Annotated in this window: 106 protein-coding genes, 1 tRNA gene and 1 pseudogene (1 of these 108 cut by a window edge); 53 read left to right on the forward strand and 55 right to left on the reverse strand. The window is 63.9% G+C overall.

Going from position 1 to position 113,944, the window contains the following annotated elements; all coding sequences use genetic code 11:
* Positions 1–68: 68 nt before the first annotated feature.
* The 6 genes from PQR08_RS18250 to PQR08_RS18275 form a co-directional block, all read right to left on the reverse strand.
* A complete protein-coding gene (locus PQR08_RS18250; protein WP_035506030.1) occupies positions 69–578 on the reverse strand; it encodes a hypothetical protein in 510 nt (169 codons plus the stop codon).
* An 87-nt stretch (positions 579–665) separates the two neighbouring features.
* Positions 666–1,784 carry an ABC transporter ATP-binding protein gene (locus PQR08_RS18255; RefSeq protein ID WP_313761188.1) on the reverse strand — a complete coding sequence of 373 codons (1,119 nt, stop codon included), beginning with the start codon at positions 1,782–1,784 and terminating at the stop codon, positions 666–668.
* Between the two features lie 5 nt (positions 1,785–1,789).
* A complete protein-coding gene (locus PQR08_RS18260; protein WP_250484890.1) occupies positions 1,790–2,827 on the reverse strand; it encodes a carbohydrate ABC transporter permease in 1,038 nt (345 codons plus the stop codon).
* A complete protein-coding gene (locus PQR08_RS18265) occupies positions 2,827–3,975 on the reverse strand; it encodes a carbohydrate ABC transporter permease (protein WP_250484891.1) in 1,149 nt (382 codons plus the stop codon). Before PQR08_RS18265 ends, PQR08_RS18260 begins: the two co-directional genes overlap by 1 nt.
* A gap of 53 nt (positions 3,976–4,028) precedes the next feature.
* Positions 4,029–5,507, reverse strand: coding sequence for an extracellular solute-binding protein (locus PQR08_RS18270; RefSeq protein ID WP_238293180.1), 1,479 nt, complete (start codon positions 5,505–5,507; stop codon positions 4,029–4,031).
* 54 nt (positions 5,508–5,561) lie between these two features.
* Complete coding sequence (locus tag PQR08_RS18275) at positions 5,562–6,290, reverse strand: GntR family transcriptional regulator (protein WP_250484892.1); 729 nt, start codon at positions 6,288–6,290, stop codon at positions 5,562–5,564.
* Positions 6,291–6,450: 160 nt separating this feature from the next.
* Between PQR08_RS18275 and PQR08_RS18280 the strand changes: the two genes are divergently transcribed.
* The 3 genes from PQR08_RS18280 to PQR08_RS18290 are packed head-to-tail and all read left to right on the forward strand — an operon-like array spanning position 6,451 to position 9,704.
* A complete protein-coding gene (locus PQR08_RS18280) occupies positions 6,451–7,749 on the forward strand; it encodes an L-fuconate dehydratase (RefSeq protein ID WP_250484893.1) in 1,299 nt (432 codons plus the stop codon).
* Entirely contained in the window at positions 7,737–8,612 is an 876-nt protein-coding gene (locus tag PQR08_RS18285; RefSeq protein ID WP_250484894.1) for an ATP adenylyltransferase family protein, read from the forward strand. Before PQR08_RS18280 ends, PQR08_RS18285 begins: the two co-directional genes overlap by 13 nt.
* Before the next feature lie 54 nt (positions 8,613–8,666).
* On the forward strand, positions 8,667–9,704 hold the full coding sequence (locus tag PQR08_RS18290) for a S1C family serine protease (protein WP_035506043.1): 1,038 nt from the start codon (positions 8,667–8,669) through the stop codon (positions 9,702–9,704).
* A gap of 63 nt (positions 9,705–9,767) precedes the next feature.
* On the opposite strand, the gene PQR08_RS18295 is transcribed toward PQR08_RS18290, so the two are convergent.
* On the reverse strand, positions 9,768–10,058 hold the full coding sequence (locus tag PQR08_RS18295; RefSeq protein WP_250484895.1) for a hypothetical protein: 291 nt from the start codon (positions 10,056–10,058) through the stop codon (positions 9,768–9,770).
* Positions 10,059–10,343: 285 nt separating this feature from the next.
* On the opposite strand from PQR08_RS18295, the gene PQR08_RS18300 reads away from it, so the two are divergent.
* A complete protein-coding gene (locus PQR08_RS18300) occupies positions 10,344–10,517 on the forward strand; it encodes a hypothetical protein (RefSeq protein WP_187607923.1) in 174 nt (57 codons plus the stop codon).
* A gap of 62 nt (positions 10,518–10,579) precedes the next feature.
* Here PQR08_RS18300 and PQR08_RS18305 read toward each other — a convergent pair whose 3' ends face one another.
* Complete coding sequence (locus PQR08_RS18305) at positions 10,580–10,918, reverse strand: hypothetical protein (protein WP_250484896.1); 339 nt, start codon at positions 10,916–10,918, stop codon at positions 10,580–10,582.
* Between the two features lie 294 nt (positions 10,919–11,212).
* Between PQR08_RS18305 and PQR08_RS18310 the strand changes: the two genes are divergently transcribed.
* Complete coding sequence (locus PQR08_RS18310) at positions 11,213–11,644, forward strand: hypothetical protein (protein ID WP_250484897.1); 432 nt, start codon at positions 11,213–11,215, stop codon at positions 11,642–11,644.
* Positions 11,645–11,655: 11 nt separating this feature from the next.
* Here the strand turns inward: PQR08_RS18310 and PQR08_RS18315 are convergent, their stop codons facing one another.
* From PQR08_RS18315 to PQR08_RS18335, 5 genes are all read right to left on the reverse strand, one after another.
* Positions 11,656–11,862 (reverse strand): hypothetical protein, encoded by a 207-nt coding sequence (locus PQR08_RS18315; RefSeq protein WP_250484898.1) that lies wholly within the window; start codon positions 11,860–11,862, stop codon positions 11,656–11,658.
* A 120-nt stretch (positions 11,863–11,982) separates the two neighbouring features.
* Positions 11,983–13,023, reverse strand: a complete 1,041-nt coding sequence (locus tag PQR08_RS18320; protein ID WP_250484899.1) for a fimbrial protein — start codon at positions 13,021–13,023, stop codon at positions 11,983–11,985.
* 5 nt (positions 13,024–13,028) lie between these two features.
* On the reverse strand, positions 13,029–15,587 hold the full coding sequence (locus PQR08_RS18325; protein WP_250484900.1) for a fimbria/pilus outer membrane usher protein: 2,559 nt from the start codon (positions 15,585–15,587) through the stop codon (positions 13,029–13,031).
* Between the two features lie 266 nt (positions 15,588–15,853).
* Complete coding sequence (locus PQR08_RS18330) at positions 15,854–16,600, reverse strand: fimbria/pilus periplasmic chaperone (protein WP_250484901.1); 747 nt, start codon at positions 16,598–16,600, stop codon at positions 15,854–15,856.
* A gap of 76 nt (positions 16,601–16,676) precedes the next feature.
* Complete coding sequence (locus PQR08_RS18335; protein ID WP_187607930.1) at positions 16,677–17,246, reverse strand: fimbrial protein; 570 nt, start codon at positions 17,244–17,246, stop codon at positions 16,677–16,679.
* A 502-nt stretch (positions 17,247–17,748) separates the two neighbouring features.
* Between PQR08_RS18335 and PQR08_RS18340 the strand changes: the two genes are divergently transcribed.
* Positions 17,749–18,687 carry a DMT family transporter gene (locus PQR08_RS18340; protein WP_187607931.1) on the forward strand — a complete coding sequence of 313 codons (939 nt, stop codon included), beginning with the start codon at positions 17,749–17,751 and terminating at the stop codon, positions 18,685–18,687.
* A gap of 44 nt (positions 18,688–18,731) precedes the next feature.
* Here the strand turns inward: PQR08_RS18340 and PQR08_RS18345 are convergent, their stop codons facing one another.
* Positions 18,732–19,016, reverse strand: a complete 285-nt coding sequence (locus PQR08_RS18345) for a helix-turn-helix transcriptional regulator (protein ID WP_035506058.1) — start codon at positions 19,014–19,016, stop codon at positions 18,732–18,734.
* Between the two features lie 558 nt (positions 19,017–19,574).
* On the opposite strand from PQR08_RS18345, the gene PQR08_RS18350 reads away from it, so the two are divergent.
* Positions 19,575–20,141, forward strand: coding sequence for a phasin family protein (locus PQR08_RS18350; RefSeq protein WP_250484902.1), 567 nt, complete (start codon positions 19,575–19,577; stop codon positions 20,139–20,141).
* Positions 20,142–20,197: 56 nt separating this feature from the next.
* Here the strand turns inward: PQR08_RS18350 and PQR08_RS18355 are convergent, their stop codons facing one another.
* From PQR08_RS18355 to PQR08_RS18370, 4 genes are read right to left on the reverse strand one after another with little or no spacing between them, the layout of a single operon-like run.
* On the reverse strand, positions 20,198–20,566 hold the full coding sequence (locus PQR08_RS18355; protein WP_238293195.1) for a DOPA 4,5-dioxygenase family protein: 369 nt from the start codon (positions 20,564–20,566) through the stop codon (positions 20,198–20,200).
* A 54-nt stretch (positions 20,567–20,620) separates the two neighbouring features.
* Positions 20,621–20,992, reverse strand: a complete 372-nt coding sequence (locus PQR08_RS18360) for a hypothetical protein (protein WP_250484903.1) — start codon at positions 20,990–20,992, stop codon at positions 20,621–20,623.
* The gene (locus PQR08_RS18365; protein ID WP_408162067.1) at positions 20,989–22,569 is read right to left on the reverse strand and encodes an FAD-binding oxidoreductase; all 1,581 of its coding nucleotides are present in this window, start codon (positions 22,567–22,569) and stop codon (positions 20,989–20,991) included. The genes PQR08_RS18360 and PQR08_RS18365 overlap by 4 nt, the downstream gene beginning before the upstream one ends.
* A complete protein-coding gene (locus PQR08_RS18370) occupies positions 22,566–22,694 on the reverse strand; it encodes a hypothetical protein (RefSeq protein ID WP_255504025.1) in 129 nt (42 codons plus the stop codon). The genes PQR08_RS18365 and PQR08_RS18370 overlap by 4 nt, the downstream gene beginning before the upstream one ends.
* Before the next feature lie 134 nt (positions 22,695–22,828).
* Here PQR08_RS18370 and PQR08_RS18375 point away from each other — a divergent pair, with 134 nt between their 5' ends.
* From PQR08_RS18375 to PQR08_RS18390, 4 genes are all read left to right on the forward strand, one after another.
* A complete protein-coding gene (locus PQR08_RS18375; RefSeq protein ID WP_250484904.1) occupies positions 22,829–24,238 on the forward strand; it encodes an aminotransferase-like domain-containing protein in 1,410 nt (469 codons plus the stop codon).
* 42 nt (positions 24,239–24,280) lie between these two features.
* Entirely contained in the window at positions 24,281–26,602 is a 2,322-nt protein-coding gene (locus PQR08_RS18380) for an ATP-dependent DNA helicase (RefSeq protein ID WP_250484905.1), read from the forward strand.
* A 120-nt stretch (positions 26,603–26,722) separates the two neighbouring features.
* Positions 26,723–27,217, forward strand: a complete 495-nt coding sequence (locus PQR08_RS18385) for a hemerythrin domain-containing protein (RefSeq protein ID WP_238293203.1) — start codon at positions 26,723–26,725, stop codon at positions 27,215–27,217.
* 93 nt (positions 27,218–27,310) lie between these two features.
* Entirely contained in the window at positions 27,311–28,045 is a 735-nt protein-coding gene (locus tag PQR08_RS18390; RefSeq protein WP_250484906.1) for a 2OG-Fe(II) oxygenase, read from the forward strand.
* Between the two features lie 9 nt (positions 28,046–28,054).
* On the opposite strand, the gene ribA is transcribed toward PQR08_RS18390, so the two are convergent.
* Both ribA and PQR08_RS18400 read right to left on the reverse strand, forming a co-directional pair.
* On the reverse strand, positions 28,055–28,723 hold the full coding sequence (gene ribA / locus PQR08_RS18395) for a GTP cyclohydrolase II (RefSeq protein ID WP_035506107.1): 669 nt from the start codon (positions 28,721–28,723) through the stop codon (positions 28,055–28,057).
* 171 nt (positions 28,724–28,894) lie between these two features.
* Positions 28,895–29,590 carry an NADPH-dependent F420 reductase gene (locus PQR08_RS18400; protein WP_250484907.1) on the reverse strand — a complete coding sequence of 232 codons (696 nt, stop codon included), beginning with the start codon at positions 29,588–29,590 and terminating at the stop codon, positions 28,895–28,897.
* A 217-nt stretch (positions 29,591–29,807) separates the two neighbouring features.
* Here PQR08_RS18400 and ahpC point away from each other — a divergent pair, with 217 nt between their 5' ends.
* Both ahpC and ahpF read left to right on the forward strand, forming a co-directional pair.
* Complete coding sequence (gene ahpC / locus PQR08_RS18405; RefSeq protein WP_035506113.1) at positions 29,808–30,371, forward strand: alkyl hydroperoxide reductase subunit C; 564 nt, start codon at positions 29,808–29,810, stop codon at positions 30,369–30,371.
* Between the two features lie 145 nt (positions 30,372–30,516).
* Positions 30,517–32,103: an alkyl hydroperoxide reductase subunit F gene (gene ahpF, locus PQR08_RS18410; protein WP_250484908.1), complete on the forward strand. Its 1,587-nt coding sequence runs from the start codon at positions 30,517–30,519 to the stop codon at positions 32,101–32,103.
* A 58-nt stretch (positions 32,104–32,161) separates the two neighbouring features.
* Here the strand turns inward: ahpF and PQR08_RS18415 are convergent, their stop codons facing one another.
* Both PQR08_RS18415 and PQR08_RS18420 read right to left on the reverse strand, forming a co-directional pair.
* Positions 32,162–33,391, reverse strand: coding sequence for a sensor histidine kinase (locus PQR08_RS18415; protein ID WP_238293211.1), 1,230 nt, complete (start codon positions 33,389–33,391; stop codon positions 32,162–32,164).
* A 191-nt stretch (positions 33,392–33,582) separates the two neighbouring features.
* Complete coding sequence (locus tag PQR08_RS18420) at positions 33,583–34,476, reverse strand: LysR family transcriptional regulator (RefSeq protein WP_238293213.1); 894 nt, start codon at positions 34,474–34,476, stop codon at positions 33,583–33,585.
* A 103-nt stretch (positions 34,477–34,579) separates the two neighbouring features.
* Between PQR08_RS18420 and tam the strand changes: the two genes are divergently transcribed.
* Positions 34,580–35,359 (forward strand): trans-aconitate 2-methyltransferase, encoded by a 780-nt coding sequence (tam, locus tag PQR08_RS18425; RefSeq protein WP_250484909.1) that lies wholly within the window; start codon positions 34,580–34,582, stop codon positions 35,357–35,359.
* Between the two features lie 3 nt (positions 35,360–35,362).
* Here tam and PQR08_RS18430 read toward each other — a convergent pair whose 3' ends face one another.
* A complete protein-coding gene (locus PQR08_RS18430) occupies positions 35,363–36,298 on the reverse strand; it encodes a LysR family transcriptional regulator (protein ID WP_238293217.1) in 936 nt (311 codons plus the stop codon).
* A 158-nt stretch (positions 36,299–36,456) separates the two neighbouring features.
* On the opposite strand from PQR08_RS18430, the gene PQR08_RS18435 reads away from it, so the two are divergent.
* From PQR08_RS18435 to PQR08_RS18445, 3 genes are all read left to right on the forward strand, one after another.
* Entirely contained in the window at positions 36,457–38,040 is a 1,584-nt protein-coding gene (locus tag PQR08_RS18435; RefSeq protein WP_187607945.1) for an aldehyde dehydrogenase (NADP(+)), read from the forward strand.
* 684 nt (positions 38,041–38,724) lie between these two features.
* The gene (locus PQR08_RS18440) at positions 38,725–40,686 is read left to right on the forward strand and encodes a zinc ribbon domain-containing protein (RefSeq protein ID WP_250484985.1); all 1,962 of its coding nucleotides are present in this window, start codon (positions 38,725–38,727) and stop codon (positions 40,684–40,686) included.
* 185 nt (positions 40,687–40,871) lie between these two features.
* Complete coding sequence (locus PQR08_RS18445) at positions 40,872–42,011, forward strand: TAXI family TRAP transporter solute-binding subunit (protein WP_081818274.1); 1,140 nt, start codon at positions 40,872–40,874, stop codon at positions 42,009–42,011.
* Positions 42,012–42,021: 10 nt separating this feature from the next.
* Here PQR08_RS18445 and pdxR read toward each other — a convergent pair whose 3' ends face one another.
* The 5 genes from pdxR to PQR08_RS18470 are packed head-to-tail and all read right to left on the reverse strand — an operon-like array spanning position 42,022 to position 45,837.
* Entirely contained in the window at positions 42,022–43,473 is a 1,452-nt protein-coding gene (gene pdxR, locus PQR08_RS18450; protein ID WP_250484910.1) for a MocR-like pyridoxine biosynthesis transcription factor PdxR, read from the reverse strand.
* A 21-nt stretch (positions 43,474–43,494) separates the two neighbouring features.
* Entirely contained in the window at positions 43,495–43,860 is a 366-nt protein-coding gene (locus PQR08_RS18455) for a type II toxin-antitoxin system VapC family toxin (RefSeq protein ID WP_250484911.1), read from the reverse strand.
* Positions 43,854–44,072: a ribbon-helix-helix protein, CopG family gene (locus tag PQR08_RS18460; protein ID WP_187607949.1), complete on the reverse strand. Its 219-nt coding sequence runs from the start codon at positions 44,070–44,072 to the stop codon at positions 43,854–43,856. Before PQR08_RS18460 ends, PQR08_RS18455 begins: the two co-directional genes overlap by 7 nt.
* Positions 44,073–44,122: 50 nt before the next feature.
* Positions 44,123–44,389 (reverse strand): helix-turn-helix domain-containing protein, encoded by a 267-nt coding sequence (locus PQR08_RS18465; RefSeq protein WP_250484912.1) that lies wholly within the window; start codon positions 44,387–44,389, stop codon positions 44,123–44,125.
* Positions 44,386–45,837: an aminotransferase-like domain-containing protein gene (locus tag PQR08_RS18470; RefSeq protein ID WP_250484913.1), complete on the reverse strand. Its 1,452-nt coding sequence runs from the start codon at positions 45,835–45,837 to the stop codon at positions 44,386–44,388. Before PQR08_RS18470 ends, PQR08_RS18465 begins: the two co-directional genes overlap by 4 nt.
* 150 nt (positions 45,838–45,987) lie before the next feature.
* On the opposite strand from PQR08_RS18470, the gene PQR08_RS18475 reads away from it, so the two are divergent.
* The gene (locus PQR08_RS18475) at positions 45,988–48,300 is read left to right on the forward strand and encodes an FdhF/YdeP family oxidoreductase (RefSeq protein WP_250484914.1); all 2,313 of its coding nucleotides are present in this window, start codon (positions 45,988–45,990) and stop codon (positions 48,298–48,300) included.
* The gene (locus PQR08_RS18480; RefSeq protein ID WP_250484917.1) at positions 48,290–48,580 is read left to right on the forward strand and encodes a hypothetical protein; all 291 of its coding nucleotides are present in this window, start codon (positions 48,290–48,292) and stop codon (positions 48,578–48,580) included. The genes PQR08_RS18475 and PQR08_RS18480 overlap by 11 nt, the downstream gene beginning before the upstream one ends.
* A gap of 181 nt (positions 48,581–48,761) precedes the next feature.
* Here PQR08_RS18480 and PQR08_RS18485 read toward each other — a convergent pair whose 3' ends face one another.
* From PQR08_RS18485 to PQR08_RS18515, 7 genes are all read right to left on the reverse strand, one after another.
* Positions 48,762–51,500 carry an MGH1-like glycoside hydrolase domain-containing protein gene (locus tag PQR08_RS18485; protein ID WP_250484921.1) on the reverse strand — a complete coding sequence of 913 codons (2,739 nt, stop codon included), beginning with the start codon at positions 51,498–51,500 and terminating at the stop codon, positions 48,762–48,764.
* Between the two features lie 85 nt (positions 51,501–51,585).
* The gene (locus tag PQR08_RS18490) at positions 51,586–53,508 is read right to left on the reverse strand and encodes an amylo-alpha-1,6-glucosidase (protein ID WP_408162073.1); all 1,923 of its coding nucleotides are present in this window, start codon (positions 53,506–53,508) and stop codon (positions 51,586–51,588) included.
* Positions 53,505–53,984: a nuclear transport factor 2 family protein gene (locus tag PQR08_RS18495; RefSeq protein WP_250484923.1), complete on the reverse strand. Its 480-nt coding sequence runs from the start codon at positions 53,982–53,984 to the stop codon at positions 53,505–53,507. The genes PQR08_RS18490 and PQR08_RS18495 overlap by 4 nt, the downstream gene beginning before the upstream one ends.
* 693 nt (positions 53,985–54,677) lie before the next feature.
* On the reverse strand, positions 54,678–55,958 hold the full coding sequence (locus PQR08_RS18500; protein ID WP_250484924.1) for a DUF445 domain-containing protein: 1,281 nt from the start codon (positions 55,956–55,958) through the stop codon (positions 54,678–54,680).
* 11 nt (positions 55,959–55,969) lie between these two features.
* Entirely contained in the window at positions 55,970–56,389 is a 420-nt protein-coding gene (locus PQR08_RS18505) for an ACT domain-containing protein (protein ID WP_250484925.1), read from the reverse strand.
* Complete coding sequence (uvrA, locus tag PQR08_RS18510) at positions 56,379–62,192, reverse strand: excinuclease ABC subunit UvrA (protein ID WP_250484926.1); 5,814 nt, start codon at positions 62,190–62,192, stop codon at positions 56,379–56,381. Before uvrA ends, PQR08_RS18505 begins: the two co-directional genes overlap by 11 nt.
* 177 nt (positions 62,193–62,369) lie before the next feature.
* On the reverse strand, positions 62,370–63,260 hold the full coding sequence (locus PQR08_RS18515; protein ID WP_250484927.1) for an alpha/beta fold hydrolase: 891 nt from the start codon (positions 63,258–63,260) through the stop codon (positions 62,370–62,372).
* A 255-nt stretch (positions 63,261–63,515) separates the two neighbouring features.
* Between PQR08_RS18515 and PQR08_RS18520 the strand changes: the two genes are divergently transcribed.
* The gene (locus PQR08_RS18520) at positions 63,516–64,232 is read left to right on the forward strand and encodes a class I SAM-dependent methyltransferase (protein ID WP_250484928.1); all 717 of its coding nucleotides are present in this window, start codon (positions 63,516–63,518) and stop codon (positions 64,230–64,232) included.
* A 7-nt stretch (positions 64,233–64,239) separates the two neighbouring features.
* Here the strand turns inward: PQR08_RS18520 and PQR08_RS18525 are convergent, their stop codons facing one another.
* Both PQR08_RS18525 and PQR08_RS18530 read right to left on the reverse strand, forming a co-directional pair.
* Positions 64,240–65,367, reverse strand: a complete 1,128-nt coding sequence (locus PQR08_RS18525; RefSeq protein WP_250484929.1) for a succinylglutamate desuccinylase/aspartoacylase family protein — start codon at positions 65,365–65,367, stop codon at positions 64,240–64,242.
* 10 nt (positions 65,368–65,377) lie between these two features.
* Positions 65,378–66,148, reverse strand: a complete 771-nt coding sequence (locus tag PQR08_RS18530) for a transporter substrate-binding domain-containing protein (RefSeq protein WP_238213311.1) — start codon at positions 66,146–66,148, stop codon at positions 65,378–65,380.
* A gap of 115 nt (positions 66,149–66,263) precedes the next feature.
* On the opposite strand from PQR08_RS18530, the gene PQR08_RS18535 reads away from it, so the two are divergent.
* Positions 66,264–67,187, forward strand: a complete 924-nt coding sequence (locus tag PQR08_RS18535) for a LysR family transcriptional regulator (RefSeq protein ID WP_250484930.1) — start codon at positions 66,264–66,266, stop codon at positions 67,185–67,187.
* Here the strand turns inward: PQR08_RS18535 and PQR08_RS18540 are convergent.
* A complete protein-coding gene (locus PQR08_RS18540; protein ID WP_250484931.1) occupies positions 67,172–67,666 on the reverse strand; it encodes a DUF6496 domain-containing protein in 495 nt (164 codons plus the stop codon). The two genes, PQR08_RS18535 and PQR08_RS18540, sit on opposite strands and share 16 nt — an antisense overlap.
* 355 nt (positions 67,667–68,021) lie before the next feature.
* On the opposite strand from PQR08_RS18540, the gene PQR08_RS18545 reads away from it, so the two are divergent.
* From PQR08_RS18545 to PQR08_RS18610, 14 genes are all read left to right on the forward strand, one after another.
* A complete protein-coding gene (locus PQR08_RS18545; RefSeq protein ID WP_250484932.1) occupies positions 68,022–68,201 on the forward strand; it encodes a Flp family type IVb pilin in 180 nt (59 codons plus the stop codon).
* Positions 68,202–68,272: 71 nt separating this feature from the next.
* Positions 68,273–68,782 carry an A24 family peptidase gene (locus tag PQR08_RS18550; RefSeq protein ID WP_187607965.1) on the forward strand — a complete coding sequence of 170 codons (510 nt, stop codon included), beginning with the start codon at positions 68,273–68,275 and terminating at the stop codon, positions 68,780–68,782.
* 12 nt (positions 68,783–68,794) lie between these two features.
* Entirely contained in the window at positions 68,795–69,745 is a 951-nt protein-coding gene (gene cpaB / locus PQR08_RS18555; RefSeq protein ID WP_250484933.1) for a Flp pilus assembly protein CpaB, read from the forward strand.
* A 169-nt stretch (positions 69,746–69,914) separates the two neighbouring features.
* Positions 69,915–71,315: a type II and III secretion system protein family protein gene (locus PQR08_RS18560; RefSeq protein ID WP_408162119.1), complete on the forward strand. Its 1,401-nt coding sequence runs from the start codon at positions 69,915–69,917 to the stop codon at positions 71,313–71,315.
* A gap of 7 nt (positions 71,316–71,322) precedes the next feature.
* A complete protein-coding gene (locus tag PQR08_RS18565) occupies positions 71,323–71,697 on the forward strand; it encodes a CpaD family pilus assembly lipoprotein (protein WP_081818351.1) in 375 nt (124 codons plus the stop codon).
* Positions 71,698–71,734: 37 nt separating this feature from the next.
* Positions 71,735–72,952, forward strand: a complete 1,218-nt coding sequence (locus PQR08_RS18570; RefSeq protein ID WP_187607968.1) for a CpaE/TadZ family protein — start codon at positions 71,735–71,737, stop codon at positions 72,950–72,952.
* Positions 72,952–74,349 carry a TadA family conjugal transfer-associated ATPase gene (locus PQR08_RS18575; protein ID WP_250484934.1) on the forward strand — a complete coding sequence of 466 codons (1,398 nt, stop codon included), beginning with the start codon at positions 72,952–72,954 and terminating at the stop codon, positions 74,347–74,349. The genes PQR08_RS18570 and PQR08_RS18575 overlap by 1 nt, the downstream gene beginning before the upstream one ends.
* Positions 74,346–75,320 (forward strand): type II secretion system F family protein, encoded by a 975-nt coding sequence (locus PQR08_RS18580; RefSeq protein WP_238293258.1) that lies wholly within the window; start codon positions 74,346–74,348, stop codon positions 75,318–75,320. Before PQR08_RS18575 ends, PQR08_RS18580 begins: the two co-directional genes overlap by 4 nt.
* Entirely contained in the window at positions 75,317–76,276 is a 960-nt protein-coding gene (locus tag PQR08_RS18585; RefSeq protein ID WP_250484935.1) for a type II secretion system F family protein, read from the forward strand. Before PQR08_RS18580 ends, PQR08_RS18585 begins: the two co-directional genes overlap by 4 nt.
* The gene (locus PQR08_RS18590; protein WP_250484936.1) at positions 76,273–77,172 is read left to right on the forward strand and encodes a tetratricopeptide repeat protein; all 900 of its coding nucleotides are present in this window, start codon (positions 76,273–76,275) and stop codon (positions 77,170–77,172) included. The genes PQR08_RS18585 and PQR08_RS18590 overlap by 4 nt, the downstream gene beginning before the upstream one ends.
* Entirely contained in the window at positions 77,169–77,675 is a 507-nt protein-coding gene (locus PQR08_RS18595; RefSeq protein WP_250484937.1) for a TadE/TadG family type IV pilus assembly protein, read from the forward strand. The genes PQR08_RS18590 and PQR08_RS18595 overlap by 4 nt, the downstream gene beginning before the upstream one ends.
* Positions 77,675–78,331, forward strand: coding sequence for a TadE/TadG family type IV pilus assembly protein (locus PQR08_RS18600; RefSeq protein ID WP_408162078.1), 657 nt, complete (start codon positions 77,675–77,677; stop codon positions 78,329–78,331). The genes PQR08_RS18595 and PQR08_RS18600 overlap by 1 nt, the downstream gene beginning before the upstream one ends.
* Before the next feature lie 25 nt (positions 78,332–78,356).
* A complete protein-coding gene (locus PQR08_RS18605; protein ID WP_250484939.1) occupies positions 78,357–80,195 on the forward strand; it encodes a TadE/TadG family type IV pilus assembly protein in 1,839 nt (612 codons plus the stop codon).
* Between the two features lie 678 nt (positions 80,196–80,873).
* The gene (locus PQR08_RS18610; protein WP_250484940.1) at positions 80,874–81,446 is read left to right on the forward strand and encodes a DNA-3-methyladenine glycosylase; all 573 of its coding nucleotides are present in this window, start codon (positions 80,874–80,876) and stop codon (positions 81,444–81,446) included.
* Positions 81,447–81,450: 4 nt separating this feature from the next.
* Here the strand turns inward: PQR08_RS18610 and PQR08_RS18615 are convergent, their stop codons facing one another.
* The 4 genes from PQR08_RS18615 to PQR08_RS18630 are packed head-to-tail and all read right to left on the reverse strand — an operon-like array spanning position 81,451 to position 86,030.
* The gene (locus PQR08_RS18615) at positions 81,451–82,641 is read right to left on the reverse strand and encodes an ABC transporter substrate-binding protein (RefSeq protein ID WP_250484941.1); all 1,191 of its coding nucleotides are present in this window, start codon (positions 82,639–82,641) and stop codon (positions 81,451–81,453) included.
* 34 nt (positions 82,642–82,675) lie between these two features.
* Positions 82,676–83,389, reverse strand: a complete 714-nt coding sequence (locus PQR08_RS18620; protein ID WP_250484981.1) for an ABC transporter ATP-binding protein — start codon at positions 83,387–83,389, stop codon at positions 82,676–82,678.
* Positions 83,380–84,153, reverse strand: coding sequence for an ABC transporter ATP-binding protein (locus PQR08_RS18625; RefSeq protein WP_250484942.1), 774 nt, complete (start codon positions 84,151–84,153; stop codon positions 83,380–83,382). Before PQR08_RS18625 ends, PQR08_RS18620 begins: the two co-directional genes overlap by 10 nt.
* Positions 84,150–86,030, reverse strand: coding sequence for an ABC transporter permease (locus tag PQR08_RS18630; RefSeq protein WP_250484944.1), 1,881 nt, complete (start codon positions 86,028–86,030; stop codon positions 84,150–84,152). Before PQR08_RS18630 ends, PQR08_RS18625 begins: the two co-directional genes overlap by 4 nt.
* A gap of 540 nt (positions 86,031–86,570) precedes the next feature.
* Between PQR08_RS18630 and PQR08_RS18635 the strand changes: the two genes are divergently transcribed.
* Together PQR08_RS18635 and PQR08_RS18640 are read left to right on the forward strand one after the other, a co-directional pair.
* Positions 86,571–87,905 (forward strand): glutamine synthetase family protein, encoded by a 1,335-nt coding sequence (locus tag PQR08_RS18635; protein WP_035507325.1) that lies wholly within the window; start codon positions 86,571–86,573, stop codon positions 87,903–87,905.
* A gap of 14 nt (positions 87,906–87,919) precedes the next feature.
* Positions 87,920–89,296: an aspartate aminotransferase family protein gene (locus PQR08_RS18640; RefSeq protein ID WP_250484946.1), complete on the forward strand. Its 1,377-nt coding sequence runs from the start codon at positions 87,920–87,922 to the stop codon at positions 89,294–89,296.
* On the opposite strand, the gene PQR08_RS18645 is transcribed toward PQR08_RS18640, so the two are convergent.
* The gene (locus tag PQR08_RS18645) at positions 89,280–90,176 is read right to left on the reverse strand and encodes a LysR family transcriptional regulator (RefSeq protein ID WP_250484948.1); all 897 of its coding nucleotides are present in this window, start codon (positions 90,174–90,176) and stop codon (positions 89,280–89,282) included. The two genes, PQR08_RS18640 and PQR08_RS18645, sit on opposite strands and share 17 nt — an antisense overlap.
* Before the next feature lie 67 nt (positions 90,177–90,243).
* Positions 90,244–91,197 carry a 2-hydroxyacid dehydrogenase gene (locus tag PQR08_RS18650; protein ID WP_250484950.1) on the reverse strand — a complete coding sequence of 318 codons (954 nt, stop codon included), beginning with the start codon at positions 91,195–91,197 and terminating at the stop codon, positions 90,244–90,246.
* 307 nt (positions 91,198–91,504) lie between these two features.
* Here PQR08_RS18650 and PQR08_RS18655 point away from each other — a divergent pair, with 307 nt between their 5' ends.
* Together PQR08_RS18655 and PQR08_RS18660 are read left to right on the forward strand one after the other, a co-directional pair.
* A complete protein-coding gene (locus PQR08_RS18655) occupies positions 91,505–92,893 on the forward strand; it encodes an MFS transporter (protein WP_250484951.1) in 1,389 nt (462 codons plus the stop codon).
* Between the two features lie 134 nt (positions 92,894–93,027).
* Positions 93,028–93,450 carry a YybH family protein gene (locus PQR08_RS18660; RefSeq protein WP_250484952.1) on the forward strand — a complete coding sequence of 141 codons (423 nt, stop codon included), beginning with the start codon at positions 93,028–93,030 and terminating at the stop codon, positions 93,448–93,450.
* A gap of 25 nt (positions 93,451–93,475) precedes the next feature.
* Here PQR08_RS18660 and PQR08_RS18665 read toward each other — a convergent pair whose 3' ends face one another.
* Entirely contained in the window at positions 93,476–94,111 is a 636-nt protein-coding gene (locus PQR08_RS18665) for a TetR/AcrR family transcriptional regulator (protein WP_250484953.1), read from the reverse strand.
* A gap of 167 nt (positions 94,112–94,278) precedes the next feature.
* Between PQR08_RS18665 and PQR08_RS18670 the strand changes: the two genes are divergently transcribed.
* The 4 genes from PQR08_RS18670 to folE all read left to right on the forward strand — a co-directional run bounded on the left by PQR08_RS18670 (position 94,279) and on the right by folE (position 96,183).
* Positions 94,279–94,710, forward strand: coding sequence for a YybH family protein (locus PQR08_RS18670; protein WP_238213288.1), 432 nt, complete (start codon positions 94,279–94,281; stop codon positions 94,708–94,710).
* Positions 94,711–94,725: 15 nt separating this feature from the next.
* Entirely contained in the window at positions 94,726–95,169 is a 444-nt protein-coding gene (locus tag PQR08_RS18675; protein WP_035507307.1) for a VOC family protein, read from the forward strand.
* 77 nt (positions 95,170–95,246) lie between these two features.
* Positions 95,247–95,450: a hypothetical protein gene (locus PQR08_RS18680; RefSeq protein ID WP_035507304.1), complete on the forward strand. Its 204-nt coding sequence runs from the start codon at positions 95,247–95,249 to the stop codon at positions 95,448–95,450.
* 82 nt (positions 95,451–95,532) lie between these two features.
* On the forward strand, positions 95,533–96,183 hold the full coding sequence (folE, locus tag PQR08_RS18685) for a GTP cyclohydrolase I FolE (protein ID WP_250484954.1): 651 nt from the start codon (positions 95,533–95,535) through the stop codon (positions 96,181–96,183).
* Positions 96,184–96,240: 57 nt separating this feature from the next.
* Here the strand turns inward: folE and epsC are convergent, their stop codons facing one another.
* Together epsC and PQR08_RS18695 are read right to left on the reverse strand one after the other, a co-directional pair.
* A complete protein-coding gene (gene epsC / locus PQR08_RS18690) occupies positions 96,241–97,242 on the reverse strand; it encodes a serine O-acetyltransferase EpsC (protein ID WP_408162085.1) in 1,002 nt (333 codons plus the stop codon).
* Positions 97,243–97,368: 126 nt separating this feature from the next.
* Positions 97,369–97,602, reverse strand: coding sequence for a hypothetical protein (locus PQR08_RS18695; RefSeq protein WP_035507299.1), 234 nt, complete (start codon positions 97,600–97,602; stop codon positions 97,369–97,371).
* 283 nt (positions 97,603–97,885) lie between these two features.
* On the opposite strand from PQR08_RS18695, the gene PQR08_RS18700 reads away from it, so the two are divergent.
* A complete protein-coding gene (locus PQR08_RS18700) occupies positions 97,886–98,509 on the forward strand; it encodes a DUF3005 domain-containing protein (RefSeq protein WP_250484955.1) in 624 nt (207 codons plus the stop codon).
* A gap of 66 nt (positions 98,510–98,575) precedes the next feature.
* Here PQR08_RS18700 and PQR08_RS18705 read toward each other — a convergent pair whose 3' ends face one another.
* Positions 98,576–98,737 carry a hypothetical protein gene (locus PQR08_RS18705; protein WP_187607986.1) on the reverse strand — a complete coding sequence of 54 codons (162 nt, stop codon included), beginning with the start codon at positions 98,735–98,737 and terminating at the stop codon, positions 98,576–98,578.
* 169 nt (positions 98,738–98,906) lie between these two features.
* On the opposite strand from PQR08_RS18705, the gene PQR08_RS18710 reads away from it, so the two are divergent.
* The 3 genes from PQR08_RS18710 to PQR08_RS18720 all read left to right on the forward strand — a co-directional run bounded on the left by PQR08_RS18710 (position 98,907) and on the right by PQR08_RS18720 (position 100,574).
* Positions 98,907–99,362 carry a hypothetical protein gene (locus PQR08_RS18710; protein ID WP_187607987.1) on the forward strand — a complete coding sequence of 152 codons (456 nt, stop codon included), beginning with the start codon at positions 98,907–98,909 and terminating at the stop codon, positions 99,360–99,362.
* A 100-nt stretch (positions 99,363–99,462) separates the two neighbouring features.
* Positions 99,463–100,065 (forward strand): short chain dehydrogenase, encoded by a 603-nt coding sequence (locus PQR08_RS18715; protein ID WP_250484983.1) that lies wholly within the window; start codon positions 99,463–99,465, stop codon positions 100,063–100,065.
* Between the two features lie 83 nt (positions 100,066–100,148).
* Positions 100,149–100,574, forward strand: a complete 426-nt coding sequence (locus PQR08_RS18720; protein WP_250484956.1) for a GNAT family N-acetyltransferase — start codon at positions 100,149–100,151, stop codon at positions 100,572–100,574.
* Here PQR08_RS18720 and PQR08_RS18725 read toward each other — a convergent pair.
* From PQR08_RS18725 to PQR08_RS18735, 3 genes are all read right to left on the reverse strand, one after another.
* Positions 100,571–101,509, reverse strand: a complete 939-nt coding sequence (locus PQR08_RS18725; RefSeq protein WP_250484957.1) for an SMP-30/gluconolactonase/LRE family protein — start codon at positions 101,507–101,509, stop codon at positions 100,571–100,573. The two genes, PQR08_RS18720 and PQR08_RS18725, sit on opposite strands and share 4 nt — an antisense overlap.
* 56 nt (positions 101,510–101,565) lie before the next feature.
* Positions 101,566–103,140 carry an aldehyde dehydrogenase (NADP(+)) gene (locus PQR08_RS18730; protein WP_250484958.1) on the reverse strand — a complete coding sequence of 525 codons (1,575 nt, stop codon included), beginning with the start codon at positions 103,138–103,140 and terminating at the stop codon, positions 101,566–101,568.
* Positions 103,141–103,309: 169 nt separating this feature from the next.
* On the reverse strand, positions 103,310–104,839 hold the full coding sequence (locus PQR08_RS18735) for an MFS transporter (protein WP_250484959.1): 1,530 nt from the start codon (positions 104,837–104,839) through the stop codon (positions 103,310–103,312).
* A gap of 275 nt (positions 104,840–105,114) precedes the next feature.
* On the opposite strand from PQR08_RS18735, the gene PQR08_RS18740 reads away from it, so the two are divergent.
* Both PQR08_RS18740 and PQR08_RS18745 read left to right on the forward strand, forming a co-directional pair.
* Positions 105,115–105,588 (forward strand): universal stress protein, encoded by a 474-nt coding sequence (locus PQR08_RS18740; protein ID WP_250484960.1) that lies wholly within the window; start codon positions 105,115–105,117, stop codon positions 105,586–105,588.
* A gap of 106 nt (positions 105,589–105,694) precedes the next feature.
* Entirely contained in the window at positions 105,695–106,414 is a 720-nt protein-coding gene (locus PQR08_RS18745) for a helix-turn-helix domain-containing protein (RefSeq protein ID WP_250484961.1), read from the forward strand.
* 78 nt (positions 106,415–106,492) lie between these two features.
* Here PQR08_RS18745 and PQR08_RS18750 read toward each other — a convergent pair whose 3' ends face one another.
* Positions 106,493–106,711, reverse strand: coding sequence for a hypothetical protein (locus tag PQR08_RS18750; protein ID WP_408162090.1), 219 nt, complete (start codon positions 106,709–106,711; stop codon positions 106,493–106,495).
* Between PQR08_RS18750 and PQR08_RS18755 the strand changes: the two are divergent.
* From PQR08_RS18755 to PQR08_RS18765, 3 genes and pseudogenes are all read left to right on the forward strand, one after another.
* A pseudogene (locus tag PQR08_RS18755) lies at positions 106,643–106,975 on the forward strand (DinB family protein); the annotation flags it as partial. The gene PQR08_RS18750 and the pseudogene PQR08_RS18755 overlap by 69 nt on opposite strands.
* A 542-nt stretch (positions 106,976–107,517) precedes the next feature.
* A tRNA-Pro gene (locus PQR08_RS18760) sits at positions 107,518–107,611 on the forward strand.
* Positions 107,609–107,884 (forward strand): SUMF1/EgtB/PvdO family nonheme iron enzyme, encoded by a 276-nt coding sequence (locus PQR08_RS18765; RefSeq protein WP_250484964.1) that lies wholly within the window; start codon positions 107,609–107,611, stop codon positions 107,882–107,884. The genes PQR08_RS18760 and PQR08_RS18765 overlap by 3 nt, the downstream gene beginning before the upstream one ends.
* Positions 107,885–107,961: 77 nt before the next feature.
* Here PQR08_RS18765 and PQR08_RS18770 read toward each other — a convergent pair whose 3' ends face one another.
* A complete protein-coding gene (locus PQR08_RS18770) occupies positions 107,962–110,172 on the reverse strand; it encodes a TonB-dependent receptor (protein WP_250484965.1) in 2,211 nt (736 codons plus the stop codon).
* Between the two features lie 254 nt (positions 110,173–110,426).
* Complete coding sequence (locus PQR08_RS18775) at positions 110,427–111,650, reverse strand: PepSY-associated TM helix domain-containing protein (protein ID WP_250484966.1); 1,224 nt, start codon at positions 111,648–111,650, stop codon at positions 110,427–110,429.
* Between the two features lie 361 nt (positions 111,651–112,011).
* Here PQR08_RS18775 and PQR08_RS18780 point away from each other — a divergent pair, with 361 nt between their 5' ends.
* Positions 112,012–112,935 carry a sterol desaturase family protein gene (locus PQR08_RS18780; protein ID WP_250484967.1) on the forward strand — a complete coding sequence of 308 codons (924 nt, stop codon included), beginning with the start codon at positions 112,012–112,014 and terminating at the stop codon, positions 112,933–112,935.
* Between the two features lie 63 nt (positions 112,936–112,998).
* Here the strand turns inward: PQR08_RS18780 and PQR08_RS18785 are convergent, their stop codons facing one another.
* Positions 112,999–113,944 carry the 3' portion of an MFS transporter gene (locus tag PQR08_RS18785; RefSeq protein ID WP_250484968.1) on the reverse strand. Its footprint extends 632 nt past the window's final position, so only the last 946 of its 1,578 coding nucleotides appear in the window; the start codon falls outside the window, past its right edge; it ends in the stop codon at positions 112,999–113,001.

The raw sequence follows: 113,944 nt of genomic DNA on the forward strand, positions 1-113,944 counted from the left end.
TGCCGCCCCGCACAGGGGCAACGCTAATAGACCAACAACAAACCGGGATCCGGCAAAAAACAAAACCATCAAGGAAAAGCCGGAATCGTAGGATCGGCCCCCTCGACATCGGCCTCCGGATGATGACTCTTCACCAGCGCCTCGATTTCCTCGACCCGATCCTTCGGCACATCGACCATCATCAGCAACTCGCCCTCTTCGATCGCGTGCTCGAAGCGCCGCAAGCGCGTATTCGGAATACCCACTCCGATCATCGTCGCGGCCCAGGCGCCGAACCCCATGCTCGCGAGCGTCATGCAAACGACCGCGCCCCCGGCTATCGTCAAACCCGCGGGTGGAAACGCCATCGCCACGAGCCCCGCGAGCACGCCCGTCACGCCGCCGGCAGCCGTTCCCCGCGCCAGTGCGGGCAAGAGATCGCTGCGTTGAACGAGTGTCGCCTGCGGCAAATCCTCCAGCGGTTCATGAGGCCGCGCGAGCACATGCATATGCCGCCATTCGATTCGCTTCAGCAACAGTTCGTCGATGATCCCCTTTGCGCTCGCCACGTTCGGGAGCAGAAAATAGATGCGCCTCATGTCGCACCTCCATATCGGATCGTTATAAATCCAATATAGACCACACGAACGGGAACGCTTCGCGGCAAGCGTTAAGGCTTACGTTTTTCAAACGGTCGAGCGAATGCGCGCGCCGCTTTCATCGAAGAAATAGATGCGCTCGCGATTCACGCGCACCCCGGCGCCCCCGCCGATCTCGCCCGCAAAAGTATTCGGCACCTTCACGACCACCTGCTGTTCACCGACGTTCATCGTGACGAGCGAATGATCGCCGATCAACTCGACCGAATAGATGCGCCCCTGCAATTCGCCATCACCTTGCGCCACGAGCGAGCATTCCTCGGGGCGCACACCGAGCACCGCCCGGCCCTCGTGACGAGCCGAGGTGTCGAGCGAGATGCCGGGCGCATCGAAGCGTCCTTGCGCGAGCGTGCCGCGCAGAAAATTCATCGGCGGCGAACCGATGAAGCCCGCGACGAACAGATTCGCCGGGTCCGAATAGATGCGCGCGGGCGTATCGAGTTGCTGCAGCGCGCCCTTGTCGAGGACGGCCACGCGATGCGCGAGCGTCATCGCTTCGATCTGATCGTGCGTCACATAGATCGTCGTGATGCCGAGTTCGTGCTGCATGTGCTTCAACTCGGCGCGCATGTGGCCGCGCAGCTTGGCATCGAGATTGGAGAGCGGCTCGTCCATCAGAAACGCCGCGGGCCGGCGCACGATCGCGCGCGCAAGCGCCACACGCTGACGCTGTCCACCGGACAACTGTCGCGGAAAGCGCGACAGCAACGGCTCCAGTTGCACGCTCGCGGCCACTTCGCGCACGGCGGCTTCGATCTCGGCCTTCGGGCGCTTTCGCACGATGAGCGGATACGCGATGTTCTCGAACACGGTCTTGTGCGGATAGAGCGCATACGACTGGAACACCATCGCCACATCGCGATCGCGCGGCAACTGATGCGTGACATCGGTATCGCCGACGAACACCGCGCCTTCCGTCGCCGATTCGAGTCCCGCGACGATGCGCAGCGCCGTCGTCTTGCCGCAACCCGATTCGCCGAGCAACACGAGGAATTCGCCCGCCTGCACGTCGAGCGACAAATCGTGCAGCACGCGTGTATCGCCGAACGTCTTGCCGACGTTTCTCAACGACACGCTCTTCGACTGGCGCGCCGCCGCGATCTTCGTCAGGCGGGCGTCGTCGACCTTCACCGCCTCGCTATCCATGACCGTCATCCTTTCACGGCTCCCACGAGAATGCCCCGCACGATGAAGCGCTGCAGCGTGAGCGTCAGCAGCATCACCGGCAGGATCATGATGAGTATCAGCACCGACATGTTCCACCATTGCGGCCCGCGCGTCGCGTTCTGCGCGGCGACGAGCAAGGGCATCGTCTGCGCGTTCGCTGTCGTCAGAAAGAGCGCGAAGAGGTACTCGTTCCACGAGAGGATCAGCACGAGCAGACCCGTTGCGACGAGACCCGGCGCGACGAGCGGCAGCACGATGCCGAAGAGTATCGAGAAGCGCGTCGCGCCGTCTATCTGCGCGCTCTCTTCGATCTCGCGCGGGACGCCATCGAAGAAATCGAACATCAGCCACACGACGATCGGCAGGTTCGCCGTCGCATACGTGATGATGAGCGCGAGATGCGTGTCGAGCAGCCCGACGTCCCTGAAGGTGAGATAGATCGGGATCACCGTGACGACGGGCGGCAGAATGCGCTGCGATACGACCCAGAAAAGAATGTCGTCATTGCTCAGATGCCTGCGCGCGCGCCGCACGATCGGGCGCAGCAGCAGAAAGAACAGCGCGAGCGCGACCGCGAGCGCGATGCGCAGATCGACATGTCCCCACGCGACCGCCGCGATCAGCAGCGCGATCAACAAGACGCCGAGACCCACCGCCGCAACCGGCGGCCGATACTCGATGCGCGCGAGTGCATACGCGGCCATCGAGCCGAGAAAGACCGAAGCCGCCGTGCCGCATGTCGCGACGATCAGCGAGTTCATATAAGGCCGATACGTGTCCGGCCCGAGATCGACGAAGATGTAATGCCACGCGTCGAGATGCGGCTCGAAGTCGACGAAAGGTATGTAGAGCGGTCCCGTCGATACATCCACCGGCAGCTTGAACGACGTTATCGCCATCCAGTAAAGCGGAAACAGCACGACGAGCGACCAGAACCCGAGCAGCAGATACGCGATCGCCTTGCCGCCGATCGGCAGTTCATCCAGACGCGCGGGCACGAACCAGCGTTTCAACGCGTTCATCACTGATCTCCCCGCGCGCGCCGCACGACGAACTGGAAGAACGATACACACGCGATCGTCGAGACGAAGAACAGCATGTACGCCACCGCCGACGCACCGCCGAGATTCAGCGCGCGCCATTCGATGAACGCGTGCAGCGTCATCGATTCGGTCGCGATGCCGGGGCCGCCATTCGTCAGCACGTTCGGCAAGTCGACGATCTTGAACGCCTCGATCAGCCGGATCAGCACCGCGCTCGCCGCGACCGGCGCGATGGACGGCCACGTGACATCGCGGAACACGCGCCACGCCGATGCGCCATCGAGTTGCGCCGCTTCGATCTGCTCGCGCGAGGTGCCTTCGAGCGCGGCGAGCATCACGAGGAACATGAAGGGCACCCATTGCCATGTATCGCCGATCACGACGACGAGCCGCGCAAGCCACGGGTCCGCCGCCCACGAAATCTGGCCGAGGCCGAGCCACGACCATACCGGCGCAAGCGGTCCGATGGACGTATCGGCCATCATGCGGAACATGTAAGCGATGCCGACGGGCGTCACCATCAGCGGCAGGAAGAAGAGGAGCCGGAAGAAGCGCCCGCCCCTGAGCGGCAGCGTGCACAGATAGGCAAGCCCCAGGCCGACCAGAAATTGCAGCGCGACGCCGAGCACGACATAGAAGATCGTCACCATCAGGCTGCCGAGCGCGCCACCGCCGCCGAGCGTGTTCGCTGCGAGCCACACGAGCGCGAGAAACGCGGCCGCGCTGATCGATCGGCCGAGCGTGCCCATGATCGAGCGCCCGTCGCTTCCGAGATAGCGATAGAACCAGTAGATCACCGCGAGCACGGCAATCACGATAGTTGCAATGCTGACGATTCCCGGCGCGCGGAACACGCCGGTGAAGTGATATTGCTGGCTGCCGGAAAAGAGCCGCACGTAGTTGCGCAGGCCCGTGAAGGTCAGTTGATAGCCGCCCTCGCCCAGCTCGAAGCGCGTGAGCGAAAGATAGGCCGACGCCACGAGCGGAAAGATCGAGAACGCGAGAATCAGCAGCACCGTAGGCAACACGAATACGAAGGGCGCCTGCCGGTCGAGCCAGTTGGCGACGCGCGCGCGCGAGCCTCGCTCGTTCGCGACCACGGACGATGCGTGGGACGGCGTATTCATCGAATCTCCATTGCGACGCGGGCGCGTCGGGAATGAACGCGCCCGCTTCTTCGTCACTTCGCGCCGATCGACGCCTTGTATGCGCGCAACTGGGTGTCCTTGCCGAGATCGTCGGTGATTTCGCCCCAGCCGCTGTCGATGGCTTTCATCGTGGCATCCGCATCGATTTCGCCCGCGACGAAGCGCGCGACCGCCGTATCGAGCACGACCTGTTCATAGCGCTGGTTCTGCGGAATGCGCAGATCGATGATCATGTTCGGGCTTTGCAGGCTCTGCTGGATCGCGCCGAGATACGACTTGGCGGCCGCGTCGCTCATGCCCGCCTTCTTCCACGCCGACATGTCCGTGAATTGCGAACGCCGATACGGATTGAAGCCCGATGCACCGATCGTCACATCGACGTTCGATTGCGCCGGCTGGCTCATGAACGAGAGAAACGCATAAGCGGCGTCCTTCACCTTCGGCTTCGCCTTCGCATTGATGCCGCCCGACCAGCCGCCGAAGGCCGCGAACGGTGCGTGATTCACGCCGTCGATCGCATAAGGACACCGGGTCTTGTCGCACGGCACGAGCTTGCCCGTGTCGCGATCGACCACCTTGCGCGAGCCGGGCAGAATCACCGCCCCCACTTTGTCGATCACCTTCGACTGCTTCGGATCGATCGCCAGCACGCCGACATCGCCCCAGTCGAGCGTCAATGCGCAATGGCCAGAGATGAACGCGCTGCGTGTGTCGCCGACATCGAGATTGATTTCGTTGGGCGGTCCGTAAGTCGTCGATTCCTTGTAGACGCGCAACGCTTCCTTGAAGCCGTCGTTGTTCACGAGCGCCTTGAAGTTGCGCGGATCGAAGAACGCGCCTTGCGCCGTGCCCTTCGATTGCAGGTAACCGCCCGCGATCGAGATGATCGCCCAATACGCCTGCGCGTTACGCTTCTTCGAAATGCACGAACCTGCGACCGGCTTGCCGTCGCCGCCGAAGGCCTTGCCGTTCGCGGCTTTCGCGATATCGAGGTAATCGTCCCAGGTTTTCGGCGGCTGCTTGCCGAGTTGCTGAAGGATATCCGTGCGGTAGTAGACCATCTGGAAGTCGCCATCGAGCGCGACGAGATAGGTCTTGCCGTTGTACTTCTGCGAGAAGTCGACGAAGAACGGCATCACGTCGTCTTCCTTCAACGCCGTGTCTTTGGCGACACGCTGCGTCAGGTCTTCAAGGAAAGCGCCCTTCGTGTAATCGACCATCCATTGCGGCGCGAAAACCGCCGCATCGACGGAATTCGTGCCCGAAGCCCAATCGGTCAACAGCTTCTGATAAAGGTCAGAGAACGGCACCGTCAGCACATTCACCTTCGCGCCCGTGAGCTTCTCGAACTCGGGCGCGCGGCGTTGCAGCGGCTCGGCGATTTGCGGGCCGACAAAAGTCATCACGTTGACGGTCACGCCCTTGAAGTCCTCGGCCGCGATCGCCGGCGACGCGGCGAGCCATGCGGCCGCGAGCGCGGTCACGGCGCCCATTTGCTTGAACAGGTTCATTGTGTGTCTCCTCCATTGCGGTTGACCACATGTATCGCTCGTCTTTCTTGTCTCCTACTCCCTGAACAGGTCCGGTCTTTCAGCGGAAAAGCGCCGCAGCTCCGCGACGACTTCATCCAGGTGATCGTGCATCGCGCGCGCGGCGGCATCGCCATCGCGTGCGCGGATCGCATCGGCGATGCGTGTGTGCTCGGCGAGCGTATGCGCGTGACGCTCTGGACTCGCCATCAGACGGCGCGCGCGATCGAGCGCATTGCGCGATGCAGCGACGATTTCCTTCACACGCGGCAAGTTGATCGCATCGAGAAGCAGTTCATGAAACGCGAGATCGAGCAGATGAAACTCGCGACGCAGGCCTTGCTGCACTGCGTCGGTTTCGCGGTCGAGGTTCGCATCGAGTGCATCGAGCGTGGCTGCATCGCACGCAACGGCAAGCGTGCGCACGGTCTCCACTTCGAGCGCGCTGCGGATGAAGAGATGCTGACGTATATCGTGCATGACGATGGGCATGACGCGTGTGCCGCGCTGCGGCAAGACTTCGACGAGCCCCACGGTCGCGAGCTTGGCCAGCGCGGACGAAACCGGAAAGCGCGATACACCCATGCGCTCGCATACCGCGAGCTTGTCGATCATCATGCCGGGCTCCATCGCCAGATTGACGATGGCCGCGCGCAGCGCCTCCTCGACGGCGTCGGTGAGGCTGCCGCGCTCCGAACCGTGCAATCGGGGCAACGCGCGGTAAGGGTCGGCGGCAAGACTGTTTTCATTCGTCGATGAGCTCACGCCGCCCTTGATTTCGCACTAACATGCTAGCAGGCTAGGAGGTGCAACACGGGTTGTCAATGTCCATTGCGCCCGTGCGTTGCAGCATATTCGTGCCTTTATAAAGGCCTCCGTTCGAACCCTGAGCATCGCCGTCACGCCACCATCTGAGGAGATGAACATGACCAGCATCACGAAGCTCTCCGTGCGCGATATCCGCTTTCCCACTTCGCGTTCGCTCGACGGTTCGGACGCGATGAACGCCGCGCCCGACTATTCCGCCGCCTACGTGATACTCGAAACCGATGCGCCCGGACTCTCGGGTCATGGCCTCACGTTCACGATCGGACGCGGCACCGAAGTCGTCGTCGCGGCGGTCGAGGCGCTGGCGCCGCTCGTCGTCGGCAGGAGCATCGAAGATATCGCCGCGGACATGGGCGGCTTCTGGCGCGCGTTCACATCCGATAGTCAATTGCGCTGGATCGGCCCGGAGAAAGGCGTGATCCATCTCGCGACGGCTGCCGTCGTCAATGCCGTGTGGGATCTGTGGGCGAAGAGCGAGAAGAAGCCCGTGTGGAAACTGCTCGTCGATATGAGTCCGGAGCAGCTCGTGCGCTGTCTCGACTTCCGCTATGTGACCGATGCGATCACGCCATCGGAAGCGCTGGCCTTATTGAAGCGCATTCATGGAACACGCGGCGAACGGGAAAAGGAAATGCTCGCTCAGGGCTTTCCCGCGTACACGACATCCGCGGGCTGGCTAGGTTATGACGACGACAAGATTCGCCGGCTCGCGCGTGAAGGCGTCGCGGCGGGCTGGACGCATTTCAAGCAGAAGGTCGGCGGCAATCTCGACGAAGATATGCGGCGCGCGCGCATTTTGCGCGAGGAAATCGGCCCCGGGCGCAAGCTGATGATGGACGCGAACCAGGTCTGGGAAGTCGATGAAGCGATCGCGAACATGCGCCGTCTCGCGGAGTTCGATCCGTGGTGGATCGAAGAGCCCACGAACCCCGACGACGTGCTCGGCCACGCCGCGATTCGCAGGCGCCTCGCACCGATGATCGGCGTCGCGACCGGCGAGCATTGCCAGAACCGCGTGATCTTCAAGCAGTTGCTGCAAGCGGAAGCGATCGATTTCTGTCAGATCGATAGCTGCCGTCTCGGCGGTCTCAACGAAGTGCTCGTCGTGCTGCTGATGGCCGCGAAGTTCGGCGTGCCGGTGTGTCCGCATGCGGGCGGCGTCGGCTTGTGCGAGTATGTGCAGCATATTTCGCTGTTCGATTACATCTGCGTGTCGGGCTCGCTCGATCGTCGCGTGCTCGAATACGTCGATCATCTGCACGAGCATTTTCTCGATCCCGTCGTCATCGAAAACGGGCGCTATATGCCGCCGCAGGCGCCCGGCTACAGCATCGAGATGCACGCGGCATCGCTCGATCGATACGAGTTCGGCAAAGGAGAAGCATGGCGCGAATGAACGCCCCTTCGTGGCAGGACGTCGTCACGCAAACGCAACGCGCGCTCGCGTGCGGCGCGCTGCGTTCCTTCGACACGGTGCAAAGCGTGATCGAAGATGGCGGCGTACCGTTTCTCGTGCGGCAAGCGGCAAACCTCGCGCGCAAGGAGGAAGCATCGAAGCTCGCGGCGAAGGCCACGGCGGACGCCGCAAGCGCATGGCGCGATCCGTTTTCTCCCTGCGAGGAAGCGCTGCGCGTGGGCGATATCGGCGAGCGGCACTTTCTGTTGCTCAACAAGTTCAACGTGCTCGCGCATCATCTGCTGATCGTGACGACGGACTTCGAGCCGCAGGAATCGCTCATCGGCGAGGATGACTTCGCGGCGCTCTTCGCATGCCTCGAACGCTTCGATGGGTTCGGCTTCTATAACGGCGGCACGATCGCCGGATCGAGCCAGCCGCACAAGCATCTGCAGATCGTGCCGCTGCCGCTCGATGGTCACGCCTTGCCCATCGAACCGTTCATCGACGCCGCGCACACGAGCGGCATTTTTCGCGCGCCGCAACTCGCTTTCGCGCACGCGGCCGCATGGCTCGACGACGATGATCCCGCGCATGCACACGCGACTTATCTGCAACTGCTCGACGCGATCGGCGTGCAGCCGCTCGACGTCGCTGGCGTCGCGCATCAGAGCGCGCCTTACAACCTGCTCGTCACGCGCCGCTGGATGCTCGCGGTGCCGCGCGGCGTCTCGCATGTCGAAGGCGTCGCGGTGAATGCGCTCGGCTTCGCCGGCTCGCTCTTCGTGCGCGACGCTGCACAGCGCGACGTCGTCGAAACGCTCGGGCCGATGAAGCTGCTCGCAAACGCAACCATCTCTTGAAATCGGCGGCAGCGACCCGCATGTCGGCTTCCAGACATCGGGAGTTCTAGGAACATGGGAAGCCGGCCTCAATTCATCGACGATCTTGCGCGCGGCGCGCAGGACGCCGCGCCCTCCGCCCCGCTCGGCCATATCGACGATTCAGCCCTGCTCGACGCCTATTCGCGCACGGTCATCGGTGCGCTCGAGCGCGTGCAGCAAGCCGTAGTGTTCATCGCAGTCGAGCGCCAGGTCGCCGATCCGCGCGGCGCGCGCCGCAATGTCGGCGGCACGGGCTCGGGATTCATCTTCACGCCGGACGGCTATCTGCTGACCAATAGCCATGTCGTGCACGGCGCGACGCATATCGTGGTCACGCTCGCGGATGGCGCGCGTTTCGACGCCGATCTCGTCGGCGACGATCCCGCGAGCGATCTCGCGGTGCTGCGCATCGGCTCGGCGGAGCCGCTGCCGCATGTCGAGCTGGGCGATTCGGGCAGCCTGCGCGTCGGGCAGATCGCGATCGCGGTGGGCAATCCGCTCGGGCTCGCGCAGACCGTGACGACAGGCGTTGTGTCCGCGCTCGGCCGCTCGCTGCGTTCGACCTCGGGGCGCATGATCTACGACGTCATCCAGACCGACGCCGCGCTCAATCCCGGCAATTCGGGCGGGCCGCTCATCAATTCGGCGGGGCAAGTGATCGGCGTGAACACCGCGATCATTTCCGGCGCGCAGGCCATTTCCTTCGCCACCGCGATCGACACGGCGAAGTGGGTCATCATGCAGATCTTCGCGTATGGGCGCGTGCGGCGTGCGTATATCGGCGTGGCGGGCACGACTACGCCGATCTCGCGGCGCGTGCAGCGCTTCTTCGAACTCGCATTCGCGAGCGGCGTGCATGTGATGGAAATCGTGAAAGGCAGTCCGGCCGCGCTCGGCGGTTTGCGCACGGGCGATCGTATCGTCGCGGTGGATGGCATCGCCGTCGATAGTGTCGATGGCTTGCAGCGCACGCTGGATGCATCGCGTATCGACAAGCCCGTGAAGATCGCGGTGCTGCGCGGAACGCAGAAGCTCGATATCGACGTGACGCCCGTCGAGCAAACGGGTTGACGCTGCGGCGGCGCATGTCGATCGTCCGATCGTCACACGCGCCGCCACGCACGTCGCTTCGCTTCATTTTCTGCTGCCGGTCTCCCGCGCCAGTTCTCCCGCGTGCCCCGTATCTCGTTCGTGCGCATCGGCGAATACTTCCGCCAGGCGCTCGCGCAACGCGGCCGCATCGCGCCGCAGCGGCTCGTTCGTCGATGCGACGATCAACGCATCGATGCGCCGCTGCCAGTACTCCGGCCGCATGACCGCATACCGTTTCGGTTCGCCGCGCTCCGTCGCCGCGACGCGCTCCAGTTCCGCGATCATCCGCCCGATGTGCGCGAGCTCCTCGTGCGCTTGTTGATCGGCGCTCACAGGCTTCTCCTCCCTCGTCCCGCGTCTCGGTTCCCGCGCGGGTTCACACATGCTAAACGGCACAGTCGAACGGTTTATTCCAGCGGTGAAAGCAAACGAGACCTAAGCACATACCCGGGTCCGCGCTTTGCGCTATCTGTCATGTCTTGACGGCTATGTGCGCTAACAGCCGGTCGCGCGTGCGCGGCTCCGGCTTAATGTGAAAGCAGCAGGCAGCGTTCGCGCGCACGGGCCGCCCCGTCGAACGATCCTGCCCTGTCGGGGAAGGTCCTAAAAAGGATTGCCATGACCACGCACAAGAAAAACCAGACGGCTCCGCGCCGCGAAGCGTTCCGTTGCACCGGCGCGCAACTCGACGCCTTATTGCGATTCGCCGAGGAACGCAAGCTCGACGATCAACCGCTGCATATCGTCGTCGCTGAATACTGGCGCTATCAGGCGCACGCGAAAGCGGCCTGATCGTTCGCCATTGTTTGCACTCATCGCGGGTTTCGACGCATCGCCCATGCGGGCCGAGAGCGTCATTGTCCCGAAAGCACGCGCTGCTTGAGCACCCAGATCGCGGTGGGCACCGCGTAATAGCCGCTGACGTTGCCGGTGACGAGCTTGCCCGTCACCTGGATGCGCGCGTTTTCCGTGGGCGTTGCATCGATGATCTGCACCGCCGACACGTTCGACTGCTGCCGCGCGTTCTGGCCCGTGCTCGCGCTCAGCACGCAGATCGGGCCCGACAGCGCAAGCACCCACGCGGGCTTCGCGGACGCATCCCCTTCATGCGCGGCCTGGCGCGTCGCCGTGCCTTCGAGCGTGACGACATCGCCGTCGTTGTAGCAAGGCGCCGCCGCTGCGGAGCCTGCCATCAGTACAAGTACCCAAGCACAGGCTTTCGCAATCATTCGAACCTCGCGAAGAGCGCGTTGCGTGACGCGCGGATCCGGGAAAGAAGCTCAGCTACTTTAGGTGATAGCCGTTGGGGTCGCAACCTGCGGGAAACGGCTCATTGACAGTATTCCTTTCAAAACCATCATGCGGGAACGCCCGTTGCTGGAGATCATCTGACGAATCGAACAGCGCGGAAGCGAATCGAAGACCGCGCATGATGACATCAGTTGCTTGGTTCGAGGAAACGATGCGGGCCGAGAGAGGGGGCGACGATGAATCAGGTCATAGTTGGGGTGTTCGGATGCTATCGCGACGGACATGACGCGCTTCGCGCATTGCAGCTCGCAGGCCTGCGACGCGACGATGCGCATCTTTACCGGGCGGGACGCGGCGAAATCGACATCGATGCGCTGCTGCCACCCACGCACGACGAAGACGATGCCGAATACGTTGCGCACGGCGAACATCAGGGCGTGATCGGCGCGCGCAACCGCTACGTGCCGCAAGAGCCGCTACAGCCACCGCAGACGCCGTCAATCAGCGACGATGCTACGCCGCAGCGCACCTTGCTCGTCATCCGTATCTCCGACGACATCAAGCCGGGCGCCATCGGCGAAGTGCTGCACGAGCATGGCGCGATCGCCGTGAAGGATGCGGGCGGACACTGGCGCTTCTCGCCGTTCAGGAATCCGGCAGGCGTCTGAGCGTGCGCATTTCAATGCATGCCGGGATGCGGCTTGCGGACAACCGGTCCGATCTCCGGTTCGGCACGCTCGTCCTCTTCGGATGTCCCGACGGACGAGGTTTCGTTGGCAAGATCGCGCACTTCCTGCGCTGCCGCCGCAGCACGCAGGTTTCGGCAATGCGCCGAACGACGGAAAGTCGCGAGCATGCGAACAACTTCGCGAGTTCTCGTTCTCATTGTTGCCTCCGTTGAAGCAGTTCAGAAACTACTTTAAGTGTAGGCGTCGGAGCGAGGTTGGCAAGGCTTTCATGTGAAACAAACAAGTCCGGTTCCGATGCTTTCCCGGCGAATGTCGCGCTACTGATAGGACATCGTGAAGGTCGCCTTGCCGTGAACGCTTCCCGGAATGAGCGTGCCTGACGTGCGGACGTATCGCGCCGTGAGCGGAATCTGCATGGCGCCGCCGCTTGCCGTGCCCGCCGTCCACTGATTCGTGTTGCCCGCAACCGCCGAATCTGCGCCGAACGCCACGGGAGTCGTTCCATTCAGGATTTGCAGGCCGATTCCGGCGGCCGATGATTCGGGAGCAAGGCTCAAGGTGGTAGACCGGTTCTGTGGACTGACGACATCCGACAGCGTCACGGCAACCTTGACGCCCGCAGCGCAGTTCAGACCGAGCGACACGGTTGTATCGCCCGAAGTGGCGCCGGGCGCGACCAGATCCTTGCTCAACCCCTTCGGAAGCGCAAAGTCGAGGCTCGGCGTGGTCACGCTACATGTGTTGCTCGTCATCGCCACGCTGCCTGTGAGGTACTGCGTCGCCGTCACGGTCGTCATGCAACTGCCCGTGAACGTCACCGTCGCGGAAGGCCACGTTGCAACGGCGCCACTGCCGACCGGCCCCGTTACCACCAGATCCGCCCGCATGTAGTGCGCCGTACTTCCGTTCGGCTGTGTCAGCGTCTGCGACACCGGCACCGATACCCATGAGCCGCCCCATCCGCTCGTGATGTAAAAGTGCACGCCGATGCCCGGGACGCTCGTCTGATAGACATTCGTGCTCCCCGGAACGAGCGTGCCGCTCACCGTCACACTCTTCTGCACATCACAGGTGAAACCGGTGGCGGCAAGGCCCCCGTTGCCCGCTGCCGTATTCAGAATGCTGCCGACGGGTGCATCGCGCGACGCTGACAGGGTGGCGGGAAAGCTCAGGACAGGCATGGAACCGGCGGTCGGAAATGTTAAGGTGCCTGCCACTGCCTGGAGACACGACGCAGCTAGCGCGAGGATCGCGCATGTTTTCGCTGCTCCGCCTTTCGAAATGATCCTGCCCATCGCGCCCGAACCGTTGGGCGTGCGGTCCTTGCGATGCGTGTTGATCCATTCGCCTAAGCTCATCTCGATCACCATCGGTCTTGAGAACCCGCGTCGCCGGCTGACGCAGCAATGAATGCATGCGACGCCACGCAATGCGACTCCACCGACACATACCCCGCAGTCAACTTATTGCTTTTCGCGGGCAACGCATACGCGATGCTGCATTGCTCTCTCGCCCCGTTGCCCCATTTGACGACGAGCGTGCCCTTCTCCTCGACGCCGCGCGCGAAAATGCGGCTGTCCTGCGCAACGACGCCCACCACATGACCCGCGCCATCGGACACTTCCGCGCCGAACGGCAGCGCATCGCCGCCGAGGCGCGGCGCGCGGATCAGCGCGGCGCGTCCCGTTACCGTCTTGTACTTGAGCATGACGATCGAACCGGAACGCGGCGCCACCTGTTCCGACGTCGACTGAAGTTCCGTATCGAGCGAACTGCCCTTCGGATCGATGTCCACGTTATTCATGCTGTAGGGCGTGAGATAAGGCACGACCGCGTAACCGTGCGAATCGATCTTCACGCCGGTCGCGCTCGACACGCTGGCGCCCTCCGCGCCCTTCGCCTCGACGATCCCGAAAGTATCGCCGACCGTCTGCGAGAACGTCACGCCGCCCGGATGCGCGACGATCGATCCGCTCACGCCCGCCGACATCTGCGACGAGCCCGGACCGCCGCTTGCCGACGCGCTGACCTGCGCACGCGGCGCGCGCCACGCGCCGCTCACGCCCGCGTTCGAATCGATGGCCGTGCCCGGCTGCTGCCCCAGCGAACCATACGCGTTGTACGAATACTGATTGCGTTCCCCCGCCGTTCCGCCGATGTTCGCCTGCATGTTCGTCGCGCCGCCGCCCGTGTTCAGACTCGTCGTGAGTTGCGGCGCATGACGTGAATGACCGAGCGGAATGGTCGTGCTCACCATTAACCGATTCGACATGGCGCCGTCCGAGTTCTGCGTGCGGTCCGCAGTCACACTATAGGTGCCGTATTTGAAACGGTTCGAATAACCCGCCTGAAAAAACGTGTCGTTTCCCGGACGGTTCCAGTAGCTTTGCGACGAGACCGTCGCAAACACCGAGCCTTGATTGCCGAGCCGCTGATCGATGGTCAGTTGCACGCGGCCGCGATTGCGATCGGCCGGATTGCCGCCGTCTCGCGCGGCGTCGCGCACGCGGGCGGCATCGGCGAAGGAAAGATAGCTGCTGTCGGAATAACGGTATGCGCCGAGCGTGAGGTTGGTCCCGGTCGGATCGACGAATTTGGCATAGCCGATATGCAGGCTCTTGCCCTGCATCGCGTGTTTGCCCGGAACCTGCGTGCGCGCGACCGTGATATCGCTCGCGAATGCGCCGTACTTCGTATTGAGCGCCGCGCCGGCATTCACGGCGGCATAACCCTCCGATGCGATCGCGCCGCCGTAGAGCGTGACCAGATTCGTCAGGCCGCGCTGCAGCGTGAATTGCGCGAAGCCGGGCTTCGTGCCGAGCGAATCGTCGCGCAGTTGTCCCACCGTGACCGCGAAGCGCGTCGTGCCCGGACGCAGCGATTGCGCAACCGATGCATACGGCACCGTGAAGCGCTTCGCGCGTCCGTCGGCTTCCATGACGGTGACATCGAGATTGCCGCCCGAACCCGTCGCATAGAGATCGCGGATTTCGAACGGGCCGGGCGTCACGCCCGTTTCGTAGATGATCTGCCCGTTCTGACGCACCGTCACGAGCGCGTTCGAATCCGCCGTGCCTCGCACGACAGGCGCGAAACCGCGCAACGATTCGGGCAACATGCGATCGTCCGTGGCGATCTGCGCACCGCGAAACGCCACGGAGTCGAACACGTCACCAGTCGTCTGCGCGTCGCCGATCACGGCTTGCGCGCGCAAGCGGGTCAGGTCGTGCTGGACGTAGGTGGCGATGTTGTCGAACTGCGTTGCCTGCCCCGTCGATGTAGTCAGCGACGACTGATGACGCAGGTTCCATCCACCGACATTCACGCCCGCGTTGAGCCCCAGATAATTCTGCGTCGATTGCTCGCCGCCCGCCCGAGTCCGATAGGTGTTCGCGTTGTAACTCAGGAAGCCCGCATTCACGCCGCGATCCCACAACTCCGGCGACACGTATCCGCGCGCCGATGCGCGCATGTAACGCTGCGGAATGGAAAGTGCCAGTTTCTGCTCGCTGAAATCGAAGTCGATCGAGGCTTCCGGCACGAGCGCGCGCAAGTCGATGCAGGCGTCGGCCGGCGTCTCGTCCTTTTGCCCGCGCTCGGCCGCGAGTCGGGCGAGGTCGAGGCCCGCGCTTTCGAGCATCTTGCGCGTCAGGCACGGCATCGCGTTGCCGCCTTCGTCCGCCGCCACGAAACGCACTTCGTCACGCGCGACGCGATTGTCGTTGACGACGATATCGACCGCGTAGACTCCCGGCGACACGACGTTGCCGCTTGAAAATCGCTTTGCATCGAAATCGCCTTTCGAATCCACGCGCAGGAACGTGGTGTCGAACTCGACCACGCCGGGCGCTTCGCTGGCGAGCGCCCGCTCCGTGCTCGCAAAGGCTGCCGTCGCGAAGGTCATCAGGACCAGCGCCGTCATGCGGCTCAATTCGAGGGTAGAAAGCGATTGATGACGATGGGACTTCATATCTCAGCGGTTTCGGTTTCTCGGATATCGAAGGATCGATGTCCAACAAACCGATGCTATTTTTTATCGAGATAGAAGTACCTAGGACGAGTTCGAATTTTGAGATGGGTGAACGGTCTGTTTCAAAAGACCGTCGGCACAATTGAACTCGCGCGCTCGATTATTTCGAGACGAGAAACGCGATATGCGTGAAGACGCGGCGGATTGCTTCGGCGGCGCTACTGTCCGATGGCGGCGTCGCCCTCGATGGGACCGCCGTAATCGCTGATCGCGATGAAATGAATCTTTCCGCTCGTGACGCCGCTCATCTGCGGCACAGGGATGATTTGCGTGGAACGTGGCGCGACCATTCCACCCATTTCGTTCTTGTAGGTGCGTCCATTCGACGACACGGAAATTTCGCTGAACGAAACGTGATACGCGCTCGGATTCGACACGGAGAGCGCCAGGCCCGCGCCCTGAGGCGCCGGCACGACGCGCCATTCGAGTGTTTTCGGTGCTTCGTCCGGGCTGCCCACGAGGCGCGGCGGACGCACGAAGACTTTGATCCGCGTGCGATAGGCCATTTGCAGCGTATTGGTATTGGCATCGCCCTTGGCGTCGACCTTGGGCGGAACGTCGAGCACGTTGAGCCAGAACACCGACTCGCGATCTTGCGGCAACGCGCCGCCGCCATACATCAGGCGCAAAGTCTGCGATTTGCTCGGGTCCATGCGGAAAATCGGCGGCGTGATGACGAAGGGCGTCTTGATATCGCCGGGCTTCGCGTCCGCGTTGCCATCGTCCATCCATACCTGCACGAGCGCCGGCGTGCGGCTATCGTTGTTCAGCTTCACGCTGACTTCCCGCTGATCGAGCGGATAGATCACGCGCGTGCCGCTTATCGTGACGCTGGCATGCGCGGCGATGGCGAACAGAACCGTGAGTATTGTCGATATCGCAATCAACCACTTCGCTATTTTCATTACCGCTACCTGAATGTCCCGTCGTGCGCAGACGCCGAGCCGGACCATGCCTCATCGGGACGGTCCGGCGCGCTCATTACTGATATTGCAACGTGTATTGCACCGTGGTGTTGACGCTGCCCGCGGTTGCTTTGCCCGTTGCGTAATACTGGGCGAAATAATTCAGCATGGCGGCGCCGCCCGAGATGGCTGCGCCGTTCGTGGCCAGGTCGTTGTTCTGGTTGGTGAGGATATTGATAGGCTGCATTTTGGCGTTTAGCAAGCGAACCTGCACGTTGCCCGCCGGCGATGCCGACGCCTGGTTCACCAGATTGCCGCTGGTCTGATCGACCGTCGGACCGTTTTCGAAACGCGCGACGGCTTTCGTCGCCGCGCCGCCGCAACCGGTCAGCGCGAGCTTGATGTCGCCGAGACTCGACGTGCCGGCCGTCGTGCCCGCGGCCGGCAGCGAGCCCGAGTCCACGTTCGGCAGCGTCGCCGTGACGTTGGCCGGCGCCCCGGTCGCGACACCGTTGATCGAGCACGTCGTGTCCGAAAGCGCGCCGTTGATGGTGATGGTGCCGTCGGCGGCGTGCGCGTTCATCGACATCAGAGCGACGACGCTCATGGAAACGAAGGCGGCAGCCAGGGTAATGCGCTTTTGCATGTAATGCTCCAGAAAACTCGTGATGAATGACTTCGGACTGATTCGGCACGCATGGCTGAACTTGCATGCCATGACGCATCGGAGAACGCGTTGCGCTTTCATCCAGCGTGATGCCTGGTGGCTGGCTGTCGCGGCGATCTGCGTTGAAATGAATAGTAAAAAAGTGAGCCTAAGAAAGCTCTAATCCAATTCTCAAATTGAGATGGGCGTTCTTTAGGAGGCGAATGCCGAAGTGGACGAATCGAAGCGCTTTTCCTGTATTAGTCCGATGATTGACCGCCTCGCCCGCGCCGAATCCCAATTTGTCCGAACCGTCTAGTACATTTCCCGCATCGTGACCTGTGCACAACAAGGCGGAAAAGAACTTTACTGTCACCTTGCCAGCGCCCGGCGATGCCGGGAGAATCGAAGCAACGGTCTGAGAGCCGTTCCTTCATATATGCCGTCAGCAGAAACGCCGGGCAACGGTTCGCTGCGCGTGGCGGCGAATCACGAGAACTCGATGGCAACCGCAGAGGGCAAGACGCGATACCGCATTGATACCGATAACACCGGCGCCGGTATCGCCATCATGATCCTGACGACCGCGACCTTCGCGGCAAGCGATTCCACCGTCAAGCTTATCGGCACCGCGGTCCCTCTGCTGGCGCTACTCTGGGTACGCTATCTCTTTCAGATGATCGTGATGGGCGTCTGGCAGGTGCGGCGCCGCGCATTCGGTCTCTTTCGTTCGGGCAGCGTCAAGCTGCAGATCGTGCGGGCGGTGCTGCTGCTCAGTAATTCCGCATGCACGTTCGCGGGCTTGCGGCATCTGCCGCTGCCGGTTTCGACTTCCCTCGCGATGCTCGCGCCGCTCATTTCCACGCTGCTCGCCGCGCTCGTGCTCAAGGACGAAGTGCCGCGCAGCAAATGGGCGATGGTCGTACTCGGCTTCATCGGCATGTTGCTCGTCGTGCGGCCGGGCGGCAGCCAGTTCAGCTGGACCGTGATCTTTCCGATCGGCGCGGCGACGACCTTCGCGTGCTTTCAGGTGGTGTCGAGCCATCTCACGCGCGTCGACGATGCAATCACGACCAACTTCCTCACGGCGCTCGTCGCCACGATCCTGCTGTGCGTGCTCGTCTGGATGGATCAGGCGGAAACCTTGCCTGCGGTCGCGCAGGTGCGGATCGGGAGCTGGCTGCTCGTCGTCTTCATGGCAACGATGGCGACGCTCGGGCACGGACTCATGCTTCAGGCGCTCAAGCGCGCCCCGCTTTCCGTGCTGACGCCGTTTGCCTATGGCCAACTCGCGTTCGCGGCGCTCTTCAGCTGGCTGCTGTTCGGACAGGTGCCGGACCTCTGGATGGCGATCGGCATGTGCGTGATCGCCGCGAGCGGCATCGGCACCGTGCTCCTGCATGGACGCAAGACGGCACCGGCCGTATCGACGGAAGTCTGACGCTCAGGGGAAACGCGAGAGCCGGCGCGCCGAAGCGGACGCAATCAGTTGGCGGAATGCGCTTGCTGTGCCTGGCCCGTGCAGAGCCAGTGCGGATCGATGTCGAGCGCCCGCGCGATTCGGCTGAATGCCGCGAACGGCGGGACCGTGATGCCCCGTCGCCAGAATTGCACGTCGTGCTCGCTCACATCGAGCCAGCCGGCGGCTTTGGCGGAACTGACGTTTGCCTTCTGCAAGGCGCGGTCGAGTCGTGCGGCCATGGCGCGCCGCAAGGTGTTGTCTTCGTGACTACGTTCAAGGTGGCCAAGGGTTTGGGAATGTCGCCCCATTTTCTTCAATTCTCTCGATTTATATCTTTATGCCGTTCAGCGCCGGCTCATTCGCGCGAAGGTGAATCCTACGGATTCACGATGACGAGGCAGTGACAGAAATACCGGTAAAGACCGTGTTCGCCGAATGCCCCGATGCGCGTGTTGCAGTGCGAGATTCTTCCAATTACCACACCAATGCGTCAAGTGGGGAAACAACGCATTCGGTAAGTTTGGGCTTAGGTGTTTACGCGGGTGCGGGCTTTCCGGCTTAGCGGACAGAGCTAATTCGCCGCGTATCTTCACCGTCCGACTGGTCGGATTTTTCCGCGTACTGGAATACTGCCGAAAAGCAAATGGTCGTTCGGATTATGTGATGTGTGATCAGACCGCTTGCTTTTAATGAGCCTGCTCATTTACTTATCGGCAGCCGCGATTTTTGAATAATGCGCGACATGGTTTAAAGTCAAGCGGGGAAAACGTAATTGACACTCCACATCGTTCCCTTAGAATAGACCAATCGCTGCACTGCACAAATTCATCGCGTATTCAATTGGCAACTTCCATATGGAGTCGAGCATGAGCAGTTTTACGCCGGAAAATGTAATCGCGTCACAGAAGGCGGGCGTCGACACGACTTTTGGTCTCGCCACACAAGTTGTCGGGGGTTTCGAAAAGCTGGTCGATCTGAACGTGCGCACGGTCAGGACGGCGCTCGACGAACATCAGGCGCTGCTCGCCAAGACGTTCTCCGTGCGCGATCCGCAGGAATTCTTCGCGCTCCAGAACCAGCATCTGCAAAACAGCGCGCAGCGCGTGCAGGCGTACTGGACGAGCGTCAACGAGATCACGACGGGTGTGCGCGGCGGGTATATCGAAGCGGCGCAGGATCAGATCGAGAAGTCGCAGCGTAACGCCCAGGCATTCTTCGAAAGCCTCGTGAGCAACGCGCCGGTCGGCAGCGAAGCCGTCGTGACGGCGTGGAAAACCGCGATCGACGCCGCGACCCAATCGGCGAATTCGGCATACGAAGCCGCCAAAAAAGCTGCGAAGCAAGTGGTCGAAACAGCGCAGAACGACGCCACCATCGCGAACCAGACGGCCGTGCGCGCCGTATCGTCGAAGACGGCAAGCGCGAAGAAGTAATTTCGCGGGATATCGGGAAGCAAGGCGGACGCGTTCCGCCTTTTTCTTTTTGAGCGTCAGCCGCCGAGACTCTTCAGCACCAGTTCATGCGAGCGGCCGATCCACACGGCTGAATCGCGATGGTCGACGAGCGCGTCGCCGGTATTCGGATGCATGAAGACATCGAGCGCGCCGTGATTGAGCGTGAGCCAGGCGAGCATCGGTGCGAGCAGGTCGCCGCCGAATCCCAATTGAAACGACCACATCGGATGCGGTCCGACCGGACGCTCGTGAAAACGTCCCAGACGCAATGCGCCGCTTTGCAACTCCGTCGCGAATCGTTGCTCGATCACGAGCCGAAGCTGCCATGCGGCGTCGCGGCTCACGGCATCGAAATAGATGTGCGCATGCCAGTCGGCGATCGTGCGGGTGTCCGTGGCGTTCATCGATTCATCCGTGCGCGGCAATATTGAGACACGCTTCATTCTACCGAAGCGCTTTCAGCCATGTTCGAGCGTCCAGAGCACGGCGTCGTCAACGAATGCGCGATGATGTGTCGCCCGCATGCCGATGTCAGCGCCAAGCTGCGACAACACGAACGCGTCGGCGAAGCGCGTCAGTCCGCCGATCGCATGCGACGACGACATTGCTTCTTTCGACAATCGCTCGATCCACAGCCAGCCCGCATCGCCGGAAAGAGACTCGACGCGCGCGCTCGCGAGACGTGCTCGCCGCAACATCACGCGGCTTTGGGGCAACGCTGCATCGATAACCCAGGTTCGCGTCGATGCCCGCGCCGCCGCGCCAACGGAAATCCACGGCAATCCAGATGCCCCCGCCGCAATGAGAAACGCGCGCCGCGTCGTGCTCATCGCTCTTCCCCTTCCGCTGCATCCGGAAGCTTCGCCGGCCAGATACCCTGCTTTCCCGGCGACAGAATCCCGTTCGGATCGAGCGCCGTTTTGATCGTGCCGGACAGCCGCATCAGCGCGTGATCGTTGAAGTCGTATTGCGCGGCGGCCAGATCCATATACGAAAGATGCGTCCGATATTGCCCGTAACCCGCCGCGCCCGAATCGCGGATCAGCGCTTCGATCAACGCGCCGGCATCGCGCGATTGTTTCGGATCGTCGCGATCGAAAATCGCCGCGAAGATGTGATGCATCGCGCGCTGGCCCGCCGTGAAACCGCCGTAATAGTCAAAGCCGAATTGCGCCGCGCGCTCGCGCACCATGCGCGCCTGCTTCACGGCGTCGCGTCCGATGGGCGGGCAAATCGGCGAGAAATCGATATGCGCGCCCGAGCCGCCGCGCCAGTTCAGCAAATTGAATGCTTCGAGCCCCGGAATGCCGACTTGCGCACGATCGCCGCCGCCCTCGGGCTCGATGGATGCATCGCGATACGGCATCTCGAAGAGCGTCGCGCCCGCGATCGGCTTGAATCGCGCATGCACGATATCGCGCCGCGCGTTCACGAGCGCCGGCGGCCCGTATAAACAGAAGCGCAGATTCCAGCGCCCGATGCCGATCTTGCGCGCCATCGCGTCGATGGCGTCGTCGGGCATCGCGCCTTTGCCGTCGTACCAGGTCTTTCGCGTCGATACGCCCGCCGCCCAGCGCACCGCGCTTTCGATGACCGCGTTGCTTTGAATCGTGCCATCCATTCTGAGCGGACGCAGCGTATCGACGACGCGTTCGAGATCGTCCTCGCGTCCGAACGCATAGCGGCAAATCATGTAGCCCTCGGGCGCGGGCATGAGCCAGATGCCGAGCTTCGTGACGACGCCGAAGTTCGACTGCATAAACATGTCGTCGTAAGACGGCCCGAAGCCGCCTTTGAAAACCTGCCAGTCGCGGCTCGACGCCATCGCGCCCATGCCGGTGCGCACGACATCGCCGTTTGCAAGCACGACTTCCATGCCGCACTGATGGGCCGCGTGGTCGCCGTAAGGCGTCGTGCCGTAGCCTCGTTCGAGCGTGTTGCCGATCACGCTGCCCCAGCCCGCCGCGGGCGGATCGAGCCAGAACTTCCGTGGCGTGCCGAGCGCGCGATGCAGGTCGTAGTACGTCACGCCCGGCTCGACCAGCGCGAAGCCGAGCGTCTCGTCGATCTCGATGATGCGGTTCATCCGCCGCAAGTCGAGCACGACACAGCCGCTCATGCGTGGCGCTGCGCCGCCGTAAGCGAAGTTGCGTCCCGTCGATACGGTCCAGAGCGGCACGCGATATCGATTCGCCACCGCCAGTGCCGCGCGCACGCCTTCGACATCTTTCGGCAGCACGACGGCGGACGGCGCATGCGCGAGCGCGTCGCCGGGCGCGAATGGATCGAGATACGAAGCGGTATCGTTCGACAGCACCGCATCGCTGCCGAGCGCCGCCGCGAAGGCCGCGAGCGCCGCTCGAAACTGCGCCGCCGACAGTCCCGGCGGCAGCGTCTGCGCGGTCAATATCCGCCGCTGCTGCCGCTGCCGGATGTCGTGCCCGACGATGTCGAACTGCCGTCGGTCTGACATCCCGCGAGCAGACCGGCGAGCAAGGCGAGCATGACTGTTGCGATTCTGGCGAGCTTCATGAAAGCACCTCCGAAAGGTTTGAAAAGCCGGGCGCGGCGATTAAGCCGCTTGCTCATTAAACGCACGGCGACGCGCGGATATTCCTTCGCGAACCCGTATGAGACAATTTCGCGCTCCCTCTCCCAAGCACGCGATGAAGCGCTACCAAGCCCTTGCCGACACGATGGCCGCCGAGATTCGCGCGGGCCGCTTGCCTGTCGGCACGCGCCTGCCATCGGTGCGGCATCTGACGACGCAATACGGCGTGGGTCAATCGACAGTCTTTCGCGCGTATTACCTGCTCGAAGAATGGGGCTTGATTCGCGCGCGTGAACGTTCCGGCTACTTCGTCGCGCCCGGCGCGAAAGTGGCGACGCAGACAGCCTCGCCCACGCCGATCGCGGAGCCTGCGGCCATCGACGTGAGCAGTCTCGTCTTCTCCGTGCTCGATGCGGTCAAGCGTCCGGATGTCGTGCCGCTCGGCTCCGCGTTTCCATCGCCGACACTGTTTCCGCTGGCGCGTCTCGCGAAGTCGCTCGCGCACGCGGCGCGCATGCTCGATCCGTGGAGCACGGTCGTCGACATGCCGCCGGGCAACGAGCAATTGCGGCGGCAGATCGCGCTGCGTTACATCGGCATGGGCATCGCGCAGCCGGTCGAGGAACTCATCGTCACGAACGGCGCGATGGAAGCGCTCACGCTGAGCCTCATGGCCGTCACGAAGCCGGGCGATGTCGTCGCGATCGAATCGCCGTGCTTCTACGCGGCGTTGCAGGCGGTCGAGCATCTCGGCCTGCGGGCGGTCGAGATTCCCGTCGATCCGCACGCAGGACTCGATCTCGACGTGCTCGCCGAAGCGCTCGTCAAGCATCCGGTGCGTGCGTGCTGGTTCATGACCAACTTTCAGAATCCGACGGGCGCGACGCTTTCCATCGAGAAAAAACGCGCGCTCGTCGATTTGCTCGCGAAGCATGACGTGCCGCTCATCGAGGACGATGTCTACGGCGAACTGCATTTCGCGGCAGATCGTCCGCCGCCCGCGAAAGCCTTCGATACCAAAGGGCTCGTGATGCATTGCGCATCGCTGTCGAAGACGCTCGCGCCGGGTTACCGGCTCGGCTGGGTCGCGGCGGGCCGTTTCGCGGACGCGATCCGGCGGCTCAAGCTGATGACGAGCATCTCGACCAGCATCCCCATTCAGGCGGGCATCGCCGACTATCTCCAGCACGGCGGCTTCGACAAGCACTTGCGCAAGCTGCGCGGCGCGCTTCTCACGCAACGCGGCGCGATGGAACAGGCCATTGCGCGCTGGCTGCCGCCAGACGTCGGATTCGTGCAGCCGGACGGCGGCTATTTCCTGTGGCTTCAATTGCCCGAACATGTCGATGCGATGCAGTTGCACAGGCGCGGGCTCGAACATGGCATCAACGTGACGCCCGGGCCGATCTTCTCCGCGCGTCACGCGTTCGGCAATTACGTGCGCATCAACTTCGGTCATCCGTGGTCGCCGCAGGTCGAAAGCGCGATGAAAACGCTCGGCGAACTGCTGCGCGCGGCATCCTAGAAGGCGCGCTGACGCCGATGCCTGCGTGCTAGACTGCTGTACATGCATACAGTATCCGAGCCTGCTTACACCGTCGCCGTGCGCGCGCTGTGCGAGTTCACCGCGAAACAGGGCGATCTCGATCTGCGCTTCACGCCGACGCCGAGCGCGCAGGAAGGCGTCGCGGGCCACGTCACGGTGACGAGCCGGCGGCCAGCCGGATATCAGAAGGAAATATCGCTGTCGGAAACTTATGGGCCGCTGTGCGTGCGTGGCCGCGCCGATGGCTACGATCCCGCGCTCAACCGTCTCGAAGAGATCAAGACGCATCGCGGCAAGCTCGAATCGATGCCGCAGAATCATCGTCATCTGCATTGGGCGCAGGCGCGCGTGTATGCGCATCTGATGTGCCGCAAGCTCGGGCTCGATGCCATCGAGATCGCGCTCGTGTATTTCGATATCGCCGATCAGACCGAGAGCGTGCTCGTCGAGACGCAGACCGCCGCTGCGCTCGCCGCGCATTTCGAAACGCAGTGCGAGCGCTTCATCGCGTGGGCGCGGCAGGAGATGCAGCACGCCGCCGCGCGTGACGACGCGCTGAAAGCGCTCGCCTTCCCTCACGCGGATTTCCGGCCCGGCCAGCGCGCGCTCGCGGAAGCGGTGTATCGCTCGGCGGTGTCCGGCCGATGTCTCGCGGCGCAGGCGCCGACCGGCATCGGCAAAACAGTCGGCACGCTCTTTCCGCTGCTGAAGGCGTGGCCGGGCCAGCGGCTCGACAAGATTTTCTTTCTCACGGCGAAGAGCGCGGGACGGCAACTCGCGCTCGATGCGCTGACGACGCTCGCCGCTAAACCGTTGCGCGTCGTCGAACTCGTGGCGCGCGACAAGGCGTGTGAATATCCCGATCGCGCGTGTCACGGGGAATCGTGTCCGCTCGCGCAGGGCTTCTACGATCGCCTCGCCGGGGCGCGCGCCGACGCGCTCGAATGCGCGCAACTCGATCGCGCGGCGATCGCCGAGGTCGCGCGGCGGCACGAAGTCTGTCCGTATTATCTGAGCCAGGAACTGTCGCGCTGGAGCGACGTGATCGTCGGCGACTACAACTATTACTTCGATACGAGCGCGATGCTCTTCGCGCTCGCGGAGGCGAATCGATGGCGCGTGTCGGTGCTTGTCGACGAAGCGCATAACCTCATCGAACGGGCGCGCGGCATGTATTCCGCGACGCTCGATCAGGCCGCCTTCAACGCGATGCGACGCGGCGCGCCGCCCGTGCTGAAACAGGCGCTCGGGCGCGTCGGGCGATGCTTGCGCGAACTCACGCGCGATCAGGACGCGGCGAACATCGACTATGCGGCGCATACGGAAACGCCCGCGCGCCTGCTGACGGCGCTCGCGCAAGCCGTCTCGCTGATGACTGAAACGCTCGGCGAGCAACCCGACGTCTTCACGCCCGAAACCTTGCGCTTCTATTTCGATGCCATGCATTTCTCGCGCATCGCGGAACGCTTCGGCACGCATTCGATCTTCGACATCACACTCGGCCGAACGAGTTCGAACGCCGGGAAGCGCAATGCCGTGCTCTGCCTGCGCAACGTGATTCCCGCGCCGCATCTCGCGCCGCGTTTCGCTCGCGCCCACAGCGTCGCGCTTTTTTCCGCGACGCTCACGCCTGCGCACTTCTACGCCGATACGCTCGGCCTGCCGGAGTCGAGCGTGCGTATCGATGTCGAGTCGCCCTTTTCCGCCGAACAGCTCGACGTGCGGGCCGTCGCGGACCTGTCGACGCGCTACCGCGATCGCGAGCGCTCGGTCGACCGCATCGCCGATCTCATCGCCGCGCAGTTCGAAAGCGCCGAGGGCAATTACCTGAGCTTCTTCAGCAGCTTCGAATATCTGGCGCAAGTCGCGGCGGCGCTCGCGACGCGTCATCCGTCGATTCCGTGCTGGCAACAGTCCCGCGCGATGAGCGAAGCGGCGCAACGCGAGTTCCTCGCGCGTTTCGTCGCCGACGGGCGCGGCGTCGGCTTCGCGGTGCTGGGCGGCGCGTTCGGCGAGGCGATCGATCTGCCCGGCTCGCGGCTCATCGGCGCGTTCGTCGCAACGCTCGGTCTGCCGCAGCTCAATGCCGTCAACCAGGAAATGAAAGCGCGCATGCACGAGGCGTTCGGCGAGGGTTACGCGTACACGTATCTTTTTCCGGGCTTGCAGAAAGTCGTGCAGGCGGCCGGGCGCGTGATCCGCGGGCCGCTCGATCGCGGCGTGCTCTATCTGATCGACGACCGCTTCGCGCGCGCGGAAGTGCGGCGTCTCTTGCCCGCGTGGTGGCAGGTGAAAGTGATGCGGCAACGCGACCTGGCTGAATCGGGAAGACCGACTATTTAGACGCGCGCGACGCCGCCGTTAACTGGTCAATCGCGGGCATTCAACTTGCTGCTCCCGGGCGCCGCAGGGACACGAAGATGCCCCTACAGGGCCGAGAGAGCCCACTAAAGGAGAACCCACATGTCTGCCGCTCATACCCCGCGACCCATTGATGCGCTCGACATGCTCGAAGCCGATCACCGCGCCATCGAACAGCTTTTCGATGCCTTCGAACGCGCGGAACGCAACGATTTCGAGCGCAAGAACGCGCTCGTTCAGCGCGCGTGCGAGTTGCTGACGATCCACGCGATCGTCGAGGAAGAAATGCTGTATCCCGTCGCCCAGAAAGTGCTGGCCGAAGACCAGCGCATCGACGTGGACGAAGCCTACGTCGAGCATTTTCTCGTGAAGACGCTCATCGAACGATTCGCGAACCTGAAGGCCGGCGACGATGGTTTCGACGCGACCTTCAAGGTGCTCAAGGAGAACACGACGCATCACATCGAGGAAGAGGAAACCACGCTGTTTCCGGAAGTGCGCAAGACGCAGATGGATCTCGTCGCGATCGGCGCGAAGATGGCCGCGCGCAAGACCGCGCTGAAGGAGCGCATCGCAGAGAGCGCGATGGCGCACTGATGCGCGGCACGAATTGCACAGCAAGACCCGGAGTGCGTGCGCCGAGCGCGTAGCGCACACTGCAGGCAACTTACGCACATCCGGAGAAATGACATGAAGGTGCTCGAACGCGCGACGTCAGAGGATATCGGCGAACGGATCGACGCGCTCGACTGGGCCGATCTCGAAGCGCAACTCGACAGCTACGGCTGCGCCACGGCGACCGCGCTCTTTTCGCGCGAGGAATGCGAGGCGCTGGCCGCGCTGTACGATCGCGACGGCATCTTTCGCCGCCGCGTCGTGATGGAGCGCCACGGCTTCGGGCGCGGCGAGTACAAGTACTTCGCGTATCCGCTGCCCGAAACGCTCGAAGGCGCGCGGCGCGCGGTCTATCCGCATCTCGCGCCGATCGCCAATCGCTGGAATGAGGTAATGCGCATCGAGACGCGGTATCCGCGCGAGCACGCGGCGTTCATCGAGCGCTGCCATCGCGCAGGGCAGACACGGCCGACGCCGCTCCTGCTACGTTACGTGCCCGGCGATTTCAACTGTCTGCATCAGGATCTCTACGGCGAGCATGTCTTTCCGATCCAGATGGCAATTCTGCTTTCCGCGCCCGGCCGCGATTTCACCGGCGGCGAGTTCGTGATGACGGAGCAGCGTCCGAGGATGCAGTCACGCGTGGAAGCGGTGCCCTTATCGCAGGGCGATGCGGTGTTCTTCGCCGTGCATCATCGGCCGGTGCAGGGCACGCGCGGGCCGTATCGGGTGAACATGAAGCACGGCGTAAGCCGCCTCAGGTCGGGGCGGCGGCATATGCTCGGCGTGATCTTTCACGACGCGCAGTGAGCGCGCGGCTTATTCGTTTTCATCGAAGTAATGCCCGAAACGCGCCTGCTTCGTCTTGATGTAGCGCTCGTTTTCCTCGCGCATCGGGATGGCGAGCGCGACGCGTTCGCACACGGGAATATCGTGCTTGAGCAGCGTGTCGAACTTCGACGGATTGTTGCTCATGAGGCGCACCGACTTCACGTTCATCGACCGCAGGATCGCGGCGGCGGAGTCGTATTCGCGGGCGTCGTCGGGCAGGCCGAGATGCAGGTTCGCATCGACGGTATCGAGCCCCTGCTCCTGCAGCGCGTACGCGCGGATCTTGTTCGCGAGGCCGATGCCGCGCCCTTCATGTCCGCGCAGATACAGCAGAATCCCGCGATCCTCCGCCGCGATATAGCGCAGCGCCAGATCGAGCTGCTCGCCGCAATCGCAGCGGTATGAGCCGAACACATCGCCGGTCACACATTCGGAATGCAGCCGCGTCAGCACCGATTCTCCGTTGCTCACGTCGCCCATCACGAAGGCGATGTGCTCGACATCCGTGTGCTTCACGCGATAGACGTACGAATCGAAGGTGCCGTAGCGGGTCGGAATGGTGGCCGTCGCCACGAGTTCGACATCCGCGCACTCGTCGCACTCGCCGAAGCGGTGTTGTGGGTCCTGCACGTCCTGCGGGGGAGAAGCGGTTTTCATAGATCAATCAGCGAGTCCACGGCGCCGGACGTCGGCCGATGGATCATGCACCATCGCGCCGGCCCGGTCAGTCATGGTAAAGCCCATCGGGAAAGTTTGCAGATTGTCGCACGGCACGCGCCCCTTTCTGCGTTTTTCCGTACGGGCGTTCCGCTCATCGGCAGCCTCCTTCTACGCCGGATTCTCGAAAGTGCCTGGACTCCTGTCCGTCGCGCGCCACTCGGGCTTGCGCGCCGGATCGGCCTTCTGCAGCCCCGCGCGCACGCCGGCCGCGTCGAAATCACCGGTATAGACGGGCGTCGCGGGCTGCTGCCGCCACGAATCGTCGATAGCGCCCGCATCGACGGGATCGAAGCCGATTTCATCGACGAGCTTCATCACGACGGCTTTCGCCTTCGCGTCGTCGCCCGCGACCGGCAGCGCGATGCGTCCCGCCGTGCCCGCCGGCTTGCCGCGATTGCGCAGGTGGTCTGCATAGATATTGTTGAACGCCTTCACGACCGGCCGTCCGATCTGCTGCTCGACCCAGCGGCTTTCCGTCGCGCCCTTCTCGATGCCGTCGATACGCCCGTCGCGCTGCTGCGGATAGTAGTTGCCCGTGTCGATCACGACGACGCCCGCCGGCACGCCCGCGAACAGGTCCTTGGGCAGATTCGGCACTTTCGCTTCGGGAATCGTCACCACGACGACGTCCGCGTCCTTCACCGCGTCCCGCGCCTCGACGGCCGTCGCGCCGGTTTCCCGCTCAACGTCCGAGAGCGATGCGGGCCCGCGCGAATTGGCGATGCGCACCTCATGGCCGTTTACGCCGAACCGCAGCGCCAGCACGGACCCGATATTCCCGGCGCCGATAATTCCGATCTTCATACTGCCTCCTTGAAATAAACGCGAAAGCAACGACGTGCTTTCAAAGGAACCTCCGAGAGGCGCGCGCAATCACAGTGCCTCATGCGGGAAAACGCCAAATATCGGTACGATAGCCCTGCGCTATCCCGACAATAAAATCAATCCACTTCTCGGATACGATAGCTTTCCTGTATAGTTCACTTACTTCTTCAACACCACTCCAAAAGGAACCTGGTAAATGCCTATCATCAACAGCCAAGTCAAGCCGTTCAAAGCAACCGCCTACCACAATGGCGATTTCGTGACCGTCACCGATGAAAGCCTGAAGGGCAAGTGGTCGGTGTTCGTGTTCTACCCGGCCGACTTCACGTTCGTGTGCCCGACGGAACTGGGCGACCTGGCTGACCGCTACGAAGAATTCAAGAAGCTCGGCGTGGAAATCTACTCGGTCTCGACCGACACGCATTTCACGCACAAGGCATGGCACGACACGTCGGACACGATCCAGAAGATCCAGTATCCGATGGTTGCCGATCCGACGCTCGCAATCTCGCGCGCTTTCGACGTGCTGATCGAAGAAGAAGGCCTGGCGCTGCGTGGCACATTCGTGATCAACCCGGAAGGCGAGATCAAGCTGTGCGAAGTGCACGACAACGGCATCGGCCGCGACGCCGGCGAACTGCTCCGCAAGGTTCAGGCAGCTCAGTACATCGCGAAGAACCCGGGTCAAGTGTGCCCCGCCAAGTGGACGCCGGGCGCTGAAACGCTGACCCCGTCGCTCGACCTGATCGGCAAGATCTAAGCCTCGTTTCCACGAGCGCTATATCGAGCTTGCCGCGGTTCAGCGGCAGGCTCACCCCAGAAAACGCCTTCGTCCGGCGCTGCGATCATCGCAGCGGCGCGGCGAGGCGCGTCTGCGACACCCCAGTCAAGGAACGGACATCGCCATGCTCGACGCCAATCTCAAGAACCAGTTAAAAGCGTATTTGGAAAAAGTCACCCGGCCGATCGAACTCGTCGCCTTCCTCGACGACGGCGACAAATCGCGCGAGCTGAAAAGCCTGCTCGACGAGATCGCCTCGCTGTCTCACCAGATCAGCGTCGTCGAGAAAGAGGACGCCAGCGTGCGTCGTCCCTCCTTCACCATCGGCGAGGCGGGCAAGACCGCGGGCATCCGCTTCGCCGGCATCCCGATGGGCCATGAATTCACGTCGCTCGTGCTGGCGCTTCTGCAGTCGGGCGGCCATCCGATCAAGCTCGACGACGCCACCATCGAGCAGATCCGCAATCTCGACGGCGATTTCGCGTTCGAGACATATTTCTCGCTGTCGTGCCAGAACTGCCCGGAAGTCGTGCAGGCGCTGAACGTGATGGCGATCATCAACCCGCGCATCAAACACGTCGCGATCGACGGCGCGTTGTTCCAGAAGGAAGTGGAAGAGCGCCAGGTCATGTCCGTGCCGATGATGTTCATCAACGGCGAAAGCTTCGGCTCGGGCCGCATGGGCGTGAAGGAAATCCTGGCGAAGCTGGACACGGGCGCATCGGCGCGCGCGGCGAAGGAACTCGAAAACAAGCCGGTGTTCGACACGCTGATCGTCGGCGGTGGTCCTGCCGGCGCGGCGGCGGCGATCTACTCGGCGCGCAAGGGCATCGCGACGGGCGTCGTCGCGGAGCGCTTCGGCGGTCAGGTGCTCGACACGATGGCGATCGAGAACTTCGTCTCCGTGAAGGAAACCGAAGGACCTCAGTTCGCGACCGCGCTCGAACAGCACGTGAAAAGCTATGAAGTCGACGTGATGGACGTGCAGCGCGCCGAAAAGCTCGTGCCGGGCCGCATCAACGAGATTCATCTCGCGAGCGGCGCGGTCCTGAAGGCGAAGACCGTGATTCTGTCGACCGGCGCGCGCTGGCGCGAAATCGATGTGCCGGGCGAGCGCGAGTATCGCGGGCGCGGCGTGGCGTACTGCCCGCACTGCGACGGTCCGCTCTTCAAGGGCAAGCGCGTCGCGGTGATCGGCGGCGGTAATTCGGGCGTCGAAGCGGCGATCGATCTCGCGAACCTGGTCTCGGCGGTCACGCTGATCGAGTTCGGCAACGAGCTGCGCGCTGACGCGGTGTTGCAGAAGAAGCTGCGCAGCCTGAAAAACGTGACCATCGTCACGCAGGGGCAGACAACCGAAATCACCGGCGACGGCAAGAAAGTGAACGGCATCACGTACACGGACCGCGCGACCGGCGCGAGCCATCATGTCGAGCTGGAAGGCGTGTTCGTGCAGATCGGCCTCGTGCCGAACACCGAATGGCTGAAGGGCACGGTGGAACTGTCGAAGCACGGCGAGATCGTCGTCGATGCGAAGGGCGCGACCTCGCTGCCGGGCGTGTTCGCCGCCGGCGACGTGACCACGGTTCCGTACAAGCAGATCGTGATCGCGGCCGGCGAAGGCGCGAAGGCATCGCTGTCGGCGTTCGATCATCTGATCCGCGCGTCGGTGGAAGACGAGGCAGTGGTCGAAGAAGAAGCGGCAGCCTGAGCGTAACGCGGGCGTCGTAATGACCGGAAGGCGGACGGGGCGACCCGTTCGCTTTTTTTTATTTCGCTTCCGCCGGCTTCGGCTTGAGCACGAGCGGAAACGTCACCTCGAACACGCTGCCGTGCCCTTTCGACGACTGGAACCGCAACTCCCCGTCCAACGTGCGCGACAATTCCTTGACAATGGCAAGTCCGAGCCCCGCGCCGGGGATATCGTCGGCGGCGGCGCGCTCGAACTCCTCGAACACGCGCTCCTGATCCGCCACGCCGATGCCCACGCCCGTGTCGGCGACGCGCAGTTTCCAGCATTCGTCCGGCGCCGACGCGATCGCCAGCACGATCTCGCCCGACGACGTGTACTTGATCGCGTTAGTCAGCAAATTCAGCGCGACCTGCTTCACCTTGAGCCGGTTCGACGTGACCGTGCCGAGCACCGGATCGAACTGGCCGATGAGCTTGAGCCCCTTCGCCTCGGTCGTGACGCGGCACGCCTGCATCAGTTCGTCGAAGAGGCCGACGAGATCGAAGGGCTCGATCGTGAGCAAGGAATCGTCGCCGAGCACTTTCGAATATTCGACCATTTCATCGACGAGCGTCGCCATGTCGGCGACCTGCCGGTTCGCGAGGCCGAGCGCCGCGTCGCGCTTCGCGGGCGAGCGTGTAGCGAGCTGCAGCGCCGTCGAGAATACGTTCAGGAAGTTGCGCAGATCGTGCGCGACGCGACGCGCGATCTGCATGCGCGTTTCATATAGATCGCCGATGAGTTTTTGCCGCAGCGTCAGCTCGTAGTTCGCGCGCTCCAGCATGCCGGTGTATTCGTCGATCTTGCGATCGCGCTCGCCGATCGCCTCGCGTATCGACGCGAGCGTGACGAAGCTCACCACCTCGTCGGTCATGAGGCGCGCGTGCTCCTCGTCCGCGCGCGAAAAATCTTCGTGCGTGCTGGCGTACTCGCCGATCGCGAGCAGCAGCACCTGACGAAACAGATCGAGCTCGCGCACGAGTTCATCGACACGATAACCCTGCTGCCAGCGCCATTGGCCGTGCTGGCGCGCGTCGCGCTCGATCGCGCCTTCCTGGTCGCGCAGGTTGCGCGATTCCAGCACGATGCAGATTTCCTCGAAGATGCTCGGCAGATGATCCGCGAGCTGACGATAGGTGAGTTGATCGGAATGTTCGACTTCCTGATCGCCGAACACGAGCTTCATCCATCGCTCGGTGAGCGCGGGCTGTTGCTCGCGCAGCGCGGCCACGAGACCCTTCAAGCCGCCGACTGACGTGTCGCTCATCTGCGAGTTCCTGATAGCTTGAGGCGCCGGAGGGCGGCGCGCGTGGTGATCGTGATATGCAGTCGAAAGCATTTCCCATGTCGCCGGAGCCGACCGCGAATGCTTCGCCAGTATAGGCGCGATGCCCGCGCCGATGGTGCATATCCGAGTTTTCCCTTCCACTTTGCGACGCACCGGATTCAGTGTTCCATTCAGATGCCGCCGGGCGGTTTCGCGAGCATGGCGTAGAGCGCCTGCGCCGCCGGCGACAACGACGCCGAGCGGCGCGTCACGAGCACGAGCGAACGCGTGACCGTCGGCTCGACGAGTTCGATCGCCCGCACCGTCGGGTACGCGTCCTTCTGAATCGCGAGCGCCGGCACCACCGCCGCGCCGACGCGCTGCGCGACGAGCCCGAGCGCCGTGGAGCTGCGCTGGACCTCGTAGAACGAATGCAGTTCGATGCCGCTGCCTTCCAGCGCGGCGTCGATCAATGCGCGGTTGCCGCTCACGTCGCCGGCGAGAATGAGCGGATAGTCCGCCAGCGCCCGCCACGCGATCCGCTTGCGCCGCGCGAGCGGATGATCGCGATGGCACACGACCACGTAGCTATCCTCGACGAGCGGCTCGGTGTGCAGCTCCGGATGATGCTCGCCCGCGATCTTGATGCCGAACTCCACTTCACGATGCAGCACCGCCTGCGCGACCGCCGACGACGCGTGATCCAGAATCCGGACGCGGTTATGCGGATAGCGCGCCGAATACGCCTGCAACACGCGCGGCAGATACTGCACGCCGACGGTCGGCACGCATGCGATCGACACATCGCCACGTTGCGCCATGCCCGTCTCCCGAATCTCCATCAGCGCGGCCGACAGTTCCGCGAGCAGACGCCGCGCTTGCGGCAGGAACGTGCGCCCCGTTTCCGTGAGATTCATCGAGCGCGTGGTGCGCTCGATGAGCGGCACGCCGAGAAAATCCTCGAGCTTCTGCAGACGCTGGGTGATCGCCGTCTGCGTGATATTGAGGCGCTCGGCCGCGCCCCTGAAGCTTCCCTGATCGGCGATGGCGACGAACGCCTGCACGCCCAACGTGTCGATTTTCATAAGAAAAACCAAATAATCCGCAGCATAAATTCATTTTACGCTGGGCGCGGGCGCGTTCAGAATCGCTGCTGTCCCCTGACATACACATCGAATGGAGCCCGACATGACGACATCATCGGCCGACTGGCAAGCCCGCCAGTACACACTCTTCGAAGCGGAGCGCACGCGTCCGGTGCGCGATCTGTTGAACGCGACACAAGCACAGACCGCGCGCACGGCGGTGGATCTCGGCTGCGGCCCCGGCAACTCGACCGAAACGCTGATCGGCTACGCGCCCGACGCGCGCATCATCGGCGTGGACAATTCGCAAGACATGATCGATTCAGCGAGGAAGCGCCTGCCGGACGTCGAATTCGAACTCGGCGATATTTCCGCGTGGCCGGGCGAAGGCCCGTTCGATCTGATCCTCGCGAACGCGTCGCTGCAGTGGGTGCCCGATCACGAGACGCTGTTTCCATCGCTCGTCGGCAAGCTGTCGAAGGGCGGCCGGCTCGCCGTGCAGATGCCGGACAATCTCGACGAGCCCGCGCACCGGCTGATGCGCGAAACCGCCGCCGACGGTCCGTGGCGCGACAAGCTCAAAGGCGTGGAACGCACCGAGCGCTACAGCGCCGACGCGTATTACTCGCTGCTCAAGCCGCATTGCGCGCGTGTCGACGTGTGGCGCACGACGTACCATCATCCGCTCGACGGCGGCGTCGATGCGGTCATCGAATGGTTCAAGGGAAGCGGGCTGCGGCCGTTCCTCGCGAAGCTCGACGAGCAGGAAACGACCGCTTTCCTCGAACGCTATCGCGCCGGGCTGCAAGCGGCCTACACGGTGCTCGGCGACGGCACGGTGCTGCTGCCCTTCCCGCGCATTTTCATCGTCGCGACGCGCTGAATCTCAATGCGGCCGGCTCTGTTCGCGCAGCATCTGCACGAACTGGCGCGCGGCCGGCGACAGCTCCCCGCCCTTGCGCGTGACGATGCCGTATGTCTGCGACTTCGATTTCATGCGCACCGGCAGGATGCGCAGCATGCCGTGACGCTCGAAAACCTTCGCGACGCTCGCCGGGAGGATCGACACGAGTTCCGGGCTCTCCTGCAGCAGCGTCACGGTCATGAGCGGCGAAGCGGTGGAAATCGGATTGGCCGGCATCGGCAGGCCGGCGAGATCGAGTTCGCGTTCGAGCAGCGCGCTCATCGGCATGTAGCTCGGATAGGTGACCCAGCGATAGCGCGCGAGGTCCGCGAAACCGACTTTCTGTTCGCCCGTGCGTTCGTGGCCGTGCCCGACGACGATGCAAAGCGGTTCGTCCGCGAGCGGCTGATAGTGATATTTCGACGGCTGATCCGACACGCTCGACCTGCCGATCACGAGATCGACGCGGCCGTCGTCGAGCATCGGCAACATGCGCGCGCTCGTATCCTCGACGATTTCGATGGCCAGATCCGGATGCCTGGCGTGCATTTCGTTGACGATCGGCGCGACGACGCCCGGCACCGCGCCCATGATCGTGCCGACCGTCAGGCGTCCGCCCGTGCCCGCGCGAATCTGTGCGACTTCCTGGCACAGCGCGTTCAGATCGGCGGCCAGCACGCGCGCATAACGCACCACGCAGCGGCCGAACGGATTCGGAATCAGCCCGCTCTTCGCGCGCTCGAATAGTGGCGCTTCCAGCATCGATTCGAGTTCGGCGAGTGCCTTGCTCGCGGCGGATTGCGTCATCGCCATCGCGCTCGACGCCTTGTGCAGCGATTTGTGGTCGTCCAGCGCGATCAGCAACTGCAACTGCTTCATGCGCAGCCGCGACATCAATACTTCCAGCGTATTCTTCATCCGTCGGCCTGCGGGAAAGCGTGGGGTGATTCCAAAAAGCGATCAAGCGATGGAAAGGTTTCACTATACAGGTGCACGCGCGAAGCCGTATAGTCGGGCATGAGACAGTCATCGTACAACTGACTGCCACGAATCACTCCAAGCAAGGACGAGACAACATGCAACTCACTGGCAACCTGCTGATCGGTCAGGAATCGGTCTTCGGCTCGAACGGCTCGATCAAGGCCGTCAACGCATCGACGGGCGCGGCCATCGAACCGGCTTTCGGCGGCGCGACGCTGGCCGATCTCGACCGCGCGTGCGCCCTCGCGTGGACCGCGTTCGACGTCTATCGCGAAACCGCGCCCGAAGCGCGCGCGAAGTTTCTCGACACGATCGCGCAAAATATCCTCGATATCGGGGACGATCTGATCGAGCGCTGCATGATCGAAAGCGGCCTGCCGCGCGCGCGCCTCGAAGGCGAGCGCGGCCGCACGGTCGGCCAGTTGCGCATGTTCGCCGACGTCGTTCGCAACGGCGACTTCCTCGGCGTGCGCATCGATCCGGCGCAGCCCGAGCGCAAGCCGCTGCCGCGCGTCGATCTGCGCCTGCGCCACATCGGCGTCGGCCCGGTCGCCGTGTTCGGCGCGAGCAACTTCCCGCTCGCATTCTCGGTCGCCGGCGGCGACACGGCTTCGGCGCTCGCAGCCGGCTGCCCGGTCATCGTCAAAGCGCACTCGGCGCATCCGGGCACGGCGGAGCTGGTCGGCCGCGCGGTGCAGAAGGCGGTGAAGGACTGCGGCATGCCCGAAGGAACGTTCTCGCTGCTGTTCGACAGCGGCCGTGACGTCGGTCAGGGTCTCGTCAAGGACAATCGCATCAAGGCAGCGGGCTTCACCGGCTCGCGCGGCGGCGGCACGGCGCTGATGAAACTCGCGGCGGCACGCACCGAGCCGATTCCCGTCTACGCGGAAATGAGCAGCATCAACCCGGTTCTGCTGTTCCCGGCGGCGCTCGCGAACCGCGGCGAAGCCATCGCCAAGGCGTTCGTGGGCTCGCTCGTGCTCGGCGCGGGCCAGTTCTGCACGAACCCGGGTCTGGTGCTCGCCGTCGACGGTCCCGATCTCGACAAGTTCATCGCGGCGGCATCGGCGGCGCTGTCGGAAACCGCCGCGCAGACGATGCTCACGCCGGGCATCTGCAAGACGTATCAGGGCGCCGTCGAGCGTGCCGGCGAGCATGCCGGCGTGACGACCGCCGCACGCGGCGTTGAGGCGAAGGGCGAGAATCAGGGCCGCTCGGCCTTGTTCGTCACCACCGCCGACGCGTTCCGCAAGAGCCACGAACTGCAGGAAGAAATTTTCGGCGCGTCGTCGCTCGTCGTGCGTTGCCCGGATCTCGCGACCATGCTGGATCTGGTCGAGTCGCTGGAAGGCCAGTTGACCTCGGCGCTGCACATCGACGAAGCGGATTACGCCGATGCCAAACGCGTCCTGCCCGCGCTCGAACGCCGCACGGGCCGTCTGCTGGTGAACGGCTTCGGCACGGGCGTGGAAGTCGGCCACGCGATGGTCCACGGCGGCCCGTTCCCGTCGACGGCGGATGGCCGCTCGACCTCGGTCGGCAGCCTCGCGATCAACCGCTTCCTGCGTCCGGTGAGCTATCAGGATCTGCCTGACGCGCTCCTGCCCGACGCATTGAAGACGGACAATCCGCTCGGCCTGAACCGCCGTATCGACGGCAAGCTGCAACTGGCCGAATAAGGCTTCCGCTTACGGTCGGACTGACGAGGGCCGCGGCGCGAATTTCGCGTCGCGGCCCTCGCCATTTGCGGACGCCATCGGCATTTCGGGCGATGCTTCGGATGCCTGATCAATCTTCAACCGACATCCGGCGATCCGGCCAATCCGTGTTTACGCGTCCGCCGTGGGCGCGAAACAACGCTTTGCCGGGCGTGCGAATCGCTTTGGCATCAGTGGGTTATCCGGCGATCGCGCGCCCTTGTCGTTTAACGGCTAAGGATTGGCGGTTCAAAACCGCCGGCGCGATCCCAAAATGTCAGAAATTATCGTGAGCGAGAGAAGCGAGGCGCGCGGCGTACCGATTCGAAGTCGTACGCGCGTCGATCCGACGCTTTCACATCGACATCAGGGCCAATGTGCGGAACTCCGGTCCGTACGCCATCAGCCACACGACGCGCGGCGCAATGGTGTAGTCGCTTAAGTTTCGCGGCCCGGAAATAGGTGCGAAAGGCAATTGACGTCCGATAGTGGTTGAACCATAGTCGGAATGTCGTTTCCCGCCGGCGCGCATGGCGCGCGGGGAGAGAATACGAAGGATTGCTGTTGCGGGACTGCGTTCCTGCGTACAGGCGCGACGACCCGGCGCGCATTGGCGGCCACGCGATTTTGGCAACCTCACGCACATGTCCTTCGAGGGGCTCCAGCATGACCACGCGTCTGACGTTTCCCGCATCCATGTTCTCCGTCGTCTGCCAGCGGTGCGGCAGCACGGTGCGCAAAAACGCCGACAGTTGCCCCAATTGCGGCGCCGATCGCAACGCCGCGTTCGGCCAGCAGCGCGAAGCCGCATCGGGCAAGCCGCGCACAAACGTTTTCGAAGAAGCGGGCGCGCCGCTCGCATCGGCGGCGGCTTCGGCATCGACTTCTTCCGCCGCGCTCGGCACGGACGGCGCCGAGCGCGTCGAGCCGGGCATGCGCTCGCGCTGGACCGAGCGCGCGAGCGAGCGCATCGCGCAGAAAGCGGCGGAATATCGCGCGCGCCGCGCCGAAGAATCCGCGCGTAACGCCTATGCCGAATCCGGCAATGATCCCGACGCGCTGCCCGGCTCGGAGCGCTGGAACACGAAGAAGACGGTCATCGCGGGCGCTTGCGGGCTCGTGCTGCTGCTCGGCGCGATGTTCTATTACCAGCTCGGCGATTCCGATGGCGGTGGCGGCACGCCTTCCGCCGATCACAGCGTCTCGGGCGCCATCGATTCCAAGGTCGGTTCGCTCATGCGCGGCGCAACGACGGACGCTCCGGCCGTCGCCGAACGTCGCGTCCCGGCGGACACGCGCGTGCCCGGCGGCGATACGCTGCAAGGCGTGCGCACCGCGCTGGATCAGCACGACCTCGCCACCGCCCGCGCGCGGCTCAGAGTCCTTCCGGCGCAGCAGCAGGCGCGCGCGGACTACGAAAGCCTGAAAGACGAACTGCTCAAGCGCGAATCGCAACGCGACGCCGCGCTGCAACTCGCGCGCGCCTGCGAGCGGACTTCCGCATGGGCCTGCGTGCAGCAGAATGCGGGCGAGGCGCTCGCGCTCGACGGCAGCAACATGGAATCCCAGACCATGCTCGAACGCGTGGTCTCGCATGCGGGCTGGCTCGCGCCGACGGCAGCGGCGGCGCTCGCCAAGAAGGTTCCGGGCACGGCGCCTCCGACGGCTGCGCCCAATCCGCCCGATGCGACGAACACGGCAGCCGCCACGCAGCCGAAACCGGCCGCCGCGATGCCCGCGCCGCTTCCCGCGCAGGCAAACGTTGCAGCGGTCGCGCCGGCTACGAAGCCGAACACCATCGCGCAGAAACCCGCCGCCGACCGGCGTGTTGCGCAACGCAGCGCCGCCGCGCGCCACGCCGAGGACGACGCCGCGTACGAAGCGCGTGAGGAGAAAATCGCGCGTGCCCAGGCGGCGACCGCCGCGATCACCGCGACGACCGTCGCACCGCCCGCCGCGCCCGCCGCGCCCGCCGTCGCCACGACGATGACGAAGCCCGCGCCCGCCGCACCAGCGCCCACGCAGGCCACGGCGGCCGCGCCTTCGCAGCCGGCGGCGAAAGCGGCTCCCGCGCCCGTCACGCAGACGGCGCGCACGCCCTACTATCTCGGCGACGAAGACCCGCAGCCTTCCGCGGCGGCCAACAACAACACGCGTCCCGCCAATCCGCGCGCGCCCTATTATCTCGGCGACGAGCCGCCGCAGCAGGCCGCTCGCCCGGCGAATCCGCGCGGCGCGTATTACCTCGGCGAAGATCCCCCGCAACCGTCGGCGCCGGCCACGCCAGCCACGCGGGCCGCCGTGCCGCGTCCGCCGCAACCCGGCAACCAGAGCAGCGCGCTGCCGCCATCCACGGCTACGACGCAGGCCGCCGTGCCGCGCCCGCCCGCGGCGCAACCTGTCGCGCAGACTGCCGCCGCGCAGCGTGTCGCGCCGGTCGTGAGTCAGCCCGTCGCGCAGACGAACGCACCGGCGCGAAGCACGCAGGCGAGCGCCGGCGCGTCGCCCCAGTTCGCCAATATGCCGGCGGGTTCACACCTGGACTCCGACAAGTCCGAGGAGCTCGAACGCGCCATCAAGCAATACGGCTGGAGCGGCGGCGATCCGGCTTCGAAGCCGTCGCGCTGAGCAGAAAAGCAAAAGCAGAAGAACACACCGAGACAACAACGACGCACGGCAAGCACGCGCCACGCGCCTTCGCGTTGAGCCGCATGTGAGTGACCGGGCATGAGCGAATTGCGCGCTTTGCGGACTCTTTTCCGCGTCGCGCGAGTTTCAAAAGTACCCGTCCAACTCCGATTAAAGGGTCAATCATGTTCACCACAAAAAGCATGCGCAACGCCGCACGGGGTGCGCTGGCGCTCCTTGCCATCGCCGGGCTGATCGGCGCGGGGTCGAGCTTCGCCGCCGATCCGATCCCCTACAAGATCACGACGGGGCAGGAACGGGGCACGTATATCCAGATCGGCCAGGACTTGTCGAAGTACGTAGCCGAACCGGCGGGCATCGAGCTGGAAGTGCTGCCGTCGAAGGGATCGGCGGAAAACGTGCAACGCATGCGCTACGAGCCCGGCGTGAAGTTCGCGCTGGTGCAGTCGGACGTGTATCAGGCGTACATGGACATGGCGACCTCGGGCAACGCGGACGCGGGCAAGATCATCAAGCCGTTGCGGCTCATCATGCCGCTTTACGACGAGGAAATTTACTTCGTCACGCGCGCCGACTCGCCGATGAAGTTCATCCACGAGATCAAGGGCAAGAACATCAGCGTGGGGCCGATCGGCAGCGGCACGGCGCAATCGGCGGAGACGCTGTATCGGCTGATGTTCGGCGAGCCGATCGCCGAGGCGAACGAGCAGCATCTGAACAACGAGGATTCGCTCGCGCGGCTGATCGTCGGCAAGATCGATGTGGCGGTGATCGTCGCGGGCCAGCCGGCGAAGCTGTTTCAGGACATGAATCCCGAACTGCTGAAGCAGATCAAGCTGCTGCGCCTCGATTCCAGCGCGCAGGAAACCGCGCGCGCGAAGCAGACCTACTTCCCGGCGACGATTCGCACGTCGAGCTATCCGAACTGGATTCAGGAAGACACGCCGACGCTCACCGTGAAGGCGTTCCTCGTGACCTACGACTACGGTTTGCGCGGCACGGTCGGCGCGCTGTCGAAATTCGCGGATTCGCTGTGCACGAACTTCGACACGCTGCAGGCCAACGGCCATCCGAAGTGGAAACAGGTGCACCTCGAACTGCCGCCGCTCACGCGTGGCTGGAAGTACTATCCGCCGATGGAAAAGCACCTGCGCGCGTGCATCGCGCAACGCACGGCGGCGGCCGAGCAGTCGCAGACTCCGGCGCGCAAGGTCGCGGCGCGCGACGCGGATGCGGCCGCGCAGAAGCCCAAGAAGGCGAGTTGCACCGCGCAGGAAAAGCTCTTGCTGCTGTGCGATCAGTGATGCCGCGAAGCTAGCGGGCGAGCGTCGGCATGAGCGCGGCGAGCCGCTTCATGCCGCGTTCGATCGCCGCGGCGCTCGTTCCGCCATAGCCGAACAGCACGCCTTGCTGCGCCGGCTCGCCCGCGTAGAACGCGCGGATTCCGTACAGTCCGACCGATACCGCGCGCGCCGCCGCGACCACGTCGTTCTCGTGCAATGACCCGGCAAGCCGCGCGACGAGATGGATGCCCGCCGTCGATGGCAACGGCTCGAACCAAGGCGCGAGCTCGCCTCTCAGACGCTCGATCAGAATCGCGCGGCGTTCCGCATAAGCCTTGTGCATGCGGCGCAGATGCTTTGCGTATTCGCCGTCGAGCATGAACGCGCCGAGCGCCGTTTGCGTCAGCATGCAACTGTGCCAGTCGCAGGTCTGCTTCGCGTTCCAGATCGGCTCCGACAAGGTCGCGGGCGGCACGACGTAGCCGAGCCGCAAATCGGGAAAAAGCGTCTTCGAAAATGTGCCGACATACGCGACGAGCCCCGCGCGATCCAGACTCTTCAGCGATTCCACCGACCTGCCTTCGAAGCGGAATTCGCCGTCGTAATCATCCTCGACGATGACCGCGCCGCGCTTCGCGGCCCATTCGAGCAATTCGATGCGCCTCTCTAGGCTCATCGGCATGCCGAGCGGAAACTGGTGCGACGGCGTCACGTAGACGAGGCGGGTGTTGCGCGGCAGCTTTTGCACGACGATGCCTTCGCCATCGACCGGCACATGCGCGATGCGTGCGCCGAGCGCCGCGAACAGTGCGCGGGCGGGCGGATAGCCCGGTTCCTCGATCGCGACGACATCGCCCGGCTGGATCGTGACGCGCGCGAGCAGATCGAGCGCCTGCTGCGCGCCCTGCGTCACGATCACGTCCTGCCAGTTGCACACGACCGCGCGGCTGAACCCGAGATAGCGCGCGATGCCGAGCCGCAATTCCTGCTCGCCGCCCGGATCGCGATAGCCCGCGAAGCCGTCGGTCGCGCGCGCCTGCGTGCGCAATGCCTGATTGAGACAGCGCCGCCACGCATCGTAGGGAAAGAGCGTCTTGTCGGTCACGCCGCCCTTGAAATCGCAGTCGAGCGTTTCGTGGGCGGGCGGCATCGGCATCGCCATGCGCTCGGGCATCTTGCGCCAGATGCCGGTCGCGCGGGCGCGGGCCGAGACGGGTTCGGCCTGCGCCGACGGGAGCCGCGTGAGGCCTTCGGCGACGAACGTGCCGTCGCCCGCGCGCGTATGCAGATAGCCTTCGGCGATGAGCCGCTCGAAGACGTCGAGCGTGGTCTTGCGCGAGACCCCGAGCTGCGCGGCGAGATCGCGCGTGGACGGCAGCCGCGCGTTCGCGGCAAGCCGGCCTTCGACGATGCCCGCGCGCAACTGGCCGTAGATCTGGCCGGTGAGATCGCGACGGCCGTGCAGTGTGATGTGGATGTCCAAGGGCGGTAGCGACCGGCGCGACTACAGTTGATAGGGCATCCGCACGCCTGGATCGTCGGGCGGGAAGTCCTTCGAGTTTCGTGAAACCAGAAGCGCATTCACCGATTGCGCCGACGCCCACACGATTGCGTCCGGCAGCTTGATGCGCGACTTCTTGCGAATCCCGATGGCGAGGTTGGCGACGGCAGTATCGAGCGGCACGAGATCGAAGGTCGCGAGCCACGCTCGAAGCGACGATTCGTTGTCCGGCGTGGCGCCCACGAGGACCTCCATCAACGTGATGATGCTGATCGAACGCTCTTCATAACGCTCGATCTCGGTCCTTGCGGCAGCGATACCCAGCAGGTAATCAATCAGGATGTTCGTGTCGAAAAGCGCTCTTACCATTCTTCGCGCAGCTCCCGCTGATACTGCAATCCATCGATCTTTCGCTCTTCCCACAGGCCAAACACGTCGACGGCAGGACGGCGCTTCTTGCTGGCGACATAAGCGCTGATCGCGTCCCGGATGATGGCGGCGCGCGGGCGTTGCTGCGCTTCGCCGATCGCCGCAAGCTCGTCTATCTGCTCGTCAGGCAGGTCGATCAAAATCCGTCCCATCTTGTCCTCGCTATACGATATACATATCGTATATCAGTCTAGTTCATTTTTCAGCTTTCCGTGTCCCCGAAGACCGATTGACACAAATTCACGCCCTCCTCCGTCAACCACGCGCTGCCCGTCCCCTCCTCGCTCATCTGCATCGCGACCAGCCCGCCGTCCGTAAGCCCGGTCAATTGCCGCCTCAATGCGCTCATCGGCAAACCGGCCTGTTTGGCGAGCCTGGCGAGCGACCACGCGCGCCCCGGCGTTTCCGTCCGCGCGCGCCACAACTGCGCCAGCACGGCGACGAGCGCCGGATCGATGTCATCGCTCATGCGCGTTCTCCCATGTTCGTGTCCTTGCCCGCACGCGCGCCGATCTCCCCGACGAGTTCGCCGAGCCGCTGCAACGCGGCCTCGCTCTGCGCGGTCCACGGATAACTGTAGTTGAGCCGGATGAAGTGGCTGAAGGCATTGCGCGTCGAGAACATATAACCCGGCCCGACCGTGATGCCGCAGTCGAGCGCCGCGCGATACAGCCGCATCGAATCGACGCGCTCCGGCAATTCGACCCACAACACATAGCCGCCCTGCGGCGCGGAAGTCCGCGTGCCCGGCGGAAAGAAGCGCTCGACCATCGCGCTCATGATGCGCGACTGCTGCCGATACAGCCTGCGCACGCGCCGCAGATGCCGGTCGTAGCCGTCCTGCCGCAAATAATCCGCGATCGCCACCTGCGGCACGGAGGGCGTCGTCAGCGTGTTGAGGAACTTGAGTTTCTCGACCTGTGCGCGATACCGCCCCGGCATCGCCCAGCCGATCCGATACGACGCCGTCAGGCTCTTAGAAAACGACGCGCAATGCAGCACGAGTCCCTTCGTGTCGAAGTTCTTGAGCGTCGACGGGCGTGCATCGCCGTAATAGAGCTCGTGATAGACATCGTTTTCGATGACCGGAATCTCGTGTTCCGACAGCAGATCGACCAGTTGGCGCTTCCGCTCGTCGGGCATCTGGAAGCCGAGCGGATTCTGGAAGTTGGGCATCACCATGCACGCGGCGACCTTCCCGCGCGCGATGATCTGCGACAGCGCCTCGATGTCGATGCCCTCGGCCGGATGCGTCGGCACTTCGATCGCGCGCATGCCGAGACGCTCGATCGCGTGCAGCATCGCGTAGTAAGTCGGCGATTCGACCGCCACCGTGTCGCCCGGCTTCGCGACGGCCTGCAGGCTCAGGTTGATCGCCTCCGTCGCGCCGACGGTGATGACAATCTCGTCCGGATCGACCGGCACGCCGTTTTCCGCATAACGCCGCGCGATCTGGCGGATCAGTTCCGGATTGCCCGGCGGCAGATCGTCGATGAGATTCCAGCTCGCATGCCGTCGCGCAATCGCGTTCGCGTACTGGTTGATGCGTCGCCACGGAAACGGCCCGGGATCGGGATACGGCGAGCCGAACGGCACGGCGTCGTGCGCGCCGATGCTGCGCAGGGTCGAGAGCACGAGCCGGCTGACATCGACTTCCGACGCCGTCGCGATCACGCGCTTCGGCCGACTCTGCGCCGCGCCCGCCTGCGGCTTCGCGCGCACGAAATAGCCGGACTGCGGACGCGTCTCCAGAATGCCGCGGCTTTCCAGGATCGCGTAGGCGTGCAGCACGGTCTTGATGCTCACGCCATGCTGCTGGCTCGCCTGCCGCACGGACGCGATCTTTTCACCCGGCGCGAACACGCCGCGGCGCACGGATTCCTCGATTTCATCGGCGAGCTTTTCGTAGAGCTTCAACGCGCTGGCTCCCTTTCGTTTCGACGTGATCGCAGTCTATGTCAAAACGTCGCAACTGTACTCCTCCGATTTCATATTTTCTGTGCGCCGCGTTCGATTCGGGACACAGTAATCTTGGTCCCATCGCATGCTTTATCGAAGACGAACGCCATGAAGAAGCCGGAACCACGCATCGAACCGTACACGCACCCCGCCGCGGGCTGGGGCGCGCTGAAGCAGGTCGCCATCAATCTCGTCAAGGAGAAGGTGGCGGGCGGGAATTACCGGACGCTCTTCAAGCAGAATCAGCCCGACGGCTTCGACTGCCCCGGCTGTGCGTGGCCGGACCGCGAGCACGGCTCGACCTTCGAATTCTGCGAGAACGGCGTCAAGGCCGTCGCCGCCGAAGCGACCAGCAAGCGCGTGACGCCGGCGTTCTTCGAAGAGCACACCGTCTCCTCGCTGATGGCGCAAACCGACTACGAACTGGAGCAGCACGGCCGGCTCACGGACCCGCTCGTCTACGATGCGAAGCGCGATCGATACGTGCCGATCGAATGGGACGACGCGTTCGAACTGATCGCCTCGCATCTGAAAACGCTCGACGATCCGGACCGCGCCGCCTTCTACACCTCAGGCCGCGCGAGCAATGAAGCCGCGTTTCTGTATCAACTGTTCGTGCGCATGTACGGCACCAACAATTTCCCCGATTGCTCGAACATGTGCCACGAAGCGACGAGCCGCGGCTTGCCGCATACCGTAGGCATCGGCAAGGGCACGGTCACGCTCGACGACTTCGAGCACGCCGACACGCTCCTGCTCTTCGGCCAGAATCCGGCGACGAATCATCCGCGCATGCTCGGCGAGTTGCGCGACTGCGCGAAACGCGGCGCGACCATCGTGTCGATCAACCCGCTGAAGGAGCGCGGCCTCGAACGCTTCGCAAGCCCGCAGCACACGCTCGACATGCTTTCGCCGAAGGGCGTGAAGATCAGCTCGGTGTTCATTCGCCCGAAAGTCGGCGGCGACTTCGCGCTCATCAAGGGCGTCGCGAAACGCGTGATCGAGCTGGACGACGAAGCTCACGCGAAAAGCGGCGAGCGCGTGCTCGATGTCGATTTCATCGCGCAGCACACGGTCGGCTTCGACGCTTTCGCCGACGACCTGCGCGCCGAAAGCTGGGACGCGATCATCGCAGAATCCGGCGTGGAGATGGACGACGTGCTCAAACTCGCCGATATCTACGCGAAAGGCCGCGCCGTCATCTCGACGTGGGGCATGGGCCTCACGCAGCACAAGAACTCCGTGCCGACGATTCAACTGCTCTCGAACCTGATGATGATGCGCGGCAATATCGGCCGGCGCGGCGCGGGGCTGTGCCCGGTGCGCGGCCATTCGAACGTGCAGGGCGATCGCACCGTGGGCATCGAGGAGAAGCCGACGCAGGAATTTCTCGACCGGCTCGGCGCCGCCTATGATTTCGAGCCGCCGCGCGAGCACGGCTACGATGTCGTCGAAACCATTCACGCGATGCTCGAAGGCAAGGTGAAGGTGTTCATCGGACTGGGCGGGAATTTCTCCATCGCGACGCCCGACACGCCGCGCACCTGGGAAGCGATGCGCTCGTGCGATCTCACCGTGCACATCACGACCAAGCTCAACCGCAGCCATCTCGTGCACGGCCGCGACGCGCTCATTCTACCTACGCTCGGCCGCACCGAAATCGATCTTCAGAACGGCGTGCCGCAAGGCGTGAGCGTCGAGGATTCGATGAGCATGGTGCACATCTCGTACGGCATGAACAAGCCGGCTTCGCAGAATCTGCTGTCCGAAGTGGCGATCGTCGCGCGCATGGCGCATGCGACGCTCGGTTCATCGAAGATCGACTGGCGGGCGCATGCCGGCGACTATGCATTGATCCGCGACGGCATCGAGAAAGTGCTCGACGGCTTCGAACGCTACAACGAACGTCTGAAGCAGCCCGGCGGCTTTCATCTGGGCGTGGCCTCGCGGGACCGCGTGTGGAAGACGCCGAGTGGCAAGGCGCAGTTCATCGTGCACGAGATCGCGTTCGATACGCCGATTCACCGTGCGCGCGCGCTTTATGGCGAGCGCCTGATGACGCTCATGACGACACGCTCGCACGATCAGTACAACACGACGATCTACGGCCTCGACGACCGGTATCGCGGCGTGTACGGCCAACGGCACGTGCTGTTCGCCAACCGCGACGATATCGATATGCTCGGCTTCGAGCCGGGCGAGCTTGTGGATATCACGAGCGTGTGGGACGACGGCGTGGAGCGTCGTGTGAACGGCTTCAAGCTCGTTGAATACGACATTCCGCGCGGCTGCCTCGGTGCGTATTATCCGGAGACCAACCCGCTCGTGCCGTTGTCATCGGTTGCGGATGGCGCCGGTACGCCGACGTCGAAGTCCATTCCCGTGTTGTTGACGTCGTCCAGTCAGGCCATTGCTGCCTGAAGCTGCTCGCCGCCGACATGTTGCAAAGCGCGTAGAGACGCGCCTTCTCTCGCTGACGGATGCGGCGTTCGAGCGCGGCTGCGCCGCTGAACCGGCGATCGATGAAACCGCCCAGCATGGCGAGGATCGCGACCCACGCGATCCATCCGGCGGCGAAGCTGTCGAATTTGTCGCTGAACCATGCGCCGCCCAGCATGGCGGCGGCGAACACCAGCATGACCAGGGTGAGCGGCGGACAATACTCGTGTTCGACATGGGTGTTGCGGCTTCCCATGCCTAACTGATAGCCGCTCAGCGAATACGCCCCGAGGGAGTGATTCATTCTGTCCTCCGAACTGTCATCGATCTGTAAGTGCACAAATCTACGCAGTCGAGGAGAGGGGCAACACCAGATTATTCCGAATATCGGTTTCGGCGTTCTACGATTGACTTTCCCGAGAACGCCGAAACCGGGCGGCGCGCTACTTCGCCCCGGCGAACTCCTGAATATCGGCATCGGCTTCGCCCGCGAGCGGCACGACGCCGGACGGTCCCGTCGCGTGCGGCTGCAACAGCAGCGCGACCAGTCCGCTCCAGCCCGTCTGATGCGATGCGCCCACGCCGCGCCCATTGTCGCCGTGGAAATACTCGTGAAACAGAACGAGATCGCGTGAGCGCGGATCGGCCTGAAGCAGCGGATACGCGGCCATCACCGGACGTTCGCCGTTCTTGTCGAGCAGAAAGAGCGTCGTCACGCGGCGCGCGAGTTCATCGGCGATCTGCGCGAGCGAGAACTTCTGCCCCGAGCCCGTCGGATACTCGACGCGGAAATCGTCGCCGTAATAGCGATGAAACTCGTGGATCGATTCGATCAGCAGATAGTTCACCGGCATCCACACCGGTCCGCGCCAGTTCGAATTGCCGCCGAACACGCGCGAGTCCGATTCCGCCGGCAGATAGCGGATGCTGAAGCTTTCGCTGTTGTGATAGAAGACGAACGGGTTGTCGAGATGCACGCGTGACAGCGCGCGCACGCCGTGATCGGAGAGAAATTCGGTTTCGTCGAGCATGCGCCGGAGCAATGCCTTCATGCGATGCCCGCGCAGCAGCGACAGCAGCACGCTGTTGCCCTGCCCCGCGACGTTCCAGCGCGACACGAGCCGCGCGAGGTCGGTGCGATGCTCCAGGAACCAGTGCAGGCGCTCGCGCAACTCCGGCAGCGAGCGATACACCTTCGGTTCCAGCACGTGCACGGCGAAGAGCGGGATCAGTCCGACGATCGAGCGGATGCGCATCGGCACGTTCGAGCCGTCCGGCAAGCGCAGCTTGTCGTAGAAGAACTCGTCCTCGCTGTCCCAGAGACCGGTGTCGCAATTGTCCTCGCAGCTCACTGCCTCCGCGATATACAGGAAGTGCTCGAAGAACTTCACGGCGATATCGACGAACACCTTGTTCGCATACGCGAGCTCCAGCGCGATGCGCATCAGGTCGAGCGCATACGCGGCCATCCACGCGGTGCCGTCGGCCTGATCGATGTGGCCGCCCGTCGGCAGCGGCGACGAGCGATCGAAGATGCCCACGTTGTCCAGCCCGAGAAAGCCGCCCTGGAAGACGTTCTTGCCGTCGGCGTCCTTGCGGTTGACCCACCACGAGAAGTTCAGCAGCAGCTTGTGGAACACGAGTTCCAGGAAGTCGCGGTCGCCCTGTCCGGTGATCGCGCGGTCGATCTCGTAGACGCGCCACGTCGCCCAGGCATGCACGGGCGGATTCGCATCGCTGAAAGCCCATTCGTAGGCGGGCAACTGGCCGTTCGGATGCTGATAGCGGTCCTTCACGAGCAGGAGCAACTGGCGTTTCGCGAATTCCGGATCGATCAGCGCGAACGCGGCGGCATGAAACGCGAGATCCCACGACGCGTACCACGGGTACTCCCACTTGTCCGGCATCGACACGATGTCCGCGTTGCACAGATGCCGCCAGTCGACGTTGCGCCCCGCGCGCCGCTCCTTCGGCGGGTTCGGCTGGAGCGGATCGCCATCGAGCCAGCGCTGCACGTCGAACTGGTAGTACTGCTTCGACCACAGCATGCCCGCGAGCGCCTGGCGCTGCACGAGCCGCTGATCGGCATCGGCGATGTCGTGTTGCAGCGCGCCGTAGAACTCGTCCGCTTCCGCGATGCGGCGCTCGAAAAGCCCGTCGACGTCGAGCGGCACGGCGTCCGGCGCGGACTCGGGCCGCCAGCGCATGTACACCACGGCCTTGCCGTGCGGCTCCAGTTTCAGATGCGCGTGCGCCGCGGCGCGCGTGCCCTCGTCGCGGCGGATCGCGTTTTCGTCGCCTTGCAGGATGTAGTCGTTGAAGCCGTCCTTGAACGGTCCCGCGCCTTCCATGTGAAAGAGACGCCTGACATTGGTCTCGTTTTCGCAGAAGAGCCATTCGATGCCGCCGGCATCCGCCGACCATGCGGTGACGACCATCGGCTCGTGATTGCCCTGTTGCGCGAGCACGTAGGTACCCTCGCCCTGCACCGTCTCCACTTTCAGAGACGGCTTCACCGGCGCCGGCTTCCACGACCACGTATTGCGCGCCCAGATCTGCGGCAGCACGTCGAGCGTGGCCCACACGCCGCCGCGATTCTCGATCGTCACGCGCATCACGATGTCGTCGGCGGTGTGCTTCGCGTATTCCACCTGCACGTCGAAGTAACGCTCGTCATCGAACACGCCGGTGTCGAGCACTTCGTATTCGGGCGTGTCGGCGCCGCGCCGCGCGTTTTCATCGACGAGATCGGCGTACGGAAACGCCGCATGCGGATACTTGTAAAGCATGCGCATGTAGGAATGCGTCGGCGTGCCGTCGATGTAGAAGTACAGTTCCTTCACGTCCTCGCCGTGATTGCCCTCCTGGTTCGTCAGACCGAAGAGCCGCTCCTTGATGATCGGATCGCAGCCGTTCCAGAGCGCGAGCGAGACGCACCAGTTGAGCTTGTCGTCGCCGAAACCGGCGAGACCGTCCTCGCCCCAGCGATACGTGCGGCTGCGCGCATGATCGTGCGGAAAGTACTCCCACGCGGTGCCGAACTCGCTGTAGTCCTCGCGCACCGTGCCCCACTGGCGCTCGCTCAGATACGGCCCCCAGCGTTGCCAGCGCGAGCAATCCTTCGAATGGAGCCTGGAGCCCTCGACGGTATCGAGCTGGTTGACGGGGCGCGATTTCGGCATGGGGCTCTCCTCGTTGGCGGCGTGCAAAGCCGCGGGCAAGACACGTAATTTAGCGCGTTTCGATGGCAGCACGCGCGCCGTGCGCCTATGGTGCGCCGAGCAGTTTTTCGATACGCAGGAGTTCCGCGAGCGACCACGCCTGGAACGGCGTGCCGCCGGGCGCGTGAGGCGCGTCGCCATCGGCGACTTCGCTGATGTGATCGAGGCCGTAATGGTCCAGATGCGCGTAAAGCGGCGCGAAAAAGCGCTCGCGCGCGCCCGCCGCGCCGTGCACGCGCACCCACGCTTCCACGAACGGACCGATCAGCCACGGCCACACCGTACCCTGGTGATACGCGCCGTCGCGCTCCAGCACACCGCCCGCATAGAGCGCCTTGTAGGCCGGATCGGACGGCGCGAGCGTGCGCAGGCCGAGCGGCGTGAGAAGCTCCGTCTCGACTTGCGCGACGACCGCGCGGGCGATATCGCCATCGACAAGCGCAAACGGCAGCCCGCCGACCGCGAAAATCTGATTCGGGCGAATCGAGCGATCGACCTTGCCGGGCTCGTGATCGGCGTCGACGACATCGAAGAGCGTATGCGAATCGGGATCGACGAAACGCGCGGTGAACGACAGCAGCGCCTGATCTCGCAGCGCCTGCCAGTGCGGATTCCACGCGCTGGCGATCGAGAGCGCGTTGATCCACAGCGCCTGCACCTCGACCGGCTTGCCGATGCGCGGCGTCACGACCCAGTCGCCCGCCTTCGCGTCCATCCACGTGAGTTGCACGCCGGGCGTGCCCGCGCGCAGCAGGCCGTCGGTATCGGCGGCGATGTTGAAGCGCGTGCCGGACGAATAGCCCTGAAGGATCGCATCGGCGGCGCTTTGCAGGCGGCTCGTCGTGGCGGCGTGGGCGTAGCCGGTCGCCAGAAAGTCGTGCACGGCGACGACGAACCACAGCGATGCATCGACCGAGTTGTACTCCGGCAAACCGCCGCTGTCCGGGAAGCGGTTCGGCACCATGCCTTCGGAGATCGTGTCGGCCCATTCGAGCAGGATCGATTCCGCTTCCTGATGCCGGCCGGATGCGAGCAGGAGGCCGCGCATCGAGATGAAGGTGTCGCGGCCCCAGTCGGTGAACCATGGAAAGCCCGCGATGATCGTGCGCCCGACGTTGCGATTCACGACATACGCATCGGCCGAGCGTGCGAGCCGCGAGCCGAGCGCCGCACGGCGCGCCATTTCGCGCGATGCCAGACGCGACGCATGCGCGAGTGCGCTGTCTTCGAACGGCTTGTCGTGGCCCATGTGTGCGTGCAGGATCATCACGGCTTCGCTGCGCGTGAAATCGAAGGAGAAGGTGAACACGCCGGGCGTGGCGAGGTCTTCGGTGAAATCGAGTCCGCGCTCTCGCTCGCGCGCATAGCAGAAATTGCGATACCAGTCGGGCGCGTGCTCGTAGGCGCCGTTCGACGTTGCGCAGATCGCGGGCAGATCGCCATACGGTTGCCATTGCACGCGCTCGCCTTCGAGCGTGGCGTCGAATGACAGCGCCGGGTTCTCGTGATGCAGCGCGTGATAATCGCGGCCGGAGAGAAGCGGACGCACTTCGAGTTTCGCCGCTATCGATGCACCTTCGAGACGCCAGCGCAGCACGGTTTCGCGGCTTTCCTTCGCGACGAACACTTCCGCGACGATGATCGTGTCGTTGCCGATCGCGTATCGCCATGTCGGCCAGGGTTCGGTATCGAAGGACGACAGGCTCGCGGATGCGTCGGGATAGAGCACATCGGGCGCGTAGCGTTGCATCGTCAGCGGGAAGCGTTTGCCGTCCAGTTCGAGCCATGCTTCGATGCCGTTGACGAGCACGACGCGGCCCGCGGGCGGCTGCGTCGCGGCGAGCAGCAGCGCGTGATAGCGCCGCGTGCGCATCGTGCCGACGGTGCCGGATGCAAAGCCGCCGTTGGCATCGGCTTCGAGCCATTCGTCTTCGAGATTGCTTGCGTCGGGGCGGTCGATCCGGGTCATGACGTCGCTGCCTTTTGACGATAGTCCCTGAGCGCCTTGCGCGCCTTCCCCTGGATCGCGCGCTGCATCTGCGGCGTCCAGCCGAATAGCCAGCCGCTTACGCCGAGCGCCTGACGGCTCCAGCGCCAGAGATCGAAGACATCGGTTTGTTCGACGATGAAGCCGTCGCGGATCGCGAAGCGCGAGTCGATTTCGTTGACGACGCTGTGGCCCGTCGCCGAATACGTGTAGCGCGCGATGGCTTTCGCGCTCGCCGTCTGGCCGGTCGATGCGATGTTGTCGTAGGTGAGCGTGAAGTCGGCGGCGCGGCCGAGGAGCATGCGCCACATGTCGCCGGCTTCTCTGCCCCGCAGCACGCCGAAGGCGGGGTCCTGGAACTGGATGTCGGGGGCGTAGCAGGCGGACATCGCTTCGGCATCGCGGTTCTGGAACGCTGTGTAGAAGCGTTCGATCAGGTCGGTGTTGGCGTTGGGCATTGGTTTTTTTGCGCTTTCGCTCGGCGGTGGGGGGTTGCTTGTTTGTCCTCTTTGCGCTTGGTCGTGGAATCCTGGTTTCGTGGTGGTCTATTGGCACTGCCCCTCCCCGGGGCGGGGGTTACTTTCTTTGCTGCTGCAAAGAAAGTAACCAAAGAAAGCAGCTTCTCACCGCCCGCGGTCACACGCAGTTTGGCCATGCTTGCCAGCCGCCAGTGGCACTCGCCTAAGTGTCGCCCACAAAGGCCCAATCGGGCTTGGCTCGCGCACGATCTGCCGAACTAGTTCTTTAAATTTTTGGGTTCAGCAATCATACATCCGGCACAGCGCTACGCGCTGCCGTGGGGTATGCGAGGGAAACCATCGAAAGAGGACGAACGCACGCGCGGACCCGATTGACCCGTCGGCCGCGAAGCGGGCCGGAGCCATTTTGGTGCTGAACCAATAACGCAAGCGATGCGATGCGGCAGACCGTGCGCGAGCCAAGCCCGATTGGGCCTTCGAGGGCGACACTTAGGCGAGTGCCACCGCGGGCTGGCAAGCATGGCCAAACTGCGTGTGACCGCGGGCTTAAACGAGCTGCTTTCTTTGGTTACTTTCTTTGCAGCAGCAAAGAAAGTGACTGCCGCCCCGCACAGGGGCAGTGCTAATAGACCACCGCGAATACGGGATCCAGCGACACAAAAGACAACCCCCTCACCCCACCCAAACCATCACGGCGTGAATCAAAATCCCCACCGCTCCCCCCACCAGCGTCCCATTCACCCGAATAAACTGCAAATCCCGCCCGATATTAAGCTCGACATCCCTCACAAGAGTCGCGTCATCCCACTGCTTGACCGTCGCGGCAATATGCTTCGCGATCCCATCCCGCAACTCCGGCGCCAGCGCCTTCAACGCATCGCGCATATGTTCGTTGATCGAATCGCGCAACGCCGGATCACTGCCGAGCGCTTCGGCGAAACCGCCCGCCATCGCCACGACCTTCGCGTGCAGCGCCGAATTCGGCCGCTTGATATCCGCATCGAGCCACGCGATGAACTCGTCCCACAGCCCGTTCACATAACCGCGCAGCTCAGGCCGCTCGAGCCATTCACGCTTGTGCTCGTCGATGCGCGCCTTGAACGACGGATCCGTCTTCAGCCGCCCGACGAATCGCTCCACGGCCGCATCGAAAGCCTTGCGGCGCTCGTGCTCCGGATCGCTGCTCACGTCGTGAAGCCATTGATTCGCGCCGCGCACCAGACCCGCCGCGAACTTGTTGCCGAGGTCCTCGGCGTTCAGTCCGACGAAACCCAGCATGCCGATGAGCTTCGGATACTCCTCGCCCGCCACTGCGACGATGCGCGTCGCCAGCATCTCCTGCACCTCGGGCTTGTCGAGCCACGCGGCCATCTGCTTCAGACCTTCATCGAGCAACAGTTGATGCCGGCGGTCGGACGTCAGCGTCGATAGCACGCTGCCCGCCGCGCTCGCGAGATCGAATGAATCCGCGCGACGGCGCAGCGTGTCGTAGAGCATCGTCTTGACGCGTTCATCGTCGACGAAAGACAGCAACTGGCCGACCGCCGTCACCGCCTTCCTGCCGAGCAGCTCCGAATTCTTCGGCTCCGCGAGCCACGTTGAAAGACGGCTCGCCGGATCGAACGCGTTCACGCGCGCGACGAGCGCATCGGTGCCGAGAAAACGGTCCCGCACGAATACGGCCAGGTTGTCCGCGACGCGCGCCTTGTTCGCCGGCAGAATCGCCGTGTGCGGAATCGGCACGCCGAGCGGATGGCGAAACAACGCAACGACCGCGAACCAGTCCGCGAGCGCGCCGACCATCGCGGCTTCCGCGAACGACGATACCCATGCCCATACGCCCGCATCGTGCTGGCTTTTCGCGAGCGCGAACAGGCAACCCGCCGCGACGAGCAACGCGGCGGCGAACCATTTCATTCTTTTGAGCGCGACGGCTTTGTCCTGCGTTTCCATCTATGTCGATTTCATGGTTTTGGTGAGGCCGAAAGCTTACCAGCAGTGCGCTGCAAATCCCGCAGGACATCGACGGCCCGCTCGCCATCATCGACGGGAACGAAGATGTGGTCGTGGTACGCCGCCGCGATCACATTGCAACTGATGTTCGCCTCGCCGAGCGCACGCGCGAACGCCGCCGTCAGACCGACCGCGTTCAGATCCGAATGCACGGTCAGCGTGATCCACGCCGCGCGAAACAGCGGCGCGATGCCCGCCGCCTGCGCCGCGCGCTCCTCCATCACGACCGTCAATCCTTCGCGCTCGCGAAACGTCGCGACGATGCCCGCGCCGCTCGTCACCGCATCGTGCGGCAACGAGGCGAACACGTACACGCCCGGCTGCAGCTCGGGTTGCATCGACGCGATCAGCGTATCGAGATCACGCAGCATTTTCGGCCTCGCGTGTACGTCCCAGAACCGGCCGCAGCGCCGCGCCCGTGTGGCTGCGCGGATGCGTCGCGAGCGTGTCCGGGTCCGCCGCCGCGACGATCGTGCCGCCGTTCACGCCGCCCTCCGGCCCGAGATCGAGCACCCAGTCGGCTTCGGCGATCACATCGAGATCGTGTTCGATGACGATCACGCTATGCCCGCCATCCACCAGCCGATGCAGCACGCGGATCAGCTTCGCGACGTCCGCCATGTGAAGCCCGACGGTCGGTTCATCCAGCACGTAAAGCGTATGCGGCGGCTTCTGGCCGCGCCGTGTGATGTCGTCGCGCACTTTCGACAACTCGGTGACGAGCTTGATGCGTTGCGCCTCGCCGCCCGACAGCGTCGGCGAAGGCTGGCCGAGCGTCAGATAACCGAGGCCGACATCGCGCAGCAATTGCAACGGATGCGCGATGCTCTGCATCGACGCAAAGAATTCGACGGCTTCGTCGATCTCCATCGTCAGCACTTCGCCGATGTTCTTGCCGCGCCACGTCACCGCGAGCGTCTCCGGATTGAAGCGCTGGCCGTGACAGACGTCGCACGGCACCTTCACGTCGGGCAGGAAGCTCATCGCGATGGTGCGCACGCCCTGGCCTTCGCACGCCGGGCAACGCCCTTCGCCCGTGTTGAACGAGAAGCGCGACGGCGTATAGCCGCGCGCGCGGGCTTCGAGCGTATCGGCGAACAGCTTGCGGATGGTGTCCCACATGCCGATGTAGGTCGCTGGACACGAGCGCGGCGTCTTGCCGATCGGCGTCTGATCGACTTCGAGCACGCGATCGATCGCCTCGAAGCCGGTCACGCCACGGCAGCCCTGCCACGCGTGCGCGACGTCGAACTTCGGACGCGGCGCCTCGCGCGCGAGCACGCTGGCGCGCGATCGCGTGGCGGGTGCATCGGACTGCGCCGCCTTGCGCGCACGCCGCACCGCGGGCGACGACAGCACCGAGCGGCCGACGGCATCGAGCAGGTTGGTCATCAGCACGTCGCGCGCGAGCGTCGACTTGCCCGAGCCCGACACGCCCGTGATCGCGACGAGGCGATTCAGCGGCATGCTCGCCGTCACGTTGCGCAGATTGTGCAGCGTCGCGCCTTCGACCGTGAGCCATTGTTCGGGCGTCGCCGGACGTTTCGCGGTCCCGGCACGCACTTCGCGGCGCGGCTGCAACGGATGCACGATCGGGTTCGCGAGGAACTGGCCCGTCAGCGACGCCTTGTGCGCCGCGAGATCCGTCACGGTGCCTTGCGCGACCACCGTGCCGCCGCGCTTGCCCGCGCCCGGCCCGATATCGATGATGTGATCCGCGCGACGAATCGTGTCCTCGTCATGCTCGACGACGACGAGCGTATTGCCCTTGTCGTTCAGCTTCTTCAGCGCCGAGAGCAGGATGAGGTTGTCGCGCGGATGCAGACCGATGGTCGGTTCATCGAGCACATAGCACACGCCTTGCAGATTGCTGCCGAGTTGCGCGGCGAGACGGATGCGTTGCGCTTCGCCGCCGGAAAGAGTCGGCGCGGCGCGATCGAGGCTCAGATAGCCGAGCCCGACTTCTTCGAGAAACTGGAGTCGGCCTTCGATTTCGCTAACCACGTCGCGCGCGATATCCGCATCGCGGCCTTTCAGCTTGAGCGCAGCGATCCACTCGCGTGTATCGCTCACGGTCCAGCGGCCGACTTCCGTGATCGGATAATCGCCGAAGGTCACGGCGCGCGCGACCTCGTTCAGACGCGTGCCTTCGCAGTCCGGGCACGGCTGATCGACGATATCGTCCGGTTCCTGATCCACCGAGCCGATGCTCTGCTCGCGCCCGCGATCGTCCTGCGCGAACAAGGTGTCATCGAATGCGGCGCGCTGTTCGCGCGTGAGCTTCACGCCCGTGCCGACGCATGTATTGCACCAGCCGTGCTTGCTGTTGTACGAGAACATGCGCGGATCGAGCTCGGGATAGCTCGTGCCGCAGACGGGACACGCGCGCTTCGTCGAGAACACGCGGGTTTCTTCCTTGCCGCGACGCGCGCCGTCCTGCCACGAACCATGCAGATCGTCGAGCGGCGCGCACAGATGCATCACGCCCTTGCCGATCTCCAGCGTTTCGTCGAGCAGGCGGCGCAGATCGGCTTCGTTGTCCGCCGATACGACCAGATCCGCGACCGGCAATTCGATCGTATGTTCGCGGAATCGATCGAGCTTCGGCCACGGACTCACCGGCAGGAACTCGCCATCCACGCGCAGATGCGTGTTGCCGCGCGCCTTCGCCCATTTCGCGAGATCGGTGTACACGCCCTTGCGATTCACGACGAGCGGCGCGAGCAGCCCGACATGCTGCCCCTTGAAATCGCGCATGATCTGCGCGGCGATCGATTCCGAGCTTTGCGACTGCACCGGCGTGCCGTCGTGGATGCAATGCTGGATGCCGAGCTTCACGTACAGCAAACGCAGGAAGTGCCAGACTTCCGATGTCGTCGCAACCGTGGACTTGCGCCCGCCGCGCGACAGACGCTGCTCGATCGCGACGGTCGGCGGAATGCCGTAGACGGCATCGACTTCGGGACGTCCCGCGGGCTGCACGATGGAACGCGCATACGCATTCAGCGATTCGAGGTAACGCCGCTGGCCTTCGTGAAAGAGGATATCGAACGCGAGCGTCGATTTGCCGGAACCGGACACGCCCGTCACGACGTTGAACTTGTTGTGCGGGATATCGACATCGAGCGACTTCAGATTGTGCTCGCGCGCGTTGACGATGCGCACGACATCCTCGCCCTGCAATGCGCGCCGCGCGCTCGCGACTTCCGCCGCGAGTTGCAGCGGCACGCCCGCGCGTTTTTCCGCCGCGCCGGGCGCCATCGCTTCCTCGTATTCGATCAATGCGCGGCCCGTATGCGACTGCTCGCAAGCGGCCACGTCATCGGGCGTGCCGACGCACACGACCTGTCCGCCGCCATCGCCGCCTTCGGGACCGAGATCGATGATCCAGTCGGCCGCGCGAATCACATCGAGATTATGCTCGATGACGATCAGCGAATGCCCGCGTTCGAGCAGTCGGCGCAGCGCCTGCATCAGCTTGGCGATGTCGTCGAAATGCAGGCCGGTGGTCGGCTCGTCGAACATGAAAAGGCGGCTTTCGCTGGTTTTGGCTTGCGATGTTTCGGCCAGGAAACCCGCGAGCTTCAGACGCTGCGCCTCGCCGCCTGAAAGCGTCGGCACGGGCTGGCCGAGCTTCACGTATTCGAGGCCCACATCGACAATCGGCTGCAGCACGCGCAGCACTTCCTTGTCGTTTGCGAAGAGCGCGACGGCTTCGCTGACCGTCAGTTCGAGCACATCGGCGACGCTCAATTGACGATCGCCGCGCTCGATCTTCACTTCGAGAACTTCAGCGCGATAACGCCTTCCGTCGCAATCCGGGCAGCGCAGATAAACGTCGCTCAGGAACTGCATTTCCACATGCTCGAAGCCCGAGCCGCCGCATGTCGGGCAGCGTCCGTCGCCCGAGTTGAAGCTGAACATGCTCGCGCTATAACCGCGCTGCAACGCGAGCGGCGCCTTCGCGTAGAGCTTGCGGATCTCATCGAACGCGCCGACATAGCTCGCCGGATTCGAGCGCGCCGTGCGCCCGATCGGCGACTGGTCGACGAACACGACATCGCTCAGATGCTCCGCGCCCTTCAATGCGCGAAACGCGCCGGGCGTTTCCGTCGCCTTGCCGAAATGGCGCATCAGCGCGGGCGCGAGCACGTCCTGAATCAATGTCGATTTGCCCGAGCCGGAAACGCCCGTCACGCAGACGAGACGTTGCAGCGGAATATCGACCGTCACGTCCTGCAGGTTGTGATCGCTCGCGCCTTCGAGCGTGAGACGCGGCGTGTTCGCATCCACGACGCGCCGGTTCCAGTTCGACGCATGCGCGACATGTTTGCGGCCGCCGAGATACGCGCCGGTCAGGGTGTCGGTGCCTTGAATGTCGTCGGGCGCGCCGTCGTAGACGATCTGCCCGCCGCGCTCGCCCGGCCCCGGTCCCATGTCGATGAGGCGATCCGCCGCGAGCATCACCGAGGGATCGTGCTCCACGACGACGAGCGTATTGCCCGCGTCGCGCAGCCGGTGCATCGCCTCGACGATGCGGTTCAGATCGCGCGGATGCAGGCCGATGCTCGGCTCGTCGAGCACAAAGAGCGTGTTCACGAGCGACGTGCCGAGCGCGGTCGTCAGGTTGATGCGCTGCACTTCGCCGCCGGACAACGTGCGGCTCTGGCGATCGAGCGTCAGATAACCGAGGCCGACATCGCAGAGATATTTCAGACGCGTGCGCACTTCCGCGTGCAGCAGCTTGAGCGCTTCGTCGAGCAGGGTCGAAGGCAGCGTCAGCGAATCGAAGAAGCGGCGGATGCGCTCGATCGGCATCAGCATCAGATCGTGGACCGTGAGACCCGGCAGCGCTTCGAGTTGCGCGCGTGTCCAGTCGACGCCTGCCGGCATGAAGCGATTCGACGGCGGCAACACCGCGTCGGCCTGCTCCTTCGTGCCGAGACGCCACAGCAGCGACTCGGTTTTCAAACGCGCGCCGGCGCAAACCGGGCACGTCGTATAGCTGCGATATTTCGACAGCAGCACGCGGATGTGCATCTTGTACGCCTTCGACTCCAGATAGTCGAAGAAGCGCTGCACGCCGTACCACTGGTTCTGCCACTTGCCGGTCCAGTCGGGCGAGCCCTTGATGACCCAGTCGCGCTCTTCTTGCGTGAGATCCTTCCAGGGCACGCCGAGCCGGATGCCCGCCTTCGCGCCGTACTTCACGAGATCGTCCTGGTTCTCTTTCCACGCGGGCGTCTGCAACGTCTTGACCGCGCCTTCGCGCAGCGTCTTCTTGTCGTCCGGAATCACGAGCCCGTAATCGACGCCGATCACGCGGCCGAACCCGCGGCACGTTTCGCACGCGCCGTAGGCCGAATTGAACGAGAACAGCGCCGGCTGCGGGTCCGCGTAGCGCAGATCGCTTTCCGGGCTGTGCAGACCGGTGGAGAAGCGCCAGATTTCCGGCTCCGCGTCCTCCTTCAGCACGTAGACGTCGACGCGGCCGGTGCCGCGCAGCAACGCGCTTTCGATCGCTTCCAGCGCACGCGAGCGCTCCGTGTTCTGCAGGCGAAAGCGATCCGCGACGACATCGAGCATCTGCCGCGCGCCGGATTCCGTCTGGATGCGGCGCTTGGCCTGCACGCGCGTATAGCCGCTCGCGGATAGCCATTGCGCGACTTCCTCGTCGCTCGCGGTATCGGGCAGTTCGACAGGAAACGTGATCGCGAGACGCGGATCGTCGGCGCGCGTGCGTTCGAGCAGCTCCGCGTAGATCGTTTCGGGCGTGTCGTGGCGCACGCGCTGCGACGTCTTCCTGTCGAAGAGTTCGGCGGCGCGCGCGTAGAACAGCTTCAGGTGATCGTTCAGCTCGGTCATCGTGCCGACTGTCGAACGCGAGCTGCGCACCGGATTCGTCTGGTCGATGGCGATGGCGGGCGGCACGCCGTCCACGCGATCGACCTGCGGGCGGTCCATCCGGTCGAGAAACTGGCGCGCATACGCGCTGAAAGTCTCGACGTAGCGGCGCTGACCTTCCGCGTAGAGCGTATCGAACACGAGGCTCGACTTGCCCGAACCGGATGGCCCGGTCACGACCGTCATCTGGCCGGTGTGCAGGTCGAGATCGAGATTCTTGAGGTTGTGCTGACGTGCGCCGCGAATGCGGATTGCGTTGTTCGATGCCAATTTTTCAACCGGTTCAATAGGTTAGGCGGCTCTCTGAAAGCCTTGGGCGAGGTTGCACGAGTGTTCGGAAGTGCGTGGCCGCCATAGCGAACAGTACTGTACACGCATACAGTGTTCGTCGCCAAACGTGTCACGGGTGTCCGCTTCCGTGCGCAAGACGCTCGCCTGATCGGCGCTTCACTTCAGATGCGCGATGACGGCATCCGCGACGGCGTCCGGCGCCTCGCGCAGCGGAAAATGCCCCGCGCCATCGATGACCACGCGCCGGTATCCCGCCGGAAAATACTTGTCCTGCCCTTCCGAGCTCGCCGGTTCGTCGCAGGAATCCGCGCCGCCCTGGATCATCAACGCGGGCACGTCGATGCGTTCGATCGTCGCGAGCCGCGCATACAGTTCGGCGAGCGCGGGATCGGATGGCTGGTCGCCGCGCCAGCGACGTCGGTATGCGTTCAGTGTGATCGGCACCCAGTCGGGATTCTCGAAGGCGCGTGCGGTCGCGGTGAATTCGATTTCGTCGAACCAGCCGGGCGGCGACCACGTTTCCCACTGGATGCGCGCGAAGCCTTTGGGATCGGCGGCGACGGCATCCGGGCCGCCATCGAGCGACATGAACCATTGGTACCAGAAGCGCCGCGCCTGCGAGAAATCCGGCAATTCGAAGACGCCACGCGGCTGATAGGCGAGCGCGAGCGCGGCCATGCGGCGCACGCGATCCGGAAACAGCGCGGCGATCGTGTACGCGGCGCGCGCGCCCCAGTCGTGACCGACGACATCGAATTGCGCGATGCCGAGCGCATCGGCGAGATCGACGGCATCGTTCGCAAGCGCGACGCCCGAGCCGTCGCGCACGGTGTCATCGCGCAAGAAGCGCGTGCCGCCCGCGCCGCGCAACTCCGGGACGATGGTGCGATAGCCGGCTTCGTTGAGCCGCAGGGCGACCGCGTTCCATGCGCGCGCCGCATCGGGCCAACCGTGGATCAGGAGAACGATGCGACCATCGGCGGGACCGGAATCGGCGTAGGCGATATCGAGCGTCGGCGTGCGGGCGTGGCGTGCGAAGTCCAGCATGGCGAGACTCCTGCTTGAGGAAAAAGCCATTCTAAAGCGAGTCGCGTACGTGAGTCGCGAGCCGGATTCGAGGGCGCAACGACAACGGACTACGGTGTTGAAAGGCCTGTCCCGTGTCTCAAATTTTCGTTCGTGATACGAAGTGCTATGATCGAAATTTATGTCGGAGTTCGACCCTTGGTTAAAGGAATGTTTTCCGTTTCTCCCGCTGCACGATGCAAGTGCTGCGACGGTCCAAGTGCGCTTTGCGGAGTCGTGGACTTGTCACGCGGCGGCGCCGACCACGCTGCGGGAAAGAAAGTCGATCCGTACTCGGGCGTACCCATTTACTACTATCGATGCGAGCGCTGCGGCTTCACCTTCACCTCCGCGCTCGACGACTGGACATCGGCGCAATTCAGCGAACATATCTATAACGCCGACTACGTAAGGCAAGATCCGGATTACGTCTTCGCCCGCCCGGACGAGAACGCCCGGACCATCGCCGAGAAATTTTCCGCGTTGGCGAAAATGAAAATTCTGGACTATGGCTCAGGATCGGGCGTGTTGGAACAGCAACTGCGCCTGCGCGATTTCCATGACGTACGCTCTTACGATCCCTTCCACAGCAGCTCGGATCCGTCTGTTCTCCAGGAACAATTCCGTGTCGTTTTCGCGTTCGAAGTATTCGAGCACAGCGTCGATCCTCGTCAATTGATGCAGACACTTGCCGCCTTGCTCGACGACGATGGCGCCATGCTCGTAAGCACCCTCTTTGTACCCGACAATACTGCATCCGAAGGCATCGATAAATGGTGGTACTGCATGCCTCGCAACGGCCATGTCTCGTTCTTTACGCCGACATCGTTGTCTCTGCTGGCGTCGCAGTACGGATTGAAGGCGGCCTCGTTCAACAGCGGCTTTCATCTTCTGTTTCGATCGGAGAAACCCGACTGGGCGAAGCCGTATGAATTCATGACTTCGCCGGACTAAAAGCGTCTCACGCCCCGATCAGCACCCCGCTTCTCACCGCCTTCTCCCCCGTCACCCGTCCCATCGGCGCGCCCGCGTACACGAAACGGATCGCGCGACGCATGTAAAACACGCCATCGTTGTTCGTGGTGACCGTGGTCACCGCATCGGTGATCGGATCGACGATATCGAACACCGGATCGCCCGCTTTCAAAATCGCGCCCACCTTCGCCCGATACACGACGATCCCGCTCACCGGCGCGCTCAACTGCTGGCTGCCCGCGAGCGGCGTCGCGGCTTGCGCGAGCGGCGGCGCGTCCTTCTCGTCGCCATCGATCACGCCGCGCGCGATCAGATAATCGACGATGGCATCGGCATCATGCGCGGCGGTCTCGTAATCGACGTCACGCTGCCCGCGATGCTCGATCGTCGCCGCGATATTCGGCGCGCCGAGCGGCGTGTTCTTGCCGAGGCGTTCGCGCAGTTCGTGCCAAAGCAGCGCATGAACCTCGTCGAACGACTGCCCGCCGGAATCCGTCGCCAGCAGCACGCCGTTTGCGCCGAGATGGCGCGCGAGCGGCTCGATCGCGGGCCAGCTCGCGGGGCTCGTGTAGATGTGCATCGTCGCTTCGAGCGAGCAATGCAGATCGAGCACGATATCGGCTCGCGAAGCCAGCGTGAGCAGCGCAAGCCGCAGCGATTCGAACTCGTTCTTCGCGTTCATCTCGCCGAGCATTTCGACGAGCGCGCCGCGCAGAAGGCGCGCGTTGTGCGCGGCATCGGCGGACGAGAAGCGCGCGCCCACGCGCTCGATCAGCGCGGCAGCGGACGGCATCGGAAAGTTGCGGTTGAAGTTGTGGCCGCTGTTCGCTTCGAAGCGCCCGAGAAACTGCCCGAGTACGTGCTGCGACAGGCCGATCGGATTCGCCACCGGCACGAGCACGATCTCGCCGCGCACGCGGCCTTCGGCGTCGAGCGCGGCGAGCCGCTTCTTGAGCGTCCATGCGGTGAGCATCGCAGGCGTTTCGTCGGCATGCAGCGAAGCCTGTATGTAGACGGTCTCGCCGTCGCGCCCGGCGTCGCCGAAATGAAAGCTGACGAGTTCGCGCGACGTGCCGAGCGTCGTCGAGACGAGTGAATGGCGTTTCGTTTGCATCGAAGAATCCTTAGTCGCCGTACACGTCGAAGTCGAAATACTTGCGCGCGATCTTCTGATACGTGCCGTCGGCGCGCATGTCGTTCACGGCCTTGTCGATCTTCGCCTTGAGCGCGGTGTCGTCCTGGCGCAGGCCCATGCCGACGCCGTGATCGCCCATCGAAAGCGGCTCGCCGACGAACGCGAAGCCCGCGCCGTGCGGCGTCTTCAGGAAGCCGTGCTCCGCTTCCACCGAGCCGAGCAGCGCGGCGTCGATACGCCCCGCGGTCAGGTCGTTGAGCACGCCTTCCATGCTCTGATACGACACCACCTCGACGCCGCCCGGCTGCCAGTTCTTCAGCGCGTAGGTTTCGAACTGGCTGCCGCTCTGCACGCCGACGCGCTTGCCGCGCAAGCCCTGCGCGCTCGCGGTGAGCGGCGTGCCCTGCTTCGCGATCAGGCGCGAGCGAAACTGAAAGAGCTTGGTGGAAAACGCGATCTGCTTCATGCGCTTGTCGGTGATCGCCATCGACGACATGATTCCGTCGATCTTGCGTGCCTGCAGCGCGGGAATCATCCCCGAGAATTCGAGCTCGACCCACTGGCAGCGCATCGCGATGCGGCGGCAGATTTCATCGCCGAGATCGACGTCGAAACCCGCGACGTGGCCATCGGGCGTCTTCACGTCCATCGGCGGATAGCCGGGATCGATGCCGAGCCGCAGGGCGTCGGCGTCTTTCGCGTGAACCGGTGCGGCCGCGACGAGCGCCGCGGCCAGGAAAAGTGAGCTGAGTCTGAACATGAACGCGGTGTCTCCGTATGGTTGCCACCGATGGTAAAGGCGCAAAACGCTCGCAAAAAGAGGCGTTTTGCTTATCATGATCACTTTTCGAGATCACCCGACGGAGACGCCGAGCGTGGATTTGACTCTGACGCAGTTGCGCATGTTCGTGGCCGTCGCCGACGCGGGCAGCGTGCGCGCGGCCGCGCGGCGGCTCGATGTCGCGCAAAGCGGCATCACGCAGCAGTTGCAGAAGCTCGAAACACTGGCGGGAGGGCCGCTGTTCGAGCGCGATGTGCGCGGCGCGCGCCTGACGCCGGTCGGCGAGCGCTTGCGCCTGCGCGCCGATCTGATTCTCGGCGAGTGCAGAAAGACCGAAGACGAGATGCGCCAGCTGCGCGGCGAGCTGACGGGGCGGGTCGCGCTCGGGCTTGCCGCCGAAGCGACGATGCGCCTCTTCCCCGCATTGCTCGAAAGCTATCGCGAGCGCTGTCCGCTCATCGACGTGCATCTGACGAGCGCGACCTCACGCATGTTGACGTCGTGGGTTCGCGACGGCAGCCTCGATTTCGCGCTCGCGCTGATCGCGCCCGACGCCGATATCCACGACATGGACACCGCGCCGCTTTTCGATACCGAAGTCGCGGTGATCGCGCGGCGCGGTCATCCGCTCGGGCGTTCGCACGCACTTCGCGACTTGCAGGACGCCGAGTGGGTCAGCACGCGGCAGCGCGGCGGCGGTGCGCTTGGCAACAAGCTGTCGGCGCTTTTCGAGCAGGCGAAGCTCGGACCGCCACGTATCGCCGCAACGACGGAAGCCGTGTTCGACACGCTGCACTGCATTGCATCGAGCGATTATCTCGGGCTCGAACCCGCGAGCCTCGCCGGACATCCGTTCTTCCGCGAGCACGTCGAGATCGTGCCGATCGCCGAGCGCGCCGCGAGGACGCCGGTGTGTCTGGTGCGGCGCGCGGGCGTGCCGCTCACACCCGCGGCGCAGGAACTCGCGACGATGGCCGTCTCGTTCGCGCGGATGCTCCCGGCTCAGCGCGACGCGTGACGCGTGCGCGAACCCTTCGCTGCGTTGGCGCGGCGCGTCGCCCAGCCCTTCTTCGCGGCGGCTGACCGATCCGCCGCCGAGCGCCTGCTCGAAGCCGCATGCGACTGACGCGACAGCGCCTTGGGCGAAGCGGCCTTGGTGCTTTCGCGCTTGAGCGCGCGTGTCGACGCGGCCGAGCGCTTCGCCTTCGATTCGGTGCTCGGGCTCTTCTTCGTGCGATGCGAAGCCTTCGTGTCCTGCGCGGCCTTCCTGCGCGTGGCCTCGGACGTCGTGCCCTTCTTGGGCGCCTTCATCTTCACGCCTGAGCGGCGCGCTTCGGACAGCCCGATCGCAATGGCCTGCTTCGCCGACTTCGCGCCGTGCTTGCCTTCGCGAATGTGATCGATCTGCTCCTTCACGAACGCACCCGCCTGCGTGCTCGGGGACTTGCCTGCGCGCTTCGCTTTCGATGCGCGCTCGAGGGTTTTCTGTTCGGGCATGTCGGACCTCCGTATGAAGTGGACTTGCCCCTGGCGGGCGAGCAACGTGCGTGCCCGCATCCTCACCTGCAAACGTTTGCCTTCTTATCTGGCATGCCGGGCAAACGCATACACATCCGAGAGACGGCACTTTCGGCGAACCCCTTCGACCTCGCGATTATTTCTCAAATCGGTTAAAGCCCGTCAAGGCGTTGCCGTTAACGCGCTTATCCATACCACCCGGGTCGATTCAATTCGAGGCCTGTTTGGCCCTTGTGTTCTTGCGTTTGGCCTGGGCGGCCGTGGATGTGATCCAAATCGGTAAGCACTTCCCGCTGGCACTGCAAACCCAACTCTCACCCATCAAGGAAGCAACATGCAAAAACTTCTGAAAGCCTTCGTGCGCGACGAACGTGGCGTCAGCGCCATGGAATACGCGATTCTCGCGGGCATCGTCGTGGTCGCGCTCGTGGCGGTCGGCTCCGCTTTCAGCACCAACATGACGGGCATCTTTTCGAATCTGACCGACAAAGTGAAGGCCGCCGCGGGCAACTAAGCAGTCGCGCCCCAGGTCCGGGCCTTCACACGCCCGGACCTCGATCTGACCCAACCCGATTCGAGCCCATCGTGACCGTACTGTCTCTCGTCATTCGTCTTGTCGTGCTGGGCGCCTTGCTCTGGCTCGCGATCACCGACGTTCGCACCCGACGTCTGCCGACGAGCATCGTCCTCACGATCGGCGCACTCTTTTTCGTCGATGCGCTCATCGCCGGCATGCCGCTCGACGATGTCATCTCGCATCTGCTGCTTGCGGTCGTCGTGTTCCTGGCCTGCGCCGTCCTGTTCGCCGTGCGCATGCTCGGCGGCGGCGACGCCAAGCTCGCTTCCGTCATCTTTCTGTGGGTGGGATTCGGCCTTTCGCTCGCCACGCTGACGCTCGTCTCGGTGATCGGGACCGTGGTGTCGCTCGTGAGTCTCGCTACCCGCAACATGAATCCCTCTCAGCGCTTCGTGCCGCTGCGCGCGCTCGCGATGTTCTCCGCGGCGCGCGGCGTTCCGTACGGCGTGGCGCTCGCCTTCGGCGGCGGTTTCGTCATCGTGCTGCCTGCCCTGCTGCACCTCATCTCGACGCAATAGGACGACGTCTCCATGTCCAACATCATCAAATTCGCCGTGCTGCTGGTCGGCGCACTTCTGATTGCGCTGATCGTGCGCGTCGTCCTTGCGAGCGCTTCTCACACCGCTAAGCCCGCCGTGACGAGCGAGAAGGTGCTGGTCAGCGCCGCCAATCTGCCGCAAGGCCTGTTGCTGCGCGACGAGGATCTCGCCTGGAAGGCGATCCCCAAGACGGAGATGCCCGCCAACGCCATCGTCGCGGGCGTCGCGAGCGCGCCCGACCTGAAGGGCGCGCTGCTGCGCCATCCGGTCGCGGCCGGCGCCGTCCTCGTGTCCGACGATGTCTTTCTGCCGAGCGCCCCGGGCTTTCTCGCCGCGACGCTCAAGCCCGACATGCGCGCGGTCTCGGTCGCCGTCGACGATGTGTCCGGCAACGCAGGCCTGATCCAGCCGGGCGACTATGTCGACCTGCTGCTCACCCAGCAAATGGACCGGCGCACCGAATCGCCGGATCTCGCGGTATCGAGCGAAACGGTGGTCGAGCATGTGCGCGTGCTCGCCGTCGGCTCGGAAATCAAGCGGCCGAAAAACGATGGCGACAACGACGTCGCCGTGGCCCGCGCCCGCACCGTGACGCTCGAAGTCACGCCGCGCATGGGCGAAGTCGTCGCGGTCGCTGCGCGGCTCGGCAGCCTGTCGCTCGCGCTGCGCAGCTTCGCGACGGTCAGCCGCGACCCGGCGGCGCCCGCGGGGGCGTCGGCGCCCGAGCGCAAGCCCATCTGGGCCGGCGACATCTCCCGCGCCGTGCGCGATCTGCCGCGCACGCGCCCCGTTCAGTCGGGCGCACCGAGCGCCGCGCCGGCCATGCCGCGCACCGTGACCATCTACCGCGGCTCCGAGAAGTCGGATACGTCGAGCGTTGCCCAGGCGGGCGGTTCGGGCCAGGGCGTCCCGCCGCTGCCCTCCGTGCCCGCGGAGCGTTGACACCGTGCCCCCGTTCGAAAGCGTGCCATCGCCAGGATTCACATTCATGAAAACGCAGTTCAGTTCGAGTCGCATGACGGGTCGTGCGGATAGAGCGCCAGGCGCCCCGGTTCTGGCATGCGCGGCGCTGCTCGCGTGCGCCGCCGCGCATGGCGCGCAGCCAGCGAAGATGCCGCCCAATGCGGGCGCGCCCTCGCCCGTGCGTGCCGCGAACGTCGCGCGTCCCGGCATGACGGACGCGATGGCGCCGGCCAGCGCGCAAGGCGCGCTCGTACTCGACGCGGGCAAGGGCACGATGTTGCAACTGAATGAAAACGTCGTGTCGGTCTTCGTCGCCGATCCCGCCGTTGCCGACGTGCATGTGCCCTCGCCCAAGGCCGTTTTCGTGCTCGGCAAGAAAACCGGCACGACGACGCTCTACGTGCTCGGCGCCAACAACCGGCCGCTCGTGCAGCGCACGATCGTCGTCTCGCGCGACATGATCACCTTGCGCGCCATGCTCGCCGCGCGCTTTCCGAACACGAACGTGCAGGTCGCGACGGGACAGGGTTCGCTGATGCTGAGCGGGCAGGCGTCGAACTCGGCGGATGCCGACGCCATCGTTCAGGCGGTGACGCCCTTTCTCGCCGAGAAGGAAGTGCTCGTCAACCGCATGACGATCGACCGCCCGCTGCAGGTGCAGTTGCGCGTGCGCATCACCGAAGTGGATCGCAACATCACGCAGCAGCTCGGCATCAACTGGCAGGCGATGGGCAACGCGGTCGGCAACTTCTATGGCGGCATCTTCAGCGGCCGTCCGATCTACAACCTGAGCCAGCCGATCACCGGCGCCAACGGCGCCGTGAGCTATCCGGTCAATCTGCCGACCAACAACGCCTACTCGATTCTCGGCGCCTTCAAGACGAACAACGTGGACATCCGCGCGCTCGTCGACGCGCTGAATCAGGAAGGCCTGCTGACGGTGCTCGCGGAGCCGAATCTCGTCGCGCTGTCGGGCCAGACGGCGAGCTTTCTCGCGGGCGGCGAGTTCCCGATTCCCGTCTCGCAGACCAACGGCGCGATCACGGTCGAGTTCAAGCAGTTCGGCGTCAAGCTCGATTTCACGCCGACCGTGCTCACGGACCGGCGCATCAGCCTGAAGGTGCGCCCGGAAGTCAGCCAGATCGACACGACTGCGAGCGTGACCACCGGCGGCGTTACCGTGCCGGGACTTTCGGTTCGCCGCGCGGACACGACCGTCGAGCTTGCGAGCGGCCAGAGCTTCGCGATCGGCGGGCTGCTGCAGAGCAATACCAGCGACGTCGTTTCACAGGTGCCGGGCCTGGGCTCGATTCCCGTACTGGGCAAGCTGTTCTCGTCGACGAACTACCAGAACAACAAGACCGAGCTCGTGATCATGGTCACGCCGTATCTCGTCGAGCCGACCGATCCGTCGAAACTGCGCACGCCGCTCGATTCGCTGATCTCGCCGTCGAGCGATGTCGAATACAGCTTCCGGCGCCAGAACGGCGGAGCGCCGGCACAGGCCGGACAACCGCGTCTCGTCGGCGCGGCCGGCTACGTCTATTGAGCCCGTCATGAAACACACACGACTGCTTTCGCTTCTTCTCGCCGGCACGTTCGCCGTCGCCGCCGCGGGCTGCTTCAAGCCGCCGCGCAACATGCCGAACGAAACGGTGATCGGCTACGACGGCGCTTCGGCCGTGCCGCCCGATTGCGACAGCCTCGCCCGGCCATCGCTGCTGACGGACGCCGGCATCCGCCGCCCGAGCATGCAATGGGGCTGCGCGACCTATACGAATCTGGCCGCCCAGCTCGCGCGCCCGGAAGACGCCGTGCATCCGCAGACGCTCGGGCCGGCGAACGCGGCGGTGGCGGCGAGCGCAGTGCGGCGTTACGAGACCGGCCGCGTGATCCCGCTCGACAAATCGACCTCGCGCGACAGCAAGTGATGCGACGCACTACAGCCAGAAGCACACAAGGCCAGCCATGAGCACAGAGTTCTCCTTCTCGAAGACCAAGTCCGGCACGCGCAACGCGGATTTCATCGCCTTCGTGTCCGATCGCAAGACCGAGCAGATCGTGAAGAGCTTCGTGCTCGAACAGGCGATGCCGCACGCGCATATCGTCGTGGGCAACGTCGACGACGCGATCGCGTATCTCGCCCGCGTCGACCGCTCGCCGCTCTTCCTGCTGGTCGATCTGCAGGACTCGGTGATGCCGCTGTCCGACCTCGGCCGCCTCGCCGAAGTGTGCGAGCCGTCGGTGCAGGTGGTGGCGCTCGGCGAGCGCAACGACGTCGGCCTGTTCCGCAGCCTGCTCAAGATCGGCGTGCGCGATTACCTCGTCAAGCCGATCACGGTCGAACTGCTCAAGCGCACGGTCAATGTCTCCGAGGGCAAGGTGAGCCCGGTGATGCTCGCGCGCGCCGGCAAGACGATTGCGTTCACGGGCTCGCGCGGCGGCGTCGGGGTGACCACGCTCGCGCTCAACGTCGCCCGCCATCTGTCGGAAGACACGCACCGGCGCGTCGCCTATGTCGATCTGAACCTGTACGGCGGCGCGGCCAACTCCATGCTCGGTCTGCAGAGCAACAACGGGCTCATCGACGTGCTGCAGAACGTACATCGCCTCGATCCGCAATACGTGGAGCGCACGCTCGTCGCCAAGGGCACCCGGCTCTACATGCTGTCGGCGGAACACGACTACGGCGCCGCGCGTCCATTCGGCCCGGGCGCTTTGCCGCGCGTGCTCGAACTTCTGTGCGACAGCTTCCACTACGTGATCCTGGACATCGGCACGGTGACGGACCCGCTCGCGCAGGAAGCCTTCGATCACGCCGCGCGCGTCTATGTGGTCGCGGACCGCTCGGTGCATTCGACGCGCGAGACGATCCGCCTCCTGCGCCATATCGAGGACCGCGACAACAATCCGCCGACCTCGCTGCTGTTGAACAACCCGAACGCCGTGACGAGCGGCAAGGTGCAGGCGAACGACTTCATGACGGCGATCGGCCGCAACGTGCTGTACGAAATTCCGTTCGAGGCGAAGTCGCTCGCGACCGCCGAGAACCTCGGCGAAGCGCCCCGGGAAAAAGGGGCGAACGGCTTCAATCAGATGATCACGCGCATTGGCGGTGACCTCACCGGCCAGCAGATGAACGCCGAGCGCTCGTTCTTCCAGAAGCTCCGGCTCAGGAGAGGCTGATGTTCGGACAGAAGCAGGTTCCCCGCCCCGAGTCCGATCCGGACGCGCCGCCCGGCGCCGAAGCCGCGCAGGTCGCCGAGGCGCCGCCTCCGGTCGCCCCGCTCGCGCGCCCGCACGCGTCGGAAGGCGGTGAAGTGCTGGTGCGCTCGGACCTCTTCCGGGTGATCCGCAACGGCGTGTTCGCGGCGATGAACGCCTCGGCCGCCGTCGGCAAGACACGCGAGCAGATGAAGCCGGGCGTCGAGCAGCTCGTGCTCGACGTGGCGGAGCGCGAGCGGCTGAACATCACGCTCGCGGAGCAGGGGCAGATCGTCGGCGAGTTGCTGAACGATATGTTCGGGCTCGGTCCGATCGAACCGCTGCTCGCCGACGACACCATCACCGACGTGCTCGTCAACGGACCCGACCAGGTATGGGTCGAGCGCCACGGCCGGCTCGAACTCACCAACTGCAAGTTCCGCGACAACACGCATGTGACCAACGTCGCGCAGCGTATCGCGGCGGGCGTCGGGCGGCGGGTCGACGAAAGCAGTCCGATGGTCGATGCGCGTCTCGCCGACGGCAGCCGCGTGAACGTCGTGCTGCCGCCGCTCGCGATTCACGGCGCATCGATCTCGATTCGTAAATTTTCGAAGCGCAACATCACGCTGCATCGCATGTCGCAGCAGGGCAACATGTCGGGCGCGATGGCCACCGTGCTCAAGCTCGCGAGCACGTGCCGGCTGAACGTGATCGTCTCGGGCGGCACGGGCTCGGGCAAGACGACGCTGCTCAATGCGCTGTCGCACTTCATCGGGCACGGCGAGCGCACCGTGACGATCGAGGATGCGGCCGAGTTGCAGCTCGTGCAGCCGCACGTCGTCAGCCTGGAAACGCGCCCCGAGAATGCCGAAGGGCTCGGCGCCGTCACGCAGCGCGATCTCGTGCGCAACGCGCTGCGGATGCGCCCGGACCGCATCATTCTCGGCGAAACGCGCGGCTCCGAAGCCTTCGACGTGCTGCAGGCGATGAACACGGGCCACGACGGCTCGATGACCACGATCCACGCGAACACGCCGCGCGACGGCATCACGCGTCTGGAGTCGATGGTGATGATGGCGAACGGCAATCTGCCGCTCCTGTCGATCCGCCGGCAGATCGCGAGCGCGGTGCACATGATCGTGCAGATCGAGCGCATGCGCGACGGCATGCGGCGCGTCACGCGCATCACCGAACTGGTGGGCATGGAAGGCGAAGTCATCATCACGCAGGATCTGTTCACGTTCCGCTACGATGCGAGCGCCTACAGCGAGGAAGTGAAAGGCGTGTTCGAGACAGGCGCCGTGCGGCCGGCCTTCGCCGCGCGCGCCGCGTATTACGGTCTCGAAGACGCGCTGCTGGAGGCGATGCGGCCATGAGCAACGTCGACCTCATCACATTCGGCACCTTCGCAGTCGCCCTGCTGCTCGGCGTCATGCTGCTCGTGGTGCAGGACATGCGCCGCCAGCGCCCCGACGCGCGCATCCAGGCGCGCGTGCAGGCCGCCTTTCCCGCGGCCGGTTCGGTTGGGCGCGAGACGCGCCATGAAGACTCCGACCTCTTCACCTTCAGCCGCAACGACAACATCTTCAGCCGCTGGTTCGCCCCGAAGATCGCCCGCCTCAAGACGGTGGCCGGCGCAAGCGGATTGCGCGCGGTGATCATCACGGCGGTGCTCGCCGAAGTCCTCGCGCTCGCGATGTCGAAGCTGCTGCCGCTGCCCGCGTTCGCGACGCCGGCGCTCCTCGTCGGCCTGCCGGTGCTCGGCGCCATGCAGGCGTACCGGTTTCTCGTCGAACGTTTCAAGCGCCGCTTTCTGGATGGCTTTCCCGATCTCATCGACCTGATCGTGCGCGCCGTGCGCGCAGGCGTCCCGGTGACGCACGTGATGGGCGTCGCGTCAGCCGAATGCGCCGAGCCGCTCAAGAGCGAATTCCAGTTGATGGGCGACGGACTCAAGGTGGGTCTCGATCTGGAAGAGGTGCTCGCCACCGCGGTCACGCGCATCGGCATCGCGGATTTCTCCTTCTTCTGCGTGTGCCTGCTGCTGCAGCGCGAGACCGGCGGGCAGCTCGGCGAGACGCTGGAAAATCTCGCGGGCATCGTGCGCAGGCGCCGCGAGATCCGTCAGAAAACCAAGGCGCTCACGGGCGAGGCGCGCATCACGACCAAGATTCTCGCGTCGGTGCCCTTCTTCATTCTGGGCAGCATGTTCATGCTCAACCGCGCGTATCTGATGGTGCTGTTCAACACGTCGGGCGGCCAGAAAGTGCTGACCTGCGCCGCGATTTCGCTCTCGATGGGACTGTTCATCGTTCACAAGATGTCGAAACTGGATACCGCGCGATGAGTCAGGACAACATCGAAACACTCATCAACCTGCTGATGCTGCTTGCGCTCGTCGTCGCGATCTTCATCTGGTGGGCGACCAAACACGGCGGGGTCCGCGGACGCATCGCCGAGCGCACCCGGCAGGCCGCCGTCGTGCAGCGCAATGAAAGCGCGCTCGCCGAAGAAGACGACGACGAAGGCTCCATGGCGCGCTTCACGCACCGTCTCGCGCGCCTGGGCGACCGGTTGCCGCTCTTCGATGCCAAATACCGCGCGAAGCTGCGCACACAGATGGTCCGCAGCGGTTATCGCAGCCAGTCGGCGGTATCCGTGCTGCTCGCGATCAAGTTCGTCGTCGGCCTCATCTGCGCCGCGTTCGCGGTGATGCTCGGCTCGCACATTCCCATGGTCGGCGGCTACCCGGCGGTGCGCGGCGCCATGATGCTGCTGGTCTTCGTGGTCGGCATGATCCTGCCGGAATACGTGCTCGCCTTCTTCGCGGCGCGGCGACGCAAGGCCATGGCGTCGTGCCTGCCCGATGCGCTCGATCTGCTCGTCATCTGCACGAACGCGGGCAACAGCCTCGGCGTGTCGATCCGGCGCGTGGCCGACGAACTGAAGACCATCTGCCCGCCGCTTTCCGGCGAGTTCTCGCTGACCGCCGACGAACTGAAGCTGTCCGGCGACAGCACGCGCGCGCTACAGGCGCTCGCCGATCGCATCGACCTGCCGTCGATCCGCGCGCTGATCGCCACGCTCACGCAATCGATGCGCTACGGCACGCCGATCACGCAGGCGCTGCGCACGCTGTCGCATACCGAACGGCTTGCGCACATCGTGTCGCTCGAAGAAAAGGCGGCCAAGCTCGCACCCAAGATGGCGGTGCCGATGATGCTTTTCATTCTTCCCGCGGTGATGCTGATCGCCGCCGGGCCGGCCGTCATCCAACTCATCAGCGTCTTTGCAAAAAAATGAAGACCACACAGATCCCACTTCCCGGCATGCGCCGTCTCGGCCTCGCGGCCTGTTGTGCGACGCTCGTGGTCGCACTCGGCGCATGCACGACGACCACCCGCCAGAGCGTCGACAGCCGCCCTGTCATGCGCAATTCCGCGCCCAGCACGATGAGCGAGCTGCGCATCGCCGACACGGCGCTCGACTCGGGCAATGTCGAACTCGCCACCTCGCTCTACGAAAAAGCCGTGCAGGCCGACCCGCATTCGGTCGCGGGCCTGACGGGACTCGGCAACACGCTCTACGCCGTCGGCGACTTCACGCGCGCGGGCGTCTACTACGCGCGCGCCAGCAAGACCGACGCGAGCGCGACCGCACCGCTCATCGGACTCGCGCGCGTCGCGATGCGCCAGCGCCGCTTCGACGACGCCATCGTGACCTACCGGCGTTTGCTCGCATTGACGCCCGACGAGCCGCTCGCCTCGGCCGGGCTCGGCGCGGCGCTCGACATGAACGGCGATCACAAGGGCGCGCAGGCCGTGCTGCGCCAGGCGCTCAGGAAGAATGTCGGCGATCCGCTGCTCTCCGTGAATCTCGGATTGTCGCTGACGCTCTCCGGCGATCCGCGCGAAGGCGCGAACGTGCTGCTCGACGTGACGCGCTTTCCCGCCGCGCCGCCGCAGGCGCGCCAGGATCTCGCCCTCGCCTACGGACTGCTCGGCAACCGCGAGGCGGCCGCCGAAATCCTGTCGCGCGATCTGCCGAAGGCATCGGTCGAAGACAATCTCCGTTACTACGACATTCAGCGCGAGCTGATGTCCCGGCGCGCGACACCGGCAGCGACCGTTTCGTCCGCGCAGCCCGCTGCGCCGTCCGCGATTCCGACCGCCTTGGTGCAGACGACGCGCCTCAAATGAAAGCCTCCGCGCGCCGCCTCCGACTGCCAGCCGTCGCCACGCGAATCCTGCGCGACGAGTGCGGCATCGCGTCGATCGAATTCGCGTTCGTCGCGGTCTTCGCGATCATCCTCTTCCTCGGCACGGTCGAGATCGCGCTGGAGATGATCGCCGATGCATCGGTGCAGGCCGCCGCGCAGGCGGCGTCGCGCGTGGGCCTGACGACGACCGCGCCGAGCACGGGCAGCCGGGTGCAGGAGGCGCAGACGATCGTCCAGTCGATCCTCGGCGGATGGAAGAACGTCAGCGGGACCATCACGGTCACCGAACTGAACTACGGCAACTATGGCTACGGCAATGTCGCCAGTTCAACCTACACGCCGACACAAGACATGGGCGGATACGGCGATGTCGTCGCCTACAACATCCAGCTCAAGATGCCCGGCATCACCGGCATCCCGAAGCTGTTCGGCGTCAATGAGCTGACCTTCGAGCGCAATTTCATCGTGCAGAACGAAAAATGATGACGAACAGCGAAACGGTGCGATCGATCTGCCGAAAGCTCAACCGCATGCTGCGCTCGGATCGCGGCAGCGTGTCCATCGAGTTCGTCCTCATCGTGCCGATGATGATGATCGTGCTGCTCGGCTTCACCGAGGTCTACATGTACATGCGCGCGGTCAGCGCCGTCGATCGCACGGCCTTCACGCTCGCCAATACCATCGGTCAGATGACCTCGATCATCGCCGACAACAACGACACCACCGATGCGAACAGCTATGCGTCGCTGTGGCGGGACGCCGCGCTGCTCGCCGCACCGTATCAGTTGCAGGCGAACGGCATGGTGTACGTGACCTTCCTGTGCGATCCGGATTCGAGCAGCAAATGCAAGGACATGGATAACTCCATGACGGCGGTCACGCCGAAGATTCGCTGGACGGCGTCTCCGACTTCATGGACCAACAGCAAGAGTACCGGCATGGCGTCGAAGATTTCGAGCACGAGTCCGTTGCCTGCTTCGTGGCCTTTTCGCACGGGGGATTCGGCGATCATCGTGGAAGTATTTTTGTCGTACAACCCGTTCACCATGACCTCCAATTTGATCTCGGGGCTGCCGGGTCAGCAGACCGTGTACCGCCGCGTGTATGTGCGGCCGCGTGCGCCGAGAGCGTTCTACTGACGCTCGCGGGATCACGGACGCCCACATGGAAATCAAACGGAAAGGGTTCAGATTCATGACGATTTCGTCGACGCTCCGCTCATGCAGCCGGCTGCCGAAAAGCGCAGAGGGCAGCGTCGCGATGATGTTCGCGATGTGCGCGAGCATCATGATCGGGTCCATGTGCGTGTCGCTCGACTCGATCGACTATGTGATGACGCAGGGCCGCATGCAGATGGCGCTCGATGCCGCCACTTTGTCGGCGGGCGTCGATCTCCAGCGCTACGGCAACACGCCGACCGGCACCAGCCTCGCGAACTGGCAGAAGGACGCGCGCGCGTACTACGACGCCAACAGTCCTTCCGGCGTGCTGGGCTTCGCCATGCCTGACGCGAGCTTCAGCGCGAGCGTATCGGGCGCACCCGCCACCGGGCAGACCATTCATCTGTCGGCGTCGGGATCGCTGCCCCTGCTCGCGCCGAAGGTTTTCAGCAACACATCGGGTAGCGGCTCCGGCACGGGCTCTGGCGGCGGCGGGACATCGCCGGATACGTCGACGGTATCGGCGAACAACACCGCCCTGCGGCTGCCGCAGAGCACGCTCGAACTCGTGATGGTGCTCGACAATACGGGTTCGATGAAAGACCCCGCGAACGGCGTGTCCGGTCCGACCAAGATGAGCGGCCTGCAGGCCGCGGCCAATTCCCTGATCGGCGATCTGCTGCCGAGCGGAAGCACCTCCACGAGCAAGAACTTCATCGGGCTGGTGCCGTTCGCGAGCACCGTCAACACGACGGGCGCCCTGCCATCCGGCGGAAGCTGGCTCAGCGCGACGCTGCCGACCTACAACACCAGCAACGTGACGACGGGCGCGTGGAGCGGCTGCGTGATCGAGCCGCGCACCAACAACAATCTCTCGCCCGAAGCCTACTCGCCGGGCGACCCGCGCAAGTTCCAGCGCTACTACTACAACGTGCCGCCGAGCAAGCTGAAGGTGGTCACGTATAGCTCGTCGAGCCGGTATAACTCGTGCAATACGTCGGGCAGTTCGTCGTCGACCGTGTCGAACGTGCCGTTCACTATCGGCTCGTCGGGCTCGGCGAACAAGTGCAATAGCCCGAGCGGCGGCACGGGCACGGGCATCGGCACCCAGTTCGACGAGACCAACACGACGGGGCAGAACCTGACGCAGAATTCGGGCTGCCTCGCCACTTCGATGACCTTCCTCTCGCAGAACGCCACCACGCTCACCACGGCCGTCAACAAGATGACGCCATCGGGCTCGACGATCATTCCGGTCGGGCTCCTGTGGGGCTGGCGCATGCTGGAGCCGACGTGGTCGCAGAACCTCGCGGGCACGAAGAACGGCTGGACTTCAACCGACCCGAGCCTGCCCAAGCCCACCGATGGCTCCGTGCAGAACCTGCAACGCGTGATGATCGTCCTCACCGATGGCCTGAATCAGATCGGCGCGGCGGGCTCCATTCCCAACACGCTGTATTTCAACGGCCTGTCGGGCGTGGGGAACAACAGCCTGTCGGCGCCGACGGTGATCCGGGCCAATGGCAACAAGATGACGGACGGGCTCACGGACTCGTCGGAGCTGCATGGCGGCAGTCCCATCGACACTTCGAGCGGCAACAATGCGGGCTACCCGGACGATGCCAACACCTACCAGTTGGCGATCTGCTCGGCGATCAAGGCGGCGGGCATCACGATCTATTCGATCACGTTCGGCGCATCCGCATCGAGCTCGACTGCGCAGACCACGATGCAGAACTGCGCGAGTCCGGGGAACTATTATCACGCGCCCGATAACACCACGCTCGATAATATCTTTCAGCAGATCGCTGGTAATTTGGGGGTGTTGCGGCTTACGAAGTGACACGCTGGCGCTTGGGGGGTTTTCTTTTCGCCGGATCCCGGTTTCGTGTCGGTCTATTTGCACTGCCCCTGTGCGGGGCGGCAGTCACTTTCTTTGCTGCTGCAAAGAAAGTAACCAAAGAAAGCAGCTTTCCCCAGCCTAAGCACTTCACACCGGCCGCGGCACAGGCGATTGGCCTAATGGCCCGGCTGTAGCGAGTGCCCTCGTAGGTCTCGCGGGGCTTGGATCGCGCACGGTCTGCCGCCCCAAATGGTTTGGCGCGCTGGTTCAGCACCAAATAGCTCCGGCACAGCGCTACGCGCTGCCGTGGGGTATGCGAGGGAAACCATCGAGGAAGAAGCACGCGCAAACCCGATTGACCCATCGGCCGCGAAGCGGGCCGGAGCTATCTGGTGCTGAACCAGTTTGTTCTGTGGTGCGATGTGTCAGACCGTGCGCGAGCCAAGCCCGACTGGGCCTTCGAGGGCGACACTTAGGCGAGGGCCACCGGCGGCTGGCAAGCATGGCTAAACTGCGTGTGACCGCGGGCGGTGAGAAGCTGCTTTCTTTGGTTACTTTCTTTGCAGCAGCAAAGAAAGTGACCCCCGCCCCGGGGAGGGGCAGTGCTAATAGACCACCGCGATTACGGGATCCGGCAACAAAACAAATCCACCCTCACCCGCAGCTAAAATACCGCTTGTGAACAAGAAGCCCAAACCCATCGACTTCAGAGCCTCGTCCGAGATCGTCGCGCAACGCCTCATCGGCGCGATCGTGACCGTCGACGGTGTCGGCGGCCGTATCGTCGAAACGGAGGCCTATGACCGCGTGGACCCCGCCTCGCATAGCTTCTCCGGACCAACGCCGCGCAACGCGGTCATGTTCGGGCCGCCCGCCTACGCCTATGTCTACCGTTCCTACGGCATTCACTGGTGCCTGAACTTCGTGTGCCGCGAAGCCGGCCACGGCGCCGGTGTGCTGATTCGCGCGATCGAACCGCTCGTCGGCATCGACGTAATGCGCGAGCGTCGTGGACTGGAGCCGATCAGACTCCTATGCTCCGGACCGGGCCGCGCCGCCCAGGCGCTCGGCATCACGCACAGAAACAACGGCATGTCGCTGCTCGAAGCGCCGTTTCATATCGAGCCGCCCGAGGAAGACTTCCCTATCGTTCACGGGCCGCGCATCGGCATCACCAAGGCGATCGACGTGCCCTGGCGCTTCGGGCTTGCCGGTTCGAAGTTCGTCAGCAAGCCCTTCCCCAAAGCGTGACGCGTCATTCCGCCGGACGCAGCTTCTTCACTTCTTCATCCGATGGCTGCACGCTCGCGCCATCGACATAACGGAACGATGTCATCACGCCCTTGCCGTCCTTCTGGCCCGTCACGCCGACATAGGCGCCCATCGTCGATTGGTTGTCCTGCTTGCGGTAGATGATCGGGCCGAACGGCGTATCGACGGGCAAGCCCTTGAATGCGGCGGCGAGCTTGTCGGCGTCGGGTGAGCCGGCTTTCTTCAGGCCATTGGCGATCGACATCATCGCCGTATAACCGACCACCGAGCCCAGGCGCGGATAGTCGTGATACTTGGCCTCATAAGCGGCGACGAATTTCCTGTTCGCCGGCGTATCGATCGAATACCACGGATAACCCGTGACGATCCAGCCAACCGGCGCTTCCTTGCCGAGCGGATCGAGATAATCCGGCTCGCCCGTCAGAAGCGACACGACCGCGCGATCCTTGAAGAGTCCTCGCGTGTTGCCCTCGCGCACGAACTTGCCGAGGTCCGCGCTGAACAGCACGTTGAAGATGGCGTCGGGCTTCGCATCGGCGAGCGCCTGCGTCACCGCGCCCGCATCGACGTTGCCGAGCGGCGTCGCCTGCTCCGCGACGAATTCGACATCCGGTTGCGCCGCCTTCAGCAAGCGCTTGAACGTGGCCACCGCCGACTGGCCGTATTCGTAGTTCGGATAGACGAGCGCCCAGCGCTTCTTTTTGAGCTTCGCGGCCTCGGGCACGAGCATCGCGACCTGCATGTACGTCGATGGGCGCAGACGATACGTGTACTTGTTGCCGTCCTGCCAGACTATCTTGTCGGTGAGCGGCTCGGCCGCGAGGAAGAAGATGCGCCTTTGCTTCGCATAGTCCGCAAGCGCCAGGCCCGTGTTCGACAGATAACCGCCGAACAACAGCTTCACCTGCTCGCGCGCGACGAGTTCCTGCGCGACGCGAACGGTATCGCCGGGATTGCCGTTGTCGTCGCGGGAGACGACTTCGAGCTTGTTGCCATCGATGCCGCCCGCCGCGTTGATCTCGTCGAGCGCGAGATTCCAGCCGTTCTTGTACGGCAGAAGAAATGCAGGTTGTGCCTTATAGCTATTGATCTCGCCGATCTTGATGGTATCGGCGTGCGCGGCGAATGCGAGACTCGCCGCAATGGCGGCGATGGTAAAGCGCGGTGGCGTCATCGGGTTTTGTCCTCTCTGTTTGGATTCGTTTCGTTCATACGCCAAGGAACTCGCGGCGCGCGGCATCGTCGCGTGCGAATGCGTTCATCGCGCCTTCATGGCGTATCTGGCCTTTCTCCAGCACATACACGCGGTCGCTGACGAGTTCCGCGAAGTGCAGGTTCTGTTCCGACAGAAGAATCGCGAGTCCTTCGCGCTTCAGTTCGAGAATCATATCGGCCATCTGTTCGACGATCACGGGCGCAACACCTTCCGATGGCTCGTCGAGCAGCACGAGGCGCGGATTGCCCATCAATGTGCGCGATACGGTGAGCATCTGCTGCTCGCCGCCACTCATGCGGCTCGCGCGGCGCTCGCGCATTTCGCCGAGATTCGGGAATACGCGAAAGAGCTTGTCGGGCGTCCATAACGGCGCGTTCTCGCGCGGCGGCTGGCGGCCCGTGTCGAGATTCTCCATCACGGTGAGATCGCCGAACACGCGGCGATCTTCCGGCACATAACCCAAGCCCCTACGCGCGATGCGATACGGCGCCATGCCCGCGATGTTCTCGCCCATGAACGACACTGTGCCCGATGTGCGCGGCAAGAGTCCCATCACTGCTTTCATCGTCGTGGATTTACCCGCGCCGTTGCGGCCCATCAACGCGACCACTTCACCGCGGCCGACTTCGAAGCCGACGTCGAACAGGATCTGCGCGCGGCCATAGAACGCATTCAGCGCTTCGACTTTCAGAAGCGTCATGTCAATGCTCCCGCGCGCGGCGCGAACGATGCGCCCGTGCCGAGATAGACCTCGCGCACGCGTGCATCGTTGCGGATGGCTTCGGCGTCGCCCTGTGCGATGAGGCGGCCACGCGCAAGCACGATGAGCTTGTCCGCATGCGAGAACACCACGTCCATGCTGTGCTCCGTGAACAGCACGCCAATGTCGCGCTCTTTCGCGAGACGCGCGGTAAGCGCCATCAGTTCATTGCGTTCCTGCGGCGCCATGCCCGCGGTCGGTTCGTCCATCAACAAAAGCTTTGGATGATTCGCCAGCGCGATAGCCAGTTCGACACGCTTCACGTCGCCGTATGCGAGCACCGCGCAACTGCGCCGCGCGTGCGCCGTCATGCCGACGAGATCGAGCAAGGCCATCGCTTCATCTTCCCTGAACGACGCGGCGCGCCCGAAAAGACTGTAGATGCGCCGTTCGCGCGAGAGCAACGCCATCTGCACGTTTTCGAGCACGGTCATCGAATTGAAGGTCGCGGCGATCTGGAACGTGCGGCCCACGCCCCTGCGCCAGATATCGCGTGGACGCATGCCCGCGATGTCGTGGCCGTCGAAGCGGATCGCGCCCGCGCCCGGTTTGAGCTGGCCGTTGATCATGTTGAAGCACGTCGATTTGCCCGCGCCGTTCGGGCCGATCAGCGCGAGCAACTGCCCTCGTTCGAGATCGAACGACACGTCGTCGACGGCTTGCACGCCGTCGAACGACTTCGACAGATGCGCGATCGAGAGCAGCGTCATTGCGCCTCCCGGAAGAAGCGATCGCGCACGAAGCCCGCGATGCCTTGCGGAAACGCGATGACGAGCACGAGAATCGCGGCGCCGAGCAGCGCTTGCCAATAGTCGGTCTGACGCGCGACGGTATCCTGCAGCCACGTGAACACGCTCGCGCCGACGATAGGGCCGGCGAGCGTCTGGATGCCGCCGAGCAGGACCATCACGAGCCCATCGACGGAACGGCCCACGCTGATCGCTTCGGGCGAGATGTTGCCCTTCGAGAACGCGTATAGCGAGCCCGCGAGTCCGCATACGAGCGCGGCGATGACGAACACGGCCCATTGCACGCGCGCGACATCGATGCCGATCGCTTCGGCGCGCAAGGGCGAATCGCGACCCGCGCGCATCGCGAGGCCGAGCGGCGAGAAGAGCATGCGACGCAGCAGCCAGACGCCGATCACCGCGAACACGAGCGTGAGGTAGTAGAACGCGACAGGCGATGCAAGCCACGGCGACGGCCAGATACCCAGTATGCCGTTGCTGCCGCCCGTCACTGCATCCCATTGAAAGACGACGGACCAGACGATCTGCGCGAACGCGAGCGTGAGCATCGCCAGATAGACGCCCGACAGGCGCACGCAGAACCAGCCGAACACGATCGCGCCGATGCCCGCGATGAGCGGACCGAGCACGAGCGCGGCTTCCATCGGCAGCGCGAATACTTTGAGGAACAACGCCGCGCCGTATGCGCCGAGCCCGAAGTAAGCCGCGTGGCCGAACGAATGCATGCCGCCCGGTCCCATGATGAAGTGCAGGCTTGCCGCGAACAGCACCGCGATCATGATCTCGACGAACAGCACGGGCATGTACGGGAACGCATCGGCGGCGAGCGGCGCGAGTGCGAGCGCGATTCCCGCGACAGCCGCGGCGATCTTCATGTTGCGCGTGGCGGGACGCAAGGGCCGGTCGGCGGGCGCGGCGGAACGTGCGATCGTCTGCGCACGGCCGAAGAGTCCCCACGGACGCAGCACGAGCACGACGGCCATCACGACGAACTCCGCGACGAGCGTGAACTTCGACAAAGAAAAGTCGATGCCCGCGATCGACACATGCCCGATGCCGATGCACATCGCCTTGATCTCCGCGATCAACAGCGCCGCGACGAACGCGCCCGGAATCGAACCCATGCCGCCGACCACGACGACAACGAACGCATTGCCGATGGTTTCGATATCCAGCGACAGATTCGCCGACATGCGCGGCACCTGAAGCGCGCCGCCGAGTCCCGCGAGCAATGCGCCCACGAAGAACACGCCGGTGAAGAGCCACGCCTGATTGACGCCGAGCGCGCCGAGCATTTCACGATCCGCGCTCGCCGCGCGCACGAGCGTGCCCCAGCGCGTGCGCGTGAGCGCATACCAGAGCGCGAGCAGCACCAGTGGCCCGATGACGATCAACGCGAGATCGTAAGCGGGCAACGCATGGCCGAGCATCTGCACGGCCCCCTCCAGATGCGGCGCGCGCGGGCCGAACAGATCCTCCGGTCCCCACACATAGAGCGCCGCATCGCGAATGATCAGGACCAGCGCGAACGTCGCCAGCAGATGAAACAGCTCGGGCGCGCGGTAGATGCGCCTCAGCACGCTCACTTCGATCGCCGCGCCGATTGCGCCGACGACGAGCGCCGCGCCGATCATCGACGCCCAGAAGCCCGCGACGCTCTCGCCGAAGCGGCTCGTGAGGCTATACGCGACATACACGCCGAGCATATAGAGCGAGCCATGCGCGAAGTTGACGATGCGCGTGACGCCGAAGATCAGCGACAGACCCGACGCGACGAGAAAGAGCGCGCAGGCGTCGGCGAGGCCGTTGACGAGTTGGACGAGCAGGTTGGCGAGCATCGGGCTCAGTGAAGGTATCGGCTGAAAGAGCCGACATTATCGATGAATTGAGCAACATGCTCCCTGCCCGCCGAAATGACCACGGCGCGCGGCCGCTGGAAAAAACGTATTGACGGCGTTTATGGCTTGTATATGCTCATTGAAGGGCAATTGTCGGTTTCCGCAATCGCTCTGCCAATCCACTCGCCAAACGAGTCTTATCGTGAGAGTCCAAAGCCCTCTGGCACGTCGGAGCCGCGGCTCCTGCGCCGATCGCTGCGGCAAGCTTCCCGATCGCCGCTTCCATTCGGTTCTGACCGTCCTCTCCCGCCGCTGCGTGCGGCGTCGCAACGCCATTTCCGCGCGCGCGTTCATCGCCGTGCATTGCGTCGGTGCGGCTTCATTGCTGCCGTAGCGCCTCTTCCGTTTTCCCTTTCCTGACTGACTGGTCCGCGCGCGTGCGTCCGCACGCGTGAATGCGCGCGCCTTCCTTACTTGCGCCTTTGCGATGCATCGCGAAGGCCGTGGAAGCATGCGCGCCTTTAAAACACGAGAACGAAAATGGAACGCATCGACGAATTCCTTCGCAAACATCACATCACCGAAGTTGAAGCGATCATTCCCGACATGGCGGGCACCGCGCGCGGCAAGATCATTCCGCGCAGCAAGTTCGAGTCGGGCGAATCGATGCGCCTGCCGCAAGCCGTGATGATCCAGACGGTCACGGGCGACTATCCCGTCGATGGCAGCTTCACCGGCGTCACCGATCCCGACATGGTGTGCGTGCCCGATCCCGCGACGATCCGCCTGATTCCGTGGGCCACCGATCCCACGGCGCAGGTCATCCACGATTGCGTGCATTTCGACGGCACGCCCGTCGCGATTTCGCCGCGACGCGTGTTGAGACAAGTGCTGCAGAAGTTCGCCGCGAAAGGCTGGCGTCCTGTCGTCGGGCCCGAGCTGGAGTTCTTTCTCGTCGATATGAATCGCGATCCCGATCTGCCCTTGCAGCCGCCCGTCGGCAGAACCGGCCGCGCGGAAACGGGACGACAGGCGTATTCGATCGATGCAGTGAACGAGTTCGATCCGCTCTTCGAAGACATCTACGAGTATTGCGAGGTGCAGGAGCTCGAAGTGGACACGCTGATTCACGAAGTCGGCGCTGCGCAGATGGAAATCAACTTCATGCACGGCGACGCGCTCAATCTCGCGGATCGCGTGTTTCTCTTCAAGCGCACGGTGCGCGAAGCGGCGCTGCGTCACAAGATGTACGCGACCTTCATGGCGAAGCCGATGGAGAACGAGCCGGGATCGGCGATGCACGTTCATCAGAGCGTCATCGATGAAGAGACCGGCCGCAATCTCTTCACGAATCGCGACGGCGAACCTACGGGCCTGTTCCATAGCTACATTGCGGGCCTGCAGAAATATACGCCCGCGTTGATGCCGATCTTCGCGCCGTACATCAATTCGTATCGCAGGCTATCGCGCTTCATGGCCGCGCCGATCAACGTGCAATGGGGCTACGACAACCGCACCGTGGGCTTTCGCGTGCCGCATGCGTCGCCGCAGGCGCGGCGCATCGAGAATCGCATACCGGGCGTTGATTGCAATCCCTATCTCGCGATCGCGGCGACGCTGGCCGCGGGTTATCTCGGCATGACGCAGCATCTGGAGCCGACCGAGCCGCTCGCGAGCGATGGCTATCGCCAGCCGTATCAGTTACCGCGCAATCTCGATGAAGGTCTCACGCTGATGGGTGCATGCGAGCCGCTTGCCGACATGTTCGGCGAGAAGTTCGTGCGCGCCTACCTGGCGCTGAAGGAAACCGAATACGAGGCGTTCTTCCGCGTGATCAGCTCGTGGGAACGCAAACATCTTCTGCTGCACGTTTAAACGGAGACGACGACATGAACGATCGATTCGATTCGACGGCGCATTACCGCGCGCTCGATGCCGCGCATCATCTGCATCCTTTCTCCGATATGGGCGAGCTCAATCGCGCGGGCAGCCGCGTGATCGTGAAGGCCGAGGGCGTGTATCTCCAGGACTCGGAAGGTAATCGCATCATCGATGGCATGGCGGGATTGTGGTGTGTGAACGTCGGTTATGGACGCCGCGAACTCGCCGATGCCGCGCTCAAACAGATGCACGAACTGCCCTTCTACAACACCTTCTTCAAGACGACGCATCCGCCGGTGATCGAGTTGTCCGCGCTGCTCGCGGAGATCGCGCCCGCGAAGTTCAATCGCTTTCTCTATTGCAGCAGCGGCTCGGAAGCCAACGACACGGCGTTACGCGCGGTGCATCGTTATTGGGCCGTGCAAGGCCGGCCGGCGAAACGCTATGTCATCGCCCGCACGAACGCGTATCACGGCTCGACCATCGCCGGCGCGACGCTCGGCGGCATGAGCTACATGCACGAGCAGATGCCATCGAAGATGGAGCATGTCGCGCATATCGATCAGCCGTATTGGTTCGGCGAAGGCGGCGCGATGGATGCAGAAGCATTCGGCGTCGCACGTGCGCGTCAGCTCGAAGAAAAGATTGTCGAGCTAGGCGCTGAAAACGTCGCGGCGTTCATCGGCGAGCCGTTCCAGGGCGCGGGCGGCGTCATCTTTCCGCCATCGAGCTATTGGCCGGAAATCGAACGCATCTGCCGCAAGCATGATGTGCTGCTGATCGCCGATGAAGTGATCGGCGGATTCGGGCGCACGGGCGAATGGTTCGCGCACGAGCACTTCGGTTTCGAGCCCGACCTCATCACGATGGCCAAAGGCCTGACAAGCGGCTATGTGCCTATGGGCGCGGTCGCGTTGTCGGATCGCATCGCGGATGCGATCGTGAATAGCGGCGAGTTCAATCACGGATTCACGTATTCGGGGCATCCGGTAGCGGCCGCGGTTGCGGTGGCCAATCTGAAGCTGTTGAGGGACGAAGGCATCGTCGCGCGCGTCAAGCACGATGCAGGTCCGTATTTCCAGAAGCGTTTGCGTGATGCGCTGGGCGATCATCCTATCGTCGGCGAAATTGCGGGCGCGGGACTCGTCGCAGGCATTCAGCTTGCCGAAGATCACGCGACGAGGAAGCGCTTTTCGAACGGCGACGATATCGGCACGATATGCCGCGACTTTTGTTTCGCAGGCAATCTCGTGATGCGCGCGAGTCACGATCGCATGTTGTTGTCGCCACCGCTCGTCATCACGCATGACGAAATAGACGAGATCGTCGACAAGGCCAAAGCCGCCATCGACGCAACCGCGCATCAGATCAGGAACGCCGCTTAGCGAAGTATTCCGCCGCCATGTGCCTGAAAGCCGTGACGGCGGGATTGTCCTGATCGGAACGCCATGCCATGCTCATTTCGGCCTGCACGGTATTGCCGGCAATATCCCTGAACTCGACATTGTCGTAATGAAATCGCCGCGATGACGCCGGCAGGATCGAAACGCCGAGCCCCGCGCGAACGAGCGACAGAATGGTCGGCGTCTGATCGATGTATTGCGTGAAATGCGGCTTCACTTCATCGGCAACGAGCATGCTCACGATGCGATCGTGGAAGTATTTGCCGTGCGTCGGCGAGTGCATGATGAACGCCTGCTCGTGCAACTGCGCAAGTTCGAGTCGATCGAAGCGGCACAGCGCGTGTCCTGCCGGCAGCGCGACGATCATCGGCTCGCGGTCGACGAGAAGGAACTCCACTTTCTGCCGCGACGGTAGCGGCCGCATGAAGCCGAGATCGATTGCGTTCGCCTCGAAAGCTTCGATCTGCGCGACGGAAATCATTTCGAGCAGTACGACATCGATATCCGGCAGATCGTGCTTCGCCGCGACGAGCAATTCGGGTATCAACTCATAACCCGCGGCGCCCGTGAAGCCGATGCGCACACGTCCGGTCTTGCCCTTGTTCGCGCGCCGCACGGTGCTTTCGGCCTGCTCGGCCAGATTGAGCAGGCGCGCCGCATCCGCGAGAAACACGCGCCCTTCCGTGGTCAGCCTGACCGTGCGGCCAACGCGCTCGAACAGCTTCACGCCCAGATTCTCTTCGAGAAGATGAATCTGCCTGGAAAGCGGCGGCTGCGTCATGTTGAGCAAAGCGGCCGCGCGCCTGAAGTTCAGCTCCGTCGCGGCCGCAACGAAGCAACGCACTTGTCCGAGATCGAGCATTCGTAATCGACGTTGAAGTGATAGCCGATCATTATATGTTCGCCCCGGACGGGTTCATGCGCGTGCATCAGGTCGTGAGACTGCCTTCCGGACGCTGACCCGCGAGACCCTGCGCGAGACTCGCGAGCACCATCTCGCCCATCGCAGTACGCGATTCCACCGTCGCGCTCGCGCGATGCGCCTGCAGCACGACGCGATCCATATCGAACAATTCAGCCGGCACGTTCGGTTCATCGACGAACACATCGAGGCCCGCGCCCGCGATCGCGCCACGCGACAGCGCTTCGACGAGATCGCTTTCCACCACGAGTTTGCCGCGCGCGATGTTGATGAGATAACCGTCCTTGCCCAATGCATCGAGCACGGCGGCATTCACGATGCCTTTGGCCTTGTCGGCCGCGGCGGCGAGCACGAGAATGTCGCTTTCGCGCGCGAGCGAAAGCAGATCCGGCACGAAGCGATATTCGACATCGTCCATCTGGCGCATATCGGTATAAGCAATTGGGCAGTTGAACGCGGCTGCGCGCTGCGCGATCGCGCGGCCCACCTTGCCGAGACCCACGATCCCCACGCGCTTGCCGCTGAAACGGCGCGACAGCGGAATCGCGCTCGGGCTCGGGTTCTTCACCCATTGGCCCGTCTTCACGAAATCGTTGCCGGGGCAAATCTCGCGCAGCGCGGTCAGGATCAAACCGATCGCGAGATCGGCGACATCCTCGGTCAACGCGCCGAACGTGCCCGTCACCGGAAGGCCGCGCGAGCGTGCGAATTCGAGATCGACCGCATCGGTGCCGACGCCGTTCACCGCGATCACCTGCAACGCGGGCAAGCGCTCGATGAGATCGTTCGAGATGCCCGTATGCCCGCCGGTGATCACGCCGCGAATCGATGCGCCGTGCTCGCGGATATACGCGTCCTTATCCTCTTGTTCGAAGAGGCGATGCATCGTGTAGAGCGCATCCAGCTTGTCGTTGATGGCGGGTACGAGGATCGGGTTCAATTGCAGAATGCTCGGCTTCAATTCGCGTGCTCCGTGGTGTTCGTTTCCGATGTGGAGCGGATGATGTCGGCTTTTACCGGAGACGTCCAATCCCAAAAGGCTATCAATTGATCCACGAATCGATCGATTCAATCCGGGAATCAGGTAATAGCAATAAAAGATTGGACGCTATTGCGCACCCTCTCCACAATTCGAAGCATCAGAAGGCATATCGACAATAAAGCCTTGAAAATGAAATCGGAGACAACAGCGTGAGCCTGCGCCCTACCCGCATTGCATCGATTCGCCTCCTTCAAGTCGCAGCGCAAGCAGGAAGGGAGGCATCGTGATGAATAACGCCGACGGCATCATTGCTCCTTCGAAGGCCGAACCTGTCGCGGAGAAGCGCACGAAGCACCGCTGGGTCGTGATGGGACTGATCTTCTGCATCTGGGCGATCGCGTGTGCGGATCGCGCCAACTTCGGCATCGCGTTGCCGTATCTGAAGAAGGAATATCACATCACCAACACGCAGGCCGGTCTGATCGTGAGCCTGTTCTCGTTCGCGTATGGCTTCGTGCAGATTCCCGTCGGACTGCTTTTTAAGCGGCTCAGCGACAGGACCACTGGCTTGCTGTTCTCGGTCTTTATGATCCTCACTTCCGTGTTCACGGGATTGATGGGCACCACGTCGTCGGTCATTCTGCTGATGACGTATCGCGTAGGGCTCGGTCTATCGGAAGGGCCGCTCGGCATCGGCTGCACGAACGTCATCAATCGCTGGTTCCCCTCGAAGGAAAAAGGCACGGCCACGGGCTTGTGGATCGCGGCATCGAAACTCGGACCGCTGATCGTGCCTTCGGTATGCATCATCGTGATTCAGTTGTGGGGATGGCGCGAGATCTTCTATGTGTTCGCGGTGCCGGGCATTCTGCTCGCGGTGGTGTGGATGTTCTTCGTCACCAACTCGCCGGGCGAAAACCGCTTTTGCTCGCCCGCCGAACGCCGCTATATCGCCGATGAAACGACCGTCGGCGGCAACGACGGCAAGTCGCTGTCCCGCGCGCACATGACGCCGATGCCCCGGCTCGACGTGATCAATCGCACGAAGCGCGTGCCGCAGCTCGAAACGATTCGTCAGGTGTTCGGCTCGTGGAATATCTTCGGCATCGCGCTCGGTTATGGCTGCATGATCGGCATCAGCAATATCTTTATCTCGTGGATTCCCACTTATCTCGTCACGGTGAAGGGCTTTGCTTCGGTAAAGATGGGCTTTCTCGCATCGGCGCCGTTCATCGGCGCGGTGACGGGCAACATGCTCGGCGGCATCATCTCGGACCGCCTGCTCGGCGGCCGCCGCAAGCCGATGATGATGCTCGGCGCACTCGGCACGATGATCATGACCTTCCTGCTCATCGATGCACCCGACAGCGTCGCGTACCTCGGCGCAGCGCTGATGCTGGCGGGCCTCATGCTCGGCATCGGCTTCGCGGGTTACTCCGCATATCCGATGGGCCTCGCGACCAAAGCCACGTATCCGACGGCCTTCGGCATCGTGAACTCGCTGGGTCAGATCGGTGGCGCGTGCGCGCCGCTGGCGGTCGGCATGCTGCTCGACAGCTATAGCTGGACCGCGGTCTTCCTGTACATGGTCGGAACGGCGGCGCTGTGCCTGTTGTTGCTCTTCAGCGTGGTCGAGCCGATAGCCGATGAGAGCCGGCCGGCGAAGTCGAAATAAGCAGGTGAATCGCGCCGCCCGATGCGGCGCGTTCCTTTTTCAGCGAACGCAAAATTCATCGTTTCACGAAAGCCTCTCCTCATTCGCGCGCGACCCCGGCATAGTGACAGCTTCATCGAAACCGGGAGGTTAGCGTGACCAGATTAAACGAAGCCGTACAGTCGGCACAACAGATCGAAGCCGTGCTGAAGGCATGGGCCAAAGCCGCGGCAACGAAAGACGCGCGCAACATGAGGCCGTTCTACGCGGACGATGTTGTCGTGTTCGATATCTTTCCACCGCTCGCTCACCAGGGCGCCGAGGGGCATTGCGCCGTCTGGCAAGGCTGGTTCGACAAGCTCGATGGACCGATTTCGTTCGAACTCGAGAACGCCGTCATGCAGGTGAACGGCGATCTCGGCACGGTGTTCTGCGTCACCCGGATCAATACCGGGCAAACGCATGATCTCGTCAGAACCACGCTGGTCCTGTCGAAGACCGACGAAGACTGGCTGATCAGTCACGTCCATACTTCGGTGCCGCTTCCCGTGGAACTGGTGCCTCCGGTAACGCACTGAAGCAACGTCCCGCGCGACACATGCTTCAAAGCCCGCTTTCGACCATATCGAGCAGGCGCCCGGCAAGCGGCTCGATCTGCGCGCGTTTCAACCCCTGCAACGGGCCTTCGATCACGAGCAGCGCGAAACCATGCACGGCGCTCCACGCGAGATATTCCGCTTCTGGCCTGCGCGTCGCTTCGAGCGCGCCCGCATCCACCATCTCGTCCAGCGCGCGGCTGAGCAACTCAAACGGATCGAGTCCGCTCGGCCCCGCGCCATACGTCCCGTCATGCTCTGCCCATTCCGCTTGCGGCGCCACGAAGGCCGTGCGGAAGAGCCCCGTTTCCGTCTGCGCAAAGCGCAGATAACCTGTTCCGATAGCCCGCAATCCCGCGCGTGCCGCATCGGCGCGGCGACGCTTTCTCGGGCGCGCCGCCAGTTCCTCTTCCATCGCCTGCGCGACGAACGACAGCGCCGCAGAGCGCACCGCCGATAGCAATTCCTGACGGCTCTCGAAGTGACGATAGGCCGCATTCGGAACCACGCCCGCGCGACGTGTCGCCTCACGCAGCACGATCGCATCCGGCCCGCCTTCGCGCGCCAGCTCGATGCCCGCATCAATCAGCGCGCGTCGCAAATCCCCATGCCGGTAGGTGCTGCGCGGCTTGCCATTTGTCATTTCGATTCGTCGGGCTTTCCATATGTGGACACTGTCCATTATCTCTGCTACTTTTTGTGGACGGTGTACACAACGCAAAAAATAATTCCGTGTCGGTGCTTGCCGTTGCTTTGTCACGACGCGGCGGCATCGTGTGCAATGCGGACCGTCATACGAAGGAGGCAGCCATGACAAACCAGAACGATCGTGCGCATGCGAATGAAGATGTCGCGCGTATTCGCGAACTGATCGAAGCGTGGCGGCAGGCCGTGCTCGCGAAAGACGTCGATGCGCTCGTCAGCCATTACGCGCCGGATGTCGTCGTGTTCGATGTCGTGCCGCCCGCGTCTATTCGAGGCGTCGAGCACTATCGCGAGAACTGGCGGCGCTGGTTCGACAGCATGAAAGGCCCGCTCGCGTTCGAGATGCGGGAAGTGGAAGTCGCCGCGAGCGGCGATCTGGCTTATGCGCACACCGTCAACCGCGTCGCCGTGGGCGAGCAGGAAGACATCGTGCGCGCCACCGTGTGCTTCAGGAAGATCGACGGCGACTGGCGTGTCGTGCATGAACACGCATCGGTGCCGCTCGTGATGGATATGGACCCTGACGAGAAGTCATAAACCCAAGGAGCAGACATGCAAGTGCAACCCTATTTGTTTTTCGAAGGCCGCTGCGAAGAAGCGATTACGTTCTATCGCGAGAACCTGGGCGCGCAAGTCGTCATGATGATGCGCTACAGCGAAAACCCGGAAGCCGGCAAGGCTGAAACGGCCAGCGGCTGCGGCATTCCGCCGGGATCGGAAAACAAGATCATGCACTCGGCCTTCACCGTCGGCGATTCCATGCTGATGGGTTCCGACGGCATGTGCAGCGGCAAGCCGGAGTTCAAGGGCGTATCGCTCTCGCTCACGGTCGACGACGAACAGCAGGCGGAAAAATACTTCAACGCGCTCGCCAACGGCGGGCAGGTGCAGATGCCGCTGACGCAAACGTTCTTCGCCAAGCGCTTCGGCATGGTGGCCGACAAGTTCGGCATTTCGTGGATGGTGCTCGGCGGCGTCGAAGGCAAGCCGGCGTGATCTTGCAGTACGTCCAATAGCCGCCTGGAACGCGTCTTGCGCGCCTTTCATCGCATCAATTCGAAAGGAGCAGCGACATGAGCAATTACGCCGGACGTTCTCAGGAAGACCGCATCGCGCAGCGCAAGGGCAAGCAGCAAACCTCGCAGGAACAGCCGGGCGGGCCTATGGCCGAGCCCGGCACGCAACCCGACAAGGATCACAGCAGCGGCCAGTTGTCAGAGGAAGGCAAGCAGGCATGGCGCACGGGTTCGGGTATCGATGGCGGCGGAAAAACCTGACACGCATATCGATCTTCGGAAACGTGGAACAATGGCGGGGTGCCATATGCACTAATTGCATCTTGACTGACAGGAGCTTTCGATGAGCGCCCCGCGCAAAAACCATCTTTCAGGCTCGGACATGCCCGCTGACACAGCCGATCGTCCGACCCGCGAGGAAGCCGAAGCCGCCGTGCGTGTTCTGTTGCGCTGGGCCGGCGACGACCCGAGGCGCGAAGGTCTGCTCGATACACCGGGCCGTGTCGTGCGTGCATATGAAGAGTTCTTTGCAGGCTATACGCAAAATCCGCACGAAATTCTCGCGCGCACGTTTTCCGAAGTGCAAGGCTATGACGAGATGATCGTCCTCAAGGACATTCGTTTCGAAAGTTATTGCGAACACCATATGGTGCCGATCATCGGCCGCGCGCATGTCGCGTATCTTCCGAACAAGCGCGTCGTCGGCATTTCGAAGCTCGCGCGTCTCGTCGATGCTTTCGCCAAGCGTCTGCAGATTCAGGAGAAGATGACCGCGCAGATCGCGGATACGCTGAACGAGGTGCTGCAGCCGCTCGGCGTCGGCGTCATTCTCGAGGCCGCGCATCAATGCATGTCGACGCGCGGCGTGCACAAGGCGGGCGTTTCGATGGTCACGTCGCGCATGCTCGGTTCGTTCCGCGACGATCCCTCTACGCGCCGCGAATTTCTTTCCATCGTCAGCGATCAGAACGCGTTCAGCGTATCGAACACGTAACGGCCATCGCAAACACGCGCACGCAAAAAGAAAGGGCCTCGCGGCCCTTTCGTCGTTTCATGCGCCGAATCCGTTGCCCGGCGCATCGGGCCCGCTGCCCTCGCGAATCTTGCCCTGCGACACGTTGCTGCCCGGCGGCACGCTGTGCGTGAGCCACACATTGCCGCCGATGACCGAACCTTTGCCGATGGTCACGCGGCCGAGAATGGTTGCGCCCGCGTAAATCACGACATCGTCCTCGACGACCGGATGCCGCGCGTTGCCTTTGACGAGAGAGCCATCGCTCATCGAAGGAAAGCTCTTCGCGCCGAGCGTCACCGCCTGATAGACGCGCACATGCTGGCCGATCACCGCGGTCTCGCCGATCACCACGCCCGTGCCGTGATCGATGAAGAAACTCGGCCCGATGGTCGCGCCCGGATGAATGTCGATGCCCGTCAATGAATGCGCAATCTCGTTGATGAAGCGCGCGAGCAGCGGCACGCCGAGCTTGTGCAACGCGTGCGCGAGACGATGATGCGTCATCGCCCAGATGCCCGGATAGCACAGCAGAATCTCGGTGATGTGCTGCGCGGCCGGATCGCCCGTGAACGCGGCCTGGATATCGCTGACCAGCAACGCGCGAATCTGCGGCAACTGCGAGCCGAATTCACGCGCGATCGCGAAGGCATGCGCGGAAAGATCGGCATCGCTCGTATCGCGATGCTCGGGCAGGAAGCGCAGCGCGCGGCGAATCTGCTCGTGCAGCAGACGCAAGTTACTTTCGAGCGTCTGGCCGACGTAGTAATCGACGCTTTCGTCGGTCAGATCGGGCGCGCCGTAATGCGTGGGAAAGAGCGCCGAGCGCAAGCCGTTCACGATTTTGACGATCGCGTCGCGTGAAGGCAGCTCACGTATGCCGAGCGGATGCCGCGTGCGATGCAGTTCTTCGCGCGACTGGCGCAAGTCCGCGACGATCTGCGCGAGGCCCCACTCGTGAGGCGTGTCGCGTGCGGTGTCGCGGGATGTTTCGATGGGCGGTAGGGTGCCGGGCGTGGGCGTGTTCTGCATGTCGGCCATGAAGCAAGAGAAACGGCCGCCGCGCTCGTGCACGACGGATGAAACGTCAAGGGTAACCCGTTTTGGAGAAGCCTGCCGCCCGGCGGCTCGCGCGCCGGTGGTCCCGCTGTTTCATCCGGACATCGCTCACACTGTCACGTTGCTTGCGTCGATCCAGCGCACGGCCCAGTCGCGCGCGTGCGCGATGGCATCGCCCTCGCTGCGAAATCGCAGGTCCGATGGGAAGAAGCGGTTCGCGACGAGTTCGCCATCGCTCGATCGCGAGATCACCACATACGGCTGATAGCTGCCATCTCCGGCCCGGGCGGGCGCGCAGTTTAGAAGGTAGCCTCGATGTGAGAAGGCTGCATCGTGTTGCATGAGTCACCTGTGTGAAAGTGCCCTGCTCGTTCGAATCGCATTGCTCTTCTTCGACGGCAACGAGACGCGCCCTCCTGATTGCTCGCATCTCTTTCTGTTGCGCTTTGCCGCCGACAGGTTCCAAATAATACTTGCAGGAAATCGGCTTGGGGTCGAAAAAAAAGCCTGAAATTTTGGGTATCCGATAAGGCGCCCTCCGGCAAGGCTCGCGGTTCCGTCGCCAAATAGCCGGAACGAGTCTTGCGTGCGGGCTTGGTCAATTCAGGTCCAACGGAGCAATGCGATGAGCAACGATGAATCGAACCAGACGCAGCAGACGCAGGACAAGCAGAAGGATCAGATCGCCGATAGCCCGATCAAAACGCCCGCCGCGGAAACGGCTCACGTGAAGATGAGCGACGCGATGAAGGCCGCCTCGGGCGGCGAAGCGCATGCGGGCGCAGGCGCTGCCGTGAAAGCGGAAACGACGAAGGAAGGCATGCATGTCGGTCCGCAAGGTCTTTATGAAAAGCCACCGCGCGGTGTCGATGTCGCGAACGACGACGGACCCGATGACACCGTCGATGCCGACGCGAAGAGCATCCACGCGCGGCGCGAGGCGGAGATGCTCGCACGCGAGCCGGACTCGGTCATCAACTCGAATGCGACGCCGGTGAACTACGTGCCCGAACCGGGCGACGGCCTCGGTGGCTTCGACAGCCGTCCTGGACGCAATGGTGTCTTGCTTGCGCTCGAACGCGGCTATCGCCTGATCGATCGCGGCATGGTCGCGCCGACTGTGCCCGAGGTTGAAGACAAGTTCCGCTTCGAAGGCCGCGATCCGCATGGCCACACCTTGCGCGGACGCAAGCACTATGCGCTCAATCACATGCGGCCTTCCCGGCTGTTCGAACTCGAGCGTGGCTGAAGACACCGTTCATTCATAAGCAAAGAGCCGCATGGAATATGCGGCTCTTTCTGCCTTCAGTTGCGTTCAGCGTTCCTGCTTTTTGTTTTTCTCTTCATCATCGGATTCGATGCGCGTCACGCCGCCCGTCGCGGGCGGATCGCTTGCGGGAAAAGTGTCTTCGACAGCCTTGTCCAGATCGTCTTCGTCACGTTCCGAATGAGGACGTTGTTCCTTTACGTTGTTCATCGCGCTCTCCTGTGGTCGTTAAGTCGTCAATATGATGGGAAGCAATACGTGTTCCCCGGAGCAGGCACGGCGTATGCGCAGTGACACGGCCAACGAAGCGCCGCATCGCAGCAAATGCGATCCCGGCCGACAAGACGACCGCCCGGAATCGACAAAGGGGAAAGACCAGATGACGACGATCCACGCCTACGACGCCTGTCCGCCGGAATCCGAGGAACCGGCGCAGCTTCAGACGACGACCCGCCACACCGTGACGCCCGAGCAGCGCTTCACATCCGCGATCGCGTGCCTCGGCGCGGCCTACGCGCTCTCCTGGGCGGAGTTCGCGCTGACGCTCGCCATCGGCCTTCCGGGCGACGCGTCGAGCCATCCGCTCGCGGCATCGGTCGCTTCGCGCGTGCTGGTCGGCTTGCTTTACGTGTGCGTCGCGTCGCGGCTGCAATGGGCGCGCTGGCTCGCCGTCGCCCTCGGTTTCGCTTCGGTCGCGCTCGTGGCGCCCACGCTCGCGCTGCAATGGCACGTGTTTCCGGCGGCTGCGTTCGTCAGCGGCGCGGGACTCGTCTGCAAGTTCGCGGCATCGCTATATCTTCTTTCGCCGATGCCCGCGCGCCTCGCTACTCGATAGCCATTCGAAACCCACGCTTTGCAATCCTTGAAGCGGACGCGCCTTTTTCGCGCGTCCGCTCGCTCGCACAATGCAAAGTTCATCAACCGTTGCGAGCCCAATCATGAAAATCGCTGTCATCGGTGCAACCGGCACGGTCGGCCGGGCGATCGCCGCCGAACTCAAAGCCCGTCACGAAGTCTTCGAAATCGGTGCGACGCGCGGTGCGCATCGCGTCGATCTGCTCGATCTCGCCAGCATCAAGCGGCTCTTCGATGAAATCGGCCGTGTCGATGCGATCGTCGCGGCAGCCGGTCACGTGCATTTCGGCCCGCTGGTGAAGATGACGCCCGAGCAGTTCCGCCTCGGCCTCAACGACAAGCTGATGGGCCAGGTCAATCTCGTGCTCACCGCGCGCGATTTTCTGAACGACGGCGGCTCGTTCACGCTGACGAGCGGCATCGTCGGCGCGGCGCCGATCCGCGAAGGCGCGAGCGCGGCGGCCGTCAACGGCGCGATCGAAGGCTTCGTGCGCGGCGCGGCGATCGAACTGCCGCGCGGCCTGCGCATCAACGTAGTGAGCCCGACGATGCTCGAAGAAGCCCGCGAAAGCTTCGGTCCGTATTTCCGCGGCTTCGAGGCGGCGAGCGGCGCGCGCGTGGCGCTGGCGTACAGCCGCAGCGTCGAGGGCGCGGAGACCGGACGCATCTACAACGTGCACTGACACTGACAGGCGCGAAGTGTGCATGGAGCACGGCGCGTCGATCGCTTATGCTCGGCGCTTCATGAAGATCATGGAGCGATGCGATGCAGTGGACCCGGGACGAGTATCGGCTCAGCACGGACATCGATGAATTCGACTTCGATGTCGTGCACCGCTATCTGAGCGAAGTGGCGTATTGGTCGCCGGGCATCGCGCGCGAGAAGGTCGAGCGCGCCGCGCGCCATTCACTCGCGTTCGGTCTCTTTCGCGGCAGCGCGCAGATCGGCTACGCGCGCATGATCACCGACACCGCGACCTTCGCCTATCTCGCCGACGTCTTCGTGCTGCCCGAGCATCAGGGCGCGGGCCTCGGCAAATGGATGATGCAATGCGTGATGGCGCATCCCGACCTGCAAGGGTTGCGCCGCATGATGCTCGTCACATCCGACGCGCACGGGCTCTACGCGCGGCACGGGTTCACCGCGAGCAGGCATCCCGAGCGCATCATGGAAAAGATCGCGAAGGCCTAGCCGCCCTTCACGCCCTGCGTGTTGACATAGAGCGAATAAAGCCCGTGGCTCGCCGCCATGAACAGGCGATTCCGATGCCGCCCGCCGAAGCACACGTTCGCGCAGCGCTCCGGCAAATCGATATGGCCGATCGCCTCGCCTTGCGCGGTGAACACGCGCACGCCGTCGAGTTCGGCGTCGCCCATGCCCCAGCCGCACCACAGGTTGCCGTGAATGTCGACGCGAAAGCCATCGGGCGTGCCCGCTTCCGCATCGATCAGAGCACGCGGCTCGCCGAGTCTGCGGCCGCCGTCGAGTACGTCGAACGCGTAGATCTTGCGCGGTATCGCACGCGATTCGACGACGTACAGCACCGACTCGTCCGGTGAGAACGCGAGGCCGTTCGGGCCGATGAAGGCATCGATCATCATCGTGATTTCGCCGCTTTGGCCATCGACGCGATACACGCACGGCTTGAGCTGCGCTTCGTTTTTCTCGCCTTCGTAGAAGCCGTCGATACCGAAGGTCGGATCGGTGAACCAGATCGAGCCGTCCGACTTCACGACGACATCGTTCGGCGAATTGAACGGCTTGCCGTCGTAGCTGTCCGCGATCACGGTGATGGAGCCGTCGTATTCGGTGCGCGTCACGCGCCGCGCCAGATGCTCGCAGGTGACGAGCCGCCCTTCGCGATCACGCGTGTTGCCGTTCGCGTTGTTCGACGGCTTGCGAAACACGCCGACCTGACCGCTCTCCTCGTCCCATCGCAGGATGCGGTTGTTCGGGATATCGCTCCAGAGTAGATAGCGGCCGTCGCCGAACCAGACCGGCCCTTCGGACCAGCGCGCGCCCTGATAAAGACATTCCACCGACGCCGATGCGATGCGCAATGCGTTGAAACGCGGGTCCAGCACACGCACGGCGGGGTCGGGGTAACGGCGCGAGTCGCTTGTCATGTGGGCTTATCTCCTTTGATGGGTTTTCTGAAAGCGCATTCTATTCACCACACGGATCAATAAGGCCCAAGTTGCCCGTCCCGCAATCGCCAGAGCAACAGCGGATTGTCGTCCGCGAGCGCCTGCGGTAACAGCGCCGCCGGCAGATCCTGATAACACACCGGCCGCAGGAACCGCTCGATCGCCATCGCGCCGACCGACGTCGAGCGGCTGTCGGAGGTCGCCGGATAAGGCCCGCCGTGCACCATCGCGTAAGAAACCTCGACGCCCGTCGGAAAGCCGTTCGCGAGAATCCGCCCGGCCTTGCGTTCGAGTACCGGCAAGAGCCGTCGCGCGAGTTCGACGTCGTCCTTCTCCATCAGGAGCGTCGCGGTCAGCTGACCTTCGAGACTGCGCGCGACGAGAATCATCTCGTCCTCGTCGCCGCACACGACGATCACCGAAGTCGGCCCGAAAATCTCTTCCGCCAGTTGCGGCTTCGCGAGAAATTCCTCCGCGCTCACGCGATACAGCGCCGGCAGCGCGCCGCTCGACGCCTCGCTCTTCTCGCCCGTCGCGATGCGCTTCGCGGCCGCATCGCGATGCTTGACGCCGTCCTGGTACGCGGCCGCGATGCCCGCCGTCAGCATCGTCTGCGTGCCCTTCTTTTCGAGCGCTGTCGCGGCGTTGTCGATGAAGTCATCGAGATCCGAATCCGCGAGGCCGATCACGAGGCCCGGATTCGTGCAGAACTGGCCGACGCCCAGCGTGACCGAATCGACATACGCCGCCGCCAGCGTGTCGCCGCGCGCCGCCAGCGCGCCCGGCAGCGCAAACACCGGGTTGATGCTGCTCATCTCGGCGAAAACCGGGATCGGCACGGGCCGCTTCGCCGCGATATCGACGAGCGCCAGCCCGCCGCGCCGCGAGCCGGTGAAGCCGACCGCCTGGATCGCCGGATGCGCGACGAGCGCCTCGCCGATCGCATTGCCCGCGCCGACGACGAGCGAAAACGTGCCCTCGGGCAAGCCGCTGTCCGCGACCGCCTTCTGCACCGCGCGTCCGACGAGCTCGGAGGTGCCCAGATGCGCCGGATGCGATTTCACGACGACGGGACACCCCGCCGCGAACGCCGACGCGGCGTCGCCGCCCGCCACCGAAAACGCCAGCGGAAAGTTGCTCGCGCCGAACACCGCGACCGGCCCGACGGGAATCTTTTGTAAACGCAGGTCGGAACGCGGCAGCGGTTTTCTGTCCGGCTGCGCGGAATCGAGCGTGGCCGCGAGCCATCGGCCCTCGCGCACGAGCGACGCGAACAGGCGCAATTGCCCCACCGTGCGGGCGCGCTCGCCTTCGAGGCGCGCCTTCGGCAGCGCGGATTCGGCCATCGCGCGCTCGATCAGCGTGTCGCCGAGCGCGATGATGTTGTCCGCGATCGCTTCGAGAAACTGCGCGCGCGTTTCGAGCGGCGCGTGGCGATAGTCGTCGAAAGCGGCTTCGGCGAGCTCGCACGCACGCGCGACTTCCGCCGCGCCGCCGCCGCCGAACGCGGGCTCCAGATCGGCATTGCGCGCGGGGTCGAACGCGCGGAGCGTGGCGTCGGTGCCCCGCACGGCCGATGCGCCGATCAGCATCTCTCCGGTGATCTTCATGTCAGCTCCTCATCTCTGTTGGCGGTGGGCGGCAGACGCGTCGCGCGGCCGCCCGCTAAAGCGAGTGACCCGCGGCCCGCGCAAGCGTTCCGCGCGAGGCATTGAAAACCGGTCCGTCCGGCGACGCAGAAACTATAGGCGCGACCAACCACATATCAAAGATTGCGCTTCAGGACTTCGCCACCGGCGTCGCGTGCTTTTTGAACGTGATGTGCGCGATGCGCCGCACCAGAAGCGCCGCCACGAGCGCCGCGACCGCCGTCAGCATCACGCCGATGTGGATCGACTGCACGAGCGCGTCGCGGGCGGCGTCGAGGAGCGCGGGCGCATCGAGGCCGGCGGCGTTCAGTCCGGCGAGGATGCGCTCGCGCAACGCTTCGTCGACGAGAATGCGCGGGTCGGCGAGGCGCGGCAGCCATTGCTCCGACGCCGACGCGCCCAGCACGCTGACCGTGCGCTCCACGACGCTCGCATAGTGATGCGCGACGATCGTCCCGACGATGCTCGTGCCCATCATCCCGCCGACCATGCGCGTCGATTGCAGCAGCGCCGTCGTGATGCCGAAGCGCTCGCGGCCCGCGATCTCCTGCCCGAAGATGTTCATGTTGTTCAGGATGAAGCCCAGGCCGATGCCGGTCGCGGCCATCGGCAGTGCGATCCACAGATGCGGCGTCGATTCGCGCGCGAACGCCAGCGCGACCGACGCGAACAGCAGCAGCGTGAAGCCGATCGAGAGAATGTTCACCGGCTTGCGCATATGAATGACGATGCGCGTATTGATGAAGCTGCCGAGCGCGATGCACGCGGCGATCGGCGTCGCGAGCAGACCCGCGGCCTGCGGCGAAAGGCCGAAGCCGCCCTGCAGCAGGAGCGGCGCGAAGAAGATCAGCGAGAACATCACGAAGCCCGCCAGGAACGACAGCGTGAACAGCGTGTTGAGCTGCGCGTCGCGGAAGATGTCGAGCGGGATGATCGGATGCGTCGCGCGCCGCTCGCAGATCAGGAGCGCCACGGCGCACACCGCCACGCCGGCGCCGAGCGCGATATTGGCCGTCGTGAGACCGTCCTTCGGCAACGCCTCGATCAGCGCCTGGAAGCCGCCGAGCACCAGCGCGACGAGCGCCGCGCCCGTCCAGTCGATCTTCACGTCGCCCGCCCGCGGCCGGTGCAGGTTCGGCAGATGCGCCCAGATGAAGTACAGCGCCGCCGCGCCGACCGGCAGATTCACGAGAAAGGTCGAGCGCCAGCCCCAGTGCTGGCTCATCCAGCCGCCGAGCGACGGCCCCGCCGCCGTGCCGATGCCGTACGCCGCCGCGAGCACCACCTGCCAGCGCACGCGGGTGCGCGGATCGGGGAACAGATCGGGAATCGACGCGAACGCGGTGCCGACCATCATCCCGCCGCCGATGCCTTGCAGCCCGCGCGCGAGCACGAGGAACAGCATGCTGGGCGCGAGCCCGCACAGCACCGACGCGATCGTGAACGTGATCACCGCCGCGAGCACGAAGCGCTTGCGCCCGAAGTAATCGCCGAGCCGCCCGAACACCGGCACCGTCACGACCGACGCGAGCAGATAGGCGCTCGCGATCCACGCGTAGAACTCGAAGCCGTGCAGCTCCGCGACGATCGACGGCAGCGCGGTGCTGACCACCGTCTGATCGAGTGCGACGAGCATGTTGACGAGGCCGATGCCAAGCATCGCGTAGAGCGCGGTTCTGAACGGTAAGGCGGATGCGGATGGCGTTGGAGTCACGGTCGGGCGGGCGGCTTGCGAAGTGCTGGAAAAAGATCGCGCCCGCGGATTTTTAAGCAGGCGCTGATGTCGAAGAACCACGAATTGTACGGCCTGCCTTGCGCGATATCGACTTATCGCAAAAAAGCGGCGCGGCGGTGCGAAGCCCGCGCTCTATGATGCAAAGGCATGAAAGTCAGCGCGTGCCGTGCGCCAATCGATCGTTCCATGGGGAAACCGTCATGTTCAAACGCATTTTCGTCGCCATCGACGGCAGCCGGACTTCCGAGCGCGCCTTCGCGGCCGCGCTCGATCTCGCCGTCACGCATCAGGCGATCGTGCAGCCGTATTACGTCGTCGAAGCCGGACCGATGTATTTCGACGTGCCCGGCTACGATCCGTCCTCGCTGCATACGAGTCTGATGGACCAAGGCGCGTCGCTCGCGCGCGAAGCCGCCGATCAGATGAAGGCGCGCGGCGTGACCGGCGAAGTCGTGACGGTCGAGGCGACCGCGAGCGACGATGTCGCCACGCTCATCACCCAAGCGGCAAACGCCTTCAACGCCGATCTGCTCATCATGGGCACGCATGGCCGCAAAGGCTTTCAGCGCCTGATTCTCGGTAGCGTCGCGGAGCGATGTCTTCGTCAGGCGACATTGCCAGTGTTGCTGATTCCGTCGGCGGCGAGCGAGCTACACGAAAAAGCAACCACATAAGGTAAAAAAGTTTGACGGATATCCCGGCCGCGTCAATTTTTCACGTAGCCGGGCTGGAGGCCTATGGGACAATCGTTTTGTCATTCATCAACAAAACGAAGCCCAAATGACCGCCTTGTCCGACACTTCCCGCGCGCGGCGCAATTCGACGCATTGCTCGACCTGTGCGATGCGGCATCTCTGCATGCCCGAAGGCCTCTGCGCCAACGACATCGCCAAGCTGGAGAACATCATCTCCGTGACGCGCAAGGTCAGGCGCGGCGACGCGCTCTTTCGCGCCGGCGACCGCTTCGATTCCCTGTTCGCCGTGCGTTCCGGGTCGATCAAGACAGTCATCACGCACGACGGCGGGCGCGAACAGGTCACGGGACTTCTGCTCGCGGGCGACGCGCTCGGCTTCGAAGGCATCGAGGAAGGCGAGCACACGTGCGCCGCGATCGCGCTGGAAGACAGTTCGGTCTGCGTCGTGCCCTATTCGCTCTTCGAGCGCATGTGCCGCGAAACCGACGCGCTGCAACGGCGCCTGCATCGCATGATGAGCCACGCGGTGAACCGCGAGGCGAATCACGTCGTGCGGCTCGGCATGTTGCGGGCGGATGAGCGTGTCGCGCGGCTCTTGCTCGACCTGTCGTCGCGGTTGTCGAAGCGCGGATATGCGTCGTCGGAATTCACGCTGCGCATGACGCGCGACGACATGGGCAGCTATCTCGGCATGACGCTCGAAACAGTCAGCCGCACGCTGTCGCGCTTCGACAAGGCGGGCTTCATCGAGACGCAGGGCAAGTTCATCCGCATCCGCGACTTCGACGCCCTGCGCGCCGTCTGACGGAACATCGCCCGGCATTATTGCGCGTGCGGAAATAATCGCCATTCATATTTCGGTTGGCACGCGGTTCGCTACGGTTTAGTCTCTTTTGTTCGGCGAAATGCGGCGCGCCGGCGCCGGTTTCGGTCGAATGCGAAGCCAACTGGCCAGCCACGGAGATTGGGCGACATGAACCGCGAACCTTCCCTGCGTCATCCGCTGCTCGAGCGCCTCGCCGAGGCGCGCCGCGTGACCGATGAACTCTTCGACGTCGTCAGGCCCGAGCATCTCTACGACAGGCCGATCGCCGAGCGCCATCGCATCGTCTTCTATGTCGGGCATCTAGAAGCCTTCGATCGCAATCTGCTCGATCAGCGGCTCTTCGACCTGCCGAGCCCGAATCCCGCCTACGACCAGCTTTTCGCGTTCGGCATCGATCCGGTGGACGGCGGATTGCCGACCGATCAGCCGTCCGACTGGCCGACGCTCGACGAAGTGCGCGCGTATCGGGACACGGTCCGCGCCGAGATCGACGCACAATTCGATCCGATCAAGATCGCCGCCGAGCCGATTTCCGCCGGCGAATCGCCGACGCAATTGCTCGAAGTCGCGATCGAACATCGGCTGATGCATGCCGAAACGCTCGCGTACATGCTGCATCAATTGCCGGTCGATAGAAAAATTGCACCATCCAACGCACGTTCGGAGCGGACCTCCGATCGCGAACTTGCGCACGAAACCGTGAGTGTTCCGGCCGGAAGCGTAACGCTCGGCCTGACGCGTGAAAGCGGCCGGTTCGGCTGGGACAACGAGTTCGGCGAAGAACGCATCGACGTGCCCGCGTTCGAGATCGACCGCCATATGGTGACCAACGGCGACTATCTGCGTTTCATCGATGCGGGCGGCTACTGGAATCGCGATTACTGGGATGCCGCCGACTGGGCGTGGAAGGAGGAGCAGCGCATCGCGCATCCGGCCTTCTGGATTCCCTCCGATAGCGACGATGCGCAGGACGCATGGAAGCTGCGCACGATGTTCGATGAAATCGCGCTGCCGCCCGACTGGCCGGTGTACGTGAGCCACGCCGAAGCGAAGGCGTATGCGCGCTGGTCCGGCAAGTCGCTGCCGACGGAAGCGCAGTGGCAGCGCGCGGCGCTCGGCACGCCGCCCGTGGTCAAGGGCAATTTCGATTTCCGCCGATGGGACCCGTCGCCGGTGCAGGCGCATCCGGAGAATCGAAGCGAGTTCGGCGTCGAAGGACAATTCGGCAACGGATGGGAATGGACATCGACCGAGTTCGGACCGCTGCAAGGCTTCGAGCCGTTTCCGTTCTATCTCGGCTACTCGGCGAATTTCTTCGACGGCAAGCACTTCGTGATCAAAGGCGGCTCGCCGCGCACCGCCGCGTGCATGTTGCGGCCCAGTTTCCGCAACTGGTTTCAGGCGCATTATCAGTACGTTTATGCCGGCTTCCGGTGCGTGAAGAACTGAGCGGCCGATCGCCCCAAAAAGAAACGCCGCGCGTTCTCACGAACGCGCGGCGTTTTTCATCGCGTTGACGGAAACGGTCAGAAGTCCGTCGTCATCGAGAGCAGCACCGTGCGCGGCGCGCCCTGCGTCAGATAACCGCCGATCGTCGATGCCCAGTACGACTTGTTCGCCACGTTGAGCACGCTCGCGCGGAACGTCGTCGGCTTGCCGAACAGCACGGTCGCGTAACGCGCGCCGAGATCGAAGCGGTCCCATGCGGGAATCGACAGCGTGTTCGTCACGTTCAGATACTGCGAGCCCGTGTGGATCCAGCGCGCGGTCAGCGTGAGGCCGTTCAGCACCGGCACGTCGTATTCGGCGTTGACGTTGAACATCATCGTCGGCACGCCGATCGGCTTGTTGCCGTCGGTCGAGGCCGTGCCCGTGTCGTACTGCGTCGCGTGAATGTAAGTCGCGCCCGCGATCAGGCGCACGCCGTGCACCGGCTCGCCGTAGATCGACGCTTCCAGCCCGCGATGCCGCTGCGTGCCGTCCGCGACAAAAATATTCGAACTGTTCACGAAGGTCAGCGGCTTCTCGATCTGGAACGCCGCGAACGACGCGCCGTACTGGCCGTTGTCATACTTCGCGCCGACTTCCCATTGCTTCGACTTCGCGGGCGGAAGCTGCGAGCCGAAGTTCGCCGCGGTGTTGGGCGCCGAATCGCCGATGGTCAGCGCCTCGCTGTGATTCGCGAAGAGCGCGACGTCCTGCATCGGCTTGACGACGAGACCGAAGACCGGCGTCGTGATCGAATCGTTGTACGCCTGCGTCTGCACGCCGGCGTAGCTGTAGCCGTTCGTCAGCAGCTCCTGATGACGCGCGCCGATCGTGAACAGCACGCGATCGTTCAGGAAGCCGAGCGTGTCCGAGATCGACACGCTGCGCATCAGGTTGAGCGTCACCGTCTGCGGATCGGACAAGTTGCCGCCCGTCAGGACCGTCGTCGGGAAAGGCACTTGCGGCGTGTCGTAGATGCTCGTCGGGAACGAGTTGCTGAACGTGAACGCCGACTTCGAATCGACGCGCACGATCGACGCGCCCGCCGTCACGAAGTGCGACACCGGCCCGGTGTTGAAGTGGCCGCGCACGCCCGTTTCGGCTGAAGTGCCGTCTTCCTTGTGCGGCACGCCGAGACGCGTCGCGGTGGTCGTGCCGTTCGCCTGAATGCTCGGCGACGAATATTCGCCGTGCTCGTCGGTGTGGCGCGCGCCGCCCGTGATGTAGGCCGTCCAGCCCGGCAGGAAATCGTACTCGGCGCGCAGAATGCCGACCGTGTCCTCGATCGAACTGAAGCTCCACGTCTGCGCGTAGTTGTAGGTCGCCGAAGGCGGCTCCGGAATGAAGCTCGCGAAGTCGTTGACGGTGGGGCGGCCGCCGTTGATGCGCTGACGCTGATACAGGAAATCGCCGTAGAGACGCAGCTTGTCGCCGCGCCAGTCGAGCGAGACGGCCGTGGTGTTGTCGCGGCGATGCTCGCCATCGACGCTCGTTTCGCCGTCGTGATTCGCCTGGTTCACGCGGATGCCGAACTGCCCTTCGCTGCCGAAACGCCGGCCGATATCGACGTGCGCGCCGATCTCGCCCGACGCCGTGCCTTCCAGCGTCACGCGCGTGAGCGGCTTGTCGTCCGCGCGCTTCAGTTGCAGGTTGAGGCCGCCGCCCACCGCCGAGCCGTTCGGCGACGCGCCGTTCAAAAACGCATTCGCGCCCTTGAACAGATCGACGCGCTCGATCGCATCGGTTGCGACGAGCTGGCGCGGCGTGATGCCGTACAGGCCGTTCAGCGAGACGTCGTCGCCCTGCAACTGGAAGCCGCGGATGATGTAGGTCTCCGCGAAGTTGCCAAAAGCGTAAGCAGTCCGAACGGATGGATCGTTCGCGAGGACATCGGCGATGGTGCGCGCCTGCTGGTCTTCGATCAGCTTCGACGTGTAGGTCGTCATGCTGAACGGCACGTCGAGCATCTTCTGCTGGCCGAGCACGCCGAAATCGGCGCCGCGCGCGACCTGGCCGCCCGCGAAGGTCGGCGCGAGATCGCCCGGCAACGGCTCTTTCGACGCCTGCACCTTGACGGCCGGCAGCGCGTTGTCCTGCGGCGCGGCAGCGGCGTTGTCGTTGCCGGTGTCGGCCGATTGTGCATGAGCCGACAGGGAAAAGACCATCGCGACGGCTGCGACGATGGCGGCGCGATGCGTCAGAGTCTTCGCAGGCGCGGGCCGCGAGATTTGAATACGAGAAACGGACATGGATTCGAAAACGACGATGTTGATCGGTCTTCCGTCCCGGGGCGCGAAGGGAATCCGGGCGGCGTTGTTTTGAGTCGAAGACCGGTCGCGAGAGAACGCGTGACGGGCGAGACGATTTATGCGCCGATTATAGTGTAAATAATAGTCGTTATCATTCAACAAACGATGTATTTGCACGAACGCAACATCCGCCACGTCGCGACGAATTTTGTCGAGTTTTATTCCAGATAGCGACGCGGATGTCCGCGGAATCGTCAGGAGGATAACGAGTTTCCGCGCGCTGCGCGCGTGCTCGCAACGGCCGCCGAATGACGACGCGCGGACCGCTTCCTGAACCAGATGATGAGGCCCGTCGCGCTGAGCATCGCGACCGCGATGCCCACCGCGCTCACTAGAATGCGCCCGCCAAGCCCGATGATCCGCCCGGAGTGCAACGGAAACTGAGCCTGCATGAAGATGTCGCCGGCCGAGCCGCGGCCCGGAATCGACGAGCCCGCGAGCGCGCCCGTCTGCGCGTTGTAGTAGAGCCAGGCGTTGCCGAGACCCACGTCGCCGTGATCGCGGCCGGGCGCGAAAAAGCCGACGCCGTAGGCCTTGAACATCGGCGCGTAGTAGAGCGCGCCCATCGGCTCGGTGAGGTTTTCGCGCTTCGCGTCGCGCGCGGCCATCGCCAGAATCTGTTCGCGCGTGGCGGGCGCCCTGCCCGGCGGCCCGGCGCGCACGAGTTCCGCGTTATCGAGGAACGACGGCGAGAGCTTCGAGAATATCGACACGACCGGGCGCATCACGGGCTCGGCAAGGTTCATCGAAATCGATGTGAGCGCCATCACGAGCAGCAAGCCCCAGATCCACACGCCGCCGGAGCGATGCAGATCGAACGTGAGCGCGTAGCCGCCACGCTTCACGCGAAACGCGAAGGACTTACGCCATGCCTTCACGCTCGGGAACGACAGGATCAGCGCGATACCGCTGTCGAAGAACCACAGGATCCCGACGATGCCGATCAGCCACGTGCCGATATCGAAACCGCCGACGATCGGCAGATGCAGTGTGTAGTGCAGCTTGTAGAGGAACGGCATCAGGTCGATGCGCGCGAGCGACACCGCGCCCCACATGCGCTGCGCCTGCACCTGGCCGGTCGCCGGATCGACCGCGATCTGGTTGTACGCCACGTCGTACGGCGCGTTGGTCGCCGGGTTCGTGCGCGGCATCACCATCATCTGCGCGGTGTGTCCCGGCTCGAAACCGAGCGGCACATACGTCACTTCGACGCGCGGATCGGCGGCCTCGACGCGTCGCGCGAGTTCGAGCGGCGGCAGCGCGGGACCATCTGTGCGGGCGTGAAAGAAAGCCGGATTGAGGAGCGCATCGATTTCGTGATCCCACGCGATGATCGCGCCGGTAAGACCCGAGATGAACAGAAAGAGCGCGGTCGCGACGCCGAGCCAGCGATGCAGGCGAACCAGAATCGGTCTCATGCCCGCGAGTACTCGGAGCGGCGTTCGGGCGCGACGGCAATCATTTCTTATGATGCGATGTAAATAGGAATTGTTCGCAATTATATCGATGCTCGATTGTGCGCACAAGGTTCTCGTAAGCTGCTTACGACGGCGAGCGCTCACGATGCGACGCTCAATAGCCGTGCGCAGACACAGGCATGGCTCAAGTTGGCCGGCTAGCCGACATACCCTGAAACAACTCGCGCAAAACGCCCGCCCCTTACGCCACAAGGCTTTGCGGGCGGCCCATGACATTCCATGAAATAGTTTGTGCGTGGTTTTTAACAGGGCCGATCGCCACAATGGGTTCATTCGCAACCACCCACCAAGGCGAACCATCATGGAACTGGAACTGCTCGGGAAAATCTCGCTGTACGCGATGGGCATCGTTCTCACCGCGTCGCTGATCGAAGCCATCGTCCTGCACTTCAAGCACAAAGGCACCGACCGTGCCTTCGACTGGCACGAGACCTGGATCTCGCTCGCCGACCTCATCGGCCGAAAGCTGCTCACGTTCGTGCCGATCTCGCTCGCGACGCCGGTTTTCAGCTTCGCGTGGGAGCATCGCATCCACACGGTCACGACGAACACCGCGCTCACGCTCTTCCTGCTCTTCATCGGACAGGAGTTCTGCTACTACTGGTATCACCGCGCGTCGCACACGATCCGCTTCTTCTGGGCGAATCACGCGGTCCATCACTCGCCGAACCAGCTGACGCTGTCGTCCGCGTTCCGTCTCGGCTGGCTGACCAAGATCGCCGGATCGGCCATCTTCTTCACGCCGCTCGTGTGGTTCGGCGTGAAGCCTGATGTGGTGCTTGCGGTCGTGTCGATCAACCTGCTCTATCAGTTCTGGCTGCACGCAACGTGGATTCCGAAGCTCGGCTGGCTCGAATATGTGTTCAACACGCCGTCAGCGCATCGTGTGCACCATGCATCGAACGCGACCTATCTCGATGCGAACTTCGGCGGCGTGCTGGTCATCTTCGATCGCCTGTTCGGCACCTACGTGGAAGAGCGCGCCGATGAGCCCTGTGTCTACGGTCTGACGACGCCGGTGACCTCGCATAACCCGATCGTCGTCGAAATGCAGCACTGGGTCAGTCTCGGGAAGGACATGTTCAACGCGAAGAGCGTGTCGGATGCGATCAGCTTCCTGCTGCGTCCTCCGGGCTGGCTGCCGGACGGCGAAGGTCAGACGACCGAAGCGTTGCAAAAGCGCGCCAAGTCGATCGAACAACAACCGGCCCACGTCGGCCACTAAAGAGCGCAGCGAAAGAGGTAGCTTCCAATCCCGATGACTGGCCTATGCCGGCATCGGGATTTTTTATTTCTTGCGACGGATGGTCGCCGCCGCGATGCCCGCCGCAGCAAGCGCGCACGCGGCGGACAGCGCTGCGACCGCGCGCAGGGCATCGGCAATCGAATCGGCTTGTGCACGGGCGAGCGGCGTCGATGGCGCGATGGCGGTTGCATCGGCATCGAGCACGCGCATGCTCTGATGCGGCAAGTGCAATCGATCGAGCCGCGCCGACAACGCCGCGTCGTGCGACCACACGAACACGATGCCCAGCACCGCGATCGCCAGCAGGCTCGCCACGCGCGCGACCGCGTTGTTGATGCCGGACGCGATGCCCGCGCGATCGCTTCCCACCGACGCCATCACGGTCGTCGTGAGCGGCGCGACGGTGATCGTCATGCCGAGCCCGAGCACGACGAGTGCGGGCAGAAAACCCGCCCAATAGCTGCCCGCGACGAACGGCAGCGCGAGCATCGCAAAGCCGAGACCGGCGACGCACGGCCCGACGATCAGCAACGCGCGCGCGCCGAAGCGGCTCGTCAAACCGCCCGTGAAACGCGAGAGCAAGCCGATGATGAGCGGCATCGGCAGCACCGCCGCGCCCGCTTCGGTCGCGCTGAAACCATACGCGCGTATCAACGTGAACGGCAGAAAGAACAGCACGCCGCCGAGCCCGAAATACAACAGCAACGTGACGAGATTGGCGCCGCTGAAATCGCGCGAGCGGAAGATATCGAGCGGGACCATCGGATCGCGGGATTTCGCTTCGATCGCGACGAATGCGGCGAGCAGCGCCACGCCCGTGACGATCATCACGAGCACGAGCGGATCGGCGAAACCGCGCGACGGCGCTTCGGTGAGACCGTAAGTCAGCGCCGCGAGTCCCGCCGCCGTGCTCGCGGCGCCCGGCCAGTCGAGCGTCTGCGGCGCGTCGGCGTTGTGGCTGTCGGGTACGGACGCGACGGCCAGCGCG

The sequence above is a fragment of the Caballeronia jiangsuensis genome, from assembly GCF_046030135.1.
In the GTDB taxonomy this organism is placed as follows: Bacteria; Pseudomonadota; Gammaproteobacteria; order Burkholderiales; family Burkholderiaceae; genus Caballeronia; species Caballeronia jiangsuensis.

Excerpts from the sequence above, each read along its gene's own strand:
- PQR08_RS18250 (WP_035506030.1), bottom strand. The coding sequence starts at position 578 with ATGAGGCGCATCTATTTTCTGCTCCCGAACGTGGCGAGCGCAAAGGGG.
- PQR08_RS18255 (WP_313761188.1), bottom strand. The coding sequence starts at position 1,784 with ATGGATAGCGAGGCGGTGAAGGTCGACGACGCCCGCCTGACGAAGATC.
- PQR08_RS18260 (WP_250484890.1), bottom strand. The coding sequence starts at position 2,827 with ATGAACGCGTTGAAACGCTGGTTCGTGCCCGCGCGTCTGGATGAACTG.
- PQR08_RS18265 (WP_250484891.1), bottom strand. The coding sequence starts at position 3,975 with ATGAATACGCCGTCCCACGCATCGTCCGTGGTCGCGAACGAGCGAGGC.
- PQR08_RS18270 (WP_238293180.1), bottom strand. The coding sequence starts at position 5,507 with ATGAACCTGTTCAAGCAAATGGGCGCCGTGACCGCGCTCGCGGCCGCA.
- PQR08_RS18280 (WP_250484893.1), top strand. The coding sequence starts at position 6,451 with ATGACCAGCATCACGAAGCTCTCCGTGCGCGATATCCGCTTTCCCACT.
- PQR08_RS18285 (WP_250484894.1), top strand. The coding sequence starts at position 7,737 with ATGGCGCGAATGAACGCCCCTTCGTGGCAGGACGTCGTCACGCAAACG.
- PQR08_RS18290 (WP_035506043.1), top strand. The coding sequence starts at position 8,667 with ATGGGAAGCCGGCCTCAATTCATCGACGATCTTGCGCGCGGCGCGCAG.
- PQR08_RS18300 (WP_187607923.1), top strand. The coding sequence starts at position 10,344 with ATGACCACGCACAAGAAAAACCAGACGGCTCCGCGCCGCGAAGCGTTC.
- PQR08_RS18305 (WP_250484896.1), bottom strand. The coding sequence starts at position 10,918 with ATGGCAGGCTCCGCAGCGGCGGCGCCTTGCTACAACGACGGCGATGTC.
- PQR08_RS18310 (WP_250484897.1), top strand. The coding sequence starts at position 11,213 with ATGAATCAGGTCATAGTTGGGGTGTTCGGATGCTATCGCGACGGACAT.
- PQR08_RS18315 (WP_250484898.1), bottom strand. The coding sequence starts at position 11,862 with ATGAGAACGAGAACTCGCGAAGTTGTTCGCATGCTCGCGACTTTCCGT.
- PQR08_RS18320 (WP_250484899.1), bottom strand. The coding sequence starts at position 13,023 with ATGAGCTTAGGCGAATGGATCAACACGCATCGCAAGGACCGCACGCCC.
- PQR08_RS18325 (WP_250484900.1), bottom strand. The coding sequence starts at position 15,587 with ATGACGGCGCTGGTCCTGATGACCTTCGCGACGGCAGCCTTTGCGAGC.
- PQR08_RS18330 (WP_250484901.1), bottom strand. The coding sequence starts at position 16,600 with ATGAAAATAGCGAAGTGGTTGATTGCGATATCGACAATACTCACGGTT.
- PQR08_RS18335 (WP_187607930.1), bottom strand. The coding sequence starts at position 17,246 with ATGCAAAAGCGCATTACCCTGGCTGCCGCCTTCGTTTCCATGAGCGTC.
- PQR08_RS18340 (WP_187607931.1), top strand. The coding sequence starts at position 17,749 with ATGGCAACCGCAGAGGGCAAGACGCGATACCGCATTGATACCGATAAC.
- PQR08_RS18345 (WP_035506058.1), bottom strand. The coding sequence starts at position 19,016 with ATGGGGCGACATTCCCAAACCCTTGGCCACCTTGAACGTAGTCACGAA.
- PQR08_RS18350 (WP_250484902.1), top strand. The coding sequence starts at position 19,575 with ATGAGCAGTTTTACGCCGGAAAATGTAATCGCGTCACAGAAGGCGGGC.
- PQR08_RS18355 (WP_238293195.1), bottom strand. The coding sequence starts at position 20,566 with ATGAACGCCACGGACACCCGCACGATCGCCGACTGGCATGCGCACATC.
- PQR08_RS18360 (WP_250484903.1), bottom strand. The coding sequence starts at position 20,992 with ATGAGCACGACGCGGCGCGCGTTTCTCATTGCGGCGGGGGCATCTGGA.
- PQR08_RS18370 (WP_255504025.1), bottom strand. The coding sequence starts at position 22,694 with ATGAAGCTCGCCAGAATCGCAACAGTCATGCTCGCCTTGCTCGCCGGT.
- PQR08_RS18375 (WP_250484904.1), top strand. The coding sequence starts at position 22,829 with ATGAAGCGCTACCAAGCCCTTGCCGACACGATGGCCGCCGAGATTCGC.
- PQR08_RS18380 (WP_250484905.1), top strand. The coding sequence starts at position 24,281 with ATGCATACAGTATCCGAGCCTGCTTACACCGTCGCCGTGCGCGCGCTG.
- PQR08_RS18385 (WP_238293203.1), top strand. The coding sequence starts at position 26,723 with ATGTCTGCCGCTCATACCCCGCGACCCATTGATGCGCTCGACATGCTC.
- PQR08_RS18390 (WP_250484906.1), top strand. The coding sequence starts at position 27,311 with ATGAAGGTGCTCGAACGCGCGACGTCAGAGGATATCGGCGAACGGATC.
- ribA (WP_035506107.1), bottom strand. The coding sequence starts at position 28,723 with ATGAAAACCGCTTCTCCCCCGCAGGACGTGCAGGACCCACAACACCGC.
- PQR08_RS18400 (WP_250484907.1), bottom strand. The coding sequence starts at position 29,590 with ATGAAGATCGGAATTATCGGCGCCGGGAATATCGGGTCCGTGCTGGCG.
- ahpC (WP_035506113.1), top strand. The coding sequence starts at position 29,808 with ATGCCTATCATCAACAGCCAAGTCAAGCCGTTCAAAGCAACCGCCTAC.
- ahpF (WP_250484908.1), top strand. The coding sequence starts at position 30,517 with ATGCTCGACGCCAATCTCAAGAACCAGTTAAAAGCGTATTTGGAAAAA.
- PQR08_RS18415 (WP_238293211.1), bottom strand. The coding sequence starts at position 33,391 with ATGAGCGACACGTCAGTCGGCGGCTTGAAGGGTCTCGTGGCCGCGCTG.
- PQR08_RS18420 (WP_238293213.1), bottom strand. The coding sequence starts at position 34,476 with ATGAAAATCGACACGTTGGGCGTGCAGGCGTTCGTCGCCATCGCCGAT.
- tam (WP_250484909.1), top strand. The coding sequence starts at position 34,580 with ATGACGACATCATCGGCCGACTGGCAAGCCCGCCAGTACACACTCTTC.
- PQR08_RS18430 (WP_238293217.1), bottom strand. The coding sequence starts at position 36,298 with ATGAAGAATACGCTGGAAGTATTGATGTCGCGGCTGCGCATGAAGCAG.
- PQR08_RS18435 (WP_187607945.1), top strand. The coding sequence starts at position 36,457 with ATGCAACTCACTGGCAACCTGCTGATCGGTCAGGAATCGGTCTTCGGC.
- PQR08_RS18440 (WP_250484985.1), top strand. The coding sequence starts at position 38,725 with ATGACCACGCGTCTGACGTTTCCCGCATCCATGTTCTCCGTCGTCTGC.
- PQR08_RS18445 (WP_081818274.1), top strand. The coding sequence starts at position 40,872 with ATGTTCACCACAAAAAGCATGCGCAACGCCGCACGGGGTGCGCTGGCG.
- PQR08_RS18455 (WP_250484911.1), bottom strand. The coding sequence starts at position 43,860 with ATGGTAAGAGCGCTTTTCGACACGAACATCCTGATTGATTACCTGCTG.
- PQR08_RS18460 (WP_187607949.1), bottom strand. The coding sequence starts at position 44,072 with ATGGGACGGATTTTGATCGACCTGCCTGACGAGCAGATAGACGAGCTT.
- PQR08_RS18465 (WP_250484912.1), bottom strand. The coding sequence starts at position 44,389 with ATGAGCGATGACATCGATCCGGCGCTCGTCGCCGTGCTGGCGCAGTTG.
- PQR08_RS18475 (WP_250484914.1), top strand. The coding sequence starts at position 45,988 with ATGAAGAAGCCGGAACCACGCATCGAACCGTACACGCACCCCGCCGCG.
- PQR08_RS18485 (WP_250484921.1), bottom strand. The coding sequence starts at position 51,500 with ATGCCGAAATCGCGCCCCGTCAACCAGCTCGATACCGTCGAGGGCTCC.
- PQR08_RS18490 (WP_408162073.1), bottom strand. The coding sequence starts at position 53,508 with ATGACCCGGATCGACCGCCCCGACGCAAGCAATCTCGAAGACGAATGG.
- PQR08_RS18495 (WP_250484923.1), bottom strand. The coding sequence starts at position 53,984 with ATGCCCAACGCCAACACCGACCTGATCGAACGCTTCTACACAGCGTTC.
- PQR08_RS18500 (WP_250484924.1), bottom strand. The coding sequence starts at position 55,958 with ATGGAAACGCAGGACAAAGCCGTCGCGCTCAAAAGAATGAAATGGTTC.
- PQR08_RS18505 (WP_250484925.1), bottom strand. The coding sequence starts at position 56,389 with ATGCTGCGTGATCTCGATACGCTGATCGCGTCGATGCAACCCGAGCTG.
- PQR08_RS18515 (WP_250484927.1), bottom strand. The coding sequence starts at position 63,260 with ATGCTGGACTTCGCACGCCACGCCCGCACGCCGACGCTCGATATCGCC.
- PQR08_RS18525 (WP_250484929.1), bottom strand. The coding sequence starts at position 65,367 with ATGCAAACGAAACGCCATTCACTCGTCTCGACGACGCTCGGCACGTCG.
- PQR08_RS18530 (WP_238213311.1), bottom strand. The coding sequence starts at position 66,148 with ATGTTCAGACTCAGCTCACTTTTCCTGGCCGCGGCGCTCGTCGCGGCC.
- PQR08_RS18540 (WP_250484931.1), bottom strand. The coding sequence starts at position 67,666 with ATGCCCGAACAGAAAACCCTCGAGCGCGCATCGAAAGCGAAGCGCGCA.
- PQR08_RS18545 (WP_250484932.1), top strand. The coding sequence starts at position 68,022 with ATGCAAAAACTTCTGAAAGCCTTCGTGCGCGACGAACGTGGCGTCAGC.
- cpaB (WP_250484933.1), top strand. The coding sequence starts at position 68,795 with ATGTCCAACATCATCAAATTCGCCGTGCTGCTGGTCGGCGCACTTCTG.
- PQR08_RS18560 (WP_408162119.1), top strand. The coding sequence starts at position 69,915 with ATGCCGCCCAATGCGGGCGCGCCCTCGCCCGTGCGTGCCGCGAACGTC.
- PQR08_RS18565 (WP_081818351.1), top strand. The coding sequence starts at position 71,323 with ATGAAACACACACGACTGCTTTCGCTTCTTCTCGCCGGCACGTTCGCC.
- PQR08_RS18570 (WP_187607968.1), top strand. The coding sequence starts at position 71,735 with ATGAGCACAGAGTTCTCCTTCTCGAAGACCAAGTCCGGCACGCGCAAC.
- PQR08_RS18575 (WP_250484934.1), top strand. The coding sequence starts at position 72,952 with ATGTTCGGACAGAAGCAGGTTCCCCGCCCCGAGTCCGATCCGGACGCG.
- PQR08_RS18580 (WP_238293258.1), top strand. The coding sequence starts at position 74,346 with ATGAGCAACGTCGACCTCATCACATTCGGCACCTTCGCAGTCGCCCTG.
- PQR08_RS18585 (WP_250484935.1), top strand. The coding sequence starts at position 75,317 with ATGAGTCAGGACAACATCGAAACACTCATCAACCTGCTGATGCTGCTT.
- PQR08_RS18590 (WP_250484936.1), top strand. The coding sequence starts at position 76,273 with ATGAAGACCACACAGATCCCACTTCCCGGCATGCGCCGTCTCGGCCTC.
- PQR08_RS18595 (WP_250484937.1), top strand. The coding sequence starts at position 77,169 with ATGAAAGCCTCCGCGCGCCGCCTCCGACTGCCAGCCGTCGCCACGCGA.
- PQR08_RS18600 (WP_408162078.1), top strand. The coding sequence starts at position 77,675 with ATGACGAACAGCGAAACGGTGCGATCGATCTGCCGAAAGCTCAACCGC.
- PQR08_RS18605 (WP_250484939.1), top strand. The coding sequence starts at position 78,357 with ATGGAAATCAAACGGAAAGGGTTCAGATTCATGACGATTTCGTCGACG.
- PQR08_RS18615 (WP_250484941.1), bottom strand. The coding sequence starts at position 82,641 with ATGACGCCACCGCGCTTTACCATCGCCGCCATTGCGGCGAGTCTCGCA.
- PQR08_RS18625 (WP_250484942.1), bottom strand. The coding sequence starts at position 84,153 with ATGACGCTGCTCTCGATCGCGCATCTGTCGAAGTCGTTCGACGGCGTG.
- PQR08_RS18630 (WP_250484944.1), bottom strand. The coding sequence starts at position 86,030 with ATGCTCGCCAACCTGCTCGTCCAACTCGTCAACGGCCTCGCCGACGCC.
- PQR08_RS18635 (WP_035507325.1), top strand. The coding sequence starts at position 86,571 with ATGGAACGCATCGACGAATTCCTTCGCAAACATCACATCACCGAAGTT.
- PQR08_RS18640 (WP_250484946.1), top strand. The coding sequence starts at position 87,920 with ATGAACGATCGATTCGATTCGACGGCGCATTACCGCGCGCTCGATGCC.
- PQR08_RS18645 (WP_250484948.1), bottom strand. The coding sequence starts at position 90,176 with ATGCTCGATCTCGGACAAGTGCGTTGCTTCGTTGCGGCCGCGACGGAG.
- PQR08_RS18655 (WP_250484951.1), top strand. The coding sequence starts at position 91,505 with ATGAATAACGCCGACGGCATCATTGCTCCTTCGAAGGCCGAACCTGTC.
- PQR08_RS18665 (WP_250484953.1), bottom strand. The coding sequence starts at position 94,111 with ATGACAAATGGCAAGCCGCGCAGCACCTACCGGCATGGGGATTTGCGA.
- PQR08_RS18670 (WP_238213288.1), top strand. The coding sequence starts at position 94,279 with ATGACAAACCAGAACGATCGTGCGCATGCGAATGAAGATGTCGCGCGT.
- PQR08_RS18675 (WP_035507307.1), top strand. The coding sequence starts at position 94,726 with ATGCAAGTGCAACCCTATTTGTTTTTCGAAGGCCGCTGCGAAGAAGCG.
- PQR08_RS18680 (WP_035507304.1), top strand. The coding sequence starts at position 95,247 with ATGAGCAATTACGCCGGACGTTCTCAGGAAGACCGCATCGCGCAGCGC.
- folE (WP_250484954.1), top strand. The coding sequence starts at position 95,533 with ATGAGCGCCCCGCGCAAAAACCATCTTTCAGGCTCGGACATGCCCGCT.
- epsC (WP_408162085.1), bottom strand. The coding sequence starts at position 97,242 with ATGGCCGACATGCAGAACACGCCCACGCCCGGCACCCTACCGCCCATC.
- PQR08_RS18695 (WP_035507299.1), bottom strand. The coding sequence starts at position 97,602 with ATGCAACACGATGCAGCCTTCTCACATCGAGGCTACCTTCTAAACTGC.
- PQR08_RS18700 (WP_250484955.1), top strand. The coding sequence starts at position 97,886 with ATGAGCAACGATGAATCGAACCAGACGCAGCAGACGCAGGACAAGCAG.
- PQR08_RS18705 (WP_187607986.1), bottom strand. The coding sequence starts at position 98,737 with ATGAACAACGTAAAGGAACAACGTCCTCATTCGGAACGTGACGAAGAC.
- PQR08_RS18710 (WP_187607987.1), top strand. The coding sequence starts at position 98,907 with ATGACGACGATCCACGCCTACGACGCCTGTCCGCCGGAATCCGAGGAA.
- PQR08_RS18720 (WP_250484956.1), top strand. The coding sequence starts at position 100,149 with ATGCAGTGGACCCGGGACGAGTATCGGCTCAGCACGGACATCGATGAA.
- PQR08_RS18725 (WP_250484957.1), bottom strand. The coding sequence starts at position 101,509 with ATGACAAGCGACTCGCGCCGTTACCCCGACCCCGCCGTGCGTGTGCTG.
- PQR08_RS18730 (WP_250484958.1), bottom strand. The coding sequence starts at position 103,140 with ATGAAGATCACCGGAGAGATGCTGATCGGCGCATCGGCCGTGCGGGGC.
- PQR08_RS18735 (WP_250484959.1), bottom strand. The coding sequence starts at position 104,839 with ATGCTTGGCATCGGCCTCGTCAACATGCTCGTCGCACTCGATCAGACG.
- PQR08_RS18740 (WP_250484960.1), top strand. The coding sequence starts at position 105,115 with ATGTTCAAACGCATTTTCGTCGCCATCGACGGCAGCCGGACTTCCGAG.
- PQR08_RS18745 (WP_250484961.1), top strand. The coding sequence starts at position 105,695 with ATGACCGCCTTGTCCGACACTTCCCGCGCGCGGCGCAATTCGACGCAT.
- PQR08_RS18750 (WP_408162090.1), bottom strand. The coding sequence starts at position 106,711 with ATGGCGCTCGGCGATCGGCCTGTCGTAGAGATGCTCGGGCCTGACGAC.
- PQR08_RS18770 (WP_250484965.1), bottom strand. The coding sequence starts at position 110,172 with ATGTCCGTTTCTCGTATTCAAATCTCGCGGCCCGCGCCTGCGAAGACT.
- PQR08_RS18775 (WP_250484966.1), bottom strand. The coding sequence starts at position 111,650 with ATGAGACCGATTCTGGTTCGCCTGCATCGCTGGCTCGGCGTCGCGACC.
- PQR08_RS18780 (WP_250484967.1), top strand. The coding sequence starts at position 112,012 with ATGGAACTGGAACTGCTCGGGAAAATCTCGCTGTACGCGATGGGCATC.